Below are 113,602 nucleotides of genomic sequence, written 5' to 3' on the forward strand. Positions count from 1 at the left end.
TAACTTTTTAGCGTCTTATCCGGCGTTCACGACGGATAAGAGTCTGTTGAACGGTGGGTGCGCTCTTTATTGGTACATCTGATGCTAATGGAATTTGTATATTTAGGGAACAGCTGCTTGCAAGATTATTTTGGACAATCTGATGCAGTCTTTCACAGTGTTGCTGCCATTTCGTATCTGATAACCTGTTTATTCTATTGATCATTCGCCACTATTCAGATCAGTTGGCAATACGTTGCCGTCCCGACTATCAAGGCTGATATTTTCTCCGCAAAGAACCACCCTGCTTTCAACTATCCGGTGGTCCGGTGTCCAGTCGTTTGAGTAATCCTGCCAGTTGTAGGACACCACTTTTGCAGTGCGTGCAATGCCATACCGGCTCTGTTGTCGCCTCTGGTTTATCTCTCGGCGTTGCTTCTTTCGGTTCCTGTGCTTTGATTAAGGCCAGTTTCTCTTTACGGCTTTTATTACTCAGCCAACCAAAGTGCCGTATTCGCATCAGGCCTTTAGGCAGCACATGGCTTAAATAGCGCCGGATAAATTCCTCACCATTTAAGGCCATCACTTTACGTTGGTTTCCGTCCTGATAATCCTTGTAACGGAAGCTGACGCTATGTTCATTCATCTGCACAAGACGACTTTCATGCAGCATGCCTTTACGGGTATAGCGTCCAAGGTAGCGCAGCACGGTTTCTGGTTTACACAGGCAAGCTTTACTAAACACGGACCAGGGCTTAGCCATCAAAGCGTCACTATCGGCAATCTGTATCTTCTCGTCCCGAAGTGCGGCCAGCATTTTGGCCCTGAACACCGTCGATAAGGCTTTCACCGGAAACAGGTACTCTTTATCAATCACCTGCCATCGGCCAGCTTTACTCAGCATTCCACCCGGAATTAAACAGTGCAGATGAATATGCTGGCTTAATGTCTGGCCCCAGGTATGCAAAACAGCCGTCATACCTAACTGTCCGGCGTGCTTGCGATGTCGCAGTGCAAAGCGGCTTAACGTTTGCCACACCGCTTTGAATAAGCAGTGATACAGCGCTTCTTCTTTAAAGTGGCTGATACCATTCAGTTCATGTGGCAAGGTGAATACCAGATGGAAGTACCTGGCCTGCACTAAATGCTCGGCCTGTGTCTCTATCCATTGTCGGGTGCGTTGCCCTTGGCAACGTGGGCAGTTGCGGTCACGGCACGAGCAGTACACCAGTTGTTGCTGGTGGCACTGCTGGCATTCCCAGAGTTGCTGGCCCAGTGCTGCTGTTCTGCACTGCAGAATATGCTGACAGGCTTTTTGCTGTTGGGTGCTCAGCCTGTGGCTTTGCTGATAATCAGGCAGAAACTGCTGCAGTACATCCGCAAGATGCAGGCTCATGGCGTAGTCCGGTGCGCCAGTAAATCCCGCGCACCGCTGCCCATTTCTGGTAACCAATGCAGGTAATTCTGCGTCGTTTTCAGGTTACTGTGTCCAAGTTGGTTTTGTAATTCATGCAGTGGCATTCCTGCTGTTAATTGATGAGTGGCATAGGCATGGCGCAGCGAATGCACACTGCAGGCTTTCCCTATGCCTGACTGCTTCGCTGCGGCACGAAAGGCTTTCGCAACACAACTACTGGACACGGGCTGATCCATGCCACGGCGTGAATAAAACAACCAGTTCCGGGGGCGGTACTCCAGCCAGTACTGGCGCAACAATTCAAGAACAGACGGTGTCAGCAGTACATAACGGTCTTTGTCGCCTTTGCCTCCTTCCACTTTTAGTACACAGCGCTTACCGTCAATATCCTTTACTTTGGTATGGATAAGCTCCATCAGACGTAGTCCTGTACCGTAATACAGCCACATCATGGTTTGATATTTGGGGTCTTCGCAACATGTGATGATTTGCCGCACTTCAGCTGCACTGAGTAAGGTAGGCAGCTTATGCGCTCGCTTGGGCAAAGGTTTGGTGATGGTAAAACTGCGGTGCAGCACATGCTCAAAAAAGAAATGGATGCCGTTCAGTTGAATATGAATGGTGTTACGCGACGCTTTTTTCTCAAGCGTAAGGTACGTAAAGTAGGCCTCAAGTTGTGCTTCCGTCAGATAATCCGGTCGCTGTTGGTAATAGCGGCTGATTTGTTCTACGGCATAAAGATAGGTTTCTTCAGTACGTGGTGATAAACCACGCAGCCGACACTGGTCGATCATGGCTTGGCGTAAGGGTGTCATGATGATTCTCCGGTTGTCATGGGAACAGTCCCGGAGTAAGTGTGGAAGTTCAGACTCAGTCTGTGAAATCAGGCTCCGCGCAGCGGCTTAGTTCAACAATTTAATAGAAGGGTTTCTGCCCGCAAGTCGAACATTTTTCCGCCCTCTTTCATGATTTTTACTCATACCAAATTAACGCTGATGTACCTCTATTTCAACAACTTTTTCTGAAATCAGTAAATTTATGCCCGACAAAATCTATACCGCCTGTACGCTAGTTGGTGGATTTTTTACTCAAGCTGAACCACTGTTTATTTAAACAGTTATTCGGAGATCAAAAATGGCCTCGCCTTTTTTGGATTACGTTAGGGAGTTTATGGTGTCGCGGCGTTATGCCAAGCGTACCGTCGAAACCTATTTGTATTGGATTCGATTCTACATTTTGTTTCATCACAAACAGCATCCGAATCAGCTATCTGATGCCGATGTAGAGAACTTCTTGTCTTACCTTTCCAATCAGCGCACTGTGGCGATAAAAACTCAGGCGACTGCTCTGAATGCACTGAGCTTTTTGTACCGACATATTATTTTGCGGCCACTGTCGCTCAACCTTAATTTTAATAAGGCTCGGGTAGCGCAAAAACTGCCCGTGGTACTTACTCGTGTTGAGATTCAGCAGTTGCTTGCTTTGATTGATCCTAAATATAAGCTATTGGCTCAGCTGATGTATGGCAGTGGCTTGCGTTTAATGGAGGCCATCAGGCTGCGGGTGCAGGATATTGATTTTGATTATTTGTCTGTGCTGGTGTGGCAGGGTAAAGGTAATAAAAACCGCCGGGTGACGCTGGCACCAGAGCTTATTCCTGCTTTGAAGTTACAAATTGAGTATGTAAAACAGCATTTTCAGACCGATCTGCATAACCCTTCTTATGCAGGAGTCTGGTTACCTTTTGCCTTGGCCCGAAAATATCCGGCTGCGCCGAAAGAAATTGGCTGGCATTATTTATTCCCGTCCAGCCTGCTTAGCCTTGACCCGGAATCTAAACTTATCCGTCGGCATCATTTGGATGAAACTACGGTTAGGCGGGCTATAAAAGTGGCAGCCCGATTGGCGAAAATCTCAAAGAATGTGACTTGCCATACTCTAAGACACTCTTTCGCTACACATTTGCTGGAAGCTGGTATTGATATCCGAACAGTACAAGAGCAACTCGGCCATAGCGATGTGAAAACCACGCAAATCTATACCCACGTTTTAAACCGTGGTGGTAATGCGGTGAAAAGTCCGTTGTCTTTATTGCTGAACGGGTGAAGGTTTGGATGGTTTCAGCTTGAATCATAAGCGGGAGTGTTGCAGGGGACAAGCCCTATGAAGATCCGTATGTAATTTAAGAAGGGAAGGCGCAAAGCTCTCTCCTACTCCTACGAATTGAATATCAGGTAAAAAAGACTCTGATTAGCAGGTTCGTGAAACTGGGGTCAGAGCCAATTTACTTCGTAAATATGGATCTGACCCCGGATCTCGGTATTTTCGACGAGTTGATTACCTTACTATGTCCATTTCCGCTAATAAATTGTCAGCGTTATCAACGTAGTGCATCATCCATAATACGTAGCGGATATCGACGTGAATGGCGCGGGTGATCTCTGGGTTAAAGTACCAATCTTTGGTAATCGACTCATAAGTCGAGTCGAAGTTTAAGCCCACCAGTTCGCCTTTGCCGTTCATCACTGCTGAACCTGAGTTGCCGCCTGTGGTGTCGGCGCTGGATAAGAAGTTTACCGGCACCGAGTTAAAGGCTTTTACTTCGGTTTTTGGGCAGCTAAAAATAGCGCAGAACCAAGGCTCTTTGGTTTGTGCTGCTAAGTCGGCATAAAAATAACCTTCTGTTTTACCAGCCTGATAGGCATCCACTAAGTTTTGTGGCGCGTTAAAAGGATAATCAGCCTGACGTTTGGCGATTAAACCTTTGACTGAAGTAAAAGGCGTTTTATACACACCGTCTTTGGCCGGATAACCGTCCACTGAGCCATAGGTAATACGCAAAGTGCTGTTAGCATCAGGGTACACTGGTTTTCCCTGTGCTTTGTTGTAGGCAATAATGGCCTGCATATAAGCTGGGCGTACTTGTGACAACTGGCCTTTTAGCTCTTTATCCTGAGTTTCTAAGGCCATATTTTTATCAAAAATAGCCACTGCAATGCGAATAAAAGGGTCTGAGCTTGCGGCAAAATCCGCAGGTGTTTTACCCAACCAGGCTTTGCGGCCTTCAGTGCTGGTTAAACTGCTTTGTGGGTAAAGTGCAGTTAGTTTTTCTGCAACTTGCGCTTCTGTCATACCAGCCGTTAAACCTAAAGCGCTGTCCAATTCGGCTACACGTACAGCATCAGGCTGAGCTAAATATTCGGCAAGCTGTTCTGACCAAATGGCGATATCCATAGTCGGGTGGAAGCTTTTTTCCATCCGGGCTAAGCGGCCTTCAATCATTTTTAAGTCACGTAACTGAAAGCCCATTTCTCGCATCGCGTCTGGTTTTTGGTTTTCCTGTGCTAAGCGATATAACAGCATAGCGGCTTGCAATAAATCGCTGCGTTTGGCTGCTTCAAAGTAGTAGGTTTGCTGAGTAAAAGCCTGTTCGGTTTCTATCAGTTGTTTTAACGTATCCATACTTTGCTGGTAAGGTTTGCGGCTTTCATCAGCTTTGATCCAGTCCAGCAGTGCCTGCTCACGTTGCACTTTAATGGCGTGAATATCCGTGACTTTAAAACCATCCAATAAGCCCTGCAGTTTTTTCATGCGGTTATTGAGACTTTTTACGGTAGAGGAGTATTTCACTTTTAAATCGCCGTCAGTTGCACCTAAACGGTCGATGGTGTTGATCATTTGCTGATAAGTTTTCACCTGGGCCGGATATTGCCAGTCGGCCGCAAAAGAGATTTCATCAGCTAAACGGTAACGGCTGGTTTGGCCCGGATAACCTGCCAATAAAATACCGTCGCCCTGCCGTACCCCATTGGCATTCACTTTTAAAAAGTTTTTGCTTTGGTACGGCACGTTATCCACTGAATAAGGCGCTGGTTTGCCGTCTTTGCCGACATAACCACGGATAAAGGTGTAATCGCCGGTATGACGTGGGTACTCAAAGTTGTCGATATCACCACCGTAGTTTCCTACTGCTTCTGACGGTGCATACACTAAACGCACGTCCTGCAGCATCAGCTGTTTGATTTGGAAATACTCCATACCGTGATGAAAACTCACCACAGAGCAGCGGTAGTTTGCATCGCTTTCACAGTCTTTAATTAATGCTTTGCGGTTCGCTTCAATGGCTTCATAACGCTCTTTACCTGATAAACCCGCTGCTAATGCACCAGTAATTTGTGCTGTTACATCTGTCACGGCCTCAGTGATATACAAGCGTTCCTGCGGTCCTGCCGGTAATTCTTCAGCCATAGTTTTGGCTAAAAAACCTTTATCAATCAGGTTATTGTCTTTGGTCGAATTATTCTGAATGGCGTTGTAGGCACAGTGGTGGTTTGTCACCACCAGGCCTTTCGGCGATACAAAAGAGGCAGAACAATAACCGAGACTGACAATGGCATTCATAGGGTACTGGCTTAAATCGGCCAGTTGCTTGCCCGGAATATCTATGCCTTTGGCTGTCAGCTCTTTTTGTAATTCAGCCAGTTGATGTGGTTGCCATTGGCCTTCGTCGGCTATGCTGGCAAAGCTGAGGCTAAGCGCCAAAGTGCTGAGCAGGTATACAGATTTCATAAGATCCCTTGGTATTTTTAGTTGTAGTTTTAGCGCGTAAAAATAAAAACCAAATTATCCATGTAAAGCGCTTTGGTGCAACCTTGTTTAGTTCAGCGTGGGAAATTTAAGCCCAGTTGCAGGATTCTTTTCTTTGATGGATTGAGCAAAAAGCTGCCTTGTGCTAACAATAGCAACATAAAGATAACTATAGAATTCAGGAATTTAACTATGCAACCATGGAATGAGCGTTTTCCCCGTTTGGCGCAGCTGCATTTTGCCCAGTGGTGCTATTTACTGGCCACTGTATTTTTTCTGTTGTACTTGCTACTGGGGGCAGATAACTCTGCTTTAGCACAAATTGCCTCTGTATTACTGCTGTTGGCCACAGCCAAAGAGATGTGGCAACGTTTTGCGATTTGGTGGCATAGCTTGCTGGGTAAAGCCTGTATTCTGATTTTTTACGCCATAGTACTGAATTTCTCTTTTGCTTATGCCGAATCCATTGTCAACGGTGTGATAGGCGTAAGGCCTGATGTAGTACCCTACAGTGTGAACCTGGCTGCATTGTTACTGGCACCGGCCTGGACTTTAATTGGCAGCATGCTGACGTTGCAGTTTTATTCTATGTTGCATCTGTTTAAGGTGATGCTTTTGCTGATGTTACGGCCTTTAGGCGTTCCCTCTAAACATTTGCTGGATGACGAAGAATTTCCGGTCTGGACTTTAATGGCCCGTATTATTTATTTGCCTGTGGTCACTGTGATTTTAATTTTCACTTTAGCCAGCTATTTCAACGGTCATCCAGAACAGTTTTTAAATTGGGGAGAGACAACCCAACAGCAAAACACTCCTGAAGCTTTGCAAAAAAAAATAGACGAAATAAAACAACGTGAAAAAGAATTGCAGCCAAAAGGCCCTCACACCAAAGTTCCAGAGTTTCAGGTATTTATCGGTGATGGCTATGTAATGGGCGATAGCGGTTTTAAACTGCCCACTATGCTGTGGCTGAATAAACTGGTGGCCTCTTTTAATTACCATGTCGAAAGCTTAAGTGCGTCGAGCTGTAAACTGACCCCACCTGAACATCTGGTGCATATCAACGACTACGAAGTACTGGTGGTCACGCCTGATGCCACTCAGCCTGTGGGCTATAGCTACAAAGTTCGGGTCTGTGATTCGCCGGCTTTTCCAGTTGGTGTATCAGGCAGAGCTTTGGTACCAGCACCTTTAACTGATCAGTAACCACATCAGAGGTGCATTTGACTATAAAGTGGTAATTTTCACAGTGCCACTTTTGCCTTAAAACGTTATCTTACTGATTTATATAAAAATTAAATCTGGCCTTAATCTTGTAACCTTTTTGGCATCACTGAAAAAAGGAGAACGACCATGGGTGCTTTAAGGCTGATATTTAATATTTTCTGGTTTGTGATGGGTGGCTTTTTAATGGGGCTGGCCTGGTGGTGTATCGGTTTGCTGTGCTTTTTAAGTATTGTATTTATTCCTTTTGGTCGCGCCTGTTTTGTGATTGGTGAAATGGCGTTCTGGCCTTTTGGCAACGAGCACGTCAACCGTGAACGCTTAAACCGTATTTCTGATATAGGCACTGGCCCACTGGGTTTTATCGGTAATGTGATTTGGTTTGTATTTGCAGGTTTCTGGCTGGCCTTGGGACATTTATTCCATGCCGTGGCTTGTTTTATTACCATCATCGGCATTCCGTTTGGCTTAGCCCACTTAAAACTGGCAACGTTAAGCCTGGCGCCAATAGGCCGCACTGTCGTCAATAAAGCCTATTAAGCTGATTGCGGAGTAAGAGTCATTAATTAGACTCTTGCTCCTGCTTTTGCTCCTTTTGAGCCAGCCAAGCTTTTTGCTCTGCACGGTAATAATCCCAGACACAAGGGCAACAGCTGCCGCTGCCACAACAATCGCTGCTTTCTGGTGCTACAGGCTCTTCGGTGGGAATACGCAGCCGAATACCGTCAATAGTGGTAAACATGAAAAACTCCGGCAAAAAATGCGGCGGCATTGTAGCATTGTCCGATAAATATCAGCCAGCCGGCGTTTCAACCTGGTGATGTGATGCAACAACAATCTCCATCTAAACAACAAAAGATCTGGCAAACGGTGTTACAAATTCCGGCCGGAAAAATTGCCAGTTATGGTCAGATAGCAGATTTAGCAGGTTTGCCTGGCCGAGCTCGCTTAGTGGGGAAAACGCTGGGTTTAGCGCCTGATGAACTGCAACTGCCCTGGTACAGAGTAATGCGTTCTGGCGGTCAACTGGCTTTTGCCGCCGGTACACCCCAAGCTTTAGCACAACAACAATTGCTGCTGGCCGAAGGGGTGATAGTGCGTAATGGCCGGGTGGCTAAAGATTTCTGGTGGCAACCTGATTTATCAGAACTGTTATTTAAACTGCTGTATTAAATGAAGTCACTACAAACTGAATTTACCCAACAGCACAGTATTTTGTTGGCGCTGATACCAGTCGTTGCCGACCAACTCCAGTTCGTCAATCAGGCAAGTACCAAAATTCACTGAAGCTAAGGCTTTAATTTTCTGCAGGAACAGCTCAGGATTTGCAGGCTGTTGGCTAAAACGTGATACCGTCATATGAGCCGTTTGGATGGCATAACGCTGGTCAATCGAATGCTGCAAAGTTGATTGACCAAAGGCAGAGCGCAGCTTTGCTCTTAACTGGTTTAACTGCTGATCTTCAAAAAAGCCCTGCACCAGCACACAAGAAGGCGATGCTGTGATCCCGTGAAAATGCAGACGAAATGGGCCTGTGTTTTTAATTACTTGCTGTACCAATTCCACATAAGCCGCTGTATCTATTTGTGATAAATCAAAGCCTGAATAACAGGAAATCAGCGATAACACCGTCAGGTGTAAATCCGTTGCCGGATAATAATACTGCGCTGGTTCCAGCAGCATCAGCTCTGCGAGACTATGCTGGATGTGCTGTTTTACCTGCTCTGAAGGCCGCGCCAACAAAGTAACACCATAGCGGCTGTCATTTTTAGCAGTTAACAGAGGGTCAGTTTCAAACTGATGTTGTTCAAAACGCGACAAGGACTGTAGCCATAAGGCTTGATAGTGCTGTTGTAAATCCTGTGTTGTCATCAGCCAGTCCTTAGTGCTGCTTAGCTGTGTGGTAAAAACTTTGAAGCGCCACCCCAGCTGAGTAACTGCTGTTATCCCTGCATGCCAACCATAACATCAGATTGGCTTGCATGCCCGACTTCCTGAAAAAGCTTATTGAAATTTTGCGTTGTACTGCTGTGGATTAAAGCGTGTCGCCATTGCCATCAAAAGCACTGCTATAGCGGCTAATAATAACCAACTGATACTAAAGCTTTGGCTAAAGTCACGGATAAAACCAGCAATCAGCGGTGAAAAAGCCGCCAGCGTATAACCTATGCCCTGCACAAAAGCTGTCAGACTGGCCGCAGAGGAAGGCTGATGTTGGTGATCCATAGACACAATCAAAGACAAAGGAAATAAACCGCCAATACCTAAACCTAAAAGTGAAGCCCAAACTAAGCCCAGTGCAGGTGCAGCCACTAAACCAGCAAAACCTGTTGCCATCAACACCAATAAAACCAACATTACAGGGCGACGATCGGCTTTGCGGCTAGCCAGCCAGGGGCTGATAAAACCAGAGACCACTTCCATGCAAAGCAACAACCCCAGTAGCAAACCACTTTTTTGTTCACTCCAGCCCTGTTCCACATAATAGGCAGGTAACCAGGCCAGCACGCAGGTAAAAGCACAAGTGACCAAACCAAAAAATAGCGCTAAGGTCCAGGCTCTGCCGTATTGACGAAAACTCAGCGGCTTTTGTTGCGACTGCACCACAGGCAAGTTTTGAATAGCGTTTTTTTGAGAAAACCACAAAACCAAAGCCACTACAGATAAAACCACCCAGCCGGACAACGCCACCCGCCAGCTTTGTGCCCAGTCAGCCCAGAATGCCGCTAAAGACGCAGTTAAAGCAGCACCAGCAATAATGGCGGATATATACCAGCCCATGACTAAAGGTGCTTTGGTGCTGAATTTTTGTTTAATGACCCCAGGCACCACAGCCTGCACCATGGCAATGCCTAAACCCGCCACTATGGCACTTAAGGTTAAATCTAAAGCGCCAACAGCCCAATAACGTTGTGCTGTGGCACCAGCTATGGCGATGGATGCCCAAAAGATCACCTGATAGGAGCCAAACCACAACGCCAGCTGATGCGCAAAAAAGATGCCTAAACCCATCGCCAATACAGGCAACATGGTCAGCAACGAAGCCTGGGTAAAAGACAGATGCAGTTCAGGTTGCATCAAAGGCAATAAAGGCCCGATAGAGGCCATGGAAGGCCTTAAGGTGAGAGCAATCAGCACCAAACTCAGGATAAAAATCCAGGTTTTAGCAGTAAATTTTGTGGTTTCAGTCATATCAGTACCAAGATGATGTAGCGCCAGAGGACGCAGAAAAGTCGCGCACATTAACATAATTCTTACGCCCTGATCGACCCGAAGCAAAAGATCAGAAAACCCTGACTTTATCCTTGCGATCCAAAACAGATCTTTTATACTGTTTTTATATACAGTATTTTGAGATGAAAATCATGAATGCTCTGCTGCAACAGCTACAGAACAGACAACTGATCTGGCAGGCCAGTCAAACCGAAGCGCCTTATGAACATTGCCAAAGCACAGGCTTTAGCGCTTTGGATAAGCTTCTGGGAGGCGGCTGGCCACAGCATAACGTCATTGAATTACAAAGCCATGGCGCTTGTGCTGAATTGCAATTGATCCAAAAAGCACTGGCAGGATCCGGATCTGAGCTGCTGCAAATCTGGATCAATCCACCAGCCAATCTCTGTGCTGAATATCTGCTGCAACAAAAGCGGCCTTTGCATCAGGTGTTGCAACTCAATGCCCCCCGCTCTGCTGATGCACTCTGGGCGGCTGAGCTTTGCTTAAAAAGTGGCAGTTGTATGGATGTGCTGCTCTGGCAAAACAACTTAAATTTAACCCAGCTCAAACGTCTGCAATTAGCGGCGGCACAAGGCCAAAGCCAGTTGTATTTTTTCCGCCCAGCAATCGCTGAACAACAACTGCTGCCCTGGGCTTTAAGTTTGCAACTGACTCCCGCTACAACGGGCTTACAGATCCGTATCCTCAAGCGTAAAGGCGGCTGGCAACAACAAGAAGTACTGCTGCCATGGGCAGAGCTCTATCCGCACTTTATAAAGCCAGAGCTAGGGCAAGAACGCTATAGTCGTCCGCCTTTATCCAGAGTCAGTTGAGGCTATTGGGTATGTCTGCTCAGATGGAGTTTTGGCTGTATTTATATTTCCCGCAGTTGCAGCTGGATAAATTGGTCGTGCTGCACTCGAACTCGTCTACAACTACAGCCTCATCAGACAAAGATAAGAGTCATCATCTTGATTTAACAGCGCCTCTGGCGATAGTAGGCGCTGACCATCAGTTGCTGCAACTCAACTCAGCTGCTCGCCAGGCGGGTTTAGCTTTGGGTATGGGATTGGCGTCTGCTGCCTCTTTATGCCATCAATTGCAGCTGGTGCCCCATAATGTCGGACAAGAACAGCAGCAACTGCAGCAACTGGCTCAGCTTTTGTATCAATACTGCGGTGATATAGCGCTGCAAGCGAATTCAGGTTTAGTGCTGAAGCTCAGTCCTATGCTGGCTTTGTATGGTGGCGCTATGCAGTTCTGGCAACAGATACAACAGGTACTGCAACAAGCGGGTTATCAGTATCATTTTGCCACAGCGCAGCAACCCTTAGTCGCACGTTTATTGGCGCAGCAGCACTGGGATCAGTTTTTATTACAAAGCGATAAAATTCAGCAGCAACTCAAAGCTTTACCACTGCAACATGCCCAATTGCCAAACAAACTACAGGAGCAATTACAGCGGCTTGGGCTTGCACAACTAGGCGATGTACTGAAAATTCCACAGGCCGAACTGGTGCGGCGTTTTGGTGTTGAAATGCTGCAGTATTTACAACAGCTGACAGGAACAAAACCCGCGTTACTGCAGTTTATTCAGCCCGCAGAACACTTTGAGCAGCAGTTAGAGCTGCTGTACGAAATGGAGCGCAGCGACCAGTTACTTGGGCCTTTACAGCATTTATTTGGCTTGTTGCAGCTGTATTTACAACAACGGGATCAACTGGCTTATCAGTTGGAACTTTGCTTACTGCAGCGCCAGGAGCAGCAGCAACAGTTGCAACTGCATTCAGCTCAGGGCGAATACCAAAGTAAGGATTGGCTAAAGATCAGCGAATTGCAGCTGGAACGCTTAAAACTGAAAAAGCCGGTGATACAGCTGAAACTGATACTCCGCCGCGCCGGGCCGCGTTACGCTCAGTATAAAACCCTGTTTGCGGGCCATTTGGGGGCGGGTAAAGCACAGCTGTATTCTGCCCTGCAGCTTTTGTCATTACTACAGGCGCGTTTAGGTAAAGATCAGGTCACAAGCCCTTGTCTACACAACGATTTATTGCCAGAGCAGGCCAGTCGCTATGCTGCTGCTTTAGAGCCACAAGCTGCTATTGCCGGTACTTTAGTTGCGGTGCGCCCGGCATTTTTAGTGGATCCGCCTTTGGCTTTGGATACAGAACAGCAGCACCAATTGCAGCTGCATTATGGCCCTGAACGTTTAAGCAGCGGCTGGTGGCTACAACAGAGTCAGCACCGTGATTATTATGTCGGCCAGAATGCGCAAGGCCAGTGGTTGTGGTTATTTCGTGATTTACAGCAGCCAGAACAGCTGTACCTACAGGGGTATTTCAGCTAATGAAAATCCCTGCCGCCAGCAAATACAGTAGTTACTCTGAGTTAGTCTGCCAGAGTCATTTCTCCTTCCTGCAAGGTGCCTCCAGTCCGGCTGAATTAGTGCAACAAGCCGCTGTTTTAGGCTATAAAGCGCTGGCAATTACCGATGAATGCTCGCTGGCAGGCGTAGTACGCGCTCACCATCAGATCAAAGAAAAGCAGTTGCCACTGAAACTGATTATTGGCTCTTTATTGGTACTGAACCCACAGTTACGGCTGGTATTACTCTGTCCGGATAAAACCGCCTATAGCGAGTTATGCCGCATTATTACCCAGGCCAGACGCCGCGCTGAAAAAGGCTCGTATCAGCTAGCCGAATGGGATATTCAGCGTATTCAGCATTGCCAGATCCTCTGGCTGCCCAGTGGCGATGATCAGTCTGACCAGTACTGGGGCAACTGGTTAAATCAACATCATGCCGCGCGGTTATGGCTTGGGGCCAGCCGCAAATTACAAAGTCAGGACCAGTTTTATCTGCCTTATTGCCAACAACTGGCACAGAAGTTTCAACTGCCTTGCTGTGCTACAGGTGAAGTGCTGATGCATCAGGCCAGCCGTTTGCCGTTGCAACATGCACTAAGCGCCATTCAAGCTGGCAAAGCTGTGCCTGATATGGCGCGCCAGCTGTTAAGTAACGCCGAACAAAGCTTAAGGCCGATTAAAAAATTACAGCAGTTATTTCCGGCAGAGCTTCTGGACAATAGCCAGAAACTGGCTGATTTATGCCATTTTTCATTGGATGAATTAAGTTACCAGTACCCGGCTGAACTGGTGCCTGCAGGCAAAACCGCTATGCAACATTTACGGGACTTGGTGAAAGCGGGTGAGAAACAACGTTTCCCTGAAGGCGTACCAGACGATATCCAGCAGACCATCAACAAAGAGCTGGATTTAATAGAACAGCTGAACTACCCCTTCTACTTTTTAACTATTCATGATTTGGTGCTGTTTGCACAAAAACAGCACATTTTGTATCAGGGCCGTGGCTCAGCGGCTAACTCAGTGGTCTGCTATTGCCTGGCTATTACTGCTGTGGATCCCCGTCAAATTCAGGTTTTAATCGAACGCTTTATTTCGATAGAGCGGGCTGAACCTCCTGATATAGATGTAGATTTTGAGCACGAACGCCGTGAAGAAGTGATCCAGTATATTTACCAGAAGTATGGCCGGGAGCGCGCAGCTCTTGCCGCTACTGTGATTTGTTATCGCTTTAAAAGTGCCTTTCGCGATATCAGCAAAGCTTTGGGTTTTGAGCTGCATCAGGTGGAGTTTTTCTTAAAGAACCTGCATAGGCGCGATAAAAGCCAGCACTGGAGCAGCCAGCTGACTCAGTTGGGGCTTGATCCACAAGCGAAAAAAGCTCAGCTGTTGGTGCAACTGGTGCAGCAATTGGTGGGCATGCCACGGCATTTATCCCAGCATGTTGGAGGCTTTGTTATTTCAGAAGGGCCTTTGTACGAATTAGTGCCAGTGGAAAATGCAGCCATGGCCGATCGCACAGTGATCCAGTGGGATAAAGATGATCTGGAATCGTTAAAGCTATTAAAAGTGGATGTGTTGGCTTTGGGCATGCTGAGCGCGATTCGCAAAGCTTTTGATTTGGTCAGGCGTTACCAGAATACCGATTTAAGCATAGCGGCCATCACCAAAGCAGGTGACGATCCAAAGGTATATGAAGCTATTCAGCAAGCCGACACTATAGGCTTATTCCAGATTGAATCTCGCGCGCAGATGTCGATGTTGCCACGGCTTCGCCCAAAGACCTATTACGACTTGGTGATCCAGATTGCCATAGTACGGCCCGGTCCTATTCAGGGCGATATGGTGCATCCTTATTTAAAACGCCGCCATGGCGAAGAAGCCGTGTCTTACCCTTCACCTGCTGTACAAAAAGTGCTGGAACGTACTTTAGGTGTGCCTATTTTTCAGGAGCAAGTGATTAAACTGGCGATGGTGGCTGCAGGTTTTAGTGGCGGTGAAGCGGACCAGTTACGCCGAGCTATGGCCAGTTGGAAAAAAACCGGTGAATTGATCCAGTTTAAACAAAAACTAATAGACGGCATGTTAAGCAGAGGCTATCAGCAAGAATTTGCCGAACGTATTTACCAGCAAATTTGCGGTTTTGGTGAATATGGTTTTCCTGAATCGCATTCAGCCAGTTTTGCAGTGTTGGCTTATGTATCGGCTTACTTAAAACATTATTACCCTGTGGCTTTTTATGTCGCCTTACTCAATAGTCAGCCTATGGGTTTTTATGCACCCAGCCAGTTGATTCAGGATGCGAGGCAACATGATGTGGAGGTATTGCCTGTTTGTGTTAATCAATCCGATTGGGATCATTTAATGCTGCCAAGCTCTTTAGCAACTAAAACTGCCACGGCGAATTCAGGTTTTGCGATCCGCTTAGGGCTACGGCTGGTCAAAGGCTTAAGCCAGCAAGGGGCGCTGCTGTTGTTAAAACACAGGCCGGAGAACGGTTATCAGCAACTTGCTGAAGTAGCGCAGTCTGGCCTGAGTGATGGTGATTTAACGGCTCTTGCCAGTGCCAATGCCTTGCAGCAACTGTCAGGGCAACGTTATCAGGCGCGTTGGCAATTACTGGATCAGCAACATAAATTGCCTTTATTGGCAGCTGAGCCTTATCAAACCCAGTACCAATTGCCGATGCCCTCAGAGCTGGCTGAAGTGGTGGAAGATTATCAAAGCACAGGCCTGAGTTTACGCACTCATCCTGTTCAGTTATTAAAACAACAAGGGCTGTTGGGAAAATTTGCCCAAGCAGCAGAGCTTACAACACTGAACCATAAGTCGGTGGTGACTGTAATAGGTTTAGTCACAGCGAGGCAAAGCCCGGGGACGGCATCGGGCGTAACTTTTATCACGCTGGAAGATGGCACAGGTTTTAGTAATGTAGTGGTCTGGTCGGCCACAGCTTCGGCGCAGCGTCAGGCCTATTTAAAATCTAAATTATTGAAGGTCAACGGCATTTTGGAGAAAAAAGACGGCGTGATTCATATTATCGCCGGGCGTTTAACCGACCTGACGCCATTACTTGGATCGCTTAAAAGTTACTCCAGAGAGTTTCATTAATTAACACTAAAGAATACAAACCATGTGGACACCTAAAAGCAATAACAGAGACAGACCCTACAGGGTGAAAAAAACCGGTATTAAAGATGAAAATATAGACAGGCAAATTCTGGTGCTGCATCAGGCTATTGCGGCCAAATTATTAGCAGAGCCTGCTTTACTGGAGCAGGTGAAAGCCAAACTGGACGAACGTCGTGATAATGGCCAGCTGAGTTATGGCGCATATTTACATTGGGTATCCGTACTGGAGTTGTATCAGCAGCCAGAACAGTTTTGTGAAGGTATCACAGAAGACAGCCCCTATTTGCGTAAGTTACGCCGCCGCACACCTTTTGTTGGCATTTTAACTGAGCAGGAACGGCAACAGGCCTTGTCACATCAAAGCCAGGGCACTTTGGAGCAGGTGCTGACAGGTTTTTAACTGCGACCTAAAAGATAGCCTTGCTATATCAAGCTCTTGCCGAGACAATTAGCCAAAGCTTTTCAACCTGGTGTGTTATGCACGATCAAAGCCTTTTGCACAAACTCCGCTCACGCCTGGCTCACCAGCTGGATCCTGTGCTGTATTCAGGCCGCGGCATGTCTCCGCTGAATATAGCCATAGCATTGGTGATACTTGCAGGAATTCTGCTGGCCATTATTCAGACCGAACCCAATATCAGCAAGGGGCATGAACATTGGTTTCGTTACACAGAGTTGGCTTTGGGTTCTTTGTTCTTACTGGAGTACCTGGCAAGGCTTTGGACTTGTGTGGAAAATGATTCGATAAAAAGTCGCTGGCAACATTTCTTTTCCTTTTTTGCCATGGCCGACTTATTGGCGATCCTGGTCGCCTTTTCGCTCTATATGGGTAATGGCGGCGTCATTTTACGTCTGGTGTTATTAATTCGCGTAGTGCGATTAGCACGACTTGGCCGTTTTTCCGTTGCACTGGAATGCATAGTAGTCGCTATCCGCAGCCGCACTTATGAGCTCTTGGTCAGTGGTATTTTTGGTCTGGTTATTTTGCTGTTTGCCGCCACTTGCCTGTATTTAGTCGAAGGTGATATTCAGCCAGAAGCTTTTGGCTCTATCCCCAGAGCGACCTGGTGGGCCGTCGCCACTTTAACCACTGTCGGTTATGGCGATGTGTACCCTATTACCTTGCTTGGCCGCATTCTGGCAGGCATTACTGCGGTAACTGGTATATGTATGATTGCAGTGCCTACTGGCATTCTGGCGTCCGCTTTTAGTGACGCCATTAAAGAAGCCAAGGAAAAACACCGTCGTTTACCGAAGGTATTGGATCACGAGATTTAGTAGCAGCCGAACATAGGGCCAGCAATAGCCCTTTTATTCAGAACCGCAGCAACGCCTTGCGGCCAAGACTCAAAACGGCACTAAACACCATCAAAAATAAACCAAGCAGTTGTAGTACTGTGTTGCCCGTACGGTTAACACGGCTGGCTGTTTTATATTCAAAAGTACGACTGCCGCCCTCTACAGTGCGAATGTAATACTGGCCCAGATTTTCAAAGCTATGTTCGGTCAGTTGAGCTAAACGTTGATATATTTCTTGCTCTTTTTCAGCCTTTTTTTGCCAGATCTGGTTAATCCGCTCGAGTGAGCCAACGGGATCAGGAATACTTTCGTTCCAGTCGGTAAATACAAAAGCTGATTCGCCAGGTAACACAACTCCACGGGATTCATACTGATACAAACGTTCGGGAAAACACAACGCCTGAAAACCAGCGTAAAAACAGACGGCCCCTAAGGCAAAAACAAAACTTAAACTCAGCACTAACCAACCGGAGTGGCGTTGCTGCTTGCTGTTCTGCTGTTTCAGATAAAACTCGACATCAGCTATGGCGGTCAGTTGCTGTATTTCCTGCGCAGAAAAAGCTGCAATAAATGCAGGTAAAGACAGGTTCAAAGCCGTCAGAAGACGACGGAATACTTCGTTGGATGGCAGGGATTTATCATTTTCCAATTTGGATAAATAAGACTGCTCAATGCCTATTTGCTCAGCCAGTTGTGGCTGGCTTAACTGCATTGTTGCACGTTTGTCTTTAATATAATCGCCTAAGGTCATAACAGTTCCTTGTGTGTTGAAGTCCTGGTAATGCTCGGGAATTCCCACAGAAATAGGAAGCTGAATATACCGGAATACTAGTGAATCTCTGGAATAGCTCAGAATTTACAATGCTTTTTGTGCTACCTGATGCTGTTTGACCAGCTCTAACAGTTTTTTCTGTATCAAGCGCCGCTTCATTTTTTGCTCCAGGAAAACACAGAAAAAAGCCCCTGCCAGCACTGCACAGACAGCTTCTGCGGACCAAAGAAATCCTTGCTCAGAGACCTCCAACAGCGGCTGACCAATAAAACCATACAGCAGGGTAAAAAAAAAAATCCAGACGATCATCAGCAGTATCTCCAGCCTTTTATACGGCTGTGTTGCTTTGGCTTGCTGAATTAAAGCAAAGGTGTCCACGGAGGACCATGTCTGTGTTTCCGGACATTGTTGATGTAACCACTGGGTGTAACTCATATGACTGCTCCTTCAGGCACTGTTAAACAAATGTTAGAAACATTATGCTCAAAAGTCCAGAACAGAGTGCTATGCGTCAGGCTGTTAACCAGTCTGCGATCTCCAGCAGATCGTCTACCACCACATCAGCCAGCTCTGCATAAATATGGTTATCGCCATAACGGTATAAGCAGCAATAAGCACCGGCATTGCGGGCCGTTTGGATATCAAACAGATAGTCGCCTACATAAAGAATTTGATCAGGGGTAACTCCCAGCTGTTCTGCGATCAACCATAAACCTTCAGGCTGAGGTTTAGCCGGAGCATCGTCGCGGGTCAACACCAGTTCAATAGGAATATTCAGCGCCTGCATACACAACTCTGTGGCCTGACGCATATTGCGGGTTAAGATCGCCATCGGCATGTTTTGGCGGTTCAGTTGCTGCAGCAACAGATCTGCATTGGGCATCCAACTGGCATTACGCGCACCTTCCAGTTCAAAGTCGATAATGATCTGCTCTGCCTGCTGTTTTTTAACCGCACAGTCTAATGTGGCTAAATGCTCCAGGATCAAGCTTTGCTCAGGCCAGCCTAAGCGACGGCGCAATTCAGAAAAATCCAGTTTGGAGTCCACCAAAGTGCCATCCAAATCAAACACTACGGCTTTAATTTTTTTATTCAATGCCCATCTCTTTCACTTTGTGTTGTTAGTATCAGGCTACGTGCAAAACCACAACATGGCCCAGTTTGCTCAGGCGCCTGACCACACTTTTAGCCAGGGGTAATGGCTAAAAGCTTCACTAAACCATTGCAGTGCTTTGCCCTGACTTTGTTTTTGCCAGGCCAGATACAACATCGCCTTTTCGCGTGGAATGCTGGTTTTTTTGGCGATTAATAAACCTCTGGCTAATTCATCCTGAATTAAATGTTTTGGTAAAAAACCTACCCCTAACCCCTGCACCTGAGCGGCAATTTTTGCTTGCATTGAACTGACTCTGAGCACTCGTCTGGTGGTAAATAAACCTGAACTACGTTTAGGCGCATCCAAAGCCGAATCAGACACCACTATGGCCGTTTCCTGTTCCACATCAGCTAGATCAATTTGCCTGCTGATATTAGCCAATTCATGTTGTGGCGACAGCGCAAACACAAACTCTACTTCGCCAATAGGCACCAGTTCGTATTTTCCTTTGGGCATATCGGCCGATACCCCCAAAGCAATGTGAGCCCGACCAGTTTCCAAAGCCTCCCAACCACCACCTAACACTTCTTCACGCATACTGACTTCGGTCATTTTGCCAAGCGCCATAAATTCATGAATAAGGCTCAGCACCGGCGGATACGGCACTATGCTGTCTTTGGCAATCACAAACTGAGTTTCCCAGCCCGTGTCCACTTGCTTAATTGCATCCTGCAAGCGGCTGGCGGCCTGCAATAATTCACGGCCCTGTTGCAGCAGCAACTGGCCAGCTGCTGTCAGCTGTGCTTTTTGTTTGGAGCGATCAAACAGTTGTACTTCAAGGTCCGCTTCAAGTTTGGCTATGGTATAGCTTAAGGCTGAGGGCACTTTGTATAGGTGTTCAGCCGCTGCGGCAAAGCTACCTTTGCGATCGATAGCGTCCAGTGCACGCAAGGCGTCCAACGTCAGAATAGGATGATTAGCCATAGAACCTTTATTTTCATGTTCAAATATTTTGAATTATAAACTCAGTTTATTCCGCTTTTTTAAAAATACAAGCCGTTCTAAAGTACACACATCGGAACTGAAAAGCGGTTTAAAGCAGTCTGACAACCCTAATTAACGGTCAATTTATTTAAAGGTGAATACGATGAACAAAGCAACTTTACAGAAAATTTTTGGTACTAACGCAGGTTTTGGCGCTTTAGCTTTACGAGTACCGGTAGGTATTATTTTTGCTGCACACGGTGCTCAGAAATTATTTGGCTGGTTTGGTGGCTACGGCCTGGAAGGCACTGGCGGCTGGATGGAAAGCATAGGCCTGGCTCCTGGTGTACTGATGGCGTTTTTAGCAGGTGCAGCTGAGTTTTTTGGTGGTCTGGCATTAGTCTTTGGTGTACTGACCCGTCCTGCTGCAGTGACTTTAATTATCGCCATGTTAGTGGCCATCTTTAAAGTGCATTTTGCCAACGGCTTCTTTATGAGCACTAACGGCTACGAATTTGCCTTAGCCTTGTTAGCAGCCAGTGTTTCGCTGTTGTTCAGTGGCGCAGGTAAAGCCTCAGTGGATGCCATTATCGCGAAAAAACTGAACTCATAATTCCAACCAGGTGGCTCTCTCCGCAACAGAGAGAGCCTGTCCAAACTCAGCCCACCGGGCTGTAGCTTCAAGTACGAGGGATATCATGATTGAATTAAGACATTCTGCTGAGCGTGGCTCAGCCAATTTTGGCTGGTTGAAAAGCAAACACAGCTTCTCTTTTGGCCGTTATTACGACCCTGCTCACATGGGGTTTTCAGCTTTACGAGTGATAAACGATGACCAGGTAGATGCAGCCGCAGGCTTTGATACTCACGGCCATCAGGATATGGAAATCATTAGTTATGTGCTGGAAGGTCAAATTGCTCACAAAGATTCAGCCGGTAATGTGAAAACCTTACCAGCAGGAGAGTTTCAGCTGATGAGTGCAGGTAAAGGCATTTATCACAGCGAATTTAACGCCAGTGATAAAGACAACTTAAAGTTTTTGCAGATCTGGATCCAGCCGAATCAATTTGGTGGTGTACCAGGTTATCAGCAAAAAGACTTCAAAGCTGAACCTGGCTTAACGCTAGTGATATCGCCGGACGGTCGTGACGGTACGCTGCAAATTAAGCAGGATGCCTATTTATCACAACTGTTGTTGAGTGAACATGATGTGATTGAGTTACCAGTGAAAGCCAAACGTAACTTCTACCTGCATTTAATTACTGGCGAATTAGAGTTAAACGGCACAGCGATGCAACCAGGTGATGGTGCAAAAATCAGTAAAGAAACTGAACTGAAAGCCTTAGCCACTCAAGGTCCGGTTAAAGCCTTGTGGTTTGATTTACCTTAATCTGGATAGAGAAAGCAACCACTTGAATTGTCTGATGCTGCTGGCTAAAGTGGCTGCTTCTCACTCCTGTCCAAGAACGGCTATTGCATGCTTTTATCGTCCTACCGCTACTTTTATATGGCCGCTTTAGCCGCTGCTATGATGGGCACCATTGGTTTAATAGCGCGCTACAGTGCTGTTGATCCGGCCAGCCTGACCTTTTACCGCTTAGGTTTAGGCGCAGTGATTCTGGCTTTGTATTTAGCTGTTACAGGACAACTGCGCTTATTAGCAGGAAAACCTCCGGTGTTGGTACTGGTGAATGGCATTTTGCTGGCCAGTTTTATTTTGTGTTTTTTATCTGCAATCCAGACCATCTCTTTAACTCTGGCTATTTTGCTGGTGTATCTGGCCCCGGCATTGTCAGCCATTATTGCGCATTTTCTGTATGCAGAACGCTTAACCAGTCGCACTTTGTTATTGATCATGCTGGCTTTTTTTGGCTTTTTTATGCTGCAGGAATTTCAGTTCGACAGCCGCGTTGAGCAACAACAAGGTCTTTGGTATGCACTTGCATCCTTGATCACCTACACCGCCTTTATTTTACTCAATAAAAAAGTGCCTGATGCTGTGCCTCTGTATCACAAAAGTTTTTATCAGTTGCTGGTAGGCTCGCTGTGCGTTTTACCTTTGGTCGCCAATCAACCCTGGCCTGAAGCGGATCAATGGCTGTGGCTGGTGATTGCTGGATTATTTCCGGGATTCTTAGCTTTGGTGTTTGCCCTGCAAGCCATTCAACATTTACCTACCAGAGTGTTTGGAACTCTGGCTTATCTGGAACCTGTGGTGGTAATTATCGCTGCATGGCTGCTGTTTGCTGAGCCTATGTCTGTTTTGCAATGGCTTGGCGCGCTGCTGATTTTAGCTTCTGGTGTAGCTCAGTCCTGGTTGAGTCAGAGCCCGCAGCAAAGCTGATTAAATCAATCTAGGGAGCTACGTCCAGCGACACTCTGTTGCGTAAAATCACTTCTTCGCCCGGACTAAACAGGTTGGTGTTATGCAGGTACAACTCCAGCCTCATGCCAGGTGTGATACGTAAAGGCCGCTCCAGCACGTAACGTTTGGTACAAGGCAAACTAAGCAGTAGTTCGTCCTGAAGCCTAAGTTCTAACTGGCAATGGATGCCGTCAGGCAGCACTCCAGTCATGCTGTAGGCAATAAAATCTGTCTGTTTTTCAGGCCATTGGGGTTGATGAGGCAAGCGGCTGCGCTGGCCTGCGATCAACAGTTTTTCTGTGGTCCAGAGCAAATCCTGCGGTGCAGACAACACCAGCAAAGGCATACTCAATAACAAAGCACCAAAAAGCTTCATCTGTTGATCACCTTAGTCAGCCACCTTTTTAGCCATCCTGCTGGATCAACCCAAACTGAAATTCAGCTTGTTTCAAATCACGCTGTATCTGGCCTTGCATTTGGTTCAGCTCACGTAGCTGTTGCTGCAGATTACGGTTTTCATCCAGGAGTTTTTGTTTCTGCTGTTTGTCTTTTAGCACACTCAACTCTTTGCTGTTGTCGTCGATGCGTTGTTCCAATTGATCGATAGTGCCGGCATTTCGCTGCAAGGTTTTTTGTAAATTCAACAAGGCTGATTCAGCCTGATACCATTTACGTCCACGGTCATAACCTAAACGAAACTGCGGCTCTAAAGCACCGGTACAAACTTTGTTATAAGCACCACCACTTTGACCTAATTCCCGGCCTGCATCGTAAGTACAGTACAACATAACTCCTTCAGCGTGGCCTTGCTCATAGGCTTTAAAATCAGAACCTACCCCATGTTCAGCACATTCTTTTTGGTAGCTGCGAAATTTAGTGCTGGCAACCCCTTGCTGACCATCGATTTTGCCAATAGCAAACCAGTCTCCAATCTGACATTCCTGTGGACTGATGCTGCTACAGCCTGCAAGCGCTAGTGCAGCTATCAGTAAAACACCTTGCTTCATGCCACTTATCCCTTTGTATTTCTTTTCATTTTAAGACACCTACTTATAGCGGATTAGTTCAGCAAATACATCTTTTTTGCCTTAGACTAAACGCAGTTTTGCAGAAATCCCGTGGTGTAATGAATTATCTGGCGCATTTGCTGTTAGCACAACCCAACACAGATTCCCGTATTGGTAATTTATTGGGTGACTTTTACCATGGCACCCGGCTTGAGTTATTAAGCCCTGCAGTGGCCGCCGGTTTATACAATCACAGAGCTGTAGACTGGTTTACCGATCAACATCCACAAGTGCGTGCAGCCCGTTTGCTGTTTAGCTCGGAAGTACGGCGTTTTTCCCCTATAGCTTTGGATATGTTGTTTGATTTTTGCCTGATTAAACACTGGAAGCATTTTTTTGCTTCAGACTTTAATAGCTATAAAGCTCAGTTGTATCGCCAGTTGCAAAACGACTTGCCGCAGATGCCAGATGCTATGGCAAGAACCTTTAAAGCGGTCACTGAACAAGATTGGTTTGGTCGCTACGCACAACTTGAAGGTATTCAACAGGCGTTACGCCGCATGGCCTTACATGGCCGTTTTACTGCACGTTATGCCTCTATTGCGGATGAATTGCCAGAGCTTCAGGCAGAAACAGAAGCAGTGTTCCTTGAATTTTTCCCGCAGTTACAAAACTTTATTCAACACGCTGCCATAGAACAGCAGCCGCTTATAGCCTTTGAACGTTACAGTAAAGCCACAGGCAAAGACCAGAGCAATACCGCCTGATCAGGCCTCAGATCAAGAGCTGTAATGGACGCCTTTTTAATAAAAAAATTGTCTGCATTGGTATTCAATAACAGCGCCAGTAAAGCAGAAATATCAGGTTCATGGCCGACACAGCAGACAGACTCAACCCCTTGCTTGAGCAACTCAGTTAAAGCCTTGCGCTGCACTTCTGGCAGAGTATCAATAATCAGCCAGGCTTGTTTTTGTGGGGCTGGCCAATCGGCATGCTGATGCAATAGCAGCGCTGTTTGTTCAGCCCGATTTAAAGGACTGGTCAACAGCAGTTGTGGTTCTAACTGTTGTTTTTTACAAAAATCCGCCAGCTTTTGGCTTTGTTTAATGCCTTTATCCACCAAATCACGGCTTGGATCAGGAATACCCAATGCTCTGTCCTGTGCCGTAGCATGACGCACCAAATACAGCAGCATCAGGCCTTACTTCGCTTGAGGTGCAAAATCTGCACTTTCAAAATAAAGTTGTTCTGCGTCTTTGCCTTTGGCCTGATAAAGAATTTCATCTACAGCACCTTCCCCTGTAATAGCCCTCACCAATAACTCGCCTTGCGGAAGAGGAAGACGATAAAGCCCGTCTTGCTCTGCCACTGCGCCCACAGCTTTATCCAGCAGTTTTTGCTGCACCAGCACTGTTACAGTGCCAAGATCTTTACCACCTCGTTCAAAATGCCCCAGATAGACTTGTGCATTAAAGGTTTTTAGCTTGCCCTGCTGTAAATCCTTGAGTGCAAAAGGCTGTGGTTCCAGTGTGACTAAGCTTTTTGCTGTTAGCGCCTGCAGGACTTGATCTGGCAGTTCGCCGCTCACCTGAAGCACAATCTGATGGGCATGTATGCCTGTTGGAAAAGGCAAATGGGAGGCAATTAACTGATCTTCCACCTGTAATAACACCATGCCATGGATGCCATGACTGGCATGCAGACAAGCCCAAAGCGGTGCGCTGATACAACACAACATAAGCCAAAGTGCTTTCACAGTGAGAGCCTCATTCATTCTGATAGTCCTGAGTCTGCAACTATCCGTGACATGGGTCAAGTTCAATACCAGATTGCCATACCAATCAGCCAGAGAATATTGCTATAATCCGGCCACTTGCCGCGCCGGGCTTACCGGGTCGGCCTATTAAACTGATGTGGAGAGCGGACCATGCAATTTCCTGATGACGGCAATGGCGATATGCTGCGTGCCTTAATGGACGCCGGAATAGATTTAAGCCAGCCTCTGGCCATCGATTTTTATCTGGTGTTTAAAAACAAAGACTATGCAGAAAAGGCGATGGCCGCTTTAGTAGCGTCAGAGCTGCAAGGTGAAGTAGAACTGCACTTCAACGATCTGGAACAGTGGGAGCTGATTGTCAGTCAGACCATGGTACCAGAGCATGCTGCAGTGACTACACGTGAAGCTGAACTGGATAAATTTGCCAAGAAATTTGGTGGTCACAACGACGGTTGGGGCGTGATGCAACATCAGGACGGCGATGACGATTTTGATGATGAACATGGCGACGACTGTGAGCCTGACTGCGGTCACCAGCATTAATTTTTACTGATACAGATACGAGAGAGAAGCAATGGGCGCTCAATGGAAAGTTAAACATAAAGCCGACGCCTCGGCTGCCAAAGGCCGTATTTTTACTAAATTAGCCAAAGAAATTATGGTTGCAGCCCGTAACGGTGCTGACCCTGATATGAACTCTAAATTACGTGTTGCCGTAGAAGCCGCCAAAAAAGCTTCAATGCCACGTGAGACCTTAGAACGTGCCATTAAAAAAGGCGCAGGTTTACTGGACGGCCCGGCCAACTATGAAACCGTCGTTTATGAAGGTTTTGCCCCACATCAGGTGCCTGTGATTGTTGAATGTTTAACAGACAACAAAAACCGCTCAGCCCAGAGTATCCGTGTGCTGTTCCGTAAAGGTCAACTGGGCGGTTCAGGTTCAGTCTCATGGGACTTCAAATACTTAGGCGAAATTGTTGCTCATGCTGTGACACCGGATGCCGATTTAGAAGTAGCAGCCATTGAAGCTGGTGCACAGGATTTTGAAGAAGGTGAAGAAGGCGATAGCGTGTTTCTGACTGAACCTACTGATCTGGATGCAGTCAGCAAAGCCTTACCTGCTTTTGGTTTTAACGTCACCTCAGCCAAGCTGGTGTATCGTCCAAATAACCCTGTGACTTTAGATGACGCAGCCCGCGCTGAAGTGGAAGCCTTTTTGGAAGCCATTGACGCCGACGATGACGTACAACACGTCTATGTGGGTTTAGCAGGTTAATACTGCTCACTGATAATGAAGGCGGCTGTGGCCGCCTTTACTTTTTCTGAAATTCGAAATGTCTGATCAACAGGTGTTGTGATGTTAATGATTCAAGTAGCCTCAGCTAATCCGGCAAAAATCAAAGCCGTGGCCTCTGCTTTTGCTGAACTATTTCCAGATGAAACTTTGGATGTGCAAGGTGTAGCTGTGCCCAGTGGCGTTGCAGCTCAGCCGATGAGCAGCGATGAAACCTTATTGGGGGCCATGAACAGAGTGGCTGAATTGGCCAGCTTCAGCGCAGATTTTCGTGTGGCTATAGAAGCAGGTTTAGATGGAGATTTCACCTTCGCCTGGATGGTGATTGAACATCAGGGCAAAATCGGTAAAGCCCGTTCAGCCAGTTTAATGTTACCCCCTGCGGCTTTGGCACAACTTAAAGCAGGTAAAGAGCTGGGCGATGTGATGGATACTATGTTTGAGCAAAACAATATCAAACAAAAAGGCGGTGCTATTGCCCTGCTGACTCACAACAAACTCAGCCGCAGTTCGGTGTATCACCAGGCTTTAATTCTGGCAATGATCCCGTTTTTAAATCCCGATTTATTCTGACTGGCGTAAAACAAAGAATTAAGGTTGTCATTCATTCACTTCAGACTTAGTGTAGAGAGCCCATCATTTACCTAAGGGAATATTACATGTCTGAATTAAAAGTACTGGCACTTTGCGGCAGCTTAAGAGCCAAATCGACCAATAAAGCATTGGTAGAGTATGCGATAGCCCATGCCCCTGAAGGCATGCAAATTGAACTGGCGGATTTATCTGATCTGCCTTTTTATAATGCCGACCTTCCTGCTAAACCTGCAGCAGTAGAACGCCTGCTGGCTCAATTTGCTAAAGCTGATGCTTTGCTGCTGGCCTGCCCTGAATACAACTACTCTATTGCCCCAGCGCTGAAAAACGCTCTGGATTGGGTTTCCCGTGAACCAAACAATGAGTTAATGGCGGGTAAAGTAGCAGCTATTATGGGCTCAGGTGGTGGTATGGGTACGTCTCGTGCTCAGTATCATTTGCGTCAGGTTTGTGTATTTTTAGATCTACATCTGGTGAATAAGCCTGAAGTCTTCTGTAACGCTTTTGCCAATACCTTCGATAGCGACGGCAAACTGACCGATGAGCGTATTCAAAGCCTGATAGTGCAGCAATTGGCTGCCTTACAAGAGTTGGCGTTACGTTTTAAAAAATAAAGACTTAGCAATAACTTACTCTGGTACAAAGCAGATAAAACAAGACTGTTGTGTTCATCTGCTTTCTTTGTCAGAGTATGGCTCAGAATAAGAAATTAGATGGTTGGACACAGCCATTGCCAACTTGCCAAGGACAGAGGTAAAGCTTGTTACAGCGCTTAAAAGACAATTTCCATCTGTCGATGATTACTTTGGTTGGCGTAATTGCCAGCTGTACTTTATTGCCTTACGCTTTATACCGTTTGGCAACAGGCAGCTATTTGGTCGGTATAGTCGACATGCTGATGATAGCCGTCAGTACAGTTTCTGTCTGGATGGCGTGGCGAACCGGAGATACTGAAAAACCGGGCTTTCTGATGGCCGCCGTATTTTGTTTTGGTGCTGTGCTGGTATGCATGAAGCTCGGGCAGGATGTGCTGTTCTGGATTTACCCTTTGATGGTGTTCATCTTCTTTTTAGTCGCTCCGATCAAAGCTTTACTCTTACTGTTGCTCATGGTCAGCGCTATTGTGTCGCTGCATTTTGCCGAGCAATCCAGTATTTTTAATAATGGTTTTCAGCTGTTGGCTTTTATTACCACTACCTTAATCACCAGTATTTTTGCTTATATTTTTGCCTATCGCACTCACTTACAACGACAGGAATTGCGGCATTTAGCCACCACAGATCCACTGACAGGCGCAGCAACCCGCCACTCTTTGACCGACGAACTGACAGCAGCTATTGAGCAATACCAGCAGAAAAACAGTGTCAGCGGTTTAATGCTGTTGGATTTAGACCATTTTAAGCGTATCAACGATAACTTTGGTCACCAGTCCGGCGATCAAATTCTGAGCCAACTGGTGCCTTTATTAAAACAAATGATCCGCCAGCAAGATTCGGTGTTTCGTTACGGCGGAGAAGAATTTGTACTGCTGATCAAAGAGATTCAGCTTGCTGATTTACATCGTTTAGCGGAAAAAATCCGTCATGCGGTCTGGCATCAGCTGGCGTTACCTGACGGTTCAGCACTGACGACCTCTATTGGCATTGCCACAGTGCAACAGGCTACCGACTGGGAAAGTTGGTTACAACAGGCTGATGTGGCTTTGTATCAAGCTAAACATCAGGGCCGTAATCAGGTGGTGATCGCCACTGGTCCTGAAGTGCACAAAAGCAACCCGTCTTAGACTTAAGTCGAAGCGCCATTTATCAGCTAATACTTTAAGCTGGTTTTATTTATTCTGTGCAGGTGCCTTTTATGTTGTCTTTTATTATCAGCCGTTTTTTTGCTTTTCAAATTCTGGTGCTGCTGGTTCTGGCTTTAGCCAATTACTTTTCAGCCATTAAACTTGGATTTATTCAGGATGTTGTGTTGTTGCCAGCCCTGACTATTTTTCTGGTCTATCAATACTGTAAAAAACAAAATGCTTTTTTAACAACAGAGCAAAGTCAGAAGGTGGTTTACGCTCTGATTTTAAGTGATGCATTGATCCAGGCTGTCCTTACCTTCAGCAGCCCACAAGGTATTATTGCTGCACAGCACTTTACCAATGCAGCTTTAACTTATGCAGCAGTGATGGTGTTCCATAGCCTGATGATTTATTTCGCTGTGGGATACAGCAAAAGCTTATTTGAAAAACGCCAGGCTGTGAGCTGACTAAAAGCGCCTGTGGCCACAATGCTGGCGTTCACATGGAATGCCATCGTTGTCGCCATCAATCAACACATCAGGGCAATTTTTTAAATAAAACTTAGCCTCGTCACAAGACACCATTTCTGAACAATGTTGCTTGCCTTCACATTGAAACTGCTCGTCCTGTTGATTTTGTATAGGTGGCCACACCGGACTGTCTAACACCGGGCGGTCTGATAGTGCGGTTGCATGCTGTAACTCTTCTGTTTCGCCCTGATCCATCCCGGTTTGCACAGGAAATTCTGTCTGAGCACTGAATAAATGTACCGACTGAGAACCCAACCAGATCAGAACAGAGAACACCAGTACGACGGAGAATAACTGCTGGAATGGCAGAGTGGAGAGCGCGGGCTTTTTTAGTTCAGGAGCCGGAGCAAAATGCTGGCCTGCTTTGTATGCAGAAACAGCCTTGGTTTTGCCCTCTGGGTCTATTTCAATCTGAAAAAAAATCTGGTCGCCATTTTTTAGCTGATCCGGTTTTTTGCGAAAGCCAGCACTGCTGATGCGAATATCCGGTCCTGCTTTGTCCTGTTGCAAAAAACCAGTACCTCTTGCAGGATCCCAGTCCTTTAACTTTCCCTGATGTAACATGTCAACGTCCTGTTGTTACTATTTTAAAAACACCTTATTTAACCTAAATCGCTTTTATTTTACAAGCATAAAAAAAGGCCACCTTTTTATCGGCGGCCTTTAAGCAAAGTGAGCTGTTAGTTACGGATCAGGTAATCAAAAGCACCTAAAGCCGCTGTTGCACCACTGCCCATCGCAATAATAATTTGCTTGAACGGTGTGTTCGTTGCGTCACCTGCTGCAAACACGCCTTTTAATGACGTCTGGCCGTGGCTGTCGACAATAATTTCGCCACGCGGCGTTAATTCCACAGCACCACGTAACCACTCGGTATTTGGCACCAAACCAATTTGTACAAAGATACCGGCCAGTTCCACAGTTTTGCTTTCGCCATTGCTACGGTCTGTGTACTGCAAGCCAACCACCCGCTGACCATCACCCAGCACTTCTGTAGTTTGTGCTTGCGTGATAATAGTGATGTTACCCATAGACTGCGCTTTTTTGATCAGCACTGCGTCTGCCCGCAAGGTGCTGTCAAATTCCAGCACTGTGACATGCTGCACTATGCCTGCTAAGTCGATAGCTGCTTCAATACCAGAGTTACCACCACCTATGACTGCAACTTTTTTGCCTTTAAATAAAGGACCATCACAGTGCGGGCAGTAGGCCACGCCTTTACCACGGTATTCTTTTTCACCAGGTACGTTCATCTCTCTCCAGCGAGCGCCTGGGGATAACACTATGCTTTTACTTTTCAGCACGGCGCCGTTTTCAAGCGTGATTTCAAACAAGTCGTTTTTGCCCAGCTTCACGGCTTTTTGGCTATTCATAATGTCTACTTCGTATTGACGAACGTGAGACTCTAAGTTAGCCACCAGTTTTGGGCCTTCAGTTTCTTTGACAGAAATAAAGTTCTCGATACCTACTGTGTCCGCAACCTGACCTCCAAAACGCTCAGCCACAATACCAGTGTTTAAGCCTTTACGGGCTGCATAAATAGCAGCTGCAGAACCAGCAGGGCCACCACCCACAATCAGCATGTCGAAGTTGTCTTTGCTCTTCAGCGCTTCAGCCTGACGAGAGGCAGCACCGCTGTCGACTTTGTTCAGAATATTGGTCAGGGTAATAGCGCCCTGAGAGAACTGCTGGCCATTTAAATAGACTGTAGGTACGGCCATGATGTTACGTTTGCTGACTTCATCAGGGAACACAGCACCGTCAATCATAGTAGTTTTAATATTCGGGTTTACCGCCGCCATTAAATTCAGCGCCTGTACTACTTCAGGACAGGTCTGACAGCTTAACGACACAAAAACTTCAAAGTTAAATTCACCCTGCAATGCAGCAATTTGCTCCAGTACAGCAGCTTCTTCTTTAATGGTGTGGCCACCTGAATGCAATAAAGCCAGCACCAATGAAGTGAACTCGTGGCCCATAGGCACACCAGCAAAACGAATTTGAGTGTTCTTCGCAGTAGAGCGCACCAGCATAGATGGCTTTAATACTGCAGGGTCTGTCTCATCTTTTAAATGGATCAGAGAACTTAAGCTGGCGATATCTTCGGCCAGACTTTTTAACTCGGCTGCTTTATCGCTGCCGTCTAACGCAACTACCAGCTCCACCGGGCTTTTCAGGTTTTGCAAATAGGTTTTTAATTGGTTCTTTAAATTGGTATCTAACATATTTGGCCCCTTAGTTACAGCCACCTTCAGGTGGATTGCCACTGCCCTTTTGGACAAAGCTTCGCCGTACCAGTAAATTCTGGTGAGCAAAACTCACAAATTTCGGAATTAAAGGGGCTGAGAACTCAGCCCCACACAGTCTTAATCAGACTTAGATTTTACCAACCAGGTCTAAAGATGGAGCTAAAGTCGCTTCACCCGGAGTCCATTTAGCTGGACATACTTCACCGTCGTGGTTTGCTACGTATTGTGCAGCCTGAACTTTACGGAACAGTTCTGCAGCGCTACGGCCGATACCTAAGTCGTGAATTTCAGCAACTTTGATTTCGCCTTGTGGGTTGATTACGAAAGTACCACGTAAAGCTAAACCTTCTTCCTCGATCATCACACCGAAGTTACGGGTGATAGTACCAGTCGGGTCACCGATCATTGGGTAATTGATTTTTTTGATAGTTTCAGAAGCATCGTGCCACGCTTTGTGCGTGAAATGCGTGTCAGTAGATACTGAGTAAACTTCAACACCGATTTCCTGGAACTTAGGGTAGAAATCAGCCAGGTCGCCTAATTCAGTTGGGCAAACGAAAGTGAAGTCAGCTGGGTAGAATACTACTACTGACCATTTGCCAGCCAGCTCCTGTTCAGTCACTGGAACAAATTTACCGTGATGGAAGGCAGTCGCTTTGAATGGCTTGATGGTGCTGTTGATAATTGAAGACATTGTCTTACTCCATGTTGGTTGGTTACTAAAAATAAACTCGCTTCGATGGGACAGAGAATAGCTGTTCCGAACGATTTGAGATAACGAATTAAATCTATAAAGTTAATCTGTTTTAGTGATTGAAGTTCTGAGCTTCTTATCTGTTTTTCCACTTTATTCTACAGTGCCACTATGACAACACTAAAAACATACAGTTCTGAACTGCACTCTATCTTTGCTGCTGAAGGTCACAAAAAGTGCAAAGAAAGACTATGCTCACTAAGTCAGGTTTAAAGTGGGGGCATAAATTGAAACTTCAAGCAGCTAAAGCCCTGACTGGCTGTGTTTTTTTATTGTTGGCCCCCGCTGTGATTGCAGATACCCCTGCAGTGTATCGTTACCAGCAAGCCAATGGCGTCACCGCCTTTTCTGACAGAGCCCCCAAAAACCGGCCTTATATCAAAGTTCGTTTTGATTGTTTTGCCTGCAACCTGAAAAGCAAAGTGGACTGGCACAATACACCGCTGTTTCTACAGAAGTATCAGCAGGAAATAGCGGCAGCGGCTTTACATCATCAGTTAGACCCAGCCCTGTTACGAGCCATCATTCATGCCGAATCTGCTTTTAATCCCAAAGCATTATCCAAAAGTGGCGCCGCAGGTTTAATGCAGTTAATGCCCGCTACTGCCACTGAAGTGGGAGTGAAAAATGTCTGGCATCAACAACAGAATATTCAGGGTGGTGCTTCTTATCTGGCTTTTTTACTGAAACGTTATAAAGGCAATATCAAACTGGCAATGGCAGCCTACAACGCAGGCCCTGGTGCTGTGGATAAACACCAGGGCATTCCACCTTATGCTGAAACTCAAACCTATGTAGAGCGGGTTCAGTTACTCTGGTCCCGCTATCAGCAGGCCAACCAGGCATCCTGAAACATTTAAAGCTAAAGAGTAACAATTTATAAGTCATTGTTTTTATATAACTTTAACTCTTGTTCTGTTTTTGCAATTCTTCAGCACAGCATGCACACTAACAGCACTATTAAGGAGCTGTTATGAAAAAATTGATTGCTATCTGTATTCCTACCTTATTGCTCAGTGCCTGTGTGATCCACGTAGGTCATAGTTCTGCAGCAGAAAATCTGCAACACGAACAACGCCAGTTGCAGTTAAGCGCTGCAGGTTTAAGCGAGTTAAAAGCTGAAACTGAAGCAGGCGACCTGAAAATTGTCGGTGTCAAAGGCGCCAGTCAGATAGAAGTGACCGCCGATATTTATTCCAGTGATGCAAGACCATTTACTTTATCTCTGGAAAAACAAGGCTCTGCTGCTGTACTGAAAGCGGTCGGCAGCTCTTGCATCGGTATTTGCACTGGTTCTTCTGCTTATGCTGATCTGGTAGTGACCATGCCAGCTGAACTGGCTTTGGCTCTGGAAGACGGTTCAGGTGATATCAGTATTGAAGGCTTAAGCTCTGATCTGCTGATTGAAGATGGCTCGGGCAATTTAACAGTGCAAGGTGGCCGTCATCTGGTACTGGAAGATGGTTCAGGCAATGTCAGCCTGACTCAGCTTAGCGGCAATCTGACTGTCGAAGATGGCTCAGGTGATTTGTTTATTCAGCAGGTTGCAGGCACTGTAGTGGTAGAAGATGGTTCTGGCGATATAGATATTCAGCAAGTCAAAGGCATGGTGACTATCAGTGATGGTTCAGGTGATATCCGGGTGCAACAAGCAGGTGGGTTTACTTTACTCGAGGATGGTTCAGGTGAACTGAAGATTGATCAGATCAACGGCCCAGTCAGTTTAAACAAAGACTAATCCATACACGGCTCCACACAAGCAGGTCAGAGTTTAACTCTGACCTTTGTCCGCGCCTGTACGCAGTTGCCGCAGCTGTTTATCATGTAAATTTTTCAGCATAAACCAGCCAAGCAAAGCCCCCATTAAAGCCCAAAGCATATCGGACTGAGTATCCCAGACATACCCCTGAGTGCCCAAAAAGGCTTCGGCATCTTCACCAGTCGCTAAGGCGACCCACCATTCGATCAGCTCGTAAAAAGCGCTGAAGGCTAAACAAAAACAAATACTAAAAAAACATTGCCAGCTTTGACCAAAAATTAAGCCCCTGCGTAAAATAATTTCGCGGCAAATAATCACAGGAATAAAGCCCTGAGCTAAATGCCCAACTTTATCGTAGTTGTTCCGCTCACCGCCCATCCAGTCTCGGATCCAGTCAAATAAGGGGACTTCGGCATAAGTGTAATGACCACCGACCATCAAAATCACTGAATGCAGCAAAATTAAGCCATAAAGCAAAGGGGTTAATGGAAAGCGGCTTTTAGTGACCGCCAGCACAATCAGGCCAATCAAGGCCGGTAAAACCTCCAGAAACCAGGTGAACTGATCTTTTGGTTCTATGCCAGACCAAATCAGTACGACAAAAAATACTGCTAACCACACACTCTGTTTCATCCAACTGTTCCCTTCCCTGATTAGTACCTGCTATCAAAGCAATAAAGCGGTTAAAACACAAGACCAGCTTGTAGCAGCCTGACTCAACTGCCTGAATAACCTTCTATCCCTTTGACTCACCGCTGGTCACTTTTTATAAAACAAAGACTCCATGCTGCAGCACACTCTGTATTGTGACTAATTGATGGTGCCGGCATGATGGAAAATATAAAACAAAGATGCACAGCTTTTGTCCTGAGTTTTATCAGCCTGAGTTGTATTCTGGCTATGGGTCCCTATCTGATGTTAAAAACAGCTCCGGCTTTGGGCACTTTACTTATCATGCTGCCCTGAACCCTTGTTGTTTTCTCCTTGCTGCGGTAAAACATCTGCGTTTATTGGATTTTGGAAGTCTTATCTTGTCTGATTTTTTTTATCGTGCTGTGCAGTTATCGACTCGCTTTAACAAAGCCTACCTGCTGGCTCAGTTGATTTTTGTTTTGCTGTTTTTCGCCAGCTATCTGGTGATGATGCAACCTTTCCTTGATATCAGGGATAGCGATATTGCCTCACGCTTTTTGATCCGCGGACTGATCGACGGTGCCAACGCGTTGCTGCTTACTCATTTGTTGTTAAGGCCTGTGTTGAAACTGTATCTGGTCAATGCCACCAAAAAGCTGCAACCCATTTTGTGGTATTTTTTGTATTTAATAGGTTTGTCGCTACTTTGGTCAGCAGCATCGATGCTAACGGCTCATCTGGAGTTCTTGAAAACCACTCAAATCGACACCGTCAGTTTTAACCATCAAAGCCAGCAGGTTCTGATGGAATTCTCCCAATTTAATCAATGGCTTTTGGGTGGTTTTAATTCACTTATCGTGTTGCTTGGCTGGAGCATGGTTTATTTATTCTGGCACAATATGCAGCAAAAAAAGCAATTACAACAGCAGATGCAACAAGCCCAAATTCAGCAACTGACCTACCAGCTCAGTCCACACTTTTTATTTAATGCATTAAATTCAGTACGAGCCTTAATTTTTGAGGATCAGCAGCAAGCCGCGCAAACCGTGACGCATTTATCTGAACTACTGCGTATTCATTTACAAACTCAAATGCGGCCCGTCGCCACTTTGGCGGAGGAATGGCAAACCGCCGAATTTTATCTGCAAATAGAGCAGGTCAGGCTGGAGCAACGGCTGGAGACTTTTATTGAATTAGCTGAAGACTGTCTGACACAAAAATTGCCGGGGTTGACAGTATTAACGCTGATTGAAAATGCCATTAAACATGGCATCAGTCCCAATGCAGCACCTGGCTGGCTAAAAGTAAAAGCAGAAAAAACAGACCGATCTGTCTGGGTGTTGTCGGTCAGCAATAGCTACGAAGCCGCCAGCCCTTTCAAAGGCACAGGTAGCTCGCTTAACAACCTACAGCAACGTCTTCAGTTGCAACTAGGCGATAGCATTCGTTGGCAGCAAACTAAAACAGATCAGCAGTTTGAAGTACGGATGGAGCTGCCTTATGTTTAAAACCTTAGTGGTGGATGATGAACGTTTAGCCAGAGCCGAACTCAAGCGTTTACTGGCCCCTTACCCACAGATCAGTATTGAAGCTGAAGCCAGTACGGCGGAGCAGGCTTTGGAGCTGATGCAGCAGCAGGCTTTTGACCTGGTATTTTTAGATATTCAGATGCCGGGGTTATCAGGGTTACAACTGGCCCCTTTAATACAACAGAATTGCCGTTTTGTGTTTTGCACTGCGTTTGATCAATACGCACTGGACGCCTTTGAACTTAATGCGCTGGATTACTTATTAAAACCTGTTGCACCAGAGCGGCTGGAACGCACCATCCAAAAGCTGGAGCAACAGCATGCTTTAGGTCAAAAACACAGTTATTTGCCTGAACAGCATGGCATTTTGCTGAAATTTGGTGACATAAGCCGGATCAAAAGATTAAACGAAATTCAGCGTTTTGAAAGTATTGGCAACCACACAGCTGTGTACTGCGAGGATGGTAAAAGCTTTTTACACAGCTCCCTATCCAAAGTGGAGGAACGCTTAAACCCTCAGCAGTTTTTTAAAGTCAGCCGCTCCGACATAGTGCGCATTGATGCTATTTCGCACATTGAGCCAGGCATGGCTGCCGGTACTATGATTGTGGTACTCAAAGATGGTTCTGCAGTGGAAGTCAGCCGCCGTCAGGTGCAACAACTGAAGCAACTCTTTAATGCCTGGGGTTAACCGTATTTCAGTGTTATGGGCCGAAAATCACTTTTTCTAAGGCATAATCTGACTGATCTTTTACTCTGAAGCTGTTCAATCGCAGACACACAGAGGATTAAAAGATGAACGAGATGATGACGACCTTTAGTAACGCTTTTGCCGCAGCTTCACTGACACAATGGCTGGTTTTTTTACCCTTGTTTCTGGCTGTCTACTTTTTGCCAGCTTTGCTTGCTTTGGCCTTTAACCGCAAACATTTAAAACTGATTTTAATCGCCAATATACCAGCAGGTTTTTCCATGATTGCCTGGGGCGCGCTGATCGTCTGGGCTGTGACAGGAAAAATGATGGAAAAAAAACAACCAGAAAAAAGCCCTGTTTAATCAGGGCTCTTCAAGTATGGAGTACGTAGTGCCTTTACTGCTGCTGACGATACCATTCGCCTAAAATCAGGCTGGCAGCAACACTCACGTTTAACGATTCCACTTTGCCAGTACCAGGAATTTGCAGCGCTATATCCGCGGATTTAGCCACAGACTGAGAGACACCAAACATCTCTTCACCAAAGACAATCACGACTTTGGCGGGTAACTGGCTGCTGTACAGTGATACGCCACCATGGCTGGAAGTAGTTACCAGTGTATAACCGGCTTGTTTACACAGCTGCAATGCCAGCGGCAGGTTGTCACAACTTAAACCTTCGACAAACTCTACGCCACCTTCAGCAGTGCGCGCTGCAGCGCCATGCGCCAGTAAATCAGGGTCTTTCATCACTATGCCACTGATACCAAAGTGAGCACAGCTGCGTGCTATAGCACCTAAATTATGAGCATTTCCGATTCCGTCTAAAGCAAGTAAACAGTCAACCTTCTTACGCTTCTGAGTCAGGTAGCTTGCAATAGACTGCACAGGCTTACGCTTAACCAGCAGCACAATGCCGCCGTGGTGGGTGCTGGACGCTATTTTCTCCAGCTCGGCATCTTCAACAATGTGATAAGCCTTTTTGTTCGCTGCTAAATATTTCATTACATCAGCAAATTTTGGAGCCATCTTCTCTGACACATAAAGCCTAACCAACGCTTCAGGCCGCTGTTGAAACAACACACGGCAAGCATTTGCACTATAAATTTTGATCTCATCATCCTGCACCGACTTCACCGGTTTCGTCGCCTGTGGTTTTGCAGTTGCAGTGTTGCGGTTAGGTTTACCAGCGGCAGCCCTATCGGTTTTAGTCCAAGGCTTGTGTAAAGGATTGGCAGCTTTGCCGTTTTTGAGTTTGTGCTGAGACATTAGATTTCCTGAGTGTGCCTTAGGGCCAATAATCTTTAATGCCACGAATTTTACCAGTTGAGCATAAACATTACTTGTATTTTGCCACCTACAATTTGATTTCGTTCATTACAACAGCTACTCGCTGGTTCTGTTGCCACAATAATTCGGATGACATGAAAATCGAGGAGACTATTCCGCTAAGGAAATTTGGCATTGCTGAATGACTATGCAACAGGATTTTAGACCTATCCTCAGGTTACTTACAGAAGTAGCGTATTACGCTTAGAACCAACAGCAATTAGTTGGAAGAGAGCAGACGTTTATAACATCATCAAACGTCCGCAATCAAAGACAAAGCAACTTAGATGTTACCTTGGGCAACAGCCAGCATATCTTGTAAATAATCTATTACTGACGGATCGCTTACGCCTTTTTTCTCAACTATTTTAATAGCGGCTTCAAAATTAGCTTTTGCCAGAGCAAATTGCTTAGTTTTTAAGTAGCCGCTACCTAAGCTACTGAATGCAAATGATGAATTAGGATAAGTATCAGCAAATAGCTTCAAAGTATCAATTGCTTGACTATCCCGCTGATTTGAAAACTGTGCATCAGCTAAATCAGAAAATACTATTTCAGGAATTAATATCGGATATTTGTATCGATTTGATAGTGTAGAATAATACTTTTGAATGTCACTGATTGAACCATAAGCAGCAAGTTCATCGCTTACGCTAAAATTAATATCTTCAAATAAGTACTGTAACCCTTGGTAGACACTGGGGTAAATGGTGGACTGATGTGTTTCTTTTTCAAAGTGATTAAAATTCCAATTTAGAGATTCAGGTGCAATCTCTTCAAGCTTTGAGGCTATTCTTAGCGCATTTGAGTACATTCCACTGCCTTCACCTGCAACGCTTAAAAATAGGTTGCCACCAAAGTCTTTTTTCTGGGTACTAAATTTACTTAAGTTTTGATCTATTTCATCATTACCCCACCATGCAGCAGGACTAATTAACAAGTAGTTTGTAAAGGTTTTTGGAGAGTTGACTAAGGTGTGTAATCCATAAACCCCTGCATTTGAATAACCTATCATCGTGCGGTTAGGAAATACGGGATAATTATTTTCAACGTATGGAAAAAGCTCAGATTCCAAAAATGTAGTAAATGCTTCTGTACCACCAAATTGAGGAAACTTTTGGCTAATCCAGGTTTGATTTTTGCTCTTGGGTTCACCGTTAATAGGCGGTAAGTAATCTCTGACTCTAATCGTTGTTTCAACTCCGACGACAATTGATGGTGGGATTTTTCGTGTAGTTATAAGTGATTCAACAATACCTATAGTAGATGTGAATAGATGCTCAGCATCAAAAAGGTAAATAACTTGATAAGTTTGGTTTTTATCAAAGTTAGGAGGTGTGTAAATTAATATATTTCTCTTTTCTTTTAAATGGTTAGAATCAATAACCACCTTAGATGCCACACTGTAATCTTCTTTTGATACAACATCTGTAGCGAAAGCTAATTTGTTAAAAAGTAACACCATTAATAAGCTGATGAAGGGTCTCATGCACTCTCCTTAGTTTAACATCCTTGAATATCAGTACATTACCATTGCGAAAATTAAACGGCCACTTAATTAACGTTTAATAAACATCAAGTGTAAAAATGACACTACACTTCGGATTGTTAGAATGGGAGGAATGACCAAAACCTTATAATGTTGATTACTAAGGTATTTTATGAAGTGACTACTTATGCTGTACAGCCTTGATAAACAAAGCCCCTAGCCTTTTTAGCAGAATGCAGAGATCGTGTTCCCTCTTTTGTGTGGATTACCTACACCATCCAATGCCAGCAAACAATCCTGCTTTTTACGGCCGTTTTGGGTTAAATAAGTCGCCAGCGATAGCACTGGCTTACGTTTCACCAAGAGCACCACACCACCGTGATGCTGGCTGCCTGCTACTTTTTCAAGCTCGGCTTCAGACACCACATGATAGGCTTTTTTGTTGGCCGCCAGATACTTCATTAAATCCGCAAACTTAGGCGCCAGCTGCTCGCTTAAATACAAACGCACTAAAGCTTCAGGACGCTGCAAAAAGGCCACACGGCAGGCATTTTCACCATAAATTTTGGCTTCTTCCTGACGATTTTGTTTTAACACTTTGGCAGACACAGCTTTAGGTGCAGTAGTTTTTGTTTCAGCTGTTTTGACCGATGCTGGTTTCGCCTTAGTCCATGGCTTTTGCAGCTCTGAACCTGGTTGAGTTTTTTTATGCTGAGGTGCTGAAGTTTTACGATTCAAGCGAGATCCTGTACGGACGCTGTCGCTGATGGGGCAGATTTTAACACTGCACCAGCCAGAACCCCAAGCAACTTCTGGTACACAGAATACTTGCCTTTCTGCTCTGGCGCAGTATGCTGGCGCCTTGTGCCGCTATTACTGCGAAAAACACTGAAACATTACCGTTAAAAGAGTCTTCTTATGCTGAGTTATCGTCATAGTTATCATGCAGGTAATCACGCTGATGTGATTAAACATCTGGTACAGGTGTGTATCCTGAATTACCTAAAACGCAAAGATAAACCTTTTTGCTATCACGATACCCATGCAGGTGCAGGTTTATACAGCCTGCATAGCGAACAAGCGCAAAAAACTGCTGAGTACCAAACCGGTATAGGCAAACTCTGGACCTATCAGGGCGTAAATGCTGATATCAAAGCTTATGTCGATACCATCAAGTTGGTGAACGATAGCGACGATTTAGCCTTTTATCCTGGTTCACCCAAAATTGCCGATTTATTATGCCGCGCTACAGACACTATTCAGGCCACCGAATTACACCCAAGCGATCATCCTATTCTGGCCAGCCAGTTTCAGCGTCGCCGCCACAGCCGTATTGAAAAAATGGACGCCTGGGCTGGCCTGCGCGCTATGTTACCGCCTTTATCCAAACGTGGCTTAGTGCTGATTGACCCGCCTTATGAATTAAAAACTGAATATCAGGATCTGATCAAAGGCTTGCAACAAGCTTACCAGCGCTTTCCACAAGGTACTTATGCTATCTGGTATCCAGTGATAGAACGTCAGGCGGTTGAGAGCTTTATTGATGCTATTGTCGATACACAAATTCGTAACCAGCTGCGGATAGAATATTGCCCGCAACCAGATACTGAAGGTTTTGGCATGACAGGCAGCGGCATGCTGGTGATTAACCCGCCTTTTACGCTGAAACAGGATATGGAAAGCTGCTTAAAAGAACTGGCGCCATTGCTTTCACAAAGCCCACTCGCCCACTGGCAGGTCACTCAACTCGTCGATGAATAAGGAAGTACCCTATGCGTAATCTAGTCTTAGCTTTGGCGTTGTTTTGCAGCCCGGTATTTGCTTTTGGTGAATTAGGCCACCAGATGGTCTGCTCTATGGCCTATCAGTTATTAAGCCCTGCCAGCCAGCAAAAAGTGCAGCAACTGATGCAATTGCACGAACAGAAAGATTTTACCCAAGCCTGTTCCTGGCCGGATCAGGTGCGCTCACTGCCAGAGTATCAGCACACCAAAGTCTGGCATTACGTCAATATCAAACGTTCTGACACCAAGCTGACCATGCAACACTGCCCTGCCGAAGGTTGTGTGTTGTCCGCTATTGAGCAAGAGCGGAAAAAGCTGACGCCATTTGCGCCATCAAAAACCCAGTTAGAAGCTCTGCTGTTTGTTGGCCACTTTATTGGCGACTTACACCAGCCTTTGCATGCAGGGTATGCCGATGATTTAGGGGGCAACAGAACTGCGGTGTATTTTGCCGGTGAGCCGTCGAATTTACATGGGGTCTGGGACAGTCGTATTCTGGAAGCCGCCTCTTATCAGGATAATACAAAGCAACAGGCCTTGTACCAGGCGTTGAAGACGAAACAACAGCAATGGCAAAGCGTCAGTGTGCTGGATTGGGCTAACGAGTCGGTGTTGCTGGTGAAACTGATTTATCAGGGTTACAAGCCAGGCATGTTAATAGACGAGAACTACCAGCAACAGCACCTGCCTCAGTTGGAACAACGGTTGCAGCAAGCTGCTGTGCGTCTGGCATTAGTGCTGGAGCAAAGTTTTAATCCGACGGACGCTGATTAACATCAGCGGCTGTTAAACTCATCCAGCACAAAGGTTTTAAACTTGCTTAGTTTTAACTGGCTTAGCAAGTTTGCTAAATGTTCCTGATGGGTTAAATAACCAGGTTCTGCCAGATACGCCTTGTAATACATTTGAGCTGCCGGGCGTAATTCACCTTCTTTTTCATGCCGTAAACCCATTTGAGCATACACCTGCCCCCTGTCTTCTGCGGTATAAATCAAATGAAAGGCCTGCTGATGCACGCAAGCCGCATAAACTTTATGTATGCTGTGCGGCATCAAATTCAGGGCTTTATTCGCCAGATACATTAAATCAAAGGCAGCATTCATCTTACCAAGACCCGCCATCAGGCTGGCGCCATGACACTGACTGGCGACAGACATCTGCATCGCAGCTAAATGTTGTTTTTGTTTCTCTAAGAAGGCAATGGCGGCTTCTTTGCCGTCAGCCTGACAGACTAAGCTGCCCTGCAACCAGATGATATCAGCCGCAAACTGGCTGGCTTCTTTGTCGGTGATCAACTGACGAAAACATTGTTGCAACATGGCCTGATACTGAGAAACTCTCTGCTCTGGCATCGGCTGCGCCATTAAAAACAGCAGCAACTTACACAAAGTTACCGTCAATAGACAAAACTGGTAACCACTGCCAGCCTGCCGTCTTTTGCGCTCTATCAGTTCAATGGCTTGTTCTGTTTTATCCGACACCATCATCACCAATTGCACTAACTGAGTAATATGGGTCGACATACCAGCAGCCGGGAATTTAACAGCCACACCAAGAGCTGCGGCGTAGTCTTCGTTTTCCAGCGCCAGATACACTTGCCAGACTTCTTTTCGTTCCTGATAACGCAGTGCTTCTTCGGTCACATTCACTAAAAAGCTGTTGCAGGACTGCAGATCAGCTTGTTCGTAATCCAGTAAGAACTGCAACCATAAGGCCCAGCCCTGCTGCTTGGCGCAGGCTGATTTAATCAATGCAGAAGCTGCATCAAAAACGCCCAGCTCCAGCAGCATCTGCGCTTTTAGCTGCAACACAGCCACTGGGGTATCAGCACCAGCTTTTTGTTGCAGCTCACCTATCAATTTAAAAGCATCAACATAACGACGTTTATGCACCAGCGGCAGGATCTGATCCATAAAAGCTTTTAGGCGGACATGCAGTTTGAGCTGCTCGTCTATATGGAATTTATTGCAAGGTCGGTCGAGAAAATCAATCTGATGAAAAGGATAATCGACAGCATACTTCTGCCGCTCTGTCACTGTGGATAACACCACCAAGCGGCTTAAAGGACTGACAATGTGTTTGTGCAGCAGTAAATCAATCAGATCGGCGCCAACCAAAGAGGGTTCCGCATCATAATCAAGCAAAATTACATCGTAAGGTGCAGTGCCTTCAGTGTTCAACAGATCCTGAGCTGTGCGGCTGAGCTCCACTTTCTTGATGCCAAGGCCGGTCAGTATTTGTTTTAACTGATGACCAGACGCAGGATCAGACTCAACAACTAACACATTGAGATCAAATAACTTACTAAAATCAAATCGGGTAAGACTCAAACCTTTGCCTCGTTTTTTCTCAGTTCGATGATCGGCCACTCACACCTATTTAGTGTAGGCGGAAGATGGCCAGTCGCAAAAGAAAAGTTTAGAAAAAACGATACAAAATCCGAGACTTGGCTAATTTTTTAGCCCGATTTACTCCTGTCCACGCCAGCGGGCATGGCATAAAGTTTCATATTTTTCTTTAGATAATAAAATTCTGGCCAAAACCATTTCTGCAGCGCCATTCACATCAGCCAAACCAATGTGGGCTTCCACATGCAGTTCAGGGTCAATATCCATGGCGATCATATCCACCCAGTCGTCGATGGCAGGCACCAGGTCAACATAAGCTGAAGCCGACGCATGTTGTTGATACAACGCATAATCTTCAACTGATAAGTTCTCTTCTGCCAGCTCTTCAAAAATAGCAAAAGCGTGATCACAGAGCTCATCTAAAGACCAGAGTTCCAGTTCTGCACCAGACATTTTTCTCTCCACACAGATAAAATAAAGACCGCAGTATACCAACAGCCATCCTCAACTGCCCAGCAACTCAGGGGCAAAAGGCTAATAATTGCTGGCATCCGCCGCATCGGATCGGTAGCATAGCGCCACTTTTTCCTCTGCCGGAACCACCTATCATGAAGCAAAGCTTAGGTTTAATAAGTCTGTTAGTGGCTGACTACGACGAAGCGATAGCGTTTTACACGCAAAAACTGGGGTTTGACTTAGTAGAAGACAGCCCACAAGGTGAAAAAAGATGGGTGGTGGTACGACCCAAAGGTGCGTCAGAAACAGCTATTTTACTGGCCAAAGCCAGTAATAAGCAGCAAAAGCAACAGATTGGCAATCAGTGTGGTGGCCGGGTTTTTCTGTTTTTAAATACCGACGATTTCTGGCGCGACCACAGCATGATGCAACAACAAGGTGTGAAGTTTCTCGAAACGCCACGCGAAGAAGCTTATGGTACTGTGGCGGTGTTTGAAGATTTGTACGGTACCCGTTGGGATTTGTTGCAACTGAATTAACTGAGCTTTTTATAATGGAGTTGTTATGTACCGCTGCCCGCTTTGCCAACAGAGCCTGACTCAACACCACAACAGCTTTGCCTGTGTTCAGGGCCATAGCTTTGATCGTTCCAAAGAAGGTTATTTGCATTTACTGCCGGTGCAGCAAAAAAACTCCAAAGTGCCGGGCGATTCTGCATTGATGATGCAATGCCGCCGTGATTTCTTAAATGCAGGTTATTACCAGTTGCTGTCCGATGCGGTGAACCAAAGCTTCGCCGCTGTACTGCCACAACAGTCTGTAGTGCTGGATTTAGGTTGTGGTGAAGGGTATTACAGTCACAGGCTGCTTCAGGCTTTGGCTGGTAAAGACGCCACTCTGTACGGTGTGGATATCGCCAAAACCGCTATTAAAAAAGCCGCCAAAACTTACCCTGCGATTCACTTTTGTGTCGCCAGCGCCTGGCATCTGCCTTTTGCCGATCAAAGTTTTGATGCAGCACTTAAACTCTGTGCTCCTTGTGAGCCGGAAGAACTGGCAAGGGTATTAAAAACTGACGGCATGCTGCTGACGGTCACGCCAGCGCCGAAACATTTAGTAGAGATCAAACAGCAGGTGTACAACTCTGTAAGGTTGCATAGCGATCAGATTGAAGTAATTCCGGGTTTTGTGCATCAACAGCGTCAGGAATTAACACATCAACTGACAGATTTGCCCGCGCACATGGTACTGAACCTGTTGGAGATGACACCTTTAGCCTGGAAGTTTAAGAGCGAACAAAAGCAACAATTTGCTCAAAGCTCACCGCAGATCAGCCTGAACTTTTATTTAGACTTGTATCGAAAAAATCGTTGAGACAAAGGGCCAACAAACTGGCAAACCCCTTGCATTGATAGCTGCGGATCCATTGGAGGGCAATAGCTCAGGCGTCAGGTTAACCATGCAGTTTTTTTTCGAGCACCATAAGAATCATCTGAAACCTCACATGAGTGGCGTTTTGCAGTACGAACAAAAATTAACTGAACTGGACAGTTGGTGGAGTAAGGTTAGTTTAATAGGTAAAATCAATAGCTTACGTCTTGGTTCTACCATACTCGACAATATGGACCAAACCAAAAAACGCTTCACTGAATTACAACAAATTCTGATCGACAACTTACTGCTGGAACAAACCAAAAAAACCTTACTGACAGACAAAGCCTGCAGCCAGATTGCCATTGATGTGCTGATCCGCAACTTGTTTGAACGTACAGCAGATATAGGTTTTTTAGCCACAGACTCGCAAATTCGCGACTTTTTAGCTGCGCCAGCCGCTGGATCAACCGATGCGATGCAGCAGCATTTAGCCAGTTATGTCAGCTACTATTCAGTGTATCAGGATGTGGTTCTGCTGAGTCCTGACGGGCAGATCCTGCTAAGGCTGGATCAGTCGTACACTCAGAACTACAGCCGTGATCCCTTAGTGCAACACTGCTTGCAGCAGCCCCGGAATTTTAGTGAAACCTTCAGGTATTCAGACCTGCAGCCCAACCAAAAACAAAGTTTGATTTATGCTCAGGCTGTTGTATCAGATCAGGGCGAAGCGCTTGGCGTACTTTGCCTTTGCTTTAAATTTGAAGATGAAATAATCAATATTTTCAAAAACTTAATTCCAGAACATAGTCAAAGTATTTTGTTGCTGCAGGCTGATGATGGTTCCACCGTCTTCAGTTCAGATCCTGACTCTTTGCCGCCACAACAGACTTCTGGACGACAACAGAAACTGGGGCTCAGAAAAGTAGACAACCGCGATTATTTACTTAGTTTCGCTCAGACTCAGGGCTATCAGGGCTACTTTGGTCCGGCCTGGCAAACTCAGATCTGGACACCATTACACAGCTTTTCTGCTCAGGCAACATCGACGCAGCAAGTTCTGGATATTGATAATCTGACATTATTCCCTGAACTCTTTCAGATCCATCGTTCCTCCTTGCAGGTTAACGAAGAGCTGAGCCTGATTGTACTGAATGGTGTGATTTCAGCAGCCCGTAACGACGCTGTCGAATTTGTGCCGGTACTGGACGCAATCCGCGGTATAGGCAAAGAAATTCATCAGGTATTTTCCCATTCAGTGGAAGAACTGGCTCATACAGTGCTGCATAGTCAACTGGAAGAACTGATGATGCTGGCGCGACAGGCATTGGATATCATGGACAGAAATCTGTATGAACGGGCCAACGACTGTCGCTGGTGGGCACACAACAAGAAATTCCAGCTGTTGCTGCAAAATCCTGATGCAAAAAAACAACAGGAGGCCGCTGAAGAATTAGCTTACATCAATGATTTATATACAGTTTATTCCAACATCTATATCTACGATGCAAAGCAAACTATCTTGTGCGGTGCCAGAGAACACCAGACAGAGCTAAAGCAAATGCCAGAACAAAGTGGCGCTGCGCAGTGCCTGTTATTAGACTCTCCCCATCACTATGCGGTTAGCGCTTTTGTGCCCAGTTTGTTGTATCAACAGCAATCCACATACATCTACCATGCTCCAGTTTTTACCGATGCAACCACAGGAAAAGCTCAGGGCGGTATAGCCTTGATCTTTGATAGTGCGCCACAATTTAGTGCAATGTTGCTGGATATTTTGCCCAAAAATGAACAGGGGGAAATTAAAGCTGACTTTTCCGCCTGTTTTATCGATGAGAAAGGGGCTATTTTGTCATCCAGTCATACACAACTCTGGCCTGTAGGACATTGTGTGCCCTTGCCTGACGAGTTATTTCGCTCTGCGCAGCAGCAACCTGTCAGTCAGCGCGTCATAGTAAAGGGCCAGGCTTATTGGCTGGCACTGGCGTATTCTAAAGGCTACCGTGAGTACAAAACTTGCGATGGCTACGTCAATCCGCTGTATTGTTGCGTACTGCTGCAATGTTAACTTAGGCTTGTCATAAAGCCGCCTCATCAATTAACCCGATAGAGGCTATTAAGTTAAAGCGTTATCTTTCACCTGCATCCATCTTTATGCTGAGCACAAATCAACACAAGATGGATGCAGCGTCACCATGCAAATCACAACTTCAGCTGATGCTCTGACGCAAAGGCACTCAGCATCACTGGTATCAGCTGCTACAACTTTTGATGTGCTTATTTTGAAAAACGAACGCAACTTTAGCTGAACCAATGCCGGAAGCTATGGTCCATAGCTTTCAGAAATTTGGCTTGTTGTCATTCCGAAGTGAAGATTTCAGCACAGAGGCAGCGTTTTGATTTAAGGAGTTCTAGCGCAAGCGGTTTTATTTATCTCCCTGAACCGCTATTTTTTGCCCGGCTTTATGCCGGGCTTTTTTTATCAGAACAGGACTTCAGTTTTGAATGGTGGTCACTCTGTTCCATAAATTCTGATTTTTGCTGTAAGAAAAATACTCGTCAGGAAACCAGCATTTAGGAATGAGCTCCATATTCTTACGTTCTTCAAAATTCGACACCAGCTTGCTCAGAATTTCCAGCAGGCGCTCTTCGCTCATTTTTTCCAGCTTTTTCCGTGCCGTTGGGAAATACAGATTGTTATCTACACCAATAACCACATTGGTGCCTGTATTGCTAAAGGTCATACTGCGGGTGACCACCCGGCATATCGGCATATCTGTAGCAGGCGGATACAAAGAGACAACCAGTGCATATTCGTACCTGTCCAAATCACGTTTGTCTGAGTCTTTTGGAATATAAGTCACGCCATACCCCTGCGGAAACAGGCCGGTAATTTTAATCAGCGCATCAACAGCAGCTTTATGGTAGTAACCACGATCTACCCCACTTTGCAGCACCAGCGCCGCTTTGGGTAAAGACTCGTAGCTGTGGTTTAACTTAGTCGACAAGACAACTGAGGTATAAATTTGTGGAATTTTCAGTAAGTTACCCACGCCACCTTCGGGTTTAATGGCGTTTTTGAGCAAGGTATAGACAAAATTCAGTTTGTCTTGCTCGTTTTGATTAAACAGCTCCCGTTCTTCTTTTGAATTCCCGACATAACGGTCACAGGCCAGGCCTTTGGTGATATAACTCAGGGTTTCCTGATAGTTAATTTTCAAAAGCGCTACGCGGTTTTCATCATCCAAAACCCGGAACTCATCCAGATCGCCATCTGCACCTTTGAGAATAGCCAAAGCGTCTGGGTGATAAGTGCCGATATCCTGCAATATGGCCGCCATCAATAACGGCAGTTGTACGTCATCACGAAAAGGTGAATAGTCGGCTTTATAAGCTGCATCTGAGTTATCCAGCATTTCTTTGGCTGCACGCATCTTGCCCAGAACATAATTATTGCTCAGTTCGTTATCCAGCAGCAGGCGGTCGAGTAAACGCAGGCTTAAAATACCTTTGTACAGATGTTTAAACTTTTGGTTCACTGCCGCGACATATTTGCCGTTACTGGGTGCCAGCAACTGAATAGTGCCCAAAAACTTCGATGACATTTGGATTGTTTCATCAAAATTTTCGCCCTCAGTCAGCTGTAATACCGACAAACAGAGTGCTTTTAAAGCTCTGTATCGCTCTACCCTGCTGTCATCGAGCATACGCACATACAATTTTAACGCCGACTGAGCTTGAGCCAATTGCTTCTGTTCGCTGGAAGACAGCTCAGGCTTTTTTTCCAGTTTGCGGACTTGTAATTGTAATTGCTGAAGTTTTTCATCCTGCTGCTTCGCATGCCGAAAATAATCAGTCGCCACCTCATAGACAGAATCATTCAAGGCTGTGGCATCGTGGATTTTGCTCAGGATAGTTTTTACAGTTTTACTATACGAAGACTGACTTATGGTTCCCATCGACATATCGGGCATCTATCCTTTTCAGCGGGCCATTCAGGTTGTACCAAAATAAGCAGAGAGTATAGCAGTCCTTTGCCTCTGTCTGGTGTCAGTCTGCCAACAAAGGCACTTGCCACTCGACGTCAGGTTCCATTTCCATATCCCATTCTTGCTGCATTTGTGCTGCTATACGCTTCTTTTTCTGCGGTTTAACCGCCAGTAAATTTGACCAGAACCAGGTGGATAAATCCCCCACCAGATTGGTTTCGGCGTTAATCAGTACCACTAATCCTACACCTTTTTCTTTGGAGTAGGCCATTTCGGTGCGATACCCTCTGACCCAACCGCCGTGATAATAGACTTCATGACCACCGAAATTAAAAATGCGTACTCCTAAACCGTAATGTGACGTAGTGACATACTGGCCCCAGGTGCGGCCACCTAAATCATCAGCCACTTTAATTCTTTTATTACGCACGTCCTGCAGCATGGCCGGACTTAATACGGCAGGGTAATGACCTAGTTGAGCTATCAGCCATTGACTCATATCCATCACACTGGCATTCACGCCAGCGGCCGGACTTACCCGATAATAACTTGGATTGACCTTAGCTTCAGCCCAGCCCCTTTTCACCCGGACATGAGGCATAGCACGGTTTTTAGAGGCCAAAAACGCTGAGTAGCCCACTGACGCTGTTGGCATTTTTAGCGGTTTAAATAGCTTTTGCTCCATCAGGCTTTCAAAACTACTGCCCGTGGTTTTTTCCATAACAGGACGAATAAGGCTGAACAACACGTTCTGATAACCATAACATTTGCCTGGCGCGCAACGAGGGTTTAAGTAACGAAACTTAGGCAATATCTGAGCTGGAGTCTGGTTGGCTTCAATTAAGTCATCATAGGTATTAGGCACCAAACCCGCACTTTGTGATAACAAATGCTCTACTTTCAAGGCTCCGGTATGACGCGGACTTTTAAAAGAAAATGCAGGCACATAACGGGTTACCGGATCATCCCACTGAAAACGGCCCTGATGCACCAACAAAGACGACAATTGGCCAGTAAAGGTTTTTGATACAGAGGCCAACCGGAACACTGTGTACGCATCTATATTTGATTTAGTGCCGACATTCCGCACACCATAGGCACCAACTTTCACTACTTTGTTATCTTTAACGATAGCGTAAGCAGCACCTGGAATATTGTTCTTTTTTAGTGTCTGGCGAAAATGCCAGTCAAAGTTGGTAGCCAGTTGATCAACATCAGCCGCCAGTAACTGGGGGGAAAGGACGAGGAATGCGCCCACCAGTAATTGGATTAATTTCAATGTTTCAGTCCTCAGACAAAGGGCTTGCCTTTGTTTTAGTGCCTGTATTGGCCTGTAATTTATGATAAGTCGTTAACATCGACGGTATCAGCTGTGTAATCAAATGCTCTTTATGACTTTCACTGACTTGATGCAAAAACCAGTCTCCGTCAACATAAGGCAGTAAAGCTGGCCCTACTGTATAACACCAGGCGTCTATCCAAAGACCCAAAGATTGCACTCTTACTTTCTCGCGCAGGTATAAACCAGAATCCAGCTCTTCAAAAAAATCCAGCTTCGCCAGTTCGTCAGGCGAAACCCCCAACAGTACTTTTCCCTGCTGCAAATGACCAGGACAATGAGCTAAGGCAGGCACTGGTGTATTGGCATGTTGCTGGCTTAAACCGTACCTTTTGTAATCAAGCAGGCTGGCGTCTTGCATCACATAGTCTTTGCCTGTGATGGCAAAAACGACTTCAGGTAACATCAACAAACCATAAACAAAAACTGCATCACCATCAGGCTTCATACTGCTTTTCCTTCCAGCTGTCTCAAAGTTAAAAACAGACGTAAATCGAATTCCAATTGATGATACTGGGGTTCCATATGCTGACACAATTGATAAAAGGCTTTGTTGTGATCTTTTTCGCGCAAATGCGCTAATTCGTGCACCACCACCATTTTTAGCAGAGGAAATGGCAATTGTTTAAATAAAGCGGAAATACGGATTTCCTGTTTTGCTTTCAGTTTGCCACCTTGCACTCTGCTGACGAAACTATGCAAGCCTAAACTGTTGTCCAGATGAATTTTACCGTCAAAACAAACTTTGCTGACAGGTGGGCTGGATTTAACAAAACGTTGTTTTAGCTCCTGAGTAAACTGATACAGGCTTTTATCATTCTGAATATCGTGCGACAGTTGGGGGTAACGAGCAGCCAGTACTTCAACCAGACGCCCCTGTGCAATCAGCGACTGTACCTGTGTTCGCACTGCTTCGGGATAAGAGGTCAGAAAAGTTAAAACAGGTTCCACTAAGCATCATCCACAACTAAAACGATGCTTAGTGTAAAAAATAAAAGTCCTGCCGTGAACCTTTCTTTTCAACTGCTGCACTGCAACGCTTGTTTACCTGAGATTATTGCCAGAATTTGTCCTTGCTGACCCGTTTTAAGCTCTACCCATTGCCCGGCCCGCCATGGCAAATCCTTTTGTAATTCCAGAGCCAGTTGCTGATCAATTTTCACCAATAGCTGATCACACACTTCGACTTGCCAGTGCTGACCACTAAAACTGAGCTGCCCAACCAGACTGTTACTTTGCTCAAGTTGGTGACGGGCTTGCTGATACTGTTGGTATCGTTGCTGGTAAGCCGTTTGCTGTGGCGACACCTCGTTTTTGGCCAGACTATGCAACTGCACCTGATGGTAGCCTGCATCCGACTGCAACACGATTTGGTAATAGGCAGGTTGCCACCAGATTTGTTGTGCTAACCAGATTAAAGCCACAGAAGCCGCCAGGCCCTGCACTGCAGGCCATAAAGATTTCCAGTTTGTTGTGCGGGGTTCAGGCTTGAGTTGTAACAACTGCTGCCTGAGTTGATCGGGCATAGGCTGTTCAGTTTTACTTTGCTGATACAACTGCTGTAGTTTTTCATCCAGCTTATTCATCGTGCTCTCCAAGCTGTTTTGCCAACGCCTGCCGCGCATAACGTAAACGGCTTTTGACGGTCTGTGGTTCTGTCGAAGTGATTTGTGCTATCTGCACTAAGCTGAATCCTTCCAGTTGCAGCAATAAAGTTTCGCGTTGCAATAACGGCAGCTGCTCTAATAAATGCTGTAACTTCAGTTCACTTTGCTGCTGCTCAACTGCTGCAGCAGGGCTGTTATCTTCCGCCGCTAAGTCGTCACTGATTTCATAGACCCAGCGTTTTTGTCTTCTGAATTCATCCAGCAACAAATTGCGGCCTATCGCAAACAACCAGGTTTTAAAACTGCTGTGTCCGGCAAACTGTTGTTTTTGCTGCATCACCTTTAACCAGCTTTGCTGACTCAGATCAGCCGCCAGTGCCGGGTCACTTTGCTTTAGCAAAAAATGATATAAATCATCACCATAAGAATGGATCAACTGGGCAAGGTAAGCTGGATTATCTGTTTGTATATAAGCTTGCATCAGCCGCTGTGGATCAGACTCTGGCAGAGCACTATGTCGATTTAACCAGGATAACAGCATCCCTTACTCCTCTTTCAGCCAGGCCAGCACTACAGCAGTGCTGGCTTGACGCATAGTTATTTAACCTTTATCCAGACTAAAATCCAGCTGCACCTGTAAATGACGTTGTACCACAGCTTTGCCATCGACCAACTGAGGTTGGTACTTCCAGGAGCGTAAGGCTTTCACAGCCTCCCGGTCAAAAATACGTTTGGGTTCAGCGTCCAGCACTTCAACGTCAATCACAGCGCCAGTGGTATCAATTGAAAAACTTAACTTTACCCAGCCTTCTATGCCATTTTTAGCGGCTTCAACCGGGTATCTGGGATCAATACGCACCATAGCTGTGGCTGTTTTATCCGGCAAGCTAAATTCACCTGCATCAGTTAACTCAAGTCCAGGCAATACAGGGTCCACGGACAACTCAATGAAAGGCCCTGACTCACCTATGGTTTCAGCTGTCAGAGAATCCGGTCTTGCTAGTGGTTTTGGTGGTTCTGGCAAAGTCCGTATGATGATGTTGGCCTGACTGTCTTTTCTCGGTTCATGCAGTTGATGATCAACAGCCTCTACAGGTGGTTGTACAGAAACTCTGTCAGCCCCTATTAATTGCTGCATCAACGCAAACAATAAAAAAGTGATCAGTAAAGCCGGTATAGCGGCCGCCATCAATTTTGCTGTATCTGTGCTGGTATCCATAGTATGTATAGTATTCATCTGGCATTCTCCTGTTGTTTTTCAGTTAGACGAAACAGCAGGAAAAAAGGGGTTAAGCAATAATGAAAAAAATAGTGGCTCTGGCTGCAATAACAGCGTTGACTGGTTCTGCATTTCAGCTGCACTCAGCGCCCGCTGAAATTTATCTGGTTCGGCATGCCGAAAAAGTGAAATCTGCGGATAAAGACCCCCACTTAAGTGCTTGTGGTCTGGCCCAGGCGCAGGCGATGGCGGCACTGATCCCAGTAGCTTTGACCCGTATTTACCACAGTGGTTATCAACGAACCCAACAAACAGCAGAACAAATACAGACAACTCAGCCAACGGCATCACTCAAAGCGTATAACGCCAGGGATTTAACAGCGCTTGCCAAGGACATTCACCAGCAAAACAGCCCGCTACTGGTGGTAGGACACAGCAATACCACTCCAGAACTCATCCATCTGCTTAGCCAGTTAACCGCACCAAAGATGAGTGAACAGGATTACGGCGTGGTGTATCAATTAAAACAATCAGCACAAGGCTACCAATTGCTTAGTTTTACCATTTCACAGCCGGGCATTTGCCCGACAGCTGCTATTTAATCAAGCTCTTGGATCAAGCACTTAGCTACAGTGCCTCCCAGCAAAAATAATCCCCTATGCTAGACTGAAAATAATAAAAATTATCCTTTCTTTGGCAAGCTACAGTCTGGTGCAGGGGTCTTATGGCGTTTTATCAGAAGTTGTTAGAGCTGTTCCAGTCCATCCATAACTCAGAGCGTTTTCTGGATGTATTTCCTGAATTGGAAGCACAAATACTGCAGCTTTTTGCGGCTGAACGTATCACTATTTATCAGCGTAGTTATCATAGTCAGGATATTTATTCGCGCTTTAAAACCGGCTCAGAACTGACGGAAATACGGGTGCCTATAGGCCCACAATCTATCGCAGGTTTTGTCGCTTTAAGTAAAAAATCAGTGCTAATCAAAGACGCTTACGATGAGCAGGAACTACAAAGCATTCACCCTAAACTGAATTTTGCCCGGCAGTTTGACCAGAAATCGGGCTTTCGTACCCGCTCAGTTTTAGCAGTACCCATTACAGAGCAAAATGTGTTATTGGGTGTGATCCAGCTGATTAACGCTAAAACATCCGCTGCTTTTAGTCAGGATGACTGCGACAAAGCCACTCAACTGGCACAGTTACTTGGCCAAAAATTCCGTTATGAATTAGGTGCCACCCGTGGGCCTTTTGATTATTTACAGCATCGAAATTTAATTTCGGCCAGTCAATTACAACAGCTCAATGTACCACCAGCAGATTTTGCTCATCAGGTGAATAAAATCATCACAGAATATAAAGTCAGCAAAGAGCAATTGGGCTTATCGCTGGAGGCTTTTTATCAGGTCAGCTTTATTGGTTTTGAACCGGACAAATATCAGTTGCATGGATTGAACAGCAAACTCAATCGCTCTTACCTGTTGAAAAACCATCTGGTGATCCTTGAAGATCAGGCAGGCAAAGTGGTGATAGTGCTGACCAACCCCAACCACGCCGATACCCTGATGGAAGTAGAACGGGCAACAGGCTTACTGAGCTACGATATTCATGTTGCTTTGCCTGACGATATCGACCATTACATTAAAGGCCAGCAAGAGGATAACTTAACCGAGTTAGGCGATCTGCTGAATGAAGCCGATGACGATTTGACGTTGGAGACTCTGCAACAGGAAGACGAAGGTATTTCTGAAGAAACCCCTGTGGTGGTGAAGCTGGTGAACAGGGTTTTAATGGACGCTCAGCGCCTGAATGCCTCGGATATTCATATTGAATCCGGTAAAGGCAAAAGCTCCTGCCGGGTGCGGCTGCGGATAGATGGCGAGTGCCGTGAACTGATCCAAATTCCGCCGGCTTTTATGCCGCCCGTGGTGTCGCGGATCAAAATTATGGCCAGGCTGGATATAGCCGAAAAACGTCTGCCGCAGGACGGTAAATTCAGTGTCAAGCTGGCGAATAAAATTATAGAAGTCCGGGTTGCTACCTTACCTACTGTATTTGGTGAAGGTGTGGTGATGCGGATTTTAGCCAGTGGTGAAGCTTTGCCTTTTGACAAGCTGCAACTGAGTCCACGCAATTACCAGATGATGTCGCAGATGATTAAACACCCTCATGGGGTATTGCTGGTGGTTGGTCCTACAGGCTCCGGTAAAACCACTACTTTGCATGCCATCTTAGGCCAGTTAAATACCACAGATAAAAAAATCTGGACTGCTGAAGATCCGGTTGAAATCACGCAGCCAGGCTTGCAGCAAGTGCAAATGAATAATAAGTCGGGTTTAACTTTTGCTGTGGCACTGCGGGCTTTTTTGCGCGCCGATCCGGATATTATTTTAATAGGTGAAATGCGTGACAAAGAAACAGCCCATGCCGGTATTGAAGCGTCGCTGACCGGGCACTTAGTGTTATCCACACTACACACCAATTCGGCCCCCGAAACCATAACCCGTCTGATAGATATTGGTATAGACCCTATCAACTTTGCAGATGCCTGTATAGGTATTCTGGCGCAGCGACTGGTCCGCACTTTGTGTGGCAAATGCAAAGAAGCTTACCAACCCGATCAGATTGAGCTGGACTACTTACAGCGGCATTATGGTTTAGCCTTTGCCCCCGAGCTGGAACTAAAAAATCCGCTGACACTACACAAAGCAAAAGGCTGCCCTGCATGCGAACAAACAGGCTACAAAGGCCGGGTCGGCGTGCATGAGCTGTTGCCTATCACCTCTAAGGTGCGCCAGCTGATTTATCACAAGGCCAGCATAGAGCAAATTCAGCAGCAGGCTATAGCCGATGGTATGCGCACTTTAGTGCAGGATGGTATTTTAAAGGTATTGTCTGGGATGACAGATTTTAAACAGTTACAGGCCATTTCGGTATTTGAAGACTAAAGCCGGTTGCCCAGCTTTCGTCAGAAGCCACAGATTAAACTTTTCGGAAACGCTCCACCAGTTCATGCAATTGCTCAGAGGTGTTTTGCAAATCTTTACCACTTTCGCTGACCGCAGTACCCTGACTCAGTGATTTGCTGGCCAGATCAGAAATACTGACAATTTGCTGATTAATATCTTCAGCCACATGAGCCTGCTCTTCTACAGCAGCCGCCATTTGTCCTGCCATAGCGGCAATACTGCTGACAGCCAGGCTGATGCCCTCTAATACTTTTTCCGTTTGAGCCACCTGAGTCACGCCTAATTCAGCATCTTTACGGCCATTTTCCGCAACCAGCACTGACGCTTTGGCTTTGGTCGACAGCTGCTGAATAATGTCATAAATCTCTTTGGTCGATGCGGTCGTGCGGGAAGCCAACAGCCTCACTTCATCAGCGACCACCGCAAAACCCCGGCCCTGTTCACCAGCACGCGCCGCTTCAATAGCAGCGTTTAATGCCAACAAGTTCGTTTGCTCTGCGATCTGCTCAATAATTTGTGCAGCGCCAACAATTTTATTGGTTTGATCCGCCAAATCAGCCACAGACTGACTGATGTCATTGACTGTTTTTTGTAACTGTTGCATAGCACCACGGGTCTGTGCCGCCACAGTTGAACCTGAACGGGCCAACGCATCGGCATCATCAGCTTTACTCGCTGTGTCCTGCACATGAGCAGACACCTCAGCAATAGTAGTGGTCATTTCATTCATCGCGGTCGCAACCTGCTCTGTCTGCATTTGCTGTTTACGAATACTATCGGCAGCATCAACCGACAAGTGCCGCACCTGATCCGACTGCACAGCCACTTTAGTGGACGCATCTTCAATCCGGGTTAACACAGTATTTAAATGAGCAGACTCTGCCAACAGCGCCACCTCCAACTGCCCTAACTTGCCCTGATGTTTTGCATAAGAGGCCACAGCCAAGGGATCGGTGAAAGGAGTTGGCAATAAATCGACCAGTCCTGCCAAGGATTGCTTTAAGCGATAGACACCAAGAAAATAACTTATAAAAGCGCTTAAAATCAAAGCGATAGCTGCAGCTACAGCACCAATGGACCACCACAACAACAAAGACACAACGACAAAGAGCAGCGGCATCACAGCCCAGCGTAAATCTGCTGACAGATCTGAAGCCGCTTTTGCTGTGTTTTTCCCGGCATTAATAGCTTTATATAATTGCTCGGCATGCGCCACCTGAGCGCGGCTTGGTACAGTACGCACCGATTCATAACCTACAACACGGCCATGCTCTGTGATGGGAGTCACGTACGCGTTGACCCAATAATAATCACCATTTTTACAGCGGTTTTTCACCAGTCCCATCCAGGGTTTACCCTGCTGTAAATAGCTCCACATGGTTTGAAATGCAGCTTCTGGCATATCAGGGTGCCTGACAATGTTATGAGGTTTGCCCACTAACTCTTCTTTACTAAAGCCACTGATCGAAGCAAAAGCATCGTTGCAATGTAAAATAGTGCCTTTGATATCTGTAGAGGAAATGAGCTGCTGCTCTTTCGGAAAAGTACGTTCTTTTTCGGTGACAGGTAAGTTCTTACGCATTTGTGACACTCTCCTTAGTGGACCACAACAGGTTAAAATCAACAGGGTATGGATTGGATTTAGGAATATGATAATAGTGATAAAAAGTTAGCAGCAGATCCATAGCTTAGATAGCTAAGCTTTAAAAAAAGACTGAAAAAACGTATTTTCCGCGTATAAACACCAAGAAATTAACCTATCAGTTATGCTTAGCTACACAGAAATTAATTTATTTTTACACTACTGACTTCGATCTTAAGCCTTGCTAAACAACTGATTGTAAAAGAATACTACGAATTATTTCACTGATATCTGTTTTACCACAACCTTGTCAGTCTCAGCTTTTAATGGCCTAAACCCGCTCAGCTGATTGAGGTCAGCAAAAGCTTAAAGAAATTCTGATCATTTATGCTTCAGCAACAAAAAAGATACAGAACAACTCTGGGGCGACTCGATTAGAAATAAACCCCGCTTCAGCTCACCAGATCCCGTCGCTGCAGCAGGGTTAACACTTCTGCGTGATGGGTATGAGGAAACATATCAAACAGCTGCACTTTGAGCAGTTGGTAGTCTGTTGTCAGCACAGCTAAATCGCTGGCCAGAGTATCAGGATTGCAGCTGGAATAAATCAGCCATGCTGGTTGTAACGCCAACACAGACTTGCAAAGTTCTGACCCCAAACCCCGACGTGGTGGATTCACCAGCAGCAGATCTGGTGTTTGTTCTGCCGCTTTGGCAAACGCAGTGGCATCCAATGCCTGGAATTGAACCTCAGCAAGCCCAAGTTCAGCGGCTGAACGTGTTGCACTGGCAATGGCTTTGGGCGCAATTTCAATACCAGTTAATGCCCGAACCTGGCCTTGTGCTGAACTGGCCAGATGCAAACCAAAACCACCCACGCCACAAAACAAATCCCAAAGCCTATGCCCTGCTAAGGGTTCTGCCCATTGTTTTGCTGTGGCATACAAAGCTGCAGCCACTGTGCTGTTGGTCTGGAAAAAGCTTTGTGGCGTCAAATAAAGTGGAATGCCGTTTAACTCCTCGCGCAACAACTCTTCTGGAGTTAACACAATTTCTTCCGGCCCTTCCAGCACCGCCATATGCACGGGCTGAAGATTCACTGAACAGACCTCAAGTGCTGGCCATTGCTGTTGCAACCAGGCTAAATGTTTTTGAATGGACGCCAGACAGTTTTTCGAGCGCAACACAAAGCGCAGCATAAAACGGCCTGAATGCTGACTTTGGCTGAGTAACACAAGCTTCAGCTCGCCCTGTTTTTGCTCCAGTTGATAAGGGGTTAACCCGGCACGTTGAATAAAGTGCTTAATCAAGGCAAAAGCTGGCTCGAAGGCTGGCGGATACAAAGGACAAGCGGATAAATCGACTGGGGTTTGTCCGTTCAGAATGCCCAGCACAGGCTCTGCTGCTGTGCCAGACACCACCATTTTGGCTTTAGTGCGAAAGCCCTGTTCCTCACTTGCCACTGCCGGCAGCAGTTCGGCTTCCGTAAAAGGCACCATCAAAAGCGCCAGTTTCTGTTGTTTTTGTGCTAATTGTTCAGCATAAGGCACAGCAAGCTGGCTACAGGAGCTACAACGTCCGGCTAAAAACTCAACACAATTCATCGTCTCTCAACTGTACTTAAAGGCCTGTAAGGAATGGCAGCCATTTTACGACGTTAAGCAAAGCCAAAGCCAGAAAAACTGCCTGTAGCCGCTACATCTGGCGGAACAAAGCCACAGCCTGCTGATAGTTCTGCAAAGCCAAAGCAGCATCATAACGCTCACCTTCATCACGCATAAAAGCATGTTGAGCATTGTATTCATACCAGCTGAAATGAACTTTGGCCTGGGTCAGTTGTTGATACACTTTATGCCGCCCTTCAGCAGACACATGAGGGTCTTGTTTGCCCCAAACCATCACCAGTTCGCCCTGAATATCAGCGGCACGGTTTAACGTCTGCTGGCCGTCGCCACAAGGTAAAGTATCACTGTGTAAATCTGTGGCATACAAGCAATAGGTTGCTTTGATAGCCGGATTGAGCGCAGCACGAAATGCCAGATGGCCACCAATACAAACGCCCATAGCGCCCACTTCAGGCCGGACATAAGGCAGGCTTTTTAAATAATCCAACATGGCCTGATTGTCGCTGTCATAACTTTCCAGCGGTTTAGTCCATTTATCCTGATTGCCTTTGTCTTTGCCTGCATCGTCATAAGCAAGCACAGTACCCAGCGGATTTAGTTCATGGAAAATTTCAGGCACCAGCACCACAAAACCATGACTGGCAAGCAGTGCAGCACTGCGGGCTATGGGAGCAGTTTGCTGAAAAATCTCGGAATAAAACAAAATAGCCGGAAAGGTTTTACCCAGAGTAGCAGCACCTAATGGCTGGTACTGATACACCAGCATAGGCCCGGTTGGCGTAGTTAACGTGATTTTTTTGTGTTCAATTTGCATAAAAAAAGTCGTCTGCTGAGAAGGCTGGGCATCCATCATAAAGAGCTAAACACAAAGTCACCAGCTTGTTTTTGCTATCAGCAAAGTATTAATCAGCCATTCAGCTACTCTGCATACACTTAGCTTATCTCAAAATAAGGAGTTTATATGATCCAGTCCCGTTCATGGGTTGCAGCAGCAGTTTTGGCTTTGGGTATAGTGGCAGGCAGCGCTATTTTAGCCAGCAGCCTGATCCAGTTCAGAGCTATGGAGCGCGTTGTTCAGGTCAAAGGTTTAGCTGAACGGGAAGTTGCCGCAGATACGGTGATTTGGCCCATTAAATTTAACGATGTCGACAATAACCTGACCACGCTGGTCGCTAATATTGAGCGTAAAAACGAGCAAATTCAGGCGTTTTTAAAACTGCAGGGCTTTAGTCAAAAAGAGATCTCTGTGGGTGTGCCACAAATTGTCGACCGTCAGGCTGGTTATTACGACCCCAATGCCAATCAGATGCGTTACACCGCCAGCTCCATTGTCACCGTATACAGCAGCAATGTCGATTTAGTGCATCAGGCCATGGCGAAGTTACTGGAGCTAAGTAAAACAGGGATCGCCATAGCGGGGCAGGATTATGACAGTAAGCCCGAATTTATTTTCAGTGGTTTAAACGAATTAAAGCCCGACATGATTGAAGAGGCAACCCGCAATGCGCGTGAAGTGGCCACTAAATTTGCCGCTGACTCAGACAGCAAACTGGGCAAAATTAAAACCGCCAGCCAGGGTCAGTTCAGTATCAGTGACCGTGACAGCAACACGCCTTATATCAAAAAAGTCAGAGTGGTAGCGACGGTTGACTACTACCTGTCAGATTAGTAACGATTTTACAAACGGAGCTTATGATGAAAAAAGCATTGTTTTTGACCAGCAGTATTGCAGTTTTACTGACCTTAACAGGCTGTGTGGTGCGTGGCCCCAGTGTCTGGGTTGAACCAGCAGGCTATTACGGCACTGCTGTGATAGTTGAGCCAAGGCCCACTGTAGTTGTGGTTGAAGAGCGCCATTATCATCAGGACAGGCACTATCATAAAAAGCAAAAAAAACATAAACGCCATTATCATCGCCACCACTAAATCAACTTCAAGCCGCGATTGTACAATTGGCTGAATTGAAACTAAGCTAGCAGAGCTAGTTTAAATAAAAGGGAAAACAATGCGTATCTATTCAGCTTTAATTGTTACAGCAGTACTGATGTCAGGTGTAACAGGCTGTGCAGTCAGAGGACCGAGTGTCACAGTAGAGCCACCTAAAGTGATCATTCCTGGGGTGGTCGTTGAAGGCCATGGTCATGGCAAGAACAAACATTGTCCGCCGGGCCAGGCGAAAAAAGGTAAGTGCTAGTTTTGACTTTTTAATTTTTTAATTTGGCAGGAAGTGTGGAAAGGCCAGAGCGGAGTGATTTCACAAAGCTCCGGCCTTTTTATTTTGTACCTTACACTGCCCTAACGAGGTCAGGTTCTGACACTCAACAGCATTGTCGTTGACTGCCGCTGTTAGGAAGCGCGCTTTATGCTGAAACTGTAACTATGTTGTGGCAGCGGTGTCGCAACACCAGTCTGGTAAGTGTCGACCTGCATTATGCCTTTATCATTCAGGCTGAAGACTCTGAACATAGGCGTATGTTTGGTCTCATCAGGAATTTTAGTGCGTTCCAACGCTGGAATATGTAAGTAATGCACCTGCCCTAGTTGCTTGGAGTGCGCCACTCTGTCCATATCCATATGTAAATCACCTGAAATGACTGCAACCAGATTGGGCTGAGTTATCACGTCTGCAAAACCTGGATGATGAATACCTTTTTCTGCATTTTCAGGATAAACCCCTGCCTGAGCGCCATGCACAATTAACAGCACTGCTTTGTTGTTTAAGCGTTTTAGCTCGCCAAGGATCCAGCTGATGCCTTGATCATTAAAATCACGGCCATGGTCTGGAGACGCAAAAACCAGAGCTACTTCATCATACTCCAGCACATAACTGGGTGAGTCGATCGTCACTTTGCCCTGGTTCCACAGATTAGCAAACTGCATAAAACGCTCTACTGTGCTGCCATGTTCTTCATTACCCATAATAGGATAAAACGGCAGTTTCAACTGTTGCAGTACTGGAGTTGCGTTTTCATACTGGATTTGAGTGCCCTTGTGCGCAATATCGCCCACCCCAACCACAAAACTCAGCTTCAGAGGTTCTGTCAGTTGATTCACATCGGCTACAGCTGCAGCCAGGTTTGGAAACTGGGGTTCAGGTTTAGGTTCAGCATCACCCAATACAGCAAAAGCCAGCACTACGGAGCCCGCTTCTGCTGGTGTTGCTGCAACTGGTGCAGTCACTGGAGCTACTTGTGCCTGTGGGCTTGATTGTTTTGGCTCAGTTGGTGAATCTGCCGGAGAGCAGGCACTCAGCAACACGCTGAGTACCAGAGGTACAAAAAGGCTGAAACTGGTTTTCATAGATAGTCCTGTCAAACGTTGCGGGTTAATTAAAATGGAACATGCCTTTAAAACTGCTGGGAATTAATCCTGTCCAGCGCTTAAAAGCACGACGAAAGTTGTGTTCATCTGAATAGCCCAGCTTTAGGGCCAATTGGCGGTTTGAATACTGGCCTTGTTGCAGTAAATTGCGGGCAGCGTCACGACGCACTTCATCTATTAAACGGGCAAAATTAGTGTCATGCCGACTGAGCAAACGTTTAAGTGCGCTATTGCTCAGCCCTAAAGCCAAAGCCACCTGCTCCTGACTTAACAACTGAGGTAAAGCGCGCTGTTGCAACCGACAAATACTTTCCAGTATTCCTCGTTGTTTTATCAACACATGGTTCAGCTGACGGCAGGTTCGTCTGGCCGCTTTAAATTGATCCGCGTCGGCATCACTAAAAGCCTGCTGCCACAGGGGTAATGGAATACGTAAAGTGTCGCAGGGCTGATTGACACTCAGCTCACAGCCCCATTGCAACTGATACTGCAATTGGTGTTCAGCGCAAGCCTGCTGTAACTGCACACTCACACCGGTCAAAGACCCCAGTTGCTGCTTAATCAGGCTAAGCAACAGCGAACATAAAATGGTCAACATAAATGGCCGCTGCGACGCTAAACCCAATGCTGCTTTAAACTCAATCACCAGGTGGTCATTTTGCTGGTAAAGCCTGGCATAAAAGCCTGGAAACAACTGGTGACGGAAGTAATACAAATGACAGAGCGCCTGCTTCAGGTTTTTTGCGTACTGCAAACTTTGGCAAACCGCAATATAACGGCTGTTCAGCATAGCGCTGCCCAATAAAAAAGGCAGCTCTGGGCTTTTTAGCTGATGCTGGCAATTGTGCAGCAGTTTCAGCCAATCTGCATGGTGCAGTCGTCCATGCGGCCTTTGTAAGTCCTGCTCAAAAATACCAGTGCCACTCAATAACTTATGCAGTTCAACTCCACGACGCTGAGCTAAAGCCAGCAACTCTGTACTGCCATGTTGCAGCAACAGAATTTTGTCGTGAGAATCAAAGTGGCGTGCTGGCATCAGACAGGCTGCAATCTGAATTCAGTGCTCTGTTTAGCAGCGACCAAGATCGAAAGCGCAGCTTTAAGCGTGGCAGAGGCCGAATCCTGACTCACTTGCATAGCGGCCATAGTCAGCTCAGGTCTGCCTTCTGCATCCGTCAGTTGCTGCACCTGCTGTTGCAAATGCTGAGCTATGATCTGAGCTGCAGCTTCAGCTGTATCGGGTAAAACTGCGACAAAACAATCTCCGCTGTAGCGACAAACCACATCACTGTGGCGTAACTGACTTAGCAGCAACTCACTCAACTGGCTCAGATAATGATCACCTGCAGCTATGCCATGACGTCGGTTAAAATCGGCGAAGTTGTGAATATCCAGCACTAACAGGCTTAATGGCTGACGCTGGCTCTGATGCAATTCAACTTCCCTTTGCAACACAGCCAGTAAATACTCAGCGCCATACAGCTGAGTTAAAGGGTCAATTAATTCATGATTGCGTAAAAACAGCTCCCGTCCACGCAATTGCCTATTGATAGCCCGCTGTTCCCGGTGCCAGCCAATCAAACCATAAGTGAGTACCAGCATGCCAATAGGCGCAGGCAAAGATTCCAGCCAGCTCATCAGCCGGATTTCTTCCGGGTATTGAATAAACTCATCCAGTAAATCCAGAAAGTACGAGTACACCAGCAATAAGCTGCCGTAATACAGCCACTCTGTCACCCGCCCTGCCGGGCGGCTGCTGATAATCAGCCCCAGCCAGCCACAAGCCACCAGCAAGGTCGTACCTTCCCCCAGCACATCCACCCAGTCAAATTCATGGCTTTGTTTGGCATAACCACAAAAAAGTGCCAGCAGAAAACCGCTAAGCAAAAGCAGCAGGCTGCATATTAATTTATAGCGATGTTGGCGCCACGTCATACTCAGGTCCAGGCAAATAAAAACCATTTTGCGGTTGGCGCATGACAATCACATGACAAAGTACGGCATAGACAGCAGCAGATTGAGCGGTAAAGACCCGGGTCAGCAGCGCTCAAGCAAACAGGTTCAGAAGCGGTGTTTTGTCACAGAGCAACGGCACACTGGCTCACAGTTCTAATAAGCACACTGAGAGCACACATGAAACTTAACTATCGCCCAAACCTGTTGGCCTGCGCCGTAACACTGGCTTGTAGCACATTATCTATGGCACTGCTGGCAGATGCGGATGTACAAGGCCGGATCACGGATAACCGTAATAGTCTGCTGACTGGCGCTGAAGTCAGTATCCCGGAATTAAAACTACGCCGCACTACAGGTGCAGATGGCAGCTTTCATTTCAACCAGTTGCCATCCGGTACCTATACTCTGCTGATCAATTACCTCGGCGCAGCTCCGGAAAAAAGAGTACTGGTGGTTGCGGATACTCATCAGCGCCTGGGTGATATCAAACTGCTTTCAGCCGACAATTCTGTTGAGCATATAGAAGTGGTCGGTCAGTCTGGTGCTATCAGCAAAGCGTTAAACCGCCAACGTAACGCCAATGGCATTGTGACAGTGGCAAGTACGGATGAAATGGGCCAGTTCCCGGACAGTAACGTCAGTGAAGCACTGCAACGTCTGGCAGGTTTATCTGTAGAGCGGGATCAGGGCGAAGGCCGTTTTGTGCGGGTTCGGGGGTTAGCACCAGACTACAATGCAGTGACTTACAACGGCACTCAACTGGCAGCGCCTGAAGCAGGTCGCCGTGCTGTAGCTTTGGACGTCATTCCTTCTGACTTACTTGAGTCAGTGGAAGTGAATAAAACTTTGACTCCGGATATGCCTGCAGGCTCTTTGGGTGGCACAGTAGAAATCAAAAGTTTATCTGCCTTTGATCGCAGCAACGACTTTTATTCCGCCACTGTAGAAGCAGGCCATAACGAGTTGCAGAGCAAAACCAGCCCTAAAGTGTCTGGTGTGATCAGCAAGATTATGGATTTAGGTGGCGAAACGGACGTCTTTGGTGTGGCTTTGGCTGCCAGTTTTGCTGAACGTAAGTTTGGCTCTGAAAACGTTGAAACAGGTGGCAACTGGGACTTTGAAGAAGGCCTGGAAGAATTTGAGTTAAGGGATTACAGCATCAGCCGTGAGCGTTTGGGTGTGGCACTGAATCTGGACTACAGACCAGGCAATAACAACGACTATTACCTGCGCACTCTGTACAGCCGCTTTAGCGATACAGAAGAACGTCAGGGCATGATCGTTGAACTGGCCGATCCGCTTTTTGCCGGCGATACAGGTGAAGCAGCGCTGATCCGTTCCTTAAAACAACGGGAAGAAACTCAGAGTATCAGTGCTTTTGTACTGGGTACTAAACAGACGTCAGGCAACTGGGAATGGCAACTGGAAGCCGGTGCCAGCAAAGCAGATGAAGATACGCCATTTAATATTGGCGCTGCCGACTTTGAGCAGGAGTTTGACGAAGGCGTAGGCTACAGCGGCAGCACTATTTTACGACTAACAGCTCCAGCAGAAGCTTATTTGGCCGATGGCTATGAGTTAAAAGAAGTCGAAATGGGCGACACTTATGCCAAAGAGACTGAACGTAATGTCAAATTTGACCTGAGCCGCGAATTTACTCAAAGCCAGGGCAGCATGATCCTCAAAAGCGGTGCTAAATTCAGCCAGCGCGAAAAAACAGCAGATGAAGACATCTGGATGTTTGAAGATTTTGAAGATTTAGGTGTCAGTGCACTGAGCATGGCCGATTATTCGGGCGGACAGGTAGATTATGGCCTGGGCTCTATGGGACAGGCCGTCAACAGCAATGACATCTATCAGCTAGTGAACAGCCTGAACCGTGATGATTTTGTGGATGAAGTTGAATCACAAATTAATGACTACCAGGTGGATGAAGATATCAGCGCGGCCTATTTGATGGCACAGTGGGAACGCGATAACTGGCAGCTGATCACTGGTGTGCGTTATGAACATGAAAAACGCGATGCTCTCGGCAGCCGTTATGACGCCATCAACGAAAGCTTCAGTGCCAATCAGGTAAAAAATTCTGAAGGTTACTGGTTACCGGCCGTAGTGGCACGTTATAACCTGTCGGAGCAAAGTATAGTCCGCGCTGCCTTCAGTACAGGTTTGGTACGCCCTAACTTTGAACAACTGTCACCCGCCTTTTTATTGGAAGAAGATGACGACGAGCTGGAAGCGGCTTTTGGTAACCCTGAATTAGAAGCTCTGACATCAAACAATTTTGACCTGGGTATTGAGCACTACGCAGATAAACTGGGTGTATTGTCTGCCATGTTATTTTACAAACAAATTGACAACTTCATCTACGAGGCCGATCTGGCTGGCCGTGGTGAATACGCCGATTTTGCTGTGGCAGAAACCTATGTCAACGGCGGTAAAGCAGATTTATATGGTATCGAACTGAACGCTGTGCATAAGGTTTCAGGTTTTGGCAACTGGCTGGATAACCTGCTGTTGTCAACCAACCTGACGCTGACGGATTCAGCCGCCGATATTGAATGGTTTGATGATGGTACTTTATTCAGTCGTGAAGTGGCCTTACCCAGCCAGTCCGATAAAACAGCGAACCTCAGCCTGGGTTATGAAACCGACGTAGTGAGCCTGCGCCTGGCTGCGAACTATAAATCTGATTATCTGGCTGAAGTGGGTGATATCACGGACAAAGAGTACGACGTGCACGCTGATGATCATATGCAGGTTGATTTCACCAGCAAATGGACAGTGCAACCAGGCATGCAGCTTTACTTTAATGTCGTCAACGTCAATGACGAACCTTATTACGCGTACACAGGGCGTAAGCCTTATAACTTCCAGTATGAGCAATATGGCCGCACCTTTGTGCTGGGTCTGCAAATCACCAACTGGTAAGTAAGGAAAACAGCATGATATCGACTACAGATTTTTTTAAACTCAGCATCATCACTCTGGCGCTGACCACTGTACTGAGCGCCTGTCAGGCGGATAAAGCCCAGCAGCAAGTTGCAACATCAGTTTCTGCTGCAACAGCGCTGAACATCAAAGCCAGCCATTACCAACAGGTACAAGTTGCAGGTGCTGAGTATCAGCTATTCACTGATGATCAGGGCTTACAGATCAAGCTGGGCGAGAGCCAACACAGCAGTTACAGCGGCAGCTTTAACCGTCTGACCTTGCAGTCACTTTCAGCAGACAGTCTGCTGGTCGCAGCAATGGACAGCAACGACAACAGCTTGTACTTATGGCGTTTTTCACCAACGGAACAAAAGCCTTTAGTGCTGATAAGACAGCAACTGATCAGCAGCAGAGTGGTTGAAGACTTGTGTTTTTATCAGAGCCACGAAAATCAGCAATTGAGCTTATTTTTACTGGGTGGCCGCGGTGGTGCTGACCAATTATTGCTGCAACAGCAGCAAGAGTGGTTGGCCGAGCCTCTGGTGATACGGGAACTGAATGTACCTTATGACAGCAAAGCTTGTGCTGTGGATCAGCACACTGCTGCGCTTTATATCTCTGAAGCAGACAGAGCCATCTGGTCTTATCAGGCAGAACCAGAAGCAGATGAAGGCCGCAGTTTAGTTCAGGTTAATCAGCCATTTGGTCAGCTGCAAGGCGAAATTATGGCATTGCAAGTGCTGCCAGACAGTAGCCTGCTGGCGCTGGAAGAAGAACCGGCCAGACTGCTGCATATCAGCAGCAAAGGTGAAGTGATAAGCCAAAACGCTGTTCCGGCCTTTAGTGCCGCCAGTGGCTTATCTGTCAGAGTGCAAGCCAACAGCACAACAGCCTATATCAGCAATGAAGATGCAGATGCGGTGCAACCTCTGACACTGCAGGAAACCATGACTAGTGTTGTAGTCACAAAACCAGCCATGGTACAGGTAAAACCAACGCTGCAAACCGAAGCGGCCAGCCAACGTGGTGATGTGATGGATGACCCTGCGGTATGGCATCATCCTTCCCAACCAGAGCTGAGCCTGATCCTCGGCACCGACAAACGCGCTGGCCTTGATGTGTACAGTATGCAAGGCAAGCGAGTGCAACAACTGGCCGTCGGACGTTTAAATAATGTGGATGTGCGTTACAACTTAAGCTGGCAAGGCAAAAAACATGACATCGCCGCAGCCAGTTTACGCGATGACAACAGCCTGCAACTTTTTGCTATTGATCAGCAAGGGAAGTTACATAATGCCGGTAAAGTGCCAACCTCAATGCAAGATATTTATGGCCTGTGCATGTACCAGGATGCCAAAACTGGCACCCCTTACGTTTTTGTTAATGATAAATCCGGCTTAATTGAGCAATACCGCATCGACAGCAATGGCACAAACTGGCAAGGCACTTTAGTGCGTTCTTTACAGGTGCCAAGTCAGCCTGAAGGCTGTGTTGCCGATGACAAGCGCGGTATTTTATTTGTTGGCGAAGAAGATGAAGGAGTATGGCGTTTTGCAGCAGGTGCAGAAGCCGACAGCAAAGGTGAAAAAATCATACTGGTGGATGGCAAACGTCTGGTCGATGACGTAGAAGGCATAGCGCTGGCTGAACATAATGGCGCCAGCTATCTGGTGGTGTCCAGTCAGGGCAATGACAGCTATGTGATTTACGATGCAACAGCACCTTACACTGAACGTCTGAGATTCAGAGTGACCACAAATCCTCAATTGGGCATAGATGGCGCTTCTGAAACCGATGGTCTTGAAGTCACAACCCGCTCTTTAGGCCCTGGTTTTGAACAAGGCGCTTTGATCGTGCAGGATGGCCGCAACCGGATGCCGGAAGCAGGCCAGAATATGAAACTGGTGCCATGGCAGAGCTTGCTGCAAGAGTTGCAGAACCAGAGTCAAAGTAAATAGCACTAAAATAAAGAGTGCCGAAATGAAATATCTTCTTTACGGCTTACTATAAAAAGCAGCAAGGCGACTGGTTTAGCTCAAAAAAGCCAGTCGCTTTTTTATTTTTCATAGCGTTCAGACACAACTGTTTTTGCCCGGCTTTATCACCCCTACAGCTTATGCCTTTTATCCGTTACTCTGCTGAACTGGTTTTATCAGGAAAATATCGTTTATTTATTGCGCTTTTAGCTAAATCACGACATGCTTAAGTCAAGTAAATGCCCCAAGCAAGGATGTTGCGCATGACTATAGATCAATCCTCTATACTGATCGTCGATGACGTCAGTTCTGTTCGTTATTTCTTAAATCAAAATTTGCGCATTATGGGTGCCGAAAAAGTGGCAGAAGCCAGCACAGGGCAACAAGCCTTGATGGCTATCAGCACTGATCATCCTGATGTGATTTTTCTGGATATTGAATTACCGGACAGTAACGGCCATGAGCTGTTAAGCCGTATTAAAGCTTTAGAACCCAAGTGCCATGTGGTCATTATGTCTGCACACAGCACTGTGGAAAATGTAAAACGCAGTGTCGAAGGAGGGGCCAGTGGATTTATGGCCAAACCTTTTACCCCGCAAAAAATTCAGGCAACGATGAATCGTATCTGCAATCTGCCCCAAGCCCAATCCGCTTAAACGGATTTTGGGCTTAACGCCTGACCGCTGAATTCAATGCCATCCCAACCGTGTTGCATAAACTGTCTGATATTGGCGTGATCTGAGCCTGCCGGGCTTGATAACACATCCACACGGTAATAATCACCAAACATCTGCAAAGCTTGTGGTTCCGACAAACGGTGTAACAACGCAAAAGCTAAAATCTTGCAGGAACCATTGTTTTCACCAGCGGCATTGTGCTTATCGCCATTCTGAAAAGCAGTTTCAGTAAAATCGTATAAGCTTTCAATCAGCTCTATGCTTTGCTGAAAACTAATGCTGTCTGGATCTGTCGTCAACTGACGGAAAAAATTTTCTAACATGATTAAGGCCCTGATTAAAGTTTGTACAATTATGGTCGATACAGTCGTTAAGCCTAAGTAAGAGGGGGAGCCAAAATGCAAATCCTCAGCATCAAGCAACAACAGAACTCCAGCAATCAGCAGTTATTGTATTCAGGTCGCACTGTGAGTCCAGAGCGAAATGACAGCTTAACTGTAACAAAGGATAACAGAAGTTTAACTCAGACTTCTCTGTTACCTTCGGCTAATGTTATTCCCGCAGAAAATATGCCTGAGTCAAAAGCTGCAGATACTAAAGAAGCCAAGAGTGACGATGGTCTTTTTAACGCTGTATATTCCATTGGCACTATTAAACGTTTGCTGGAACAACTGACAGGTGAAGAGTTAAAAGGCTGGGTAGACCCGGCAGAATTAAACCGGGCCTTGAATGGTTCAACCACCACAACCCAACCAGCACAGCTTGAAAATCAAAATGCTTCTGGCGTCACTATTCGTGAATGGTCCTATCGTTACGAAGCCGTCAGTGCTGATTTTTCAGGTTCAGTAGCTCTGGACGATGGCAGCAGTTTTAGCTGGTCGATGCAATTTGCCATGAGCTACGAAGCATTCAGCTACAGTGAACGCACAGAACAGCCGATGAAAGACCCATTAGTGATGAGCTTTAACGGCCGCCCTGTTGAACTGACGGGCCAAACTACAGCTTTTCATCTGACCGACAATGCCAAACAGATCCAGCAACTGGCACAAGGTCAGTATTATCTGGTCAAAGACAGCAATAACAATGGTGTAGTTGATTCTGGCAAAGAATTATTTGGCCCCAGCACAGGTGAAGGTTTTGCCGAACTGGCCGCTTTTGATCAAGACCAAAACGGCCTGATCGATCAGCAGGATCCAATCTGGCAAAGTTTATGGTTGTGGCGCCCTGAAGATAAAGGCCTTTATAGCTTAAAAGAAATGGGCGTTATGGCCCTGAGTGTCGATTCTATTGCCACACCTTTTAGCTTGCGCCACAAAGACGAAGTACAAGGCCGGCTGGAGCGCAGCTCAATTTTTATCACCGAAGATAAAAAGGTGGGTTTATTGCAGCAGATTGATTTGAAAGTGTGAGGGACAGAAGTAGAGTTTGTCTCAGAAATTGACCTTGGTTCTGCAACTATGTAGTGTATTTTCATAGCCTAAGCCTATGGAAAATTATAAAAAATGGAATTTGAACTACGGGAACGAAGCCAAAGTGCAGGTATAAAAGCGTTAAAAATCATCCTGTTGAATATCGCCCTGTGGACTGCAACCTTTATTGGCTACCACTACATTTCCGATGTTCTGAGCACAGGGAATAGCAATGCAGGGAAACTGGTCGCAATGATTGTAATGGGGCCAGCCATAGCTTTGGTGCTTTCAATACAAGTCGGGATAAGGCCGCAGCGCATTTTTGTTGCCAGTGAGCAAGGTATTCAATTTGGTGATCCGGTATCAGGTATGAAGCGCTATTGCTGGAAAGAAATCAGCTGTTTTGAGTTATCCCCTGACTCCAAATTATTAAAACTAAGTTTAAAAGACACCGATCAAGCAGAGATTATTCCGCTGAAGCGCTACGGCATTAATCAGCAACAATACGACAGACTGTTTCAACTGGCCCAAAATTGATCTGAGGGCCAGTTGTTCCCTCAATGTAAAAATACCATTAGTATCAGATGGACAACAAAAAGCGCCCTATAGTTTCACAGACCTTGACCCATTGTGAACGCCAGATAAGGCGCTAAATAGTCAGCTGTTTTCACCTTCATAGTACATAAGGACATTAAAATGAAAGTTAAGGTAAGTTTATTAGCCGCCTCTTTGTTGGCCTCTGTGGCCTGTTTTGCCGCTGAAACCTATCAGGTTTCGACTTCTTTTTTTAAGAATGGTGAGTTAGTTGCGGCCCCCATGCTGATAGTAGAGGCGGACCAAACGGCATCCTTTACTCTAGGTGATGACTTTAGCTACAACCTAACTATCACACCCAAGCAGGATCAAACTGTCGGTGTTGCTACTGCTGTGACCTTTGGCAGTGACACTATAACCCCGTCATTTATCCTGGCCTACGATAAAGAAGCGTCCATGGAAATTGGCGATAAAAAACTGACTCTACTGGTAAGCAAAGTGGGCAGCTAACAAGCTGCGGTATTCGGGGCCTGCGGCCTTGCAGCCTTCACCAGATCAAGCGGACAGGCTGTGCATGAAGTCCGTTTTTGCTTTTTTCTGTCATTTATCCTTAGCCGATCCATTGCTTGTATGCAACCTATCGCTGCTTAATTCACTGGTCATTTCAGACAAAAAACAGGGTAAGACATTAGGTCCTACCCTGTTTTTATTCAGCGACAACCTAGCGGCAATTTAACTATTGGGGGCAAGCGCCCAGTTGCCAATAACCGCTGCTGCTGGACGATAAAACACTGACTCCCCAGGTGGAACCTGCCAATGCTGTATTGCTGCCTGTAGCAAAATAATTCGGCGTATAAATATTACCTGAGCTGTAAGCCCGGCCTGCCAGTTTGTGACTGTAGTTATTGGTACTGAACTGCACACAATCTGCCGGTGAAGGTGGTGTTGGACCGCCACCATCGTCCCCTCCTCCGGCACTGCAACTAAGAGTAGGGCCAAAACAACTGGCGTCATTATCCTGCCAGCGGCATTGATTGCCTGTGACCAGTTGCTCACGCAATATAAAACTGGCGGTGCTGTATTCCAAATAGCAGTTGGCATAGTTGGTGTAATCCAAACGGCCTGCAGCAATATGTTGGTCAAGAGTCGCATTTTGTCCCGCGTCTATACTGAAGTTCAGTAGCTCAGAGCTAAACAGGCCTTCTGCATCCAGCGCTGTGACTAAGGCCGTATTGCTGCCTCCAGCTAAACCACAACGCTGGGCACTGAATAAATCGCCGTTCAAAGTGGCAACCACAGTGCCAGTGCTGAACTCCACGCTCACTGAGGCTAAATCACGGTTCAGATCAAATACCCGCCCAGTGACTGTAGCGCATTGACCATCCATAACAACGGCCAGCTCACTCAGCTCTGGTGCTGTGGCTGGAGGTGGTGGCCCTAGTAAAACTGAGCTGCTGTAAGGGTCACTTACCAAACCTTCGCTGTCGGTGGCTGTCACTGTAATTTGATACCAGTCATTAACCAAAACCGGACTGTTCAGACTGAAGTTGCCTGTTGTGTTGGGCGCTGCGCTGACACTCACCGTCTGGTTTATGCTGTTAGTAAAACTGGCGTTGACACTGATGGGATCGGCATCCGTGGCTTTACCACTGACACTGATCACGCTGTTATTTTGTGTAACGCTGATAGTGCTCAGTTCTGGCGCACTATTGCGATTTACCCTTTGGTTGTTGTCGCTAAAATACTGCCCCAGATAACTGGCATAGTTAATACCGTTGCCATTGATATAAGAGCCGCTGGCGCCCTGACCACCAGACCAGGCATGATCGACATTATTGAGCCACAACATAGACACCCGACCGTTTTGCCATAAGCTTTCATCTGCAGTACGGCCCGAGCCATTGCTAATCAGGTTTTCACCAGCCAATCGGCTGACGTTGTATAAATCGGCCATGCCATTGGCATTTTGCTCGTTATAGCAAAGGTTTACTGTGGTGTCGTTACGGCCATGGGCAATAGAGGCAATCTGGCTGCTGAAATGACTGGAATAACTGCCGGCGTATTGGTTACAACGTGTGGCAACATCTGCGGTTTCACAAGGCCCAAGAGCACCATTGGAGCTGGTGCCTATGCTTGGGCCAGCACTCACGCCCACACCAGCAAAAATATCAGGTGCAATACAAGCTGTGGTATGAGCAAAAGATGCACCAGAGGATAAACCGGCAATATAGACCTGATTCGGATCTATCTGATAACCTGGGTTGGCCATTAATGCTGTGGCAAGGTTAATCAGATTTTTATAGTCACCACTGCTGCGGTTTCTGGTGCCCTGCCAGTAGGACCAGCAGCCAAAACCCGCTTTATTCATTGCATCAGGTACTGCGATCACTAAACCATATTGCTCAGCCGCTTGCGCCAGATTGGCGGTTAAATAAGCATCAACCGACTGAGTACAGCCATGCAATACCACCAGCAAGCCCCGGCCCTGACCAATAGAAGATACTGAATCCGGGGTATATAAATGTACTTTGTTAAAGCCGCCTACCGCCTGATTTTGCTGCCAGCTACCGGCAAAAGCAGGTAAAGCTGTAAGTCCCAGCGCCACTAAAGCCGCCATAGCGAAAGAGTATTTTTTCACTTTGTCTGTTCCTTATCTTTATTGTTTTGATGAACACCGAAGCAACGCAGCCCTTCCCTGTTTGTTCGTTAGCAACTACAGCAGCAGGCTTTGGCGTGAAAAAAACTATAGATGGAACAGCTAAAAAGCGCGGTAGTACTTTAGTGCTGTGAGCAATCAGCACAAAGGTCAAGGGCGCATTACTGCGCCCTTGTTGAGTAACTATTTTATGATGACTGTTGAGATCAGTGAGGCCCAAACATCTGCGCAGAGCGTTTTGCCATTTCTTCTTCAGACACATCTTCAATATGAGTGGAGATCATCCACAGATGGCCAAACGGGTCTTGTAAACAGCCACTGCGATCGCCCCAGAATTGGTCTGATACCGGCATGGTCACAGTGGCCCCAGCCGCTGCAGCACGCTCGACAAAAGCATCCACATCAGGTACATACACCATCAGCGTGACAGGGCTGCTGCCCAGCATATCCGGGCTTTTTGTGCCCCACTCATCACTCTGCTCACTGAGCATAAATACTGCACCGCCTATACGCATTTCGGCATGCATTACAGCACCGGACGGCATATTCATCCGCATTATGGTTTCGGCACCAAAAGCTTTCTGATAAAAATCCAGTGCCGCCGCCGCATTTTTGATCACCAGATAAGGCAATACTGCAGCGTAACCCGCCGGAATAGCCTGAACGTCGGACATAACCTTCTCCTTTTAATAGTGCACGGGAAGTTAAAAAGCGGTTTTAGTATAGCGGGAAATAAAATGTACAACCGGATAAAGGGCGCAACTTTGCGCCCTGATTGTATTACTTGAGCTTACTTAGCCGCAGTTAAGGTCACATAGCTGTTGATCAGATTACGATAATCCGGAATATGATTTGAAAACAGCTGCCCCAAACCGTCCACATCGTTACGCCAGTCGCGGTGCAGTTCACAGGCGACACCAAACCAGGTGATCAACTGAGCACCGGCTGACGACATTCGGTCCCAGGCTGAATCACGGGTCAGTTCGTTAAAAGTACCAGAAGCATCCGTCACTACAAACACGTCAAAGCCCTCTGCCAAAGCGGATAAAGTTGGAAATGCCACACAAACTTCTGTCACCACACCAGCGATAATCAGCTGCTTTTTGCCCGTAGCTTTGACTGCTTTGACAAAGTCGTCGTTATCCCAAGCATTAATTTGTCCTGGTCTGGCGATATAAGGGGCATCCGGGAAGGTATTTTTAAGTTCAGGTACCAAGGGGCCATTAGGTCCCTGTTCAAAACTGGTGGTCAGAATAGTAGGTAAATTAAAGTATTTGGCTAAATCAGCCAATGCCAGCACATTGTTTTTAAACCGATCCGGATCTATATCTCGCACCAGTGATAATAAACCCGTCTGGTGATCAACCAGCAGCACAGCCGCATTGTTTTTATCCAGTCTTACATAAGGCTTGTTCATCAGTTTTTCTCCTATGGTACAAAGGTTAGCCAGTGCTAGCCATGCCATAAGCTTAAAACCAATGCCAAAACATGGATAGACTACTAAACTATGACTCATCGTTCTGAAAATAGAACTCTGAAGGATAAAAATGCAGGATTTAAATGACTTATATTATTACGTGCAATCCATAGAACATGGCGGTTTTGCTCCGGCAGGCCGGGCTTTAGGTATAGCTAAATCTAAACTCAGCCGACGTATTGCATTGCTGGAGGAACGGCTGGGGGTGCGTTTGCTACAGCGTTCCAGCCGTCATTTTATAGTGACTGAGGTGGGTCAACGTTATTATGAACATTGCCGCGCTATGCTGGTCGAAGCGAATGCTGCGCAGCAACTGATTGACGAGCTGGCCGCCGAACCTGCTGGTGTGGTGCGACTCACCTGCCCTGTGGGCTTGCTGCACTTTCATGTCAGCTCAATGTTGTCAGAGTTTATGCTGCGCTACCCTAAAGTGCAGATCCACCTGGAAGCCACCAACCGCAGAGCCGACGTGATAGCCGAAGGACTGGATCTGGCATTGAGGGCCAGGCCATTACCACTTGAGGACAGCGAACTGATTTTAAAAGTGTTGTCTGACCGTGGCCAATGTCTTGTCGCAGCCCCTTCTTTAATCGCTCAGTATGGCACACCACAGAATCCGGATGATCTCAGTCTTTTTCCCGCTATGAGCAGAGCCAGGCCAGAAGAAATACACAGCTGGCTGTTGTGTCACACTGACGGTACTCAGGCCAATATCAGCTTTACACCACGTTATATCACCACAGATATGATGACACTAAAAACAGCGGCTTTAGCAGGTGTCGGCATAGTGCAGTTGCCACAACTTATGCTGACAGAAGAGCTGGCAGATGGTCGTTTAACCCGGGTATTGCCTGATTGGGAACCGAGGCGTGAAGTGCTCCACCTGGTGTACCCGTCACGACGCGGTCAGTTGCCCTCAGTACGGGTACTGATAGATTTTTTTGCCGAAAAATACCAGACGATCAATGAAAATTAATTCACCACTCAACCTAACTGCTGCTTTAATACATCCACCACCGACTGAAACTCGCTTCTGTTTTTTTCATTCAATGCAATCAGTGCTTCGTGTGCATGCAGGATCATCAAGCCTTTTTGCTGATCGCTATAAGGCTGAGCTTGAACGCTGGTCATATCGAACTCTTCATCTGTACTCTGCTGCACTATATCAAAAGCCTGATCCAGGCAAAGGCTAAACAGCAGTTCGTTGACCTGGGGCTGAGTGGAAAACAAAGTAGGTTTTGGTAAATCTTGCTGCTGACAATAGCGAGCCAGACTGGCCAGTAAACCAATGTAGGTGCTGTCCATAAAACTGGCTTCGTTTAAATCTACCACAAGCTGGTTACACTGGATCTGTGCAGAAAACAGCCGTTCAACCAAATCGTCCATGCCAGTGGCATTGGTATAACGCAACTCACCACGCAATTTGAAAAAACAGCAATGTTCAACGCAGGCGAACAGAATTTGATCTTGTGGTGTTGTCATAGGTTTGCCCTTTATCTGCGTGAGTGGCGGGTTAACTTCAGTATAGTTAAATCGTCGGGCAAAGGCTGTGTTGGATCTATGGCTAAAGCCTTTAGCAAAGCGGCGATGTCGGTTTGCTCCGCACTAACCTGCAATAAATGCTGCAGTTTCTGCTCTGTGTTTTGTTGTGGCAATACATCTAACACACCGTCGGACCACAACACTAAGCTGCTGTTTTCCTGTATCAACAAGTGTTGGTTCGTGTAATTCGCAAAATCAAACATACCCACTGGGGTACTTTTTAATTCCAGATAGCTGCCATGCTGCTGTTGCACAAGCAAAGGCCAGGGAAATGCCCCAGCATTGGAATAGGTTATTTCTGCAGTCCGGGTGTCCAGCACCGCATAAAACAGCGCTATGTATTTGCCGATTTTTTCCTTCAGCAGCTCTTTGTTTAATTCAGCCAATACAGCAGCGGGATCAATAATATGGTCGCAGGTTCCACGCTGATAACGTTCCAGTTTAGCGCTGATAAAACGCTTCAAATACACAGTGACAAAGGCGGATGCCACGCCGTGACCTGACACATCGGCAATATAAAACGCCACCTTATGCTCATCGACCGCAAAGTAATCGACAAAATCACCACTCATAAATTCAGATGGATACAAGGCATGGCAAAACTGATATTCAGCACAATGGAAACTTGGTGGTGGTAACATTTTAAACTGCACTTGCTTACCGGCTTTTTCACCCGCCTCCAGCTCTGCCAAAGAGTGCTGTAATTGTTGATTACTGCTCTGCAATTGCTCTGTTCTGGCCTGCACTTGCTGTTCCAGGCTGGCGTTAAGCTGCGCCAACTGTTCAATCGCCATATAGGCTCTTAACGCAGACACCACACTGGTCGTCAGCCGCTGCACTGTCAGTTCAGTTTTAGAGCGGTAATCATTGATATCATAATCCAGCACTATGCGATGCTCGGGCGCCTGGCCCGGCTGACCTGTGCGCAAAATAATACGCACCAGCTGGTTTTGCAGGCTGTCACGAATGTAGCGCACCAGCACAAGGCCAGCATCGTCAGTTTCCATCACAACATCCAGCAGTATCAGCGCTATGTTGCTGTTAGTCTCCAGAATATGCCGGGCTTCGGCGGCACTGTAAGCACTGATAAACTGCAGTTTATGTTGCTGAAAACTAAAATCACGTAGCGCCAATAAAGTGATCTGATGTATTTCTGGTTCATCATCGACAATAAGCACTGTCCAGCTGAGTCGCTGATCGTCATCCGTTTCAGCATCAACGGCAAACAACAGTTCATCGTCATCAGAGCCTTCAGTTGGCTGGGCATTAAAGTGTTGTTCCATACAGCTTTCCTTCACATTAATGTCTATTCGCACGAGTTGAAGAAGTGCAGAGGCATAGCTTAACTATAGCTGTCTGTATTCAACCTGCAGTCTCTGGCTTGCGATCCCTCTTAGAAAAAGCTTTTCTTTCAGTACCGGATCCGGCCAGCTTTTTTTCTGTCGCCAAGGTACACTCTGTTTAGTTTCTGCTGATGAGTCTTCGCCATGCTGGATCCCTTGGTCTGCCAACAAGCCCGTTTATCGCGTGACAGCCGTTTTGATGGCCTGTTTTTTATTGCGGTAAAAAGCACTGGTATTTATTGCCGCACTATTTGCCCGGCAAAGTCTCCGGCTGAACATCAGGTGAGTTATTTTTCCTGCGCAGCCGCCGCAGCATCAGCAGGTTATCGGCCTTGTTTACGTTGCAGACCCGACAGTGCGCCACAGTCGCCAGCCTGGTTGGGCGTGGAAACCAGTGTCCGGCGTGCTTTAAAGCTGATAGCTGAAGGAGCTTTGGTGCATGGCGATCAGGCCGCTTTAGCTTCGCGCCTTGGCATCAGCGAACGTTATTTACGTAAGCTGTTTCAGCAGCATTTAGGGGTTGCGCCCAAACAATATGCTTTGTACCAACAAGTGCTTTTGGCCAAGCAGCTGTTGCATCAAAGCCAATTGCCCGTACATCAGATCGCCGCTTTATCTGGTTTTCACAGTATCCGGCGTTTTAACGATGCCTTTAAGCAGCAGTTGCTGTTAAACCCAAGTCAAATTCGCCGTAAAAAAATGACAGGACACTCATCCGTGATTGAATTACAACTTAGTTACAGGCCGCCTTTAAACTGGCAAGCTCAGCTGGATTTCTGGCGTCAGCGTACTCTGGATGGCATGGAGTGGGTGAAAGGTGATGCTTATGGCAGAACTTTTAGCTGGCCAACCGCAGAAGGACTGGTGCATGGCTGGTTTGAGTTAAGTCCGGTGAAAGAAGGTGTGATGCAGTTAAAACTGCATTGGCCGAGCCAGCAGGAACTGACCTCAGTGCTGCAACGTATTCGCCAACTGGCCGATTTAGATGCCAATATGCCGCAGATAGAACAACAACTGGCGCCGGTTTTTGGTGACTTTCTGGAATCAGGCTTACGACTGCCGGGTTTATGGACCCCTTTTGAAGCAGCGGTGCGGGCTATTTTAGGCCAGCAAGTTAGTGTGCAGGGGGCTCGTACTCAGTTGAATAGGTTACTGACAGAATTAGCGGAACCATTAGCTGATGATCCAGAGAAAAAGCTGTTTCCAACGCCGGAAGCTATACGTCAAAACGAGCTTTTAATGCTTAAAGTGCCGCAAGCCAGACGCGATACGTTAAAGCAGCTGGCCTCTACTGTGATAGCAGAACCTCAAAGCACGCCGGATGACTGGTTAAAACTTAAAGGCATAGGGCCCTGGACTGTGGCGTACAGCAAAATGCGTGGCCTTGCCGATCCGGATATCTGGTTAGGTGGTGATTTAGGTGTGCAAAAAGCCTTAAAACGTCATGGTGATATCACCCCAGAGCAACTGGCCCCCTGGCGCAGTTATGCCACCTTCCAACTGTGGTTTAGCTTATCCCGCCCTGCGACTAAGGAGACAACCGAATGAAACAACTGCAATTTGTCACCCCTTTAGGACCTTTGGTTGTCACTGCCAATACCAAGGGAATTGAGTCTATTTTATTTCGCGATACTACAGAGGCACCGGATCACAGCAACGATATGTTATTGCAGGACTGCAAAGCTCAGTTTGATGCGTATTTTAAAGGCACCTTGCAGCAATTTGATTTGCCCTTAGCCGCCATTGGCACTGAATTTCAACAAGCAGTCTGGCAGCAGCTGAGTCAAATCCCTTTTGCACAGCTTCGCAGCTACAGCGATATTGCCCATGCACTGAATAACCCAAAAGCAGTAAGGGCCGTAGGTGCAGCCAATGGCCGTAACCCTCTGACCATTATTGTGCCCTGCCACAGAGTGATAGGAGCCAATGGCACCTTAACCGGCTACGCTGGCGGCTTAGAGCGCAAAGACTGGCTATTGAAACATGAACAAAACACTGCGCAGGCCTTGGGCTTGTTTCAACTAGAGGGCAATTGAACGTTCAAATTTTTAGAACACTCAAAGCAAAACTATCCGCTATTGCTTCGATTAAAGAGCTGTTTTAATAGACCTATCAACAACCACTGAATAGGTGAAGTGAACATGACAGCCCGTACTTTAAAACAATTGATCCCTGCCATGCTGGCCTCTGATGGCGCTGGCGTAAAAATTAAACGTAGTCTGGGCCAAAGTCAGGCTGTGCGACTGGACCCGTTTTTAATGCTGGACGCTTTTGGCTCAGACCAGGCCGATGACTACATTGCTGGTTTCCCGGCGCATCCACACCGTGGTTTTGAAACCGTCACTTATATGCTCGATGGTCATATGTTGCACGAAGATCACCTTGGCAATCAGGGCCATTTAACCAGTGGTGGCGTACAGTGGATGACGGCAGGCCGTGGCATTATTCACTCAGAAATGCCGCAGCAGGAATCTGGTCTGATGCGTGGTTTTCAGCTGTGGATTAATTTACCCGCCGCAGAAAAAATGAAAGAAGCCGCTTATGTCGATATTCCGGCCTCCGACATTCCGCTGGTAAATTTAACGGCGCAAAGTTTTGTCAAAGTCATAGCTGGCGAAACAGAGCTGAATGGCAACATTGTTCGTGGTCCTATTTTTGGCTTATCGACTGAACCTTTGTACCTGGATGTGCAGTTAGAAGCAGGTCAAAGCCTGACTTTTCCAGTCACGGCTGGTCATAACGCTTATGTTTATCCTTTTGAAGGCGAGGTGTTTGTTGAAGGCTTAAAAGTGGCCAATCATCATGGTGCTGTGCTGACCGATGGCGACAAGGTTACGGTATCTGCAAAAGATAAAGCGCGTTTTATCCTGTTAGCAGCCAAGCCAATAAAAGAGCCGGTAGTGCAATACGGTCCCTTTGTGATGAACAAGCCAGAGGAAATTGAGCAAGCCATTCGTGATTATCAGGCAGGAACCCTGACCAATAATCAGCAAGCCAAAACCATAGCTATCCATAAATCAATGTAATGATGTAGGGGCGGCGGTTTATCCCCGCCCGCCTATTGTTCGGGTGTAATTAATAAAGGGCAGATGTTATCATCTGCCCTTTCTTTTAGAGGGGATCGGCAGATGCAACTTGTGGGTATTATCGGCGCTATGGAGCCGGAGATTGCAATTTTAAAAGCTCAGTTAAGCGATATGACCAGTGTCAAACTGGCCGACTATGAATTTTATCGGGGTCGTCTGGCCGACACTGAAGTCGTTTTAGTGCAATCAGGCATAGGTAAAGTAGCTTCTGCAGTCGCCACCACTTTAATGATTAGCCAGTTCAAACCGGACTGCGTGATCAATACAGGTTCAGCCGGTGGTTTTGACCCGGAATTGAATGTAGGTGATGTGGTGATATCTTCTGAAGTGCGCCATCACGATGTAGATGTCACAGCTTTTGGTTATGAAATGGGTCAGGTGCCACGTATGCCAGCAGCTTTTACCGCCCATCCGGCTTTGATTAGCGCAGCTGAGCAAAGCATCACTACCTTAGGTTTTTGCAAAACTAAAAAAGGCTTAATCACCACAGGTGATGTGTTTATGTGCCAGCCTGAGCGTATTGCTCAAACCCGTGCACAATTCCCAACCATGCTCGCTGTAGAAATGGAAGGAGCAGCCATAGCTCAGGCTTGTTATCAGCTCAAGACTCCATTTGTGGTGATCCGCAGCTTAAGTGATATTGCAGGCAAAGAGTCCCCTACTTCTTTTGAAGCTTATTTAGAAATCGCCTCTAAAAACAGTTCTGCCATGGTGCTGGAACTGCTGAAAAACCTGAAAAAGGTTCAGTTAAGCTAAATGCCGTATTGGCTGGACGATCTTTCGGCTTATCCACTGGTACTGCTAAGCATTTGGTTGCTTGGCAGCCAGTTATTATTGCCGCAGGATTATCAGCCTTTAACCTTTTTCCGCATTTTTGCCAAACAACTGGCCGCAAAAGTTCATCCTGATCCAAACCGGGCAACCAGTCAGCAGCTGATATCCGGCAGTTTAGCTTTAGCTTTAGTGATCTTGCCTACGCTCGGTTTGCTTGCGCCTTTGTACTGGTTATCCGATTGGCCTTTGGTGCTGGATGGGCTGTTGCTGTATTTTTGTCTGGATTTTGTTTACTACCGCAAACAAAGTCACAAAATAGCCCTAGCAGTCAGTCAGCAACAAAACAGCAGAGCCAAAGATCTGTTACAACCTCTGGTATTACGCCAGACTCAAGGTTTAAGCAGCACAGGCTTATGTAAAGCCACGATCGAAATGCTATGGCTTCGTACTGCTAAACAATGGATAGGAGTCAGTTTCTGGTTTTTAATTGGCGGTGGTTTAGCCGCAGTGGCTTATCGTTTATTGCTTTTATGTAATCAACAGTGGAACGATAAATACAGTAACTTCCGCTATTTTGGCCGCCCCGCTTCTTTGTTAACTCAATGGGCCAGCTTTCCTGCCATTCTGATCACGGCCTTGCTGTTGGCCATGTTGACCGATATTACAGGTGCATTCCGGCACTGGCGTGAAGCTTCACGTTTGAAGTTGTGTTTGCCACATCTGCTTATTCTGGGTGCTTTGGCTTCAGCTTTGCGTGTCAATCTGGCTGGCCCCGTCATGTACCAACAACAGAAAAATCAGCGACAACGACTTGGCGCAGCCCATTTACCTCAGGTCAGTGATTTGCTTGGTTCTGTTAAACTAAACCGGCAATTTCAGCTGTATTCGGCTCTTTTTGTATTTATTTTCAGTCTGTTACAAGTCCTGTGGTTTATCTATTAACAAGCTGGCTGTTTTTGTAAATTTCTTTAGAACTATGCTGGACTTTATAACGCCATTCACTGTATTTTCTTAGGCTTCTTGCGGCAGATTGACACCTATAAAAATAATAACCAGACCTGTAGAGGAATCGTTTTGCCTGTTTTCGCCCTGTTGCGCTATGTTTGCGGCCTGTTGCTGCTCTGTTGCTTTTGCAAATCTGCAATGGCTGCACCGCTATTGCAGCCATTAACACCGGATCAAAACTTATCTCAGGGTTCAGTCAACGATTTGTTACTCGACCGTCAGGGCTTTTTATGGGTTGCCACTGATGCGGGTTTAAACCGCTACGATGGCTATAAAAACCTGTTGATTGGTGCTGACTCCCCTCAATTACAAAGCCTGGCTTTTACTCAATTATTGTTAGATTCAAAACAAAGATTGTGGGCTTTAGCGCCACGTTCTGGCTTATATGTTTTTGATCCACTCAAAGCAGAGTTGTTTTTACATGCGTCCTTGCCCGGCACCGCGACACTGCAAAATCGGTTTGTCAATTTGATCCAGTCAGACGACGAACACTTACTGCTCAGTACCAGAACAGAGCTATACAGCTATCACACAGACAAAAGCCAACTGACTGTTTTAGCCAGACTGGCCGATATAGAGTTAGCCACTGCCAATATCCGCGTGCTGTTACAATCCCCGGAGTGGATACTGCTGGGTACCAGTCATGGCTTAGTGTTGTATGACAAACCCACCAAACAACTGAAGCTGGTGCCTCATTTACCCCCAGGCCAGTCGTTGGACTATCAACGTCATGTCAAAGCTTTACAAATTCAGGATCAGCATCTGCTGATAGGTACTGTCGAAGGCTTGTATCAACTGGAACTATCGGCAATTAAGCAGTTTTTAAAAACAGGGCAAACTCCAGCGAGCAAAGAGCTGATTGCCGGGCCTAATGTCTGGCAAATTAAGATCCAGTCTGATCATTTATTAGTGGCTACAGAGCGTGGTTTGTTGCGTTATACACCAGAGCAAAACAGCACAGAACTGCTACTCAAATTCAGCGACAGCAATTTTAATTTATCCGACGACAATATAGTGGCTTTACAAGAGGATGGTCAGGGTGGTTTTTGGCTTGGCAGTCGTTTTGAAGGTGCTTATTATTGGCACCCCCGCAGTAAAGCAATTCGCAGCTTTACGCAAACAGGACCTGATGCTTTAAGCAACGACAAAATTACGTCCATTGTTGAAAAAAACACAGAAGAGCTGTGGCTTGGCAGCCGCAATGGCCTGAACTTATTAAATCTGGAAACTCAGCAAGCTCAGCACTTTCTGGTCAACCCGGATCCAAAAGCCATTTGGCATACCAGCACCATTATGAATTTGTCGATGGATACAGCTGGCGATTTATGGTTTGTATCCTCCAGTGGTCTGAACTACTTTTCCAGTCAAAACAAAGAGCTGCAACCAGCCCCTGTCGCAGAGCCGGAGCAACTGGCTGTGCTGCAAAACGCGCGGCCAGGCAGTTGGCTTAATCAGCAACAGCCTTTTTACCTGCTGACCAGAGACAGTTTTTATCTGTACCAGGCTAAAACAGGCCAGATTGAAGAACTAACGGCATTAAACCAAAAGTTGCCAGCCAACGGGGTGCGGTCTGTTTTGGGTAAATGGCCTGGTCAGCCAGACTGGCTGGTGCTGTCTGCTTATGAAAAACTCTGGTTATACAATGAAAAAACAACAGAGTTAAAGCTGTTGTACCAGGCTGAAGCAAGTCCGGCTTTTAGTATGCGTTTTGCCGATCAGATGGCTTTGGATAAAAACAATACCTTATGGTTCAGTGCGGCAGATATAGGCTTGTTGGCTTTTGATGCCAACACTATGCAGCTGAAACATCATTTTCATAGTAAAAATAAACTGAACACTAATGTGGTTTATGCAGTGAACCGCGATCAACTGGGGCATATCTGGTTCTCCAGTTTGCATGGTGTATCTTCGTTAAATGTCGATACCCTGCATATAGAGCAATTCAGCAAAAAAGATGGTTTATCCAGCAATGAATTTATCGTCCAAAGCAGTAAAACCTTAAGTAATGGCGAGATGGTGTTTGGCTCCATTCGGGGCATCAACTTACTGTCGCCTGTTGCGCTGATAGAGCCCAGACGTAAGCCCCGTATTGTTATTACTCAACTGGATTTATTGTCTTCACCTATAGAAAGCCCGCTGACTGATTTATCAGGTCAATTCTTTAGTTTGCCTTATGACAGTCAGGGCTTAACTATCAGTTACTCCAGCCTGAACTTCCGGGATAGCGGTAAAATGCGTTACCGTTATTGGCTGGACGGCCCACAGCGTTTAGTTTTTCCTGAGCAAAGCTCCAGTTCTGTGATGTTCCCTCAGCTGACTCCGGGCGATTATCAGTTTAACGTGGTGGCAGTGTCGCCAGTGACAGGCCTTGAAAGCGAAGTGGCCTCTGTGCGCTTAAGAGTTGAACCTGCCCCCTGGTTGAGTTACTGGGCCTATATGGCTTATGCTTCTGTCACCCTGATTGTGATGTTGTTTTACCTGCGAACCCGGCAAAAACAGCAACGTATGCTCAAAGTAGCTCATGCCAAAGTAACAGCCAGTGAGCAGCGCTTAAAACAAGCACTGGATTCCATCGACAGTGGCGCCTGGGAATGGCATGCCCGCAAAAACATTATGTTTGCGTCCCGTATTTACAGCATGCTGGGGTACCAGGAAGCGCTCAATCCGCTGGCGATGAGCCAGCATTTGTCTTTATTGCATCCGGAAGATAAAGACGCTTATCAGCAAGCCTGGCTAAAACTGATGCAAACACCGGATAAAACCTTTGATCACACCTACCGTATGCAACATAAAAATGGCAAATGGCTGTGGTTCCGTGACATAGGTAAAGTAGCTGAAGTAGATGACGAAGGCCAACCAGAGCGCGTCATTGGCACCTTCAGCAATATTACCGAAACCAGAGCGAACCAGGAAAAAGCCAGGCTTTTTGGTGAAGCTTTCCAGCAAACCCGTGATTGGGTGGTGATTTTAGATGCCAGTCAAAGAGTGATTGCAGCCAACCAGTCTTTTGCCGATGTGTTTGGTTCTGTCGACCAGTATCTGGTTAGCCCAAAAACTCACCATCTGGGCATCAGCCTGCAACGCCGTCGTTTTTACACCTCGTTGTTACGGGGTTTAACCGTCAACCAACACTGGCAAGGTGAAGAGCTGGTGCATACACCAGACGGTAAAGAGCGCCCTGCCCTGATCAATATCAGCGCTATTGGTGATGTGGATAAAGTAGAGTTTTTTGTCTTGGTGTTTACTGACATCACAGCGCAAAAAGTAGCAGAAGAAGAACTACGTTATTTAGCCAGTTATGACTCGCTAACTGGCTTACCTAACCGTACTTTGCTGATGGATCGTATTCAGCATGGTATTGAACAGGCTAAACGCGCGAAAAAATCTCTGGCCTTGTGTTTTATCGATTTGGATAAATTTAAACAGGTCAACGACTCTTTAGGCCATGATGTAGGCGATCAGTTACTGCAGGAAGTGGCCAAGCGTTTGCGTGCCACCTTAAGAGAAACCGACACCATAGCCCGTTTAGGCGGTGATGAATTTGTGGTGCTGCTGGAAAGCTATAAAAACGATGACAACATCAGTCATGTAGCTCGCAAAATGCTGCAATCCATTGGCGAGCCTATGCAATTAGGCACTCATACCGTCAGCGTATCTCCAAGTATTGGTATAGCTGTGTATCCGGACGATGCTACAGACGCCAACTCGCTATTAAAACATGCTGACGTTGCCATGTATCACGCCAAAGATTTGGGCCGTAATAACTTCCAGTTTTTTATTGCCGAGATGAACGAAAAAGCCCATATGCAACTGGCCAAAGAAACCCAGTTACGACAAGCCTTTAAAGATGGCGAATTTATTAACTACTACCAGCCTATTGTCGATTGCCGTAGCCAGTCCGTGATAGGGGTTGAAGTATTAATGCGCTGGAGTCATAAAAACACCCTGATTCCGCCAACCGAATTTATTCCTATGGCAGAAGATTTACGTTTAATTATTCCTATGACTTTATCTTTGCTGGAACGGGCTTTGGTCGATTTACAGCAATGGCGTCAGGCAGGTTTAGATTTGTATTTGTCCGTGAATTTATCCACCAGTCATTTAGAACAACTGTCCCTGGCGGAACATACCGAAAAGCTGCTGCATAAATACCAGTTGCCCGCCTCTTGTTTGCGTTATGAAGTGACCGAAAGCGCACTGATGCGTGACCATGAAAAAGCCATTACCACTATGCTGGCGCTGAACCAACTGGGTATTCAGCTGGCTTTGGATGACTTCGGTACCGGCTATTCTTCGTTAAAATACTTAAAAGAACTGCCAATAGATGCCATTAAAATTGACCGCAGTTTTGTCAAAGACATTGGCATAGATCCAGATGATGAAACCATTATCGAAGCCATTTTGTCGATGGCTGGCAGCTTAGGTATGAGTTGTGTCGCCGAAGGTGTGGAAACCGAACAGCAACTGGCCTTTTTCAGCAGCCGCCAGTGTTATCTGATCCAGGGTTATTTATTCGCCAAGCCTATGCCTGCGATAGAACTGATCAACTGGCTGCATAGTGAGCATTTGAATTGATAGATTGATTGTGGTGATTGTTTGAGCTGACAGTTTTAGTTGATGGTTTAGGGTCGAGAGGTGCTAAAAAGCATAGCTTTTGGACCGGTAGCGCACGAACTGTTCTAAAATTGAGTTCATTATTAATATTTTACTCCTTGTTGGAACAAGGCACTGCTTTGAGCTCATTATAGGATAACTCATAGATGTTTCGCGCAAGCGCCGCAATTGCCTGTGTGATTTTTGTCCTACTTGTATATTTCTGGTACTTTTGGATAGAGTAAGAAAATAGAACTTGTTCAGACCAATCGTTTAATTCTGCTTTAAGCTCATCAGGGAATGGTTCGTGAGCAAGTTTGTTGCGAAGTTTATTAAGCGACTTTGCATGTTCCAAGACCTTCGACAACTGTTCATCAGTCTCTGCCAGAACTCTAGCTTTGGCTGAAAAAGAGAGATTCTTAATCTGTGGCCCTGTCAAAGAAGTGCGTAGGCTTAACCCTGAGGTAAGAAATATCTCAAGAAACAAATGGCCTTTTAGCAGAATTAGCTCTACATCTCTGTGTTGATCGAGATTTGCCCAAACAGCCCAATCTAGAAATGGTGGCGGAATCATACTCTGAGCTCTTGTGTCAATATGCCTAACTACCCGCTAAACGGCGAGCGTGAGCGAGTCCGGTGGAGGGCTGAAAGCCAGCAACGTACTTGATTGGCTTGTTAGGTATTGAAGGCACAATCAATTGTCGAATTTAGCTGTTGCCCATGCGGTAATTATTGCGACTATAACTGCTGTAATTATACTTAGCGCAATTGACCATTTTGAGACCTTCAGAGCTGACTTGGCTATTGATAAGCTCTCTATTTCACGACTATCGCGATTTCCTTCACGAGAAGCCTCCTTTGACGTTAGCCATTCCAGCGCGAGTAAATGCTTTACTCCTTTTGATAGATCACCTTTTTCAGACGAAACTTTAACCGAAGGAATACCAAGTAATTCAAACTCCGAAAAACACTTCTGTTTGTATGACTCGATTGCTCGGTTTTCTTCATTCAGATCTACTGATACAAAACCACCAGAAATCTTCTTTTTCATTGAATCTCTAATAATTAACCAGTGGTCAATTCTTACGAGATTATCACCCTCTTTCAAAACAATAGAGGCGCCTTGTTGAGTATAATCATTAGGCTGTAAGTTCTTTATTTTCACAGTAATGGTATCTGGCATAGTAAATACCTAACGCTTCACATAAGGGGCGACGCGGTAGCTGCGTCCCAGCGAACGAAAGCGAGCGTCCTTGATGTGATTGTTATGTTCTTAATCATCCTTTGCCATTGCTCGCTTATAGCCATACCAACCTTCGATGTCACCTTCGATTTCAAAACGCGAGTTTATTGCTTTAAGAAAAGCTGTGTGCGCCTTTTCAGATGCAAGCATAAGTGTATCTTCTGTGTGATCCCCTTTGACGAAGTATTTACCATTATTCATGGAGCACTTATACATCCCAAATTGATCGACATCTGAGACGGCTCTATATAAGGTATAAACCTCTTCATGATCATCTGGCTCTGCTTCATCAAGCCATGCGTCAAAATCTGTAATTGTTGCCATGCTTGTTTCTCTCCTTTATTGAACATAACATTTGTATATTGTGCCGGCAGACTTTACCTAGTTATACCAGATCACAAGCCAGCGTTAATGAATTGATAAAGATTGATTAATCAAAACCAACTACTACAAGCTAGGAGCAAAAGCGTGCTGGCACATTAATACTTTTGTATGGCCTGTTATTTTTTTGCCGACTCCACACTAGGTTTCTAAATTAGAGTGTTTTTCCTTATTCAGCAACAAATAAATATGCCTGTTGACTTGTTCAAAGCGTGCCTGTTTTATGGTGACAGCAAATAGCACTGTGTATTCGTCACTATCTGTAAGCCCCCTAGTCCCGCTTTGCAACATCAAGACCTTAAGGAGTATACTGCGCGCCTCTTCGATGGATGTGATTTCTGATGCAACCCAATTTGCTGAAAGGCGCGTTATTGCTGTTACTGGCGGAAGCTTGTTTTGCTGGTATAGGCGCTTTAGTCAAACTGACCAGCGACAGTGCCAGCAATGCGCAGGTGGTATTTTTCCGCAACTTTTTTGCTTTGCTGGTGATGCTGCCCTGGCTTTGGGTGCAAGGCAAACAACTACTCTATACCCAACGCTGGTATCTGCATTTAAGCCGTTCCATTACCGGCATTATTTCGATGTACTGTTTCTTTTATGTCATCAGCCAACTGCCTTTAGCGCAGGCCATGGTGGTGCTGTTGATGTCGCCCTTTATAGTGCCACTGATAGCTAAATTCTGGTTAAAAGAAACCGCCAGCCGCCTAACCTTGTTCAGCATAGCTCTGGGGTTTGGTGGCGTGTTATTGGCTTTACCTGTAGCCAGCGGAGGCGGTGCATTTTATCTGTTTTTAATAGCGCTGCTGTCTGCTGTATTAGTAGCAGTCACCAAAACCACTATTCGTTATATGTCCGACACTGAACCCGCAGCTCGCATCGTCTTTTATTTTTCCTTGCTGACCGCCATTATCTCTTTTGTGCCCGTGCCTTTTTATTGGCAGGAATTGCCAGCTATAGCCTGGTGGGCCTTTGCGTTTATGGGTATTTTGGCCGCTATAGGCCAAATGGCGATGACCAAAGCTTATGCTTTAGCGCCTGCTTCTGATATTGGTATCTGGACTTACAGCTCAGTGATTTTTGCTGGTCTTTTTGGTTATTTATTCTGGTCAGAGCCTGTGACTATGAGCTGGTTTGCCGGTGTGGCCATCATCTTTTACGCTGGATATATCACGACCAGACAACGTTTATGGTAACCCCCCTTCGTACTTGAAGCTGCGGACTTTGTTGACTGCGCGCCTGTCTCCATCACGTGGCCCAGTCACATAGGTGAACTATGCTCCCGGGGTCTCAATCCCTTGTCGCCTCGCCGCATCATCAATTACTTTGGGCAGCCCTTCGCTCAGTCTTGAAGCTGCAGGCTTTTGTCCCGCATCTGCCACCATCTGTCCCAAATCAAAGATAAATGATCTGGAAAACACCTCAGACTGAACTTCGTTTTCACTCTATGAGGTGTTTTATGTCCGTTATAAAAACCACTCTGCTTAGCTTGACACTGTTAAGCACTGCGTTAATGGCTCAGTCTGTCGAAGAAGTTATTCCTACTGTGGATGGTTATGTCTATATCGACAGCGCCAATGCAAAAAAAGCCTACGAAGAATGGCATTACTCACCGGCACGCAGCTCCGGCGATTTGGTGTTTTTTTCAGGGGTTATTGCAGGAGCTCCGGTTGAGGGAGCAACACCTGAATTGTTTAAAAAGAATTTACGCCGGGCCTTTGGCAACCTGAATACTCTGTTGAAACAAGCAGGCCTTGGGCCAGAGCATGTGGTGAAAATAAATAGCTACCATCTGTTCAGAAGTCCGTTATTTAAAGGTACTAAAGAAGAACATATAGCAGCGGTCATGGCGGTCAAAGATGAGTTTTTTAAAGCACCTTACCCGGCATGGACAGCCGTTGGCGTTGCAGAATTATTTGCCGATCGGGGTCTGGTCGAAATTGAAATCATTGCACGTAAACCAGACTCGAAGGAGTGAAAACTATGAAATGGACCTTCGCACTGATGCTGGTAACTGCTGGCCTGCACGCTGAGCCGCTGTGGCAGGATCAGTTTGATTCCAACCAGAGCCTGTCGCATTGGCAGGTTTTGGAGCAGTTGGATGATAAAGATTTATTTCCGGTTCAAACCAAAAGCCTGATGATAAAAAACGGAGCTTTATGGTTTAAACCCGCAAAAAGCGGCTGGTTTAATGACGACGTAGCCCCTTTTATTTTCCGCGAAGTGACAGGTGATTTTGATGTACGTACCAGGCTGAAAGTCACAGGAGTGACAGGTGAGATGCCTCAATCCCTCTGGTCTTTAGCCGGACTCATGGTTCGTCAGAATATAAGCGCTGAACAAAAATTTGCAGGCCGTCATGAAAACTGGTTATTTATCAATACCGGAATAGCAGAAGTGCCTGGCCAGACGGTTTTGGAAAGCAAATATACGCTGAACAGCAAATCCAATTTACGTCTTCATCCGGCACAACAAGGCTGGGTGGAACTGCGTCTGGTAAGAGCTGGTTTTGCCTTTATCAGCTTATACCGCTATCAGGACAAGGATCCATGGCAACTGCTGGACAGATACTACCTGCAACAAATGCCGCCAACAGTACAAATCGGTTTTAATGGCTATACCGCCAGTGCAGGTGGACCTGAGGATTTAACATTGCAGGTGGATTACATCAAACTGATGCCACCCCAAGTAAAAATGTTCACAGGGAATCACGCCAAGGATTGGTATCAGAATGTCAGCAGCAACAGGCTGACAGACTTTGCTACTTCTAATGCAGAAGTGTTAAAACTTATCGGCAACTAATTATCTTCTATATCATTAAGTTAAAATGGGCTTGCTCTCTTTTCTGACCAAAAACAGAGCAGGCCTAAAATTTATTTTTATTCGCTTCAAACCTTTTTTCATCCTGCTACGACTCATTGGTAATAGCGGCATTTTTTGATGCCTGACCAAAGAGCTAAAATGCAGGAAAAACAATGAAAATAGCGGATACCAGCAGCCAGGATGAACGGCTGGCACCAAAAAAAACCACTAAAAAATTCTGGGTAGCAGGCTCCGTCAGCCTGCTTTTGGTCTTGCTGTTATGGCAGATTATCCCTGCGGCTCGCAGTTGGTCGCAGTCGGATATGTCGGTGTCTTTATCGCGCGTGCGACTGGATACAGTGAGAACAGCAGATTTTACCCGCGATATTTCAGCTCAGGGTCAGGTGGTCGCGGCGGTGAGCCCTAAACTGTACGCACCTGCTGAGGGCACCATCAGCTTATTACTCGACGCAGGTACTGAAGTTAAACAAGGGGACGTGCTGGCTATTATCGACAGCCCCGAGCTGAACAATAAACTGCTGCAGGAACAAGCCACCTTTTACAGCTTACAAACCAGCCACGACCGTCAAAAAATCTTAGCGAAAAAACAGCAACTGACCGACAAAAAAGCTGTGGATATAGCGCAAGTGACTTTAACCACAGCAGAGCGGGAAAAACGTCGCGCTGATCAGGGGTTTGACAAAGGTGTGATCAGCAAAATTGAACATGAAAAAGCACAGGACGATTTAGAAACCGCCAAATTGCAGCACCAGCACGCTGTGGAAGATGCCCGCCTGAATAAAGAAAACCTCGATTTTGAAGTACAAAGTCTGGCGCAACAGTTAGACCGCCAGCGTTTGCTGGTGGAAGACTTCCAGCGTCAGGTCAATGGCCTGCAGGTACTTTCTCCTGTGGATGGCTTACTGGGTAATCTGGCGGTAGAAAACAAAACTTATATCACCAAAAATCAGCTGATTTTATCTGTGGTCGATTTAAGCCAGTTTGAAGTGGAAATTGCCGTGCCCGAAAGTTATGCCAACGATTTAATCATTGGCTTGCCAGTGGAAGTCACAGCTGAGCAAAAGCTGTATATGGGCAAACTGGTGACAATTTCTCCTGAAGTGTTCGAAAACCAGGTCAAAGGTCGGGTGCGTTTTACCAAAGAAGCCCCTCCAGCCCTGCGTCAAAACCAACGTTTAAGCAGCCGTATTTTGCTGGAACACCGCGAAGGCGTCATGCAGGTGGCCCGAGGTCAGTTCCTTGACAGCAGTAACGGCAAATTTGCTTACAAGGTCGCAAATGGTATGGCCATCAAAACCCCTATTGAACTGGGAGCCCGCAGTCTGAACTCAGTCGAAATTCTGGCAGGGCTGCAACCAGGCGATCAAATCATCACTTCAGGCACCGATATTTTCGACGGCGCCAGCACAGTACAACTTAATAACTGAATAAATAATTAAGGCTAATAAGCCAGAGGGACTTGTTATGTTAACTATGAATAAAATCAGTAAATCCTTTATCACTGACGACGTGGTCACTCATGCGCTGCGTGATATCCAGCTGCATGTCAACGAAGGCGACTTTGTCAGTGTGACAGGCCCTTCAGGCTCAGGCAAAACCACTTTTTTAAATATTGCAGGTTTGCTGGAAACCAGCACCAGCGGTGAATACCTGCTGGACGGTGAAGATATAGCCAAACTAAACGACAGCGGCCGTTCCCGTATGCGTAATCAGAAGATAGGTTTTATTTTCCAAAGCTTTAACCTGATCCCGGATTTAAACCTGTTCGACAATGTGGATGTGCCTTTGCGCTACCGTGGCCTGAATACAGCGGAGCGCAGAAAACGTATTGAACACCATCTGGATCAGGTGGGGTTAGCATCGCGTATGAAACACCTGCCAAGCCAGCTATCTGGTGGTCAGCAGCAACGTGTGGCTATAGCTCGTGCTTTAGCAACATCACCTCGCTTTTTACTGGCGGATGAACCCACAGGTAACCTTGATAGCCAGATGGCACAAAGTGTGATGAGTTTGCTGGAAGACATCAATAAAGCCGGCACCACCATTTTGATGGTCACGCACGATCCAAGCCTGGCCGCCCGTGCTAAACGTCAGATTTATATCAAAGACGGCCATGTCAGCGAGCTAACCAATAAAAACTCTAACCTGCATGTGGTTGGCGAAGCTTAAGGAGCGGCTATGTTTTCTTATTATGTAAAGCTGGCTTACTTAAGCTGCAAACGCACCTGGGGCATGACGCTGTTGATGGTCTGCGCTATAGGTTTAGGTATTGGTGCCTCCATGACCACCATTACTGTGAACTACCTGATGTCGGCCAACCCTATTCCGCATAAAAGTGAGCAGCTGTTTTTTGTGCAAATGGATAGCTGGCAGCCAAACAACCCATACAACGACGACGGCGATGCACCGACTCAGTTAACCTACCGCGACGCCACTTACTTATGGCAAGCACAAAAAGCCAAACGCCAAAGTATTCAAAGCGGTATGGCGGCGGTGATTGAGCCTGCCGACAAAGAAGTGTTGCCTTTTATGGTGCAAGGCCGCGCCAATAGTGCAGATTTTTTCGCTATGTTTGATGTGCCTTTTTTATATGGCACTGGCTGGGATCATCAGGCTGATCTGAAAAAAGAACGGGTCATTGTGATCAATGCCGAACTGAATGAACGCCTATTTGGTGGCAAAGACTCCACGGGCCAGACAGTGCGTATGGCTGGTGAAGATTACAAAATTACTGGCGTGATGGACAGATGGAACCCTAAACCCAGATTTTACGATATCAGCACAGGCGCCTTTAACGACGTAGAAGAAGTCTTTGTGCCTTTTAGTTTAATTACCGAACAGAAATTCAGCCGTTCTGGCAATACCAACTGCTGGAAACCCACAGAATCAGGCTTTCAGGCCTTTTTAGACTCTGAATGTATTTGGGTGCAGTTGTGGGTGGAATTACCAACAGAGCAAGACAAAGACGCGTACTTCAGCTTTATGAATGCCTACGCTAAAGAGCAGCATCAATACGGCCGCTTTGCCCGCACCGACAACAACAAATTACGCGATGTGATGCAGTGGCTGGAATATGCCGAAGTGGTATCAGACGACGCCAGCATGATGATGGCGATGTCACTGATGTTTTTGTTGGTGTGTTTACTCAATACCGTAGGTTTATTACTGGCGAAGTTTTTAAGTAAAGCTTCGGAAATTGGCGTACGCCAGGCCTTAGGAGCAAGCCGTAATGACTTGTTTACTCAGCATTTAATCGAATCAGGCTGCATAGGATTGGCTGGCGGTTTATTAGGTTTGATCCTCGCCTTACTTGGGCTTGAAGCCATCAAAGTGATGTACGGCGACTGGATCCGCGATTTAGCTCAACTGGATTTGACCTTAGTGGCTATGGCTATTGGTTTAGCTATTGTCAGCGCTTTATTAGCAGGTTTGTATCCCACATGGCGTGCCTGTCAGGTACAGCCGTCCGTTCAGCTGAAAAGCCAATAAGGAGTTTGCCATGTTAGAACTATTAGCCCGATTGGAACTGGGCCCCATGTTCCGCGCTTTAATGCGCAATAAAATTGGTGCTTTGCTGATCGCCCTGCAAATCGCCCTAACCCTGACCATTATGGTGAACGCCATTTTTATGATGCAGGAACGTAGTCAGCAAATGGCCAGAGCCAGCGGTTTAGATGAAACCAATACTTTTTATCTGAGCAACACCGTTTTTGCGCAAGACTACAATCTGAAAACGGCTTTACAGCAGGACTTGCAGCGTATTCGTCAAACTCCAGGTGTAGTAGATGCCATCCAACTGAACGCTATTCCTTTAAGTGGCGGCGGCTGGTCGATGAGCCTGCAAACCAAAGCCGGTGATGATATTGAAGGCACAGGTTCTGCGGTTTACATGGTGGACGAGCACGGTATCAATGCTTTAGGCGTAGAGCTCATCGCAGGTGAAAACTTCCAAAGCTCAGATATCGGCTGGCGTGAAATAGGCAGTACCAAGTGGCCTGCTAAAACCATTATCACCAAGGCATTAGCAGAAGCTATGTTTGAAGGTGACTGGAAAAGCGCTTTAGGAAAAACTGTCTACATTGATAACCATCAGCCGATGCAAATCACGGGCATTATCAACACTCTGCAAGCACCATGGAATGGCTGGAATGGCGTAGAGCGCAGCATGCTGGTACCACAACAATTGGATGGCAAAGGCAGCCGCTTTTTTATTCGCACTGAGCCTGGTCGTCGTGACGAGTTAATGCCAGTGATTGAAAAAATGCTGGCCGAAAGCGACAGAGGCCGCATCATCCGTAATGTCACCAGCATGGAGCAAACCCGTGACGAAAGTTATCAGGAGCATCAAGCCACCAACACTATTTTGCTGACCGTCATTATTGTGCTAACGCTGATCACAGGCTTTGGCATTGTTGGCCTGGCTATGTTTAGCATTAACAGACGCACCCGCCAAATCGGTACACGCCGCGCTTTAGGCGCCAGTCAGTGGCAGGTGATGCGCTACTTTATGCTGGAAAACCTGCTGATAAGCTTCGCTGGTGTAATGTTGGGCGCAGCAGGAGCTGTAGGGTTAAATATCTGGCTGGTCGCCACTTTTAGTATGAGCCCATTAAGCCCGGTCTTGCTGGTGATTGGCATAGTGGCATTGTTGATAGTAGGTCAGTTGGCAGTCAGTTATCCGGCCTTAGTCGCCTCAAAAATTTCGCCAGCTACGGCCACAAGAGGACGGGCGTAGACCTGCTGTAACGACTCCCTGGTAAGTAAACAGTTACCAACCTTTCCCTCAGCTTTTTTGTCCTTCGGCTGAGGGATTTTTGTTTTTATTCAATACCAGAACCTCTGGCATCAAAAGCAGGTTTAAAGCACCTAGCGCAAATTCAAAGGTTTTCCTGATATTGAAGAAATAATCAGGCCGTAATAAATTCCATCTTCATTGATAATGCGTAAAGTCCCACCCTGACTCACAGTTTTCATTGCTTCACTTGACGATAAAAAATCCAGAGCTTTGTTCACCGACTCCTTGTCTCCAGCCTGAAAAAGCAGACCACACAATTTATCCGAGCACTGAGCTTCCTCTAAAAAAAACTTTTTGTCCTGATAACCATCAGCAACAGCGGTCAATTTCTCTCTTATTTCTGCTGCAGCTGAGGCGTTTGCCGTATCCAGCAGGCCTCGAATTAAACTTCTGGTTTCATCAACGCTTGTGTTATCTAAAGACTTGGTATCCAGATAAACCTCACCAGCTTGCTCTGTCAGCAGAGTATCCAAAGTTCCGACCTGAGGATCAATAAAGGCTTCCGGTGCGGCTCCTTTTACAGCTTCGATGACTGGCGCATTTTGCCCCCTTTCTTGCGTCTCTGGCGCTGCGGTCTCTAACGGCTTTATGTCGGTGTCTGAGCCTGAATGCTCTGGTACAGCTTTAACAACAGGCTGTTTAACCTCTTCAACGCCGGCATACGTATTCAGGAAAAGATACAAACAAGCCACCACAAAGAGCACACTGCAAATCATCCTTTTCATCAACACTATGTCCTTATCATGATCTAAAAATAACAGGAACAGCCCTACAATTCGTTCCTTTATAGCAAACATCAGAACGCTAATTCAACAGTATTCAAAGCAGGCTCTACGCCAAAGCCAATCTCACCGCAAAGCCGGTAAATAATAGCCCTAACACTAAATTCCCTGCTTGCCCTGCTTTGGGTTGGCCTTTGAAAAAGCTGGCTATGGCTGCTCCTGCGTAGACTAAAGTGGTCAGGTAGAGCAGGCTGATTATTTCCAGTACCACGGCCAGCACCAGATAAGGCACCCAGTTGGGGTTAAAGCCGGAGTCGATAAACTGGATAAAAAATGACAGGAAAAACAAAATGGCTTTGGGGTTAGTCAGGCTTAATAACAACGACTTACGGAATACTGAAGCGCAGGTCGCTGCAGCAATAACTGGTGGTGCTTGTGTGTCGGTGCTGGCATTGGGCTGACGCAAACTCAGCAAAATTTGTACACCTATATAAAGCAAATAGGCGGCACCTAAGTAACGTATCCAGCGGAACAACTCTGGTGACGCTAACAACACAGATGCAAGGCCAAGGTAGGACAGTAAAATTAAAGTCGCATCACCCAATAGTACTGCTGCAAGCGCACTCCAGGCGTGCTTTGGTCCCTGCACTATGCTGGTTTTCAGCACAAACAGACTATTAGGCCCCGGCATCAATATGATCACTACCACACCGGCCAAAAAGGTCCAAAACTGAATCACACCAAAGCTTTCCATCATTATCCTCTGAGCAGCAATTTTACTGGCTCTGCGCTGTTAGTTATCTCTAAATATTATCAGGCCAACGGCTTATAAAAGTCACTGCAATTTAGCGGGGAAACTGATAAAACCCAGCGAAAACGAGTCACTGCAAGCAACTTCGCATCAGACTATGCTGCAAAAGTTACTTTGCCGATTTTTTAAGTTCGATTTAAAAGGTCACAAATCCCCTCGCAGCCGATCCACTGCTGGCACTTCAAGCCCTACTAGGATAAAATGCGCGTCCTTTTTCTTGGCGTTAACTTTTTTACGGGCTACAACACAAATGGGCAAAAAGCTGCACATTAAGACCTGGGGCTGCCAGATGAACGAATACGATTCATCCAAAATGGCAGACCTGCTGGATGCAACTCATGGCTACACTCTGACTGAAGATGCTGCTGAAGCGGACGTGATCCTGCTGAACACCTGCTCTATTCGTGAGAAGGCTCAGGAGAAGGTATTCCATCAGTTAGGTCGCTGGCGTCCGCTGAAAAAGAAAAACCCGGATTTGATTATTGCAGTCGGTGGTTGTGTGGCTTCGCAGGAAGGCAAAGCCATTCGTGAGCGCGCGCCTTATGTTGATATCGTATTCGGACCACAAACTTTGCATCGTTTGCCTGAAATGATTAACTCAGTGCATGGCAACAAATCACCAGTGGTCGACGTGTCCTTCCCGGAAATCGAGAAGTTTGACCGTATGCCAGAACCAAAAGCTGATGGCCCTACGGCTTTCGTGTCTATTATGGAAGGCTGTTCTAAGTACTGTACTTTCTGCGTGGTGCCTTACACTCGTGGCGAAGAAGTCAGCCGTCCGCTGGATGACGTCTTACTGGAAATTGCCCAGTTGGCTGAACAAGGTGTACGTGAAGTCAACCTGTTGGGTCAGAACGTGAACGCCTACCGTGGTGCAACTTTTGATGGTGAAATCTGCCATTTCTCTGAGTTACTGCGTTTAGTTGCTGCCATTGATGGTATTGACCGTATTCGTTACACCACGTCGCATCCTGTTGAATTTACAGACGATATTATCGAAGTGTACCGAGATGTGCCTGAGCTGGTCGATCATCTGCATTTACCTGTGCAATCCGGTTCAGACCGTATTCTGGCGCTGATGAAACGTAACCATACAGCCATCGAATACAAATCGAAAATTCGAGCACTGAAAAAAGTACGACCGAATTTATGTATGTCGTCTGACTTTATTATCGGCTTCCCTGGTGAAACTGCCGAAGACTTCGAAGCCACTATGGACCTGATCAAAGCCATGAACTTTGATATGAGCTTCAGCTTTATCTACAGCGCCCGCCCTGGTACTCCAGCGGCCGATTTACCGGACGATGTATCGGAAGATGAGAAAAAACAACGTCTGTATCTGCTGCAAGACCGTATTAACCAGCAGTCATTACAAATTGCCCGTGCTATGCTCGGCACTGAACAACGTATTCTGGTCGAAGGCCCGTCGAAAAAAGACATTATGGAGCTGACCGGACGTACGGAAAACAATCGGGTGGTGAACTTTGAAGGTTCGCCAGATATGATTGGCCAGTTTGTAGATATTTTAGTGACTGATGTCTTTACCAACTCGTTAAAAGGTAAAGTGATCCGCACTGAAAAAGAGATGGATTTACGTCGTGAAGTATCGCCACAGCAAATTCTGGCGGCTAAAGCGGCAAAAACAGACGAATTGGGAGTGGCAACTTTTACTCCTTAGTTAAAAACAGCATGCTGAGGCCAGCATCAAAACTGGCCTCTATGCGTTACCTACTGAAAAGAGATAAAACTTTTGGATAACCCCATCACCAGTTTAGAATTTTCTCTCTCCCCTTTTGAACCTCAGCGCCTGGCTTTTTTATGGGGCCCCTTTGACGATAACTTACGTCAGATTGAACGCAGGTACCGTGTGCAGGTGTCCTACCGCGATAACCAGTTGCGTTTAGTGGGCTTAACTGAGCAACTTGAGCCGGTAAAACAAATCATCGAATCTCTGTATGGCGAAACTGCTAATGCGCAGGGCAAAGCTGTGCCTTTAAGCCCGGAGCAGGTGCATCTTGTGATCCAGCAACAGCATCAGGACCCCACAGAGCAGCAGTTTGACGAAGAACAGGTCAGCATTAAAACCAAAAAAGGTGCAGTCAAAGGCCGCAACGCCAATCAAAGTGCTTATGTGCGTAATATTCAGCGCCACGACGTAACTTTTGGTATTGGCCCTGCCGGTACAGGCAAAACCTATTTGGCTGTGGCTTGTGCGGTCGACTCGCTGGAAAAAGGCGAAGTGCGTCGTATAGTTCTGACCCGCCCAGCGGTGGAAGCCGGTGAAAAGCTTGGCTTTTTACCCGGTGATTTAGCGCAGAAAGTCGACCCATACTTACGACCTTTGTACGACGCTTTATTTGAAATGTTAGGTTTTGAAAAAGTAGAAAAATACTTAGAACGTGGGGTGATTGAAATCGCGCCTTTAGCTTATATGCGTGGCCGTACTTTAAGTGATGCTTTTATTATTCTGGATGAAAGCCAGAACACCACAGTGGAACAAATGAAGATGTTCCTGACCCGTATTGGTTTTAATGCCAAAGCGGTGATCACAGGCGATATCACCCAGGTGGATTTACCCCGAGGCCAGTATTCAGGCTTAAAGCATGCGATGGATGTGTTGTCTGAAGTGCCCGATCTGAGCTTTAACTTCTTTAAAGCCAAAGACGTGGTGCGTCATCCTGTGGTGCAAAAAATTGTCATGGCGTACGAAGCGTTTGAAGAGAAAAAGCAACAAGCGCTTGAAGTTGAAAAGCTGGCAGCAAAACAAGCCGCCAAAGATGCAGCCAACACGAGTAAAGAATAAAACATGAGCATTACCCTGGATTTACAGCTGGCAAGCGAAGCGCAAAACCTACCATGCGAAGCTCAATTTCAGCTCTGGCTGGAAGCCGCTATTTTGCCTTTTCAGGAGATAGCAGAAGTCACAGTGCGTATTGTGGATGAAGCAGAAAGCCAGCAATTAAACTTTGATTACCGTGAAAAAGATAAACCCACCAACGTACTGAGCTTCCCTTTTGAGCTGCCACCAGGTGTGGAAGAATTGCCATTATTAGGTGATTTAGTGATTTGTGCCCAGGTGGTTGCTGCAGAAGCGAAAGAACAAGGCAAAGAATTACATCATCACTGGGCTCATATGGTGGTGCATGGCTGCTTGCATTTATTAGGCTTTGACCATATAAATGACGCAGATGCCGAGCAAATGGAAGCAGAAGAAATTCTGATTTTGCAGCAACTGGGTATAAAGAACCCTTATATTTTAGAAGATTAACTGGTATTTTAATTTCTTGCGTACCTGAAGCTGCAGCTTGGTTGACTTTAAACTCTCGCCGCAACTCATTTTACTTTGGGTATTTTCTTTTTCACTATTTGGAGCTTAAGTTCACTCATGGGTGACGACCATTCCCACTCTAGTCGGGGTTCTGCCGCCAAATCATGGCTGGAGCGTATAGCCGCGATTTTTACCGCAGAACCACAAGATTTATCTGATCTGGTTGAAGTGATCAATGAAGCGGCCATGCGCAAGCTGATTGATAACGACACTCAAAGTATGTTGCAGGGTGTTTTGGATGTATCCAAAATGCGAGCCCGCGACATTATGGTGCCCCGCTCTCAAATGGCCACCATTAACATTGACCAGTCCCTCGAACAAATGATGCCGCTGCTGCTGGAGAATAACCACAGCCGTTATCCTGTGGTCAATGAAGACAAAGACCATATCGAAGGCATACTGCTGGTGAAAGACTTACTGCAGCACAGCTTACAAGGCAACACCGAATGGAGTTTGCGTGATTTATTACGCCCTGCTGTGATCATTCCTGAAAGTAAAAGAGTGGATGCTTTACTGAAAGAGTTTCGTCAGAAGCGTTACCATATGGCCATAGTGGTCGATGAATACGGTGGTGTGTCTGGCCTTATTACTATTGAAGATATCCTTGAACAAATTGTCGGCGAAATCGAAGACGAACACGACGATGAAGAAGATGTGGATATCAAAAAAATGGCCAGCCATGTCTATCAGGTCAGCGCTTTAACCCCTGTGGACGAGTTTAACGAAAGTTTCGGCACTACTTTTGATGAAGAAGAAGCTGGCACTATAGGCGGTATAGTACTGCATGCCTTTGGCCATATGCCGGAAAAAGGTGAAACCATTGAACTGCAAAACCTGACCTTTAAAGTCAGCAAAGCCAATAGCAGACGTCTGGTGCAGCTGCAGGTTATTCGCGCTAAAACTGCCACAGAAACTGCAGCGTTACAGAAGGACTAACTTTTGCTGTTGTCAAAAACCTGCTGGTTTCCAGCCCTGCTTTTAGCAGGGCTGGGTGCATTAAACACCTTAGCTTTTGCCCCTTTTACTTACCATATGTTGCCACTGCTGACCTTATCCGTGCTGGCGTATTGCCTGCTGCAGGCGCAAAGTCCAAAACAGGCGGCCTTTTTTGGTTATGCCTATGGTTTGGGCTGGTTTGGTGTAGGCATTAGCTGGGTGCATGTCAGTATCGCTACTTTTGGTGGCATGCCGTTGATTGCCAGTCTGGCCATTATGGCAGTGCTGATAGGTTATCTGGCGCTATTCCCTGCCCTTGCCATATGGTTTAGCTGGCGTTTTCGAGGCAATTTCTGGTACCCGCTGCTGTTGGCCTCCAGCTGGTTTATTGCTGAAAATATTCGTTCCTGGTTCTTAACTGGTTTCCCCTGGTTGTCTGTAGGTTATAGTCAAACCGATGGCTGGATGGCCCCTTGGGCACCACTGATAGGCGAAACCGGCATCAGCTTTTTAATGCTCTTAATAGCAGGTAGTGTCGCTGTTGCTTTGCATCGTAAGTTATGGGTTTGGCCCGTTATAGCAGCCATAGTATTGATCGTCAGCCCAGCTCTGAGCACAATCAAAGGCTGGCAAGAGACTGGCGAGCACGTAAACGTTGCTTTAGTGCAAGGCAATATAGCGCAGGATTTACGCTGGGATCCAGAGCAAGAAGCCATCACTATGCGCAAGTATATGGAGCTGAGCCGCCCACATCTGAACGCCGATATTATGATTTGGCCTGAAGCTGCTATTCCACAACTTGAGCCTTTGGCTTTGGCGTATTTGTTTAATCTGGATATGCTGGCCGCAGAAAACAATACGGCAGTAGTCACAGGCATTCTGGATTACAAAGAAAACGGTGATGCTTATAACGGCATGATCGTCTTGGGGAAATTTTCTAAAGAGGCCACGGGCGGCGATTACAGATATAGCACCAGCAACCGCTATCAAAAACACCACTTATTGCCTGTTGGTGAATTTGTACCTTTTCAGGATGTACTGAAACATGTGGCTCCGCTGTTTAATCTGCCGATGAGTTCATTTAGCCGTGGTGATTGGCTGCAGCCTAATTTACAAGCCAATGGTTATGCATTGCTGGCTGCTTTGTGTTTTGAAATCGCCTTCCCACGCCAGATGATTGCCAACTTTGATGACAACACTCACTTTCTGCTAACCGTCAGTAACGACGCCTGGTTTGGTGCCTCTATTGGCCCACATCAGCATTTAGAAATAGCCAGGATGCGTGCACTGGAATTAGGCCGCCCGCTGCTTCGTGCCACCAATAACGGCATTACAGCCGTGGTGACTGCGGATGGCAAAGAGCTAAGCCGTTTACCACAGTTTGAGGAAGCTGTGTTAACAACTGAAGTACCGCTGGTACAAGGCCGTACTTTATACAGCCTGTGGAGCGACTGGCCTTTGCTTGTTATCAGTTTATGCTGTGTTGGACTGTTAAGTTTCAGACGATACCAGTTGGCGAAGCAAACGAAGTGAAGCGACTCTGCTAGACAAAGCCACCTTGCGGTGGCTTTGTTGTTTTTAAAGACAACTTAAAGCTTATAGCTCTTCTGACGTCCCAAGCTGGTCTGATACACAACTTTGGTGATGTCATCGACAAAAAACCACTGCGCATCTATTTGCTCTTTGCCAAAAGACACCAGCAAATACCCGCGCTGATGTAAATTGCAGTACTCCAGCTCGTTGATCAGTTGAGGCAATACCGAGGCTAAATGCTCTACCTGAGCGGTATTCAGCTTCAGATAGGTTTCAATACCAGGAGAACTGACTGAAGGTGTAGCCAATTCTATGCCCACTTTATTACCTTGCTGATCATGTAAAGTCGAAGCCCAGGCGTTATGGGTATCGCCCGCCAGTACCACCAGTTGTTTGTTCTGTTGCTGCGCTGTCTTATAAATCAACTCCCGCTCGTATGGATAACCATCCCAGGCGTCCAGGTTGTAAGCCACTAAAGACTCAATACGTTTTTTGTCTTGTGCACTAAGACTGCTATCCCCTGACGCAACACGCTGCTTTAACGCCGTTAACTGAGCTATTTTGTCGACCAACTCAGGCCCAGGTTTAGAAAATGCCGACAGCAATTCTGAGGGAAACATCATCTTCGCCATCAACACCTGCAGCCCCAGCACCTGATACTGGCCTTTAGAGCGCATCAACTGAGTTTGCAACCATTGCTGTTGTTTTTGCCCAAGCAAAGTACGGTTTGGATTGGTTAAATCAGCGGTAAAACGCTGAGTATCGAAGACTCCGGTTTTTTCATCTGTGTAATGCTTATATTCCAGTTGCAGGTTACGACCTTCAATCCGGGTGTCGAGCATATGCAAATCGACTAAATCACCAAAGGCAAAACTACGACATAAACTTTGTTGCTGGCCTGACACCAGGGGCCGTATTGGCATCCACTCGTAATAGGCCTGCAGCGCGTTTAGTTTACGAGTCTGATAATCCCCTTCATTGGGCTGATGGTTTTCGGCTCCATCAGTCCAGGCGTCGTTGGTAATTTCATGGTCGTCCCAAACACAAATAAAACTATGGCTGGCATGAGCTTGCTGCAAATCTTTGTCGCTGCGGTATAAAGCATAGCGGTTACGATAATCAGTCAAGCTGATAATTTCACCCTGATTATCGGCGGCTAAAGCGCGGCCTAATTCAACAGAGCGCTCTGTAGCATAACCACCTTGCTCGTACTCGTAGATGTAATCACCTAAATGCAATACCGCGTCCAATTGCTGTTGTGCCACTTGCTGATACACATGGAAATAACCAGCTGGATAATTGGAGCAAGACAACACGGCAAAACGCACCTGAGACACAGATCCTACAGGCAAAGTTTTACCATGCCCGACGGCGGATACCGTATTGCTGTCACTAAAACGATAATAATAACTACGGCCGGGTAACAAACCACTTAAATCGACCTTACAGCAATAATTGGCTTCTTTACGCGCCAGACAAAGCTGCTGATGCTTTACTGCAGAAAAATCTGCATTTTCACTGACTTCCAGTAGCAACTGCACTGAATCCGGCTGTTGTTCAGGTGTCACTTTAGTCCATAAAATCAGGCTATCGGTTAAAGGGTCACCACAAGCAACACCATGTAAAAACTGGATTGGACCACTGTTTTTTGCGGTTTTAACTGCGCTGCTGCAGCCAAACACACTGCTGCTTAACCATGCAGCGCCGGTAAAAAAAGCGCTGTTTTTAAGAAAATTGCGTCTGTTCAAGTTGGCCATAGTTCCTCCAAAAAGAAACTATTCTGAATTGCCATGATGATTTTTTGATGACGAAAAACAGTCATCGACTACACTTCGTCTATCCGCAGTTGGCATTCAACTCAGTCAGTGATCCAAGGCGGTTAAACTACGTATGAGGACGCCTGTCTTTAGAAAAGTATTTTTCTTAAACTCCAAATATCCATTCAAGTGCAGGACGCAATTGTAGTCACAGAAACGGCAAGCCAGGCTTGCGGTTGAAACGAGGTCTTTATGCACATTTATCCATTCCGCCAGCAAGCTTTTCGAATTATGAACAGTATCAATCTGGTGCTGATGTTGCTGGCATTAGCTTTGGCGAGCTGGCATCAAAGCTGGGGAGCGGCGTTATTGATTGGCCTGCCCGCTTTGATTGTGCCTTTTGTGTTGTACAAAACCTTAAGAGATCACCGCCTGTCGCGCATTGCTTTTGGTGTATCTTTTATGCTGTTTTGCGCCTTGCACATTCATCAGTCTAATGGTGTGACTGAGCTGCACTTTGGTATTTTTGTATTGCTGGCCGTGCTAAGCGCCTTTCGTGACTGGATGGTGATTGCAGTAGCAGCTGGCACTATTGCTGTGCACCATTTGTTATTTGCCTACCTGCAAACCCAGCACAGCGCTGTATTTTTAGTACCGGCTCAGGATGCAACCTTTAGCAACGTACTGGTGCACGCGGCTTATGTAGTGGTGGAGTCTGCTGTACTTATTATCATCACACTAAATTCTTACAAAGAAGCTATGGTGGGGTTGGCGTTTTCAGAGACTACCAAAGAGTTAGTTGCAGACCCTGCCCATATTAATTTAACTGTGCGTTGCCCTGATATCCGTTCCCGCCTTGTACAACAATTTAATCAGGCACTGGATGGCATTCAGCACACAGTACAAACCATTAACCAGTCTGTGGCTTTGCTGCATACAGAAAGCGCGCATTTGTCTGACGATGGTCAACAACTGCTGTCGGGAATGAATGAACAAAACACGCAGGTCAAACGTATAGCCGCTGCTTCTGAAGAAATGGCACAAAGTATTCAGGCGCTGGGCGAACTGGCAGCAGCAGTATTGAGTGCAGCTAAACAGGCAGAACTTAGCTCAGTATCTGGTAAAGGATCGGTGGACCAAACCATAGCGGCTATCTCGACTTTGGCGGTGACCTTGCAGGACGCCGGACAAAAAGTGGATAGCATGGCGTTATCCAGCAAAGAGATCACCACTGTACTTGAAGTGATTAAAAGCATTGCTGAACAAACCAATCTGCTGGCTTTAAATGCTGCCATCGAAGCGGCACGGGCCGGTGAACAAGGCCGGGGTTTTGCAGTAGTGGCTGATGAAGTTCGTACTTTAGCAGGCCGCACACAACAATCTACAGAGCAAATTCAGCGCATGATCCAAACCTTAAATGAAGCCAGTCAGAGCTCTGTAAAATCCGTGCAACATTGCTTAAGTCAGGTTGACCATACCGTCAGTTTGGCGAAACGCAGTGATGAGTTATTGAATATCATCACAGGCGAGGCACAGTCTGTAGCCCGCTCAGCCGATATTATGGCGGGCTCTTTAGAACAACAACGCCATGCAAGCGCTGAGATGGCGCAAGGTGCACAGTATCTGAATGACAGTGCGGCGGCTCAGATGCAGCGCAGCGAAAAAGTGAAACAAAGCACAACCCAAATCGAACAGGTGGCCAACCAGTTGGCTATTGAAGCCAACAGATTCAGTAGTTGAAACAACAACGAATGACCCTTCGGGTGAAAGCTGCGGTTGTGCTGATTATGCTTTGGGTAGCAGGCAGCGCAGCAGCTTTTTATTGGTTTTTCTTAGGTCATTATGGTGTATTTGATGAGCAAGGTTTGTGGCAACAACAGCCACTTCTGCCAAAGCAAGTACAAATCAAACTAAGCCATCAGCTGTTGTCAAACAGCCTTTGGCAAGCGATTTTGATCAGTGACTCCAGCTGCAACTGCAGCTCTTTTGCCAAAGAGCATCTGCAGAGGATCCAACAACGTCAGCCTGATTTGGCTGTCAAAGAACTGGAATTGGATGAAGCCAAAGCACTGGGACTGGACATAATAGCCGCACCGCTATTATTACTGTTTCAAAATCAACAACTGATTTACGCCGGCCCTTTAGCCACAGATTTGCTGTGCAGTGATAATGCCAGTCTGCTGGATGGCATTATCAATGGTACTACCCAATTGCCCGGCTTTTGGCTAAATGGTGAAAGCACAGCCTGCAGGTGCTTAACTATCCCCTGATACAGACAAACGCGCGGCGACCTAAGAAACAATTTTACCTGCAAGAAAAACAAAATCTTTTTATTAATAAGGTAAACACTACAAAACCACAGAAAAACAAAGTAAAAACAGGAAAATAAGAAACAAAAAAGTAAAATTAAATAAGCCTGAAATTGATTTTTTTACGTATTAAACTGTATGATTTCTAGTATCTGAACCTCATTATTTTATTAACTACAAGGAAGTGTATAAATGTCACGCCTCTCATCTCTGGCATGCGCTGTTGCTATTGCTTTGTCTAGTCAATTATCGGCTTTTGAAATCCCGTTGTATGAACAAATTTCTGCAAACGCAGTTCAGGCCGAAAGCCCGGAAGCAATCACTATTTCTGAAGAAGCTACTGAGCAGGAAGGTCTTCTGCATCTTGCGAATAGTCTGACTTCTGCGACAGATCTGACAGTTGCATTCAGCCCGTACGGTTTTTCGTTAATAAGACAAACGGGAGACCAACTTACAGAGCTAAAAGAATATAGCTTGCAGGACTTAGAACTGAGCAGCTTGCAGCATGTCACTATGAGTGCTGATGGCTCCACATTATTTGTCTTTCAATACAGCCAGGTCGTTGCTTACTCTGTAGCACTGGACGGCACGCTGACAAAATTAGCTACAAGAAATAGTTATTACTATAACCAATATCGAATGGATGCAAGCAGCAGCTATATCGAGACTGGCTATGCCTCTTCTAATATAAATATTTCTGTTCACAGCTTTGATAAAGCAACTGGCAGTTTTGTCACTTCATCCACACTACTCCCGTCAGGTGATCAACGATTTGCTATATATGATGAAACCAAAGCTGTATTAGTTGTTGGTTATTACGATTATAGCTCGTCTGACAGTGTAGTAAGAACCTATAAAGCGGACTCTTTAGGGCAACTGAATCTGGTTTCTCAAGTCTCGGTCAATGAAGTTCCATATCAGCAAAATGTGGCTTATATAAAAGACTCAGGTAATCTTTTGCTGATGGGGTATTCCGGCACACAATTACAAGTGGCTAATGACGGCTCTTTGCAGCAAATTACCGCTAACAATTCTGTACTTCCTGAGAATTACCCAAGTAAATCGGTATTCTCCGGAAATACGCTTTATGTTAGTTATGGTGACAGAATACAAGCATTTAGTTTCAGCGGTACCGCAATTACAAAGGTCGAAACACTTTCTGATCCATCCATCAGGGATATAACGGCATTAAATGGTAGCTTCGCCAGCTTGCAAGAAAACAGCCTGAGTTTTTATCCTCAAGGTCTGAACAGCTCAGAAAAAGTAACGCTTAAACGTGGTCAGCAAAGTTTGTCTTTACTGCCGTTATATGCGAGCGTTGGCGATAGTATCATGTTGAATGACAATTACTTTTTCAGAGCCTCCGACGAAGAAGCTGAGTTGTATAAAAAAGAAGCTGATGGAAAAATCAAGTCACTAAAGTTCTTTGAAAACACTGAATTTTATCCTGAAGGTAATTACTGGCATCCAGGAACTGTGCACCAACACAGTGACACAACCATTCTTGCTGTTCGTAACTCAAAAGTGCGCTTCTTCACTTTTGATCGAAGTAACGAAACGCTGACCCAAACTGCAGAAATAGAGTTAAACAGCAAGCTGTCAGATATTAACCAATTTACAAGCATTGAATATGCTAAAGTTTTTGGTTCCAACTTGCTGATAAAAGCCAATAATAAACTGCATCTGTTTAGTATTGGCAATAACACCTTAACCTATCTGGATACCGCCGCTGCCGGAATTAATGGCTTCACCGAATTGCCAGACCTGGCAAGTACCACAGAAATGAATGGTCACCTTTTGGTCCATAATATTTACACTGGTACAGTGCAGGAGTTCAGTGTAGTCAATAATAAGTTGAAGCAACGTGATCTCTTCACCGCGCCACAACCCAATTCTTATATTACACAATTAAGATTTGTTTCAGGTCAGGTACATGCACAGGTCAATTCAACTCTGTACGTCTATAAAGAAATAGCTGGTCAGTTCAGATTATTGTCGCTCAATAACCTGCCAAATCAGAGTATTTATTATCTGGATGACAGATTAGTTTTAATCCCTGAAGATGGTTTCAGTGTGAAAATTGCCAAGCTGGATTTGGAATCTGGTATTGCGGTAGAACAACACACCATGGATTTTGCTGACTATCTGAATTTACGTCATGCCTTTATGCTGGGGCAACATCTTTATTTGGAAGCCAACTACACCCCTCTCACTTTAAAACGTTATCTGGTGAACAGAGCTCCGGATCTGACCCAAATCCAAGCCCCAATGCAGTTTAACCAAGGGGTAAGTTACAGCATTGAATTAACCTCTCTTATTCAGGATGCTGATGCCAACGATACACTGAGCTTTTCTTTAGTGAACGCAGTGACAGGTATTACAGTCACTGAACAAGGTACTTTGACTTATGACGGTAGCCCTTTATCTGCCAGTACAGTTATTGTCAGAGCAACAGACAACACAGGTCTTTACTCTGATATAACTCTGGCCTTCGATCACAATAAAGCACCAGCCTTGGCTCAAGCTTGGATTGCGCCAGTACTCAATCAGAACAAAGCTTTTGTATTGGATTTAAACGAATACTTTGCCGACCCTGAAGGTTCGGTATTAAGCTATGAAATCACTTCAACAGCAAATCTGACAGTGACGACTAAAGGTATTGTCAGCGGAACTATCGCCTCAGGGCAAGTTCATCAGTTGACAGTAGTAGTCAAAGACAGCAAAGGAGCCACCAGCTCTCATACGCTGGATTTAAGTGTGAATGCAGCCCCTGTATTATCAGGTTCAGGAAACCTGACCATGTCTACAGATGAGACAGTGTCCATTAATCTGACCAGCTTATTCACTGATGCGGAAGGACAAAGTATCAGCTTCAGTGCAAGCAGCTTACCTGCAGGGTTAACTCTGTCCGGCAGCACCATTTCTGGCAAAGTGACGACAGCAGGCTCCTTCAGCACTCTGATCACTGCCACAGACAGTGCAGGCGCAACCTCACAAACGACGTTAAACTTTGTAGCAACTGAACCTAAAAGTTCTGGTGGTAGCTCAGGCTGGATTTCAGTCTTTGCTTTAATTGCATTAGCTTTAAGTCGCCGTTTCAGAAAAGTTTAAGGTGTTATAAATATCAAAGGGCTTCAGCTGAAAATATCGCTGAAGCCCTTTTTTATAAGCTTAGGATGCTAAATTAACGCCGTGACGGCCAGTGATGCACAGCCACAGATAACAACACTAGTATCAACAAAGCACTGAATTCTGAGCCGTTACGGCCAGGACCTACCACAAACCAGCCGACTTTGGCATGCAAAATTGCGATACCTGTAGCGTAAATGCCAACATAGCCCAGACACACCAAAGTGACATAACGGTTGAGTGCCAGAAACAAAGTGCCGATGATTTCAAAGGCCGTAATAGCGACTGCTATTAATATTCCCATGGGCCAGCCCTGATTATCCAGCCACTGACCAAAGGGTTCGACGCCTCCGGTTAAGGCTCTGTGCCAGCCGTGTGCGCCTATTAATCCGGCCAGTGCCAGTCGT

The 113,602-nt window shown here is 46.2% G+C and carries 112 protein-coding genes (1 of these 112 cut by a window edge); 63 read left to right on the forward strand and 49 right to left on the reverse strand.

Translation table 11 applies throughout. The features are described 5' to 3' along the window. Window positions 1–289: 289 nt before the first annotated feature. Window positions 290–1,375 carry an IS91 family transposase gene (locus P3C17_RS16750; protein ID WP_300930503.1) on the reverse strand — a complete coding sequence of 362 codons (1,086 nt, stop codon included), beginning with the start codon at window positions 1,373–1,375 and terminating at the stop codon, window positions 290–292. Then, window positions 1,372–2,211: a site-specific integrase gene (locus P3C17_RS16755; protein ID WP_300930504.1), complete on the reverse strand. Its 840-nt coding sequence runs from the start codon at window positions 2,209–2,211 to the stop codon at window positions 1,372–1,374. Before P3C17_RS16755 ends, P3C17_RS16750 begins: the two co-directional genes overlap by 4 nt. A gap of 319 nt (window positions 2,212–2,530) precedes the next feature. Between P3C17_RS16755 and P3C17_RS16760 the strand changes: the two genes are divergently transcribed. Continuing rightward, complete coding sequence (locus P3C17_RS16760) at window positions 2,531–3,502, forward strand: integron integrase (RefSeq protein ID WP_300930505.1); 972 nt, start codon at window positions 2,531–2,533, stop codon at window positions 3,500–3,502. 231 nt (window positions 3,503–3,733) lie between these two features. Here the strand turns inward: P3C17_RS16760 and P3C17_RS16765 are convergent, their stop codons facing one another. Then, the gene (locus P3C17_RS16765; RefSeq protein WP_300930506.1) at window positions 3,734–5,965 is read right to left on the reverse strand and encodes a S46 family peptidase; all 2,232 of its coding nucleotides are present in this window, start codon (window positions 5,963–5,965) and stop codon (window positions 3,734–3,736) included. Window positions 5,966–6,175: 210 nt separating this feature from the next. Between P3C17_RS16765 and P3C17_RS16770 the strand changes: the two genes are divergently transcribed. Next, a complete protein-coding gene (locus P3C17_RS16770; RefSeq protein WP_300930507.1) occupies window positions 6,176–7,189 on the forward strand; it encodes a hypothetical protein in 1,014 nt (337 codons plus the stop codon). Between the two features lie 147 nt (window positions 7,190–7,336). Further along, window positions 7,337–7,747 carry a YccF domain-containing protein gene (locus P3C17_RS16775; protein WP_233079142.1) on the forward strand — a complete coding sequence of 137 codons (411 nt, stop codon included), beginning with the start codon at window positions 7,337–7,339 and terminating at the stop codon, window positions 7,745–7,747. Window positions 7,748–7,769: 22 nt separating this feature from the next. Here P3C17_RS16775 and P3C17_RS16780 read toward each other — a convergent pair whose 3' ends face one another. Continuing rightward, entirely contained in the window at window positions 7,770–7,949 is a 180-nt protein-coding gene (locus tag P3C17_RS16780) for an oxidoreductase-like domain-containing protein (protein WP_300930508.1), read from the reverse strand. A gap of 83 nt (window positions 7,950–8,032) precedes the next feature. Here P3C17_RS16780 and P3C17_RS16785 point away from each other — a divergent pair, with 83 nt between their 5' ends. Continuing rightward, the gene (locus P3C17_RS16785) at window positions 8,033–8,380 is read left to right on the forward strand and encodes an MGMT family protein (protein ID WP_300930509.1); all 348 of its coding nucleotides are present in this window, start codon (window positions 8,033–8,035) and stop codon (window positions 8,378–8,380) included. A gap of 9 nt (window positions 8,381–8,389) precedes the next feature. Here P3C17_RS16785 and P3C17_RS16790 read toward each other — a convergent pair whose 3' ends face one another. Together P3C17_RS16790 and P3C17_RS16795 are read right to left on the reverse strand one after the other, a co-directional pair. Continuing rightward, window positions 8,390–9,079, reverse strand: a complete 690-nt coding sequence (locus P3C17_RS16790) for a 2'-5' RNA ligase family protein (protein WP_300930510.1) — start codon at window positions 9,077–9,079, stop codon at window positions 8,390–8,392. Window positions 9,080–9,211: 132 nt separating this feature from the next. Next, window positions 9,212–10,399, reverse strand: a complete 1,188-nt coding sequence (locus P3C17_RS16795) for an MFS transporter (RefSeq protein ID WP_300930511.1) — start codon at window positions 10,397–10,399, stop codon at window positions 9,212–9,214. Window positions 10,400–10,563: 164 nt separating this feature from the next. Between P3C17_RS16795 and imuA the strand changes: the two genes are divergently transcribed. The 5 genes from imuA to P3C17_RS16820 all read left to right on the forward strand — a co-directional run bounded on the left by imuA (window position 10,564) and on the right by P3C17_RS16820 (window position 17,197). Beyond that, on the forward strand, window positions 10,564–11,256 hold the full coding sequence (imuA, locus tag P3C17_RS16800) for a translesion DNA synthesis-associated protein ImuA (protein WP_300930512.1): 693 nt from the start codon (window positions 10,564–10,566) through the stop codon (window positions 11,254–11,256). 11 nt (window positions 11,257–11,267) lie between these two features. Further along, window positions 11,268–12,770 carry a DNA polymerase Y family protein gene (locus P3C17_RS16805; protein ID WP_300930513.1) on the forward strand — a complete coding sequence of 501 codons (1,503 nt, stop codon included), beginning with the start codon at window positions 11,268–11,270 and terminating at the stop codon, window positions 12,768–12,770. Then, window positions 12,770–15,898 (forward strand): error-prone DNA polymerase, encoded by a 3,129-nt coding sequence (locus tag P3C17_RS16810; RefSeq protein ID WP_300930514.1) that lies wholly within the window; start codon window positions 12,770–12,772, stop codon window positions 15,896–15,898. Before P3C17_RS16805 ends, P3C17_RS16810 begins: the two co-directional genes overlap by 1 nt. 22 nt (window positions 15,899–15,920) lie before the next feature. After that, window positions 15,921–16,319 carry a hypothetical protein gene (locus P3C17_RS16815; protein WP_300930515.1) on the forward strand — a complete coding sequence of 133 codons (399 nt, stop codon included), beginning with the start codon at window positions 15,921–15,923 and terminating at the stop codon, window positions 16,317–16,319. A 77-nt stretch (window positions 16,320–16,396) separates the two neighbouring features. Beyond that, window positions 16,397–17,197 carry an ion transporter gene (locus P3C17_RS16820; RefSeq protein WP_300930516.1) on the forward strand — a complete coding sequence of 267 codons (801 nt, stop codon included), beginning with the start codon at window positions 16,397–16,399 and terminating at the stop codon, window positions 17,195–17,197. A 37-nt stretch (window positions 17,198–17,234) separates the two neighbouring features. Here P3C17_RS16820 and P3C17_RS16825 read toward each other — a convergent pair whose 3' ends face one another. The 4 genes from P3C17_RS16825 to P3C17_RS16840 form a co-directional block, all read right to left on the reverse strand. Then, entirely contained in the window at window positions 17,235–17,969 is a 735-nt protein-coding gene (locus P3C17_RS16825) for a helix-turn-helix domain-containing protein (RefSeq protein ID WP_300930517.1), read from the reverse strand. A 105-nt stretch (window positions 17,970–18,074) separates the two neighbouring features. Beyond that, the gene (locus tag P3C17_RS16830) at window positions 18,075–18,425 is read right to left on the reverse strand and encodes a hypothetical protein (protein ID WP_300930518.1); all 351 of its coding nucleotides are present in this window, start codon (window positions 18,423–18,425) and stop codon (window positions 18,075–18,077) included. Between the two features lie 76 nt (window positions 18,426–18,501). Then, window positions 18,502–19,086 carry an HAD-IA family hydrolase gene (locus tag P3C17_RS16835; protein ID WP_300930519.1) on the reverse strand — a complete coding sequence of 195 codons (585 nt, stop codon included), beginning with the start codon at window positions 19,084–19,086 and terminating at the stop codon, window positions 18,502–18,504. A gap of 69 nt (window positions 19,087–19,155) precedes the next feature. Further along, complete coding sequence (locus P3C17_RS16840; protein ID WP_300930520.1) at window positions 19,156–20,070, reverse strand: LysR family transcriptional regulator; 915 nt, start codon at window positions 20,068–20,070, stop codon at window positions 19,156–19,158. A 163-nt stretch (window positions 20,071–20,233) separates the two neighbouring features. Between P3C17_RS16840 and P3C17_RS16845 the strand changes: the two genes are divergently transcribed. The 3 genes from P3C17_RS16845 to P3C17_RS16855 all read left to right on the forward strand — a co-directional run bounded on the left by P3C17_RS16845 (window position 20,234) and on the right by P3C17_RS16855 (window position 22,415). Beyond that, entirely contained in the window at window positions 20,234–20,683 is a 450-nt protein-coding gene (locus P3C17_RS16845) for a DoxX family protein (protein WP_300930521.1), read from the forward strand. Window positions 20,684–20,768: 85 nt separating this feature from the next. After that, window positions 20,769–21,461 (forward strand): pirin family protein, encoded by a 693-nt coding sequence (locus tag P3C17_RS16850; RefSeq protein ID WP_300930522.1) that lies wholly within the window; start codon window positions 20,769–20,771, stop codon window positions 21,459–21,461. A gap of 87 nt (window positions 21,462–21,548) precedes the next feature. Then, entirely contained in the window at window positions 21,549–22,415 is an 867-nt protein-coding gene (locus P3C17_RS16855) for an EamA family transporter (protein WP_300930523.1), read from the forward strand. 10 nt (window positions 22,416–22,425) lie between these two features. Here the strand turns inward: P3C17_RS16855 and P3C17_RS16860 are convergent, their stop codons facing one another. After that, window positions 22,426–22,812 carry a hypothetical protein gene (locus tag P3C17_RS16860; RefSeq protein WP_300930524.1) on the reverse strand — a complete coding sequence of 129 codons (387 nt, stop codon included), beginning with the start codon at window positions 22,810–22,812 and terminating at the stop codon, window positions 22,426–22,428. A gap of 28 nt (window positions 22,813–22,840) precedes the next feature. After that, complete coding sequence (locus P3C17_RS16865; RefSeq protein ID WP_300930525.1) at window positions 22,841–23,443, reverse strand: DUF2799 domain-containing protein; 603 nt, start codon at window positions 23,441–23,443, stop codon at window positions 22,841–22,843. Between the two features lie 98 nt (window positions 23,444–23,541). On the opposite strand from P3C17_RS16865, the gene P3C17_RS16870 reads away from it, so the two are divergent. Then, entirely contained in the window at window positions 23,542–24,210 is a 669-nt protein-coding gene (locus tag P3C17_RS16870) for an ACP phosphodiesterase (RefSeq protein WP_300930526.1), read from the forward strand. Here P3C17_RS16870 and sixA read toward each other — a convergent pair. Together sixA and P3C17_RS16880 are read right to left on the reverse strand one after the other, a co-directional pair. Then, a complete protein-coding gene (gene sixA / locus P3C17_RS16875; protein ID WP_300930527.1) occupies window positions 24,168–24,638 on the reverse strand; it encodes a phosphohistidine phosphatase SixA in 471 nt (156 codons plus the stop codon). The two genes, P3C17_RS16870 and sixA, sit on opposite strands and share 43 nt — an antisense overlap. Window positions 24,639–24,644: 6 nt before the next feature. Beyond that, window positions 24,645–25,217 carry a hypothetical protein gene (locus P3C17_RS16880; RefSeq protein ID WP_300930528.1) on the reverse strand — a complete coding sequence of 191 codons (573 nt, stop codon included), beginning with the start codon at window positions 25,215–25,217 and terminating at the stop codon, window positions 24,645–24,647. 153 nt (window positions 25,218–25,370) lie between these two features. Between P3C17_RS16880 and P3C17_RS16885 the strand changes: the two genes are divergently transcribed. The 6 genes from P3C17_RS16885 to P3C17_RS16910 all read left to right on the forward strand — a co-directional run bounded on the left by P3C17_RS16885 (window position 25,371) and on the right by P3C17_RS16910 (window position 29,361). Beyond that, the gene (locus P3C17_RS16885) at window positions 25,371–25,763 is read left to right on the forward strand and encodes a ribonuclease E inhibitor RraB (RefSeq protein WP_233079117.1); all 393 of its coding nucleotides are present in this window, start codon (window positions 25,371–25,373) and stop codon (window positions 25,761–25,763) included. A 31-nt stretch (window positions 25,764–25,794) separates the two neighbouring features. Next, a complete protein-coding gene (locus tag P3C17_RS16890; RefSeq protein WP_008900266.1) occupies window positions 25,795–26,496 on the forward strand; it encodes a YebC/PmpR family DNA-binding transcriptional regulator in 702 nt (233 codons plus the stop codon). An 81-nt stretch (window positions 26,497–26,577) separates the two neighbouring features. Beyond that, window positions 26,578–27,087 (forward strand): inosine/xanthosine triphosphatase, encoded by a 510-nt coding sequence (yjjX, locus tag P3C17_RS16895; protein WP_300930529.1) that lies wholly within the window; start codon window positions 26,578–26,580, stop codon window positions 27,085–27,087. Window positions 27,088–27,173: 86 nt separating this feature from the next. Beyond that, the gene (locus P3C17_RS16900) at window positions 27,174–27,722 is read left to right on the forward strand and encodes an NAD(P)H-dependent oxidoreductase (RefSeq protein ID WP_300930530.1); all 549 of its coding nucleotides are present in this window, start codon (window positions 27,174–27,176) and stop codon (window positions 27,720–27,722) included. A 146-nt stretch (window positions 27,723–27,868) separates the two neighbouring features. Next, window positions 27,869–28,891, forward strand: coding sequence for a GGDEF domain-containing protein (locus P3C17_RS16905; RefSeq protein WP_300930531.1), 1,023 nt, complete (start codon window positions 27,869–27,871; stop codon window positions 28,889–28,891). Window positions 28,892–28,962: 71 nt separating this feature from the next. Continuing rightward, window positions 28,963–29,361: a hypothetical protein gene (locus P3C17_RS16910; RefSeq protein WP_233079113.1), complete on the forward strand. Its 399-nt coding sequence runs from the start codon at window positions 28,963–28,965 to the stop codon at window positions 29,359–29,361. Here P3C17_RS16910 and P3C17_RS16915 read toward each other — a convergent pair whose 3' ends face one another. The 3 genes from P3C17_RS16915 to ahpC all read right to left on the reverse strand — a co-directional run bounded on the left by P3C17_RS16915 (window position 29,362) and on the right by ahpC (window position 32,367). Then, on the reverse strand, window positions 29,362–29,988 hold the full coding sequence (locus P3C17_RS16915) for an excalibur calcium-binding domain-containing protein (RefSeq protein WP_300930532.1): 627 nt from the start codon (window positions 29,986–29,988) through the stop codon (window positions 29,362–29,364). A 116-nt stretch (window positions 29,989–30,104) separates the two neighbouring features. Beyond that, a complete protein-coding gene (gene ahpF / locus P3C17_RS16920) occupies window positions 30,105–31,649 on the reverse strand; it encodes an alkyl hydroperoxide reductase subunit F (RefSeq protein WP_300930533.1) in 1,545 nt (514 codons plus the stop codon). Window positions 31,650–31,800: 151 nt separating this feature from the next. Continuing rightward, window positions 31,801–32,367: an alkyl hydroperoxide reductase subunit C gene (gene ahpC / locus P3C17_RS16925; RefSeq protein WP_300930534.1), complete on the reverse strand. Its 567-nt coding sequence runs from the start codon at window positions 32,365–32,367 to the stop codon at window positions 31,801–31,803. Window positions 32,368–32,654: 287 nt separating this feature from the next. On the opposite strand from ahpC, the gene P3C17_RS16930 reads away from it, so the two are divergent. Further along, the gene (locus tag P3C17_RS16930) at window positions 32,655–33,278 is read left to right on the forward strand and encodes a transglycosylase SLT domain-containing protein (protein ID WP_300930535.1); all 624 of its coding nucleotides are present in this window, start codon (window positions 32,655–32,657) and stop codon (window positions 33,276–33,278) included. A 122-nt stretch (window positions 33,279–33,400) separates the two neighbouring features. After that, window positions 33,401–34,165 (forward strand): DUF4097 family beta strand repeat-containing protein, encoded by a 765-nt coding sequence (locus tag P3C17_RS16935; protein WP_300930536.1) that lies wholly within the window; start codon window positions 33,401–33,403, stop codon window positions 34,163–34,165. A gap of 33 nt (window positions 34,166–34,198) precedes the next feature. On the opposite strand, the gene P3C17_RS16940 is transcribed toward P3C17_RS16935, so the two are convergent. Beyond that, window positions 34,199–34,819 (reverse strand): DUF2238 domain-containing protein, encoded by a 621-nt coding sequence (locus tag P3C17_RS16940; RefSeq protein WP_300930537.1) that lies wholly within the window; start codon window positions 34,817–34,819, stop codon window positions 34,199–34,201. A 195-nt stretch (window positions 34,820–35,014) separates the two neighbouring features. Here P3C17_RS16940 and P3C17_RS16945 point away from each other — a divergent pair, with 195 nt between their 5' ends. From P3C17_RS16945 to P3C17_RS16960, 4 genes are all read left to right on the forward strand, one after another. Continuing rightward, the gene (locus tag P3C17_RS16945) at window positions 35,015–35,152 is read left to right on the forward strand and encodes a hypothetical protein (RefSeq protein ID WP_233079107.1); all 138 of its coding nucleotides are present in this window, start codon (window positions 35,015–35,017) and stop codon (window positions 35,150–35,152) included. A gap of 65 nt (window positions 35,153–35,217) precedes the next feature. Then, window positions 35,218–36,327: a histidine kinase gene (locus tag P3C17_RS16950; protein WP_300930538.1), complete on the forward strand. Its 1,110-nt coding sequence runs from the start codon at window positions 35,218–35,220 to the stop codon at window positions 36,325–36,327. After that, window positions 36,320–37,039: a LytTR family DNA-binding domain-containing protein gene (locus P3C17_RS16955; RefSeq protein WP_300930539.1), complete on the forward strand. Its 720-nt coding sequence runs from the start codon at window positions 36,320–36,322 to the stop codon at window positions 37,037–37,039. The genes P3C17_RS16950 and P3C17_RS16955 overlap by 8 nt, the downstream gene beginning before the upstream one ends. A 104-nt stretch (window positions 37,040–37,143) precedes the next feature. Next, on the forward strand, window positions 37,144–37,404 hold the full coding sequence (locus P3C17_RS16960; protein WP_300930540.1) for a superinfection immunity protein: 261 nt from the start codon (window positions 37,144–37,146) through the stop codon (window positions 37,402–37,404). A gap of 34 nt (window positions 37,405–37,438) precedes the next feature. Here the strand turns inward: P3C17_RS16960 and P3C17_RS16965 are convergent, their stop codons facing one another. The 3 genes from P3C17_RS16965 to P3C17_RS16975 form a co-directional block, all read right to left on the reverse strand. Then, window positions 37,439–38,311: a tRNA/rRNA methyltransferase gene (locus P3C17_RS16965; protein ID WP_300930541.1), complete on the reverse strand. Its 873-nt coding sequence runs from the start codon at window positions 38,309–38,311 to the stop codon at window positions 37,439–37,441. A gap of 343 nt (window positions 38,312–38,654) precedes the next feature. After that, window positions 38,655–39,860, reverse strand: a complete 1,206-nt coding sequence (locus P3C17_RS16970) for an alpha/beta hydrolase-fold protein (protein ID WP_300930542.1) — start codon at window positions 39,858–39,860, stop codon at window positions 38,655–38,657. 225 nt (window positions 39,861–40,085) lie between these two features. After that, the gene (locus tag P3C17_RS16975) at window positions 40,086–40,598 is read right to left on the reverse strand and encodes an RNA methyltransferase substrate-binding domain-containing protein (RefSeq protein WP_300930543.1); all 513 of its coding nucleotides are present in this window, start codon (window positions 40,596–40,598) and stop codon (window positions 40,086–40,088) included. Window positions 40,599–40,778: 180 nt separating this feature from the next. On the opposite strand from P3C17_RS16975, the gene rlmJ reads away from it, so the two are divergent. Together rlmJ and P3C17_RS16985 are read left to right on the forward strand one after the other, a co-directional pair. Continuing rightward, complete coding sequence (gene rlmJ / locus P3C17_RS16980; RefSeq protein WP_300930544.1) at window positions 40,779–41,621, forward strand: 23S rRNA (adenine(2030)-N(6))-methyltransferase RlmJ; 843 nt, start codon at window positions 40,779–40,781, stop codon at window positions 41,619–41,621. 11 nt (window positions 41,622–41,632) lie between these two features. Continuing rightward, window positions 41,633–42,418: a S1/P1 nuclease gene (locus tag P3C17_RS16985; RefSeq protein WP_300930545.1), complete on the forward strand. Its 786-nt coding sequence runs from the start codon at window positions 41,633–41,635 to the stop codon at window positions 42,416–42,418. A 2-nt stretch (window positions 42,419–42,420) separates the two neighbouring features. Here the strand turns inward: P3C17_RS16985 and P3C17_RS16990 are convergent, their stop codons facing one another. Next, the gene (locus tag P3C17_RS16990; RefSeq protein WP_300930546.1) at window positions 42,421–43,974 is read right to left on the reverse strand and encodes a hypothetical protein; all 1,554 of its coding nucleotides are present in this window, start codon (window positions 43,972–43,974) and stop codon (window positions 42,421–42,423) included. Window positions 43,975–44,112: 138 nt separating this feature from the next. Then, the gene (locus tag P3C17_RS16995) at window positions 44,113–44,445 is read right to left on the reverse strand and encodes a DUF440 family protein (protein WP_300930547.1); all 333 of its coding nucleotides are present in this window, start codon (window positions 44,443–44,445) and stop codon (window positions 44,113–44,115) included. Between the two features lie 155 nt (window positions 44,446–44,600). On the opposite strand from P3C17_RS16995, the gene P3C17_RS17000 reads away from it, so the two are divergent. The 3 genes from P3C17_RS17000 (at window position 44,601) to P3C17_RS17010 (ending at window position 47,887) form a co-directional block, all read left to right on the forward strand. Then, window positions 44,601–44,987, forward strand: coding sequence for a VOC family protein (locus P3C17_RS17000; protein ID WP_300930548.1), 387 nt, complete (start codon window positions 44,601–44,603; stop codon window positions 44,985–44,987). A gap of 25 nt (window positions 44,988–45,012) precedes the next feature. Further along, complete coding sequence (gene rlmA / locus P3C17_RS17005) at window positions 45,013–45,822, forward strand: 23S rRNA (guanine(745)-N(1))-methyltransferase (RefSeq protein ID WP_300930549.1); 810 nt, start codon at window positions 45,013–45,015, stop codon at window positions 45,820–45,822. 85 nt (window positions 45,823–45,907) lie between these two features. Continuing rightward, window positions 45,908–47,887, forward strand: coding sequence for a cache domain-containing protein (locus P3C17_RS17010; protein ID WP_300930550.1), 1,980 nt, complete (start codon window positions 45,908–45,910; stop codon window positions 47,885–47,887). Between the two features lie 427 nt (window positions 47,888–48,314). On the opposite strand, the gene P3C17_RS17015 is transcribed toward P3C17_RS17010, so the two are convergent. The 7 genes from P3C17_RS17015 to P3C17_RS17045 all read right to left on the reverse strand — a co-directional run bounded on the left by P3C17_RS17015 (window position 48,315) and on the right by P3C17_RS17045 (window position 53,991). Beyond that, window positions 48,315–49,784, reverse strand: a complete 1,470-nt coding sequence (locus P3C17_RS17015) for a hypothetical protein (protein ID WP_300930551.1) — start codon at window positions 49,782–49,784, stop codon at window positions 48,315–48,317. An 85-nt stretch (window positions 49,785–49,869) separates the two neighbouring features. After that, window positions 49,870–51,087: a serine hydrolase domain-containing protein gene (locus tag P3C17_RS17020; RefSeq protein WP_300930552.1), complete on the reverse strand. Its 1,218-nt coding sequence runs from the start codon at window positions 51,085–51,087 to the stop codon at window positions 49,870–49,872. 4 nt (window positions 51,088–51,091) lie between these two features. Then, window positions 51,092–51,595 (reverse strand): gamma-glutamylcyclotransferase family protein, encoded by a 504-nt coding sequence (locus P3C17_RS17025; protein WP_300930553.1) that lies wholly within the window; start codon window positions 51,593–51,595, stop codon window positions 51,092–51,094. Next, on the reverse strand, window positions 51,592–52,098 hold the full coding sequence (locus tag P3C17_RS17030; RefSeq protein ID WP_300930554.1) for a M48 family metallopeptidase: 507 nt from the start codon (window positions 52,096–52,098) through the stop codon (window positions 51,592–51,594). The genes P3C17_RS17025 and P3C17_RS17030 overlap by 4 nt, the downstream gene beginning before the upstream one ends. Window positions 52,099–52,166: 68 nt before the next feature. Next, on the reverse strand, window positions 52,167–52,733 hold the full coding sequence (locus P3C17_RS17035; RefSeq protein WP_300930555.1) for a hypothetical protein: 567 nt from the start codon (window positions 52,731–52,733) through the stop codon (window positions 52,167–52,169). After that, entirely contained in the window at window positions 52,726–53,295 is a 570-nt protein-coding gene (locus tag P3C17_RS17040; protein ID WP_300930556.1) for a sigma-70 family RNA polymerase sigma factor, read from the reverse strand. Before P3C17_RS17040 ends, P3C17_RS17035 begins: the two co-directional genes overlap by 8 nt. 60 nt (window positions 53,296–53,355) lie before the next feature. Continuing rightward, window positions 53,356–53,991, reverse strand: a complete 636-nt coding sequence (locus P3C17_RS17045) for an energy transducer TonB (RefSeq protein ID WP_300930557.1) — start codon at window positions 53,989–53,991, stop codon at window positions 53,356–53,358. Window positions 53,992–54,053: 62 nt separating this feature from the next. Here P3C17_RS17045 and P3C17_RS17050 point away from each other — a divergent pair, with 62 nt between their 5' ends. Both P3C17_RS17050 and P3C17_RS17055 read left to right on the forward strand, forming a co-directional pair. Then, window positions 54,054–54,575, forward strand: a complete 522-nt coding sequence (locus P3C17_RS17050) for a histidine phosphatase family protein (RefSeq protein WP_300930558.1) — start codon at window positions 54,054–54,056, stop codon at window positions 54,573–54,575. A gap of 122 nt (window positions 54,576–54,697) precedes the next feature. Further along, complete coding sequence (locus tag P3C17_RS17055; protein ID WP_300930559.1) at window positions 54,698–56,920, forward strand: GspE/PulE family protein; 2,223 nt, start codon at window positions 54,698–54,700, stop codon at window positions 56,918–56,920. Between the two features lie 34 nt (window positions 56,921–56,954). Here the strand turns inward: P3C17_RS17055 and P3C17_RS17060 are convergent, their stop codons facing one another. The 3 genes from P3C17_RS17060 to P3C17_RS17070 form a co-directional block, all read right to left on the reverse strand. Continuing rightward, a complete protein-coding gene (locus P3C17_RS17060) occupies window positions 56,955–58,523 on the reverse strand; it encodes a PAS domain-containing methyl-accepting chemotaxis protein (RefSeq protein WP_300930560.1) in 1,569 nt (522 codons plus the stop codon). Between the two features lie 452 nt (window positions 58,524–58,975). After that, complete coding sequence (rlmC, locus tag P3C17_RS17065; RefSeq protein WP_300930561.1) at window positions 58,976–60,127, reverse strand: 23S rRNA (uracil(747)-C(5))-methyltransferase RlmC; 1,152 nt, start codon at window positions 60,125–60,127, stop codon at window positions 58,976–58,978. 91 nt (window positions 60,128–60,218) lie between these two features. Next, entirely contained in the window at window positions 60,219–60,962 is a 744-nt protein-coding gene (locus P3C17_RS17070) for a dienelactone hydrolase family protein (RefSeq protein WP_300930562.1), read from the reverse strand. Between the two features lie 147 nt (window positions 60,963–61,109). Here P3C17_RS17070 and P3C17_RS17075 point away from each other — a divergent pair, with 147 nt between their 5' ends. The 3 genes from P3C17_RS17075 to P3C17_RS17085 all read left to right on the forward strand — a co-directional run bounded on the left by P3C17_RS17075 (window position 61,110) and on the right by P3C17_RS17085 (window position 62,342). Then, complete coding sequence (locus P3C17_RS17075; protein ID WP_300930563.1) at window positions 61,110–61,817, forward strand: SIMPL domain-containing protein; 708 nt, start codon at window positions 61,110–61,112, stop codon at window positions 61,815–61,817. 23 nt (window positions 61,818–61,840) lie between these two features. Continuing rightward, on the forward strand, window positions 61,841–62,074 hold the full coding sequence (locus tag P3C17_RS17080; RefSeq protein WP_300930564.1) for a hypothetical protein: 234 nt from the start codon (window positions 61,841–61,843) through the stop codon (window positions 62,072–62,074). A 79-nt stretch (window positions 62,075–62,153) separates the two neighbouring features. Continuing rightward, window positions 62,154–62,342, forward strand: a complete 189-nt coding sequence (locus tag P3C17_RS17085; protein WP_233079081.1) for a hypothetical protein — start codon at window positions 62,154–62,156, stop codon at window positions 62,340–62,342. A 152-nt stretch (window positions 62,343–62,494) separates the two neighbouring features. On the opposite strand, the gene P3C17_RS17090 is transcribed toward P3C17_RS17085, so the two are convergent. From P3C17_RS17090 to P3C17_RS17100, 3 genes are read right to left on the reverse strand one after another with little or no spacing between them, the layout of a single operon-like run. Then, window positions 62,495–63,448 carry a metallophosphoesterase gene (locus P3C17_RS17090; protein WP_300930565.1) on the reverse strand — a complete coding sequence of 318 codons (954 nt, stop codon included), beginning with the start codon at window positions 63,446–63,448 and terminating at the stop codon, window positions 62,495–62,497. Window positions 63,449–63,473: 25 nt separating this feature from the next. Next, entirely contained in the window at window positions 63,474–64,505 is a 1,032-nt protein-coding gene (locus P3C17_RS17095; RefSeq protein WP_300930566.1) for an AraC family transcriptional regulator, read from the reverse strand. Then, a complete protein-coding gene (locus tag P3C17_RS17100; protein ID WP_300930567.1) occupies window positions 64,505–65,404 on the reverse strand; it encodes a GGDEF domain-containing protein in 900 nt (299 codons plus the stop codon). The genes P3C17_RS17095 and P3C17_RS17100 overlap by 1 nt, the downstream gene beginning before the upstream one ends. 198 nt (window positions 65,405–65,602) lie before the next feature. On the opposite strand from P3C17_RS17100, the gene P3C17_RS17105 reads away from it, so the two are divergent. The 3 genes from P3C17_RS17105 to P3C17_RS17115 all read left to right on the forward strand — a co-directional run bounded on the left by P3C17_RS17105 (window position 65,603) and on the right by P3C17_RS17115 (window position 70,991). Beyond that, on the forward strand, window positions 65,603–68,356 hold the full coding sequence (locus P3C17_RS17105) for a TonB-dependent receptor (RefSeq protein ID WP_300930568.1): 2,754 nt from the start codon (window positions 65,603–65,605) through the stop codon (window positions 68,354–68,356). Window positions 68,357–68,370: 14 nt separating this feature from the next. Next, window positions 68,371–70,317, forward strand: a complete 1,947-nt coding sequence (locus tag P3C17_RS17110) for a phytase (RefSeq protein ID WP_300930569.1) — start codon at window positions 68,371–68,373, stop codon at window positions 70,315–70,317. Window positions 70,318–70,598: 281 nt separating this feature from the next. Continuing rightward, the gene (locus tag P3C17_RS17115; RefSeq protein WP_300930570.1) at window positions 70,599–70,991 is read left to right on the forward strand and encodes a response regulator; all 393 of its coding nucleotides are present in this window, start codon (window positions 70,599–70,601) and stop codon (window positions 70,989–70,991) included. Here P3C17_RS17115 and P3C17_RS17120 read toward each other — a convergent pair. After that, on the reverse strand, window positions 70,988–71,335 hold the full coding sequence (locus P3C17_RS17120) for a HopJ type III effector protein (protein ID WP_233079074.1): 348 nt from the start codon (window positions 71,333–71,335) through the stop codon (window positions 70,988–70,990). The genes P3C17_RS17115 and P3C17_RS17120 overlap by 4 nt on opposite strands. A 75-nt stretch (window positions 71,336–71,410) precedes the next feature. Between P3C17_RS17120 and P3C17_RS17125 the strand changes: the two genes are divergently transcribed. The 3 genes from P3C17_RS17125 (at window position 71,411) to P3C17_RS17135 (ending at window position 73,465) form a co-directional block, all read left to right on the forward strand. After that, window positions 71,411–72,421 carry a hypothetical protein gene (locus tag P3C17_RS17125; RefSeq protein WP_300930571.1) on the forward strand — a complete coding sequence of 337 codons (1,011 nt, stop codon included), beginning with the start codon at window positions 71,411–71,413 and terminating at the stop codon, window positions 72,419–72,421. 93 nt (window positions 72,422–72,514) lie between these two features. Then, window positions 72,515–72,958, forward strand: coding sequence for a hypothetical protein (locus P3C17_RS17130; RefSeq protein WP_300930572.1), 444 nt, complete (start codon window positions 72,515–72,517; stop codon window positions 72,956–72,958). 159 nt (window positions 72,959–73,117) lie between these two features. Beyond that, window positions 73,118–73,465 (forward strand): hypothetical protein, encoded by a 348-nt coding sequence (locus P3C17_RS17135; protein ID WP_300930573.1) that lies wholly within the window; start codon window positions 73,118–73,120, stop codon window positions 73,463–73,465. Between the two features lie 226 nt (window positions 73,466–73,691). Here P3C17_RS17135 and P3C17_RS17140 read toward each other — a convergent pair whose 3' ends face one another. The 3 genes from P3C17_RS17140 to ycaC all read right to left on the reverse strand — a co-directional run bounded on the left by P3C17_RS17140 (window position 73,692) and on the right by ycaC (window position 77,028). Further along, window positions 73,692–75,593, reverse strand: coding sequence for a PHB depolymerase family esterase (locus P3C17_RS17140; protein ID WP_300930574.1), 1,902 nt, complete (start codon window positions 75,591–75,593; stop codon window positions 73,692–73,694). Window positions 75,594–75,817: 224 nt separating this feature from the next. Then, window positions 75,818–76,285, reverse strand: coding sequence for a VOC family protein (locus tag P3C17_RS17145; protein WP_300930575.1), 468 nt, complete (start codon window positions 76,283–76,285; stop codon window positions 75,818–75,820). A 116-nt stretch (window positions 76,286–76,401) separates the two neighbouring features. Then, window positions 76,402–77,028 carry an isochorismate family cysteine hydrolase YcaC gene (gene ycaC / locus P3C17_RS17150; protein ID WP_300930576.1) on the reverse strand — a complete coding sequence of 209 codons (627 nt, stop codon included), beginning with the start codon at window positions 77,026–77,028 and terminating at the stop codon, window positions 76,402–76,404. A 130-nt stretch (window positions 77,029–77,158) separates the two neighbouring features. Between ycaC and P3C17_RS17155 the strand changes: the two genes are divergently transcribed. Then, complete coding sequence (locus P3C17_RS17155) at window positions 77,159–78,064, forward strand: LysR family transcriptional regulator (protein ID WP_300930577.1); 906 nt, start codon at window positions 77,159–77,161, stop codon at window positions 78,062–78,064. An 8-nt stretch (window positions 78,065–78,072) separates the two neighbouring features. Here P3C17_RS17155 and P3C17_RS17160 read toward each other — a convergent pair whose 3' ends face one another. Together P3C17_RS17160 and P3C17_RS17165 are read right to left on the reverse strand one after the other, a co-directional pair. Further along, window positions 78,073–78,570 (reverse strand): STAS domain-containing protein, encoded by a 498-nt coding sequence (locus P3C17_RS17160; RefSeq protein ID WP_300930578.1) that lies wholly within the window; start codon window positions 78,568–78,570, stop codon window positions 78,073–78,075. An 11-nt stretch (window positions 78,571–78,581) separates the two neighbouring features. Further along, a complete protein-coding gene (locus P3C17_RS17165) occupies window positions 78,582–79,913 on the reverse strand; it encodes a response regulator (protein ID WP_300930579.1) in 1,332 nt (443 codons plus the stop codon). Between the two features lie 204 nt (window positions 79,914–80,117). On the opposite strand from P3C17_RS17165, the gene P3C17_RS17170 reads away from it, so the two are divergent. From P3C17_RS17170 to P3C17_RS17195, 6 genes are all read left to right on the forward strand, one after another. Then, window positions 80,118–81,521 (forward strand): AlkA N-terminal domain-containing protein, encoded by a 1,404-nt coding sequence (locus tag P3C17_RS17170; protein WP_300930580.1) that lies wholly within the window; start codon window positions 80,118–80,120, stop codon window positions 81,519–81,521. Then, window positions 81,518–82,009, forward strand: coding sequence for a methylated-DNA--[protein]-cysteine S-methyltransferase (locus P3C17_RS17175; RefSeq protein WP_300930581.1), 492 nt, complete (start codon window positions 81,518–81,520; stop codon window positions 82,007–82,009). The genes P3C17_RS17170 and P3C17_RS17175 overlap by 4 nt, the downstream gene beginning before the upstream one ends. A gap of 105 nt (window positions 82,010–82,114) precedes the next feature. After that, on the forward strand, window positions 82,115–82,999 hold the full coding sequence (locus P3C17_RS17180; RefSeq protein ID WP_300930582.1) for a pirin family protein: 885 nt from the start codon (window positions 82,115–82,117) through the stop codon (window positions 82,997–82,999). A gap of 102 nt (window positions 83,000–83,101) precedes the next feature. Continuing rightward, complete coding sequence (gene mtnN / locus P3C17_RS17185; protein ID WP_300930583.1) at window positions 83,102–83,815, forward strand: 5'-methylthioadenosine/S-adenosylhomocysteine nucleosidase; 714 nt, start codon at window positions 83,102–83,104, stop codon at window positions 83,813–83,815. After that, window positions 83,816–84,775, forward strand: a complete 960-nt coding sequence (locus P3C17_RS17190) for a cobalamin biosynthesis protein (protein WP_300930584.1) — start codon at window positions 83,816–83,818, stop codon at window positions 84,773–84,775. Window positions 84,776–84,976: 201 nt separating this feature from the next. After that, window positions 84,977–89,413 (forward strand): EAL domain-containing protein, encoded by a 4,437-nt coding sequence (locus P3C17_RS17195; RefSeq protein ID WP_300930585.1) that lies wholly within the window; start codon window positions 84,977–84,979, stop codon window positions 89,411–89,413. Between the two features lie 130 nt (window positions 89,414–89,543). Here the strand turns inward: P3C17_RS17195 and P3C17_RS17200 are convergent, their stop codons facing one another. The 3 genes from P3C17_RS17200 to P3C17_RS17210 all read right to left on the reverse strand — a co-directional run bounded on the left by P3C17_RS17200 (window position 89,544) and on the right by P3C17_RS17210 (window position 90,998). Next, a complete protein-coding gene (locus tag P3C17_RS17200; RefSeq protein ID WP_300930586.1) occupies window positions 89,544–90,005 on the reverse strand; it encodes a hypothetical protein in 462 nt (153 codons plus the stop codon). A gap of 120 nt (window positions 90,006–90,125) precedes the next feature. After that, window positions 90,126–90,614: a hypothetical protein gene (locus P3C17_RS17205; RefSeq protein WP_300930587.1), complete on the reverse strand. Its 489-nt coding sequence runs from the start codon at window positions 90,612–90,614 to the stop codon at window positions 90,126–90,128. Between the two features lie 90 nt (window positions 90,615–90,704). Further along, on the reverse strand, window positions 90,705–90,998 hold the full coding sequence (locus P3C17_RS17210) for a hypothetical protein (protein WP_300930588.1): 294 nt from the start codon (window positions 90,996–90,998) through the stop codon (window positions 90,705–90,707). 398 nt (window positions 90,999–91,396) lie between these two features. On the opposite strand from P3C17_RS17210, the gene P3C17_RS17215 reads away from it, so the two are divergent. From P3C17_RS17215 to P3C17_RS17245, 7 genes are all read left to right on the forward strand, one after another. After that, complete coding sequence (locus P3C17_RS17215) at window positions 91,397–92,248, forward strand: DMT family transporter (protein WP_300930589.1); 852 nt, start codon at window positions 91,397–91,399, stop codon at window positions 92,246–92,248. Between the two features lie 263 nt (window positions 92,249–92,511). Next, window positions 92,512–93,030, forward strand: coding sequence for a Rid family hydrolase (locus P3C17_RS17220; protein WP_300930590.1), 519 nt, complete (start codon window positions 92,512–92,514; stop codon window positions 93,028–93,030). A 5-nt stretch (window positions 93,031–93,035) separates the two neighbouring features. Beyond that, entirely contained in the window at window positions 93,036–93,854 is an 819-nt protein-coding gene (locus tag P3C17_RS17225; protein WP_300930591.1) for a DUF1349 domain-containing protein, read from the forward strand. Window positions 93,855–94,027: 173 nt separating this feature from the next. Continuing rightward, entirely contained in the window at window positions 94,028–95,302 is a 1,275-nt protein-coding gene (locus P3C17_RS17230) for an HlyD family efflux transporter periplasmic adaptor subunit (protein WP_300930592.1), read from the forward strand. A 37-nt stretch (window positions 95,303–95,339) separates the two neighbouring features. Continuing rightward, a complete protein-coding gene (locus P3C17_RS17235; protein ID WP_300930593.1) occupies window positions 95,340–96,044 on the forward strand; it encodes an ABC transporter ATP-binding protein in 705 nt (234 codons plus the stop codon). 9 nt (window positions 96,045–96,053) lie between these two features. Beyond that, a complete protein-coding gene (locus tag P3C17_RS17240) occupies window positions 96,054–97,364 on the forward strand; it encodes an ABC transporter permease (RefSeq protein ID WP_300930594.1) in 1,311 nt (436 codons plus the stop codon). 10 nt (window positions 97,365–97,374) lie between these two features. Further along, window positions 97,375–98,610: an FtsX-like permease family protein gene (locus P3C17_RS17245; protein WP_300930595.1), complete on the forward strand. Its 1,236-nt coding sequence runs from the start codon at window positions 97,375–97,377 to the stop codon at window positions 98,608–98,610. Window positions 98,611–98,741: 131 nt separating this feature from the next. Here the strand turns inward: P3C17_RS17245 and P3C17_RS17250 are convergent, their stop codons facing one another. Further along, complete coding sequence (locus P3C17_RS17250) at window positions 98,742–99,395, reverse strand: hypothetical protein (RefSeq protein ID WP_300930596.1); 654 nt, start codon at window positions 99,393–99,395, stop codon at window positions 98,742–98,744. Window positions 99,396–99,501: 106 nt separating this feature from the next. Beyond that, window positions 99,502–100,149 carry a leucine efflux protein LeuE gene (leuE, locus tag P3C17_RS17255; protein ID WP_300930597.1) on the reverse strand — a complete coding sequence of 216 codons (648 nt, stop codon included), beginning with the start codon at window positions 100,147–100,149 and terminating at the stop codon, window positions 99,502–99,504. 304 nt (window positions 100,150–100,453) lie between these two features. Here leuE and miaB point away from each other — a divergent pair, with 304 nt between their 5' ends. From miaB to lnt, 5 genes are all read left to right on the forward strand, one after another. After that, on the forward strand, window positions 100,454–101,881 hold the full coding sequence (gene miaB / locus P3C17_RS17260) for a tRNA (N6-isopentenyl adenosine(37)-C2)-methylthiotransferase MiaB (RefSeq protein ID WP_300930598.1): 1,428 nt from the start codon (window positions 100,454–100,456) through the stop codon (window positions 101,879–101,881). 72 nt (window positions 101,882–101,953) lie between these two features. Continuing rightward, window positions 101,954–103,006: a PhoH family protein gene (locus tag P3C17_RS17265; protein WP_300930599.1), complete on the forward strand. Its 1,053-nt coding sequence runs from the start codon at window positions 101,954–101,956 to the stop codon at window positions 103,004–103,006. 3 nt (window positions 103,007–103,009) lie between these two features. Then, window positions 103,010–103,471 carry an rRNA maturation RNase YbeY gene (gene ybeY / locus P3C17_RS17270; protein ID WP_300930600.1) on the forward strand — a complete coding sequence of 154 codons (462 nt, stop codon included), beginning with the start codon at window positions 103,010–103,012 and terminating at the stop codon, window positions 103,469–103,471. A gap of 117 nt (window positions 103,472–103,588) precedes the next feature. Next, complete coding sequence (locus P3C17_RS17275) at window positions 103,589–104,467, forward strand: transporter associated domain-containing protein (RefSeq protein WP_300930601.1); 879 nt, start codon at window positions 103,589–103,591, stop codon at window positions 104,465–104,467. A 3-nt stretch (window positions 104,468–104,470) separates the two neighbouring features. After that, the gene (lnt, locus tag P3C17_RS17280; RefSeq protein ID WP_300930602.1) at window positions 104,471–106,000 is read left to right on the forward strand and encodes an apolipoprotein N-acyltransferase; all 1,530 of its coding nucleotides are present in this window, start codon (window positions 104,471–104,473) and stop codon (window positions 105,998–106,000) included. A gap of 56 nt (window positions 106,001–106,056) precedes the next feature. Here lnt and P3C17_RS17285 read toward each other — a convergent pair whose 3' ends face one another. Next, window positions 106,057–107,757, reverse strand: a complete 1,701-nt coding sequence (locus P3C17_RS17285; protein WP_300930603.1) for an alkaline phosphatase D family protein — start codon at window positions 107,755–107,757, stop codon at window positions 106,057–106,059. A 252-nt stretch (window positions 107,758–108,009) separates the two neighbouring features. On the opposite strand from P3C17_RS17285, the gene P3C17_RS17290 reads away from it, so the two are divergent. From P3C17_RS17290 to P3C17_RS17300, 3 genes are all read left to right on the forward strand, one after another. Beyond that, window positions 108,010–109,497 (forward strand): methyl-accepting chemotaxis protein, encoded by a 1,488-nt coding sequence (locus P3C17_RS17290; RefSeq protein ID WP_300930604.1) that lies wholly within the window; start codon window positions 108,010–108,012, stop codon window positions 109,495–109,497. Next, complete coding sequence (locus P3C17_RS17295) at window positions 109,494–110,027, forward strand: DUF6436 domain-containing protein (protein WP_300930605.1); 534 nt, start codon at window positions 109,494–109,496, stop codon at window positions 110,025–110,027. The genes P3C17_RS17290 and P3C17_RS17295 overlap by 4 nt, the downstream gene beginning before the upstream one ends. Window positions 110,028–110,258: 231 nt before the next feature. Next, a complete protein-coding gene (locus tag P3C17_RS17300) occupies window positions 110,259–113,177 on the forward strand; it encodes a putative Ig domain-containing protein (protein ID WP_300930606.1) in 2,919 nt (972 codons plus the stop codon). A gap of 73 nt (window positions 113,178–113,250) precedes the next feature. Here P3C17_RS17300 and P3C17_RS17305 read toward each other — a convergent pair whose 3' ends face one another. Further along, on the reverse strand, window positions 113,251–113,602 hold the 3' portion of the coding sequence (locus P3C17_RS17305) for a DoxX family protein (protein ID WP_300930607.1). It continues 35 nt past the right edge of the window; 352 of the gene's 387 nt are visible here — the last part of the coding sequence; its start codon lies off the right edge, out of view; the stop codon is at window positions 113,251–113,253.

The organism is Rheinheimera sp. 1928-s, assembly GCF_029269265.1.
GTDB lineage: Bacteria > Pseudomonadota > Gammaproteobacteria > Enterobacterales > Alteromonadaceae > Pararheinheimera.

What these genes read in the sequence shown, in the direction of transcription:
- P3C17_RS16750 (WP_300930503.1), bottom strand. Translation starts at nt 1,375, where the DNA reads ATGAGCCTGCATCTTGCGGATGTACTGCAGCAGTTTCTGCCTGATTAT.
- P3C17_RS16755 (WP_300930504.1), bottom strand. Translation starts at nt 2,211, where the DNA reads ATGACACCCTTACGCCAAGCCATGATCGACCAGTGTCGGCTGCGTGGT.
- P3C17_RS16760 (WP_300930505.1), top strand. Translation starts at nt 2,531, where the DNA reads ATGGCCTCGCCTTTTTTGGATTACGTTAGGGAGTTTATGGTGTCGCGG.
- P3C17_RS16765 (WP_300930506.1), bottom strand. Translation starts at nt 5,965, where the DNA reads ATGAAATCTGTATACCTGCTCAGCACTTTGGCGCTTAGCCTCAGCTTT.
- P3C17_RS16770 (WP_300930507.1), top strand. Translation starts at nt 6,176, where the DNA reads ATGCAACCATGGAATGAGCGTTTTCCCCGTTTGGCGCAGCTGCATTTT.
- P3C17_RS16775 (WP_233079142.1), top strand. Translation starts at nt 7,337, where the DNA reads ATGGGTGCTTTAAGGCTGATATTTAATATTTTCTGGTTTGTGATGGGT.
- P3C17_RS16780 (WP_300930508.1), bottom strand. Translation starts at nt 7,949, where the DNA reads ATGTTTACCACTATTGACGGTATTCGGCTGCGTATTCCCACCGAAGAG.
- P3C17_RS16785 (WP_300930509.1), top strand. Translation starts at nt 8,033, where the DNA reads ATGCAACAACAATCTCCATCTAAACAACAAAAGATCTGGCAAACGGTG.
- P3C17_RS16790 (WP_300930510.1), bottom strand. Translation starts at nt 9,079, where the DNA reads ATGACAACACAGGATTTACAACAGCACTATCAAGCCTTATGGCTACAG.
- P3C17_RS16795 (WP_300930511.1), bottom strand. Translation starts at nt 10,399, where the DNA reads ATGACTGAAACCACAAAATTTACTGCTAAAACCTGGATTTTTATCCTG.
- imuA (WP_300930512.1), top strand. Translation starts at nt 10,564, where the DNA reads ATGAAAATCATGAATGCTCTGCTGCAACAGCTACAGAACAGACAACTG.
- P3C17_RS16805 (WP_300930513.1), top strand. Translation starts at nt 11,268, where the DNA reads ATGTCTGCTCAGATGGAGTTTTGGCTGTATTTATATTTCCCGCAGTTG.
- P3C17_RS16810 (WP_300930514.1), top strand. Translation starts at nt 12,770, where the DNA reads ATGAAAATCCCTGCCGCCAGCAAATACAGTAGTTACTCTGAGTTAGTC.
- P3C17_RS16815 (WP_300930515.1), top strand. Translation starts at nt 15,921, where the DNA reads ATGTGGACACCTAAAAGCAATAACAGAGACAGACCCTACAGGGTGAAA.
- P3C17_RS16820 (WP_300930516.1), top strand. Translation starts at nt 16,397, where the DNA reads ATGCACGATCAAAGCCTTTTGCACAAACTCCGCTCACGCCTGGCTCAC.
- P3C17_RS16825 (WP_300930517.1), bottom strand. Translation starts at nt 17,969, where the DNA reads ATGACCTTAGGCGATTATATTAAAGACAAACGTGCAACAATGCAGTTA.
- P3C17_RS16830 (WP_300930518.1), bottom strand. Translation starts at nt 18,425, where the DNA reads ATGAGTTACACCCAGTGGTTACATCAACAATGTCCGGAAACACAGACA.
- P3C17_RS16840 (WP_300930520.1), bottom strand. Translation starts at nt 20,070, where the DNA reads ATGGCTAATCATCCTATTCTGACGTTGGACGCCTTGCGTGCACTGGAC.
- P3C17_RS16845 (WP_300930521.1), top strand. Translation starts at nt 20,234, where the DNA reads ATGAACAAAGCAACTTTACAGAAAATTTTTGGTACTAACGCAGGTTTT.
- P3C17_RS16850 (WP_300930522.1), top strand. Translation starts at nt 20,769, where the DNA reads ATGATTGAATTAAGACATTCTGCTGAGCGTGGCTCAGCCAATTTTGGC.
- P3C17_RS16855 (WP_300930523.1), top strand. Translation starts at nt 21,549, where the DNA reads ATGCTTTTATCGTCCTACCGCTACTTTTATATGGCCGCTTTAGCCGCT.
- P3C17_RS16860 (WP_300930524.1), bottom strand. Translation starts at nt 22,812, where the DNA reads ATGAAGCTTTTTGGTGCTTTGTTATTGAGTATGCCTTTGCTGGTGTTG.
- P3C17_RS16865 (WP_300930525.1), bottom strand. Translation starts at nt 23,443, where the DNA reads ATGAAGCAAGGTGTTTTACTGATAGCTGCACTAGCGCTTGCAGGCTGT.
- sixA (WP_300930527.1), bottom strand. Translation starts at nt 24,638, where the DNA reads ATGCTGCTGTATTTGGTGCGTCATGCTACGGCACAGGACAGAGCATTG.
- P3C17_RS16880 (WP_300930528.1), bottom strand. Translation starts at nt 25,217, where the DNA reads ATGAATGAGGCTCTCACTGTGAAAGCACTTTGGCTTATGTTGTGTTGT.
- P3C17_RS16885 (WP_233079117.1), top strand. Translation starts at nt 25,371, where the DNA reads ATGCAATTTCCTGATGACGGCAATGGCGATATGCTGCGTGCCTTAATG.
- P3C17_RS16890 (WP_008900266.1), top strand. Translation starts at nt 25,795, where the DNA reads ATGGGCGCTCAATGGAAAGTTAAACATAAAGCCGACGCCTCGGCTGCC.
- yjjX (WP_300930529.1), top strand. Translation starts at nt 26,578, where the DNA reads ATGTTAATGATTCAAGTAGCCTCAGCTAATCCGGCAAAAATCAAAGCC.
- P3C17_RS16900 (WP_300930530.1), top strand. Translation starts at nt 27,174, where the DNA reads ATGTCTGAATTAAAAGTACTGGCACTTTGCGGCAGCTTAAGAGCCAAA.
- P3C17_RS16910 (WP_233079113.1), top strand. Translation starts at nt 28,963, where the DNA reads ATGTTGTCTTTTATTATCAGCCGTTTTTTTGCTTTTCAAATTCTGGTG.
- P3C17_RS16915 (WP_300930532.1), bottom strand. Translation starts at nt 29,988, where the DNA reads ATGTTACATCAGGGAAAGTTAAAGGACTGGGATCCTGCAAGAGGTACT.
- ahpF (WP_300930533.1), bottom strand. Translation starts at nt 31,649, where the DNA reads ATGTTAGATACCAATTTAAAGAACCAATTAAAAACCTATTTGCAAAAC.
- ahpC (WP_300930534.1), bottom strand. Translation starts at nt 32,367, where the DNA reads ATGTCTTCAATTATCAACAGCACCATCAAGCCATTCAAAGCGACTGCC.
- P3C17_RS16935 (WP_300930536.1), top strand. Translation starts at nt 33,401, where the DNA reads ATGAAAAAATTGATTGCTATCTGTATTCCTACCTTATTGCTCAGTGCC.
- P3C17_RS16940 (WP_300930537.1), bottom strand. Translation starts at nt 34,819, where the DNA reads ATGAAACAGAGTGTGTGGTTAGCAGTATTTTTTGTCGTACTGATTTGG.
- P3C17_RS16945 (WP_233079107.1), top strand. Translation starts at nt 35,015, where the DNA reads ATGATGGAAAATATAAAACAAAGATGCACAGCTTTTGTCCTGAGTTTT.
- P3C17_RS16955 (WP_300930539.1), top strand. Translation starts at nt 36,320, where the DNA reads ATGTTTAAAACCTTAGTGGTGGATGATGAACGTTTAGCCAGAGCCGAA.
- P3C17_RS16960 (WP_300930540.1), top strand. Translation starts at nt 37,144, where the DNA reads ATGAACGAGATGATGACGACCTTTAGTAACGCTTTTGCCGCAGCTTCA.
- P3C17_RS16965 (WP_300930541.1), bottom strand. Translation starts at nt 38,311, where the DNA reads ATGTCTCAGCACAAACTCAAAAACGGCAAAGCTGCCAATCCTTTACAC.
- P3C17_RS16970 (WP_300930542.1), bottom strand. Translation starts at nt 39,860, where the DNA reads ATGAGACCCTTCATCAGCTTATTAATGGTGTTACTTTTTAACAAATTA.
- rlmJ (WP_300930544.1), top strand. Translation starts at nt 40,779, where the DNA reads ATGCTGAGTTATCGTCATAGTTATCATGCAGGTAATCACGCTGATGTG.
- P3C17_RS16985 (WP_300930545.1), top strand. Translation starts at nt 41,633, where the DNA reads ATGCGTAATCTAGTCTTAGCTTTGGCGTTGTTTTGCAGCCCGGTATTT.
- P3C17_RS16995 (WP_300930547.1), bottom strand. Translation starts at nt 44,445, where the DNA reads ATGTCTGGTGCAGAACTGGAACTCTGGTCTTTAGATGAGCTCTGTGAT.
- P3C17_RS17000 (WP_300930548.1), top strand. Translation starts at nt 44,601, where the DNA reads ATGAAGCAAAGCTTAGGTTTAATAAGTCTGTTAGTGGCTGACTACGAC.
- rlmA (WP_300930549.1), top strand. Translation starts at nt 45,013, where the DNA reads ATGTACCGCTGCCCGCTTTGCCAACAGAGCCTGACTCAACACCACAAC.
- P3C17_RS17010 (WP_300930550.1), top strand. Translation starts at nt 45,908, where the DNA reads ATGCAGTTTTTTTTCGAGCACCATAAGAATCATCTGAAACCTCACATG.
- P3C17_RS17015 (WP_300930551.1), bottom strand. Translation starts at nt 49,784, where the DNA reads ATGTCGATGGGAACCATAAGTCAGTCTTCGTATAGTAAAACTGTAAAA.
- P3C17_RS17025 (WP_300930553.1), bottom strand. Translation starts at nt 51,595, where the DNA reads ATGAAGCCTGATGGTGATGCAGTTTTTGTTTATGGTTTGTTGATGTTA.
- P3C17_RS17035 (WP_300930555.1), bottom strand. Translation starts at nt 52,733, where the DNA reads ATGAATAAGCTGGATGAAAAACTACAGCAGTTGTATCAGCAAAGTAAA.
- P3C17_RS17040 (WP_300930556.1), bottom strand. Translation starts at nt 53,295, where the DNA reads ATGCTGTTATCCTGGTTAAATCGACATAGTGCTCTGCCAGAGTCTGAT.
- P3C17_RS17045 (WP_300930557.1), bottom strand. Translation starts at nt 53,991, where the DNA reads ATGAATACTATACATACTATGGATACCAGCACAGATACAGCAAAATTG.
- P3C17_RS17050 (WP_300930558.1), top strand. Translation starts at nt 54,054, where the DNA reads ATGAAAAAAATAGTGGCTCTGGCTGCAATAACAGCGTTGACTGGTTCT.
- P3C17_RS17055 (WP_300930559.1), top strand. Translation starts at nt 54,698, where the DNA reads ATGGCGTTTTATCAGAAGTTGTTAGAGCTGTTCCAGTCCATCCATAAC.
- P3C17_RS17060 (WP_300930560.1), bottom strand. Translation starts at nt 58,523, where the DNA reads ATGCGTAAGAACTTACCTGTCACCGAAAAAGAACGTACTTTTCCGAAA.
- rlmC (WP_300930561.1), bottom strand. Translation starts at nt 60,127, where the DNA reads ATGAATTGTGTTGAGTTTTTAGCCGGACGTTGTAGCTCCTGTAGCCAG.
- P3C17_RS17070 (WP_300930562.1), bottom strand. Translation starts at nt 60,962, where the DNA reads ATGCAAATTGAACACAAAAAAATCACGTTAACTACGCCAACCGGGCCT.
- P3C17_RS17075 (WP_300930563.1), top strand. Translation starts at nt 61,110, where the DNA reads ATGATCCAGTCCCGTTCATGGGTTGCAGCAGCAGTTTTGGCTTTGGGT.
- P3C17_RS17080 (WP_300930564.1), top strand. Translation starts at nt 61,841, where the DNA reads ATGATGAAAAAAGCATTGTTTTTGACCAGCAGTATTGCAGTTTTACTG.
- P3C17_RS17085 (WP_233079081.1), top strand. Translation starts at nt 62,154, where the DNA reads ATGCGTATCTATTCAGCTTTAATTGTTACAGCAGTACTGATGTCAGGT.
- P3C17_RS17090 (WP_300930565.1), bottom strand. Translation starts at nt 63,448, where the DNA reads ATGAAAACCAGTTTCAGCCTTTTTGTACCTCTGGTACTCAGCGTGTTG.
- P3C17_RS17095 (WP_300930566.1), bottom strand. Translation starts at nt 64,505, where the DNA reads ATGCCAGCACGCCACTTTGATTCTCACGACAAAATTCTGTTGCTGCAA.
- P3C17_RS17100 (WP_300930567.1), bottom strand. Translation starts at nt 65,404, where the DNA reads ATGACGTGGCGCCAACATCGCTATAAATTAATATGCAGCCTGCTGCTT.
- P3C17_RS17105 (WP_300930568.1), top strand. Translation starts at nt 65,603, where the DNA reads ATGAAACTTAACTATCGCCCAAACCTGTTGGCCTGCGCCGTAACACTG.
- P3C17_RS17110 (WP_300930569.1), top strand. Translation starts at nt 68,371, where the DNA reads ATGATATCGACTACAGATTTTTTTAAACTCAGCATCATCACTCTGGCG.
- P3C17_RS17115 (WP_300930570.1), top strand. Translation starts at nt 70,599, where the DNA reads ATGACTATAGATCAATCCTCTATACTGATCGTCGATGACGTCAGTTCT.
- P3C17_RS17120 (WP_233079074.1), bottom strand. Translation starts at nt 71,335, where the DNA reads ATGTTAGAAAATTTTTTCCGTCAGTTGACGACAGATCCAGACAGCATT.
- P3C17_RS17125 (WP_300930571.1), top strand. Translation starts at nt 71,411, where the DNA reads ATGCAAATCCTCAGCATCAAGCAACAACAGAACTCCAGCAATCAGCAG.
- P3C17_RS17130 (WP_300930572.1), top strand. Translation starts at nt 72,515, where the DNA reads ATGGAATTTGAACTACGGGAACGAAGCCAAAGTGCAGGTATAAAAGCG.
- P3C17_RS17135 (WP_300930573.1), top strand. Translation starts at nt 73,118, where the DNA reads ATGAAAGTTAAGGTAAGTTTATTAGCCGCCTCTTTGTTGGCCTCTGTG.
- P3C17_RS17145 (WP_300930575.1), bottom strand. Translation starts at nt 76,285, where the DNA reads ATGTCCGACGTTCAGGCTATTCCGGCGGGTTACGCTGCAGTATTGCCT.
- ycaC (WP_300930576.1), bottom strand. Translation starts at nt 77,028, where the DNA reads ATGAACAAGCCTTATGTAAGACTGGATAAAAACAATGCGGCTGTGCTG.
- P3C17_RS17155 (WP_300930577.1), top strand. Translation starts at nt 77,159, where the DNA reads ATGCAGGATTTAAATGACTTATATTATTACGTGCAATCCATAGAACAT.
- P3C17_RS17160 (WP_300930578.1), bottom strand. Translation starts at nt 78,570, where the DNA reads ATGACAACACCACAAGATCAAATTCTGTTCGCCTGCGTTGAACATTGC.
- P3C17_RS17165 (WP_300930579.1), bottom strand. Translation starts at nt 79,913, where the DNA reads ATGGAACAACACTTTAATGCCCAGCCAACTGAAGGCTCTGATGACGAT.
- P3C17_RS17170 (WP_300930580.1), top strand. Translation starts at nt 80,118, where the DNA reads ATGCTGGATCCCTTGGTCTGCCAACAAGCCCGTTTATCGCGTGACAGC.
- P3C17_RS17175 (WP_300930581.1), top strand. Translation starts at nt 81,518, where the DNA reads ATGAAACAACTGCAATTTGTCACCCCTTTAGGACCTTTGGTTGTCACT.
- P3C17_RS17180 (WP_300930582.1), top strand. Translation starts at nt 82,115, where the DNA reads ATGACAGCCCGTACTTTAAAACAATTGATCCCTGCCATGCTGGCCTCT.
- mtnN (WP_300930583.1), top strand. Translation starts at nt 83,102, where the DNA reads ATGCAACTTGTGGGTATTATCGGCGCTATGGAGCCGGAGATTGCAATT.
- P3C17_RS17190 (WP_300930584.1), top strand. Translation starts at nt 83,816, where the DNA reads ATGCCGTATTGGCTGGACGATCTTTCGGCTTATCCACTGGTACTGCTA.
- P3C17_RS17195 (WP_300930585.1), top strand. Translation starts at nt 84,977, where the DNA reads ATGGCTGCACCGCTATTGCAGCCATTAACACCGGATCAAAACTTATCT.
- P3C17_RS17200 (WP_300930586.1), bottom strand. Translation starts at nt 90,005, where the DNA reads ATGATTCCGCCACCATTTCTAGATTGGGCTGTTTGGGCAAATCTCGAT.
- P3C17_RS17205 (WP_300930587.1), bottom strand. Translation starts at nt 90,614, where the DNA reads ATGCCAGATACCATTACTGTGAAAATAAAGAACTTACAGCCTAATGAT.
- P3C17_RS17210 (WP_300930588.1), bottom strand. Translation starts at nt 90,998, where the DNA reads ATGGCAACAATTACAGATTTTGACGCATGGCTTGATGAAGCAGAGCCA.
- P3C17_RS17215 (WP_300930589.1), top strand. Translation starts at nt 91,397, where the DNA reads ATGCAACCCAATTTGCTGAAAGGCGCGTTATTGCTGTTACTGGCGGAA.
- P3C17_RS17220 (WP_300930590.1), top strand. Translation starts at nt 92,512, where the DNA reads ATGTCCGTTATAAAAACCACTCTGCTTAGCTTGACACTGTTAAGCACT.
- P3C17_RS17225 (WP_300930591.1), top strand. Translation starts at nt 93,036, where the DNA reads ATGAAATGGACCTTCGCACTGATGCTGGTAACTGCTGGCCTGCACGCT.
- P3C17_RS17230 (WP_300930592.1), top strand. Translation starts at nt 94,028, where the DNA reads ATGAAAATAGCGGATACCAGCAGCCAGGATGAACGGCTGGCACCAAAA.
- P3C17_RS17235 (WP_300930593.1), top strand. Translation starts at nt 95,340, where the DNA reads ATGTTAACTATGAATAAAATCAGTAAATCCTTTATCACTGACGACGTG.
- P3C17_RS17240 (WP_300930594.1), top strand. Translation starts at nt 96,054, where the DNA reads ATGTTTTCTTATTATGTAAAGCTGGCTTACTTAAGCTGCAAACGCACC.
- P3C17_RS17245 (WP_300930595.1), top strand. Translation starts at nt 97,375, where the DNA reads ATGTTAGAACTATTAGCCCGATTGGAACTGGGCCCCATGTTCCGCGCT.
- P3C17_RS17250 (WP_300930596.1), bottom strand. Translation starts at nt 99,395, where the DNA reads ATGAAAAGGATGATTTGCAGTGTGCTCTTTGTGGTGGCTTGTTTGTAT.
- leuE (WP_300930597.1), bottom strand. Translation starts at nt 100,149, where the DNA reads ATGATGGAAAGCTTTGGTGTGATTCAGTTTTGGACCTTTTTGGCCGGT.
- miaB (WP_300930598.1), top strand. Translation starts at nt 100,454, where the DNA reads ATGGGCAAAAAGCTGCACATTAAGACCTGGGGCTGCCAGATGAACGAA.
- ybeY (WP_300930600.1), top strand. Translation starts at nt 103,010, where the DNA reads ATGAGCATTACCCTGGATTTACAGCTGGCAAGCGAAGCGCAAAACCTA.
- P3C17_RS17275 (WP_300930601.1), top strand. Translation starts at nt 103,589, where the DNA reads ATGGGTGACGACCATTCCCACTCTAGTCGGGGTTCTGCCGCCAAATCA.
- P3C17_RS17285 (WP_300930603.1), bottom strand. Translation starts at nt 107,757, where the DNA reads ATGGCCAACTTGAACAGACGCAATTTTCTTAAAAACAGCGCTTTTTTT.
- P3C17_RS17290 (WP_300930604.1), top strand. Translation starts at nt 108,010, where the DNA reads ATGCACATTTATCCATTCCGCCAGCAAGCTTTTCGAATTATGAACAGT.
- P3C17_RS17300 (WP_300930606.1), top strand. Translation starts at nt 110,259, where the DNA reads ATGTCACGCCTCTCATCTCTGGCATGCGCTGTTGCTATTGCTTTGTCT.